The 115,343-nt window shown below is 45.7% G+C and carries 104 protein-coding genes and 1 riboswitch (2 of these 105 only partly in view); of the genes, 45 read left to right on the top strand and 59 right to left on the bottom strand.

Annotation, left to right across the window (positions count from 1 at the left end; genetic code table 11):
• Positions 1 to 200, top strand: partial view of a translation elongation factor 4 gene (gene lepA / locus QEP07_RS01285; protein ID WP_256006382.1) — the end only. 1,588 nt of this gene lie to the left of the window's left edge; only the last 200 of its 1,788 coding nucleotides appear in the window; the start codon falls outside the window, past its left edge; the stop codon is at positions 198 to 200.
• Between the two features lie 19 nt (positions 201 to 219).
• Entirely contained in the window at positions 220 to 1,101 is an 882-nt protein-coding gene (locus QEP07_RS01280; protein WP_285008159.1) for a bifunctional 5,10-methylenetetrahydrofolate dehydrogenase/5,10-methenyltetrahydrofolate cyclohydrolase, read from the top strand.
• A 10-nt stretch (positions 1,102 to 1,111) separates the two neighbouring features.
• On the opposite strand, the gene QEP07_RS01275 is transcribed toward QEP07_RS01280, so the two are convergent.
• Positions 1,112 to 1,444 carry a Rieske (2Fe-2S) protein gene (locus QEP07_RS01275; RefSeq protein ID WP_285008158.1) on the bottom strand — a complete coding sequence of 111 codons (333 nt, stop codon included), beginning with the start codon at positions 1,442 to 1,444 and terminating at the stop codon, positions 1,112 to 1,114.
• Between the two features lie 95 nt (positions 1,445 to 1,539).
• Here QEP07_RS01275 and QEP07_RS01270 point away from each other — a divergent pair, with 95 nt between their 5' ends.
• Positions 1,540 to 2,163 (top strand): 7-carboxy-7-deazaguanine synthase QueE, encoded by a 624-nt coding sequence (locus QEP07_RS01270; RefSeq protein ID WP_256006389.1) that lies wholly within the window; start codon positions 1,540 to 1,542, stop codon positions 2,161 to 2,163.
• Positions 2,164 to 2,212: 49 nt separating this feature from the next.
• A complete protein-coding gene (locus QEP07_RS01265; RefSeq protein WP_285008157.1) occupies positions 2,213 to 4,108 on the top strand; it encodes an OmpA family protein in 1,896 nt (631 codons plus the stop codon).
• Positions 4,109 to 4,120: 12 nt separating this feature from the next.
• Here the strand turns inward: QEP07_RS01265 and kdsA are convergent, their stop codons facing one another.
• Positions 4,121 to 4,939 (bottom strand): 3-deoxy-8-phosphooctulonate synthase, encoded by an 819-nt coding sequence (kdsA, locus tag QEP07_RS01260; RefSeq protein ID WP_285008156.1) that lies wholly within the window; start codon positions 4,937 to 4,939, stop codon positions 4,121 to 4,123.
• 11 nt (positions 4,940 to 4,950) lie between these two features.
• The gene (recQ, locus tag QEP07_RS01255; RefSeq protein WP_285010718.1) at positions 4,951 to 7,140 is read right to left on the bottom strand and encodes a DNA helicase RecQ; all 2,190 of its coding nucleotides are present in this window, start codon (positions 7,138 to 7,140) and stop codon (positions 4,951 to 4,953) included.
• Between the two features lie 88 nt (positions 7,141 to 7,228).
• Here recQ and QEP07_RS01250 point away from each other — a divergent pair, with 88 nt between their 5' ends.
• Both QEP07_RS01250 and QEP07_RS01245 read left to right on the top strand, forming a co-directional pair.
• Positions 7,229 to 8,194 carry a KpsF/GutQ family sugar-phosphate isomerase gene (locus QEP07_RS01250; RefSeq protein WP_285008155.1) on the top strand — a complete coding sequence of 322 codons (966 nt, stop codon included), beginning with the start codon at positions 7,229 to 7,231 and terminating at the stop codon, positions 8,192 to 8,194.
• Between the two features lie 21 nt (positions 8,195 to 8,215).
• Positions 8,216 to 9,307, top strand: a complete 1,092-nt coding sequence (locus QEP07_RS01245) for a mannose-1-phosphate guanylyltransferase (protein ID WP_256006398.1) — start codon at positions 8,216 to 8,218, stop codon at positions 9,305 to 9,307.
• Between the two features lie 28 nt (positions 9,308 to 9,335).
• Here the strand turns inward: QEP07_RS01245 and rlmB are convergent, their stop codons facing one another.
• Positions 9,336 to 10,103 (bottom strand): 23S rRNA (guanosine(2251)-2'-O)-methyltransferase RlmB, encoded by a 768-nt coding sequence (gene rlmB, locus QEP07_RS01240; RefSeq protein ID WP_285008154.1) that lies wholly within the window; start codon positions 10,101 to 10,103, stop codon positions 9,336 to 9,338.
• A gap of 205 nt (positions 10,104 to 10,308) precedes the next feature.
• Here rlmB and dnaB point away from each other — a divergent pair, with 205 nt between their 5' ends.
• On the top strand, positions 10,309 to 11,874 hold the full coding sequence (gene dnaB / locus QEP07_RS01235) for a replicative DNA helicase (RefSeq protein WP_285008153.1): 1,566 nt from the start codon (positions 10,309 to 10,311) through the stop codon (positions 11,872 to 11,874).
• A gap of 6 nt (positions 11,875 to 11,880) precedes the next feature.
• Here the strand turns inward: dnaB and chrA are convergent, their stop codons facing one another.
• Positions 11,881 to 13,083: a chromate efflux transporter gene (chrA, locus tag QEP07_RS01230; protein WP_285008152.1), complete on the bottom strand. Its 1,203-nt coding sequence runs from the start codon at positions 13,081 to 13,083 to the stop codon at positions 11,881 to 11,883.
• Between the two features lie 11 nt (positions 13,084 to 13,094).
• Entirely contained in the window at positions 13,095 to 13,430 is a 336-nt protein-coding gene (locus QEP07_RS01225) for a tetratricopeptide repeat protein (protein WP_256006406.1), read from the bottom strand.
• An 80-nt stretch (positions 13,431 to 13,510) separates the two neighbouring features.
• Here QEP07_RS01225 and QEP07_RS01220 point away from each other — a divergent pair, with 80 nt between their 5' ends.
• The 3 genes from QEP07_RS01220 to QEP07_RS01210 are packed head-to-tail and all read left to right on the top strand — an operon-like array spanning position 13,511 to position 15,861.
• Positions 13,511 to 14,248 carry an electron transfer flavoprotein subunit beta/FixA family protein gene (locus tag QEP07_RS01220; protein WP_285008151.1) on the top strand — a complete coding sequence of 246 codons (738 nt, stop codon included), beginning with the start codon at positions 13,511 to 13,513 and terminating at the stop codon, positions 14,246 to 14,248.
• Positions 14,249 to 14,275: 27 nt separating this feature from the next.
• Positions 14,276 to 15,247, top strand: coding sequence for an electron transfer flavoprotein subunit alpha/FixB family protein (locus QEP07_RS01215; RefSeq protein WP_285008150.1), 972 nt, complete (start codon positions 14,276 to 14,278; stop codon positions 15,245 to 15,247).
• Positions 15,247 to 15,861, top strand: coding sequence for a bifunctional nuclease family protein (locus QEP07_RS01210; protein ID WP_256006411.1), 615 nt, complete (start codon positions 15,247 to 15,249; stop codon positions 15,859 to 15,861). Before QEP07_RS01215 ends, QEP07_RS01210 begins: the two co-directional genes overlap by 1 nt.
• Positions 15,862 to 15,930: 69 nt before the next feature.
• Here QEP07_RS01210 and QEP07_RS01205 read toward each other — a convergent pair whose 3' ends face one another.
• The 13 genes from QEP07_RS01205 to QEP07_RS01145 all read right to left on the bottom strand — a co-directional run bounded on the left by QEP07_RS01205 (position 15,931) and on the right by QEP07_RS01145 (position 27,826).
• Positions 15,931 to 17,217, bottom strand: coding sequence for a citrate synthase (locus QEP07_RS01205; protein WP_256006413.1), 1,287 nt, complete (start codon positions 17,215 to 17,217; stop codon positions 15,931 to 15,933).
• 32 nt (positions 17,218 to 17,249) lie between these two features.
• Positions 17,250 to 17,774 carry a DUF3347 domain-containing protein gene (locus QEP07_RS01200; RefSeq protein WP_285008149.1) on the bottom strand — a complete coding sequence of 175 codons (525 nt, stop codon included), beginning with the start codon at positions 17,772 to 17,774 and terminating at the stop codon, positions 17,250 to 17,252.
• Between the two features lie 164 nt (positions 17,775 to 17,938).
• Entirely contained in the window at positions 17,939 to 18,448 is a 510-nt protein-coding gene (locus QEP07_RS01195; RefSeq protein ID WP_256006416.1) for a hypothetical protein, read from the bottom strand.
• An 87-nt stretch (positions 18,449 to 18,535) separates the two neighbouring features.
• On the bottom strand, positions 18,536 to 19,483 hold the full coding sequence (gene miaA, locus QEP07_RS01190) for a tRNA (adenosine(37)-N6)-dimethylallyltransferase MiaA (RefSeq protein ID WP_285008148.1): 948 nt from the start codon (positions 19,481 to 19,483) through the stop codon (positions 18,536 to 18,538).
• A complete protein-coding gene (locus tag QEP07_RS01185; RefSeq protein WP_285008147.1) occupies positions 19,467 to 20,255 on the bottom strand; it encodes a hypothetical protein in 789 nt (262 codons plus the stop codon). The genes miaA and QEP07_RS01185 overlap by 17 nt, the downstream gene beginning before the upstream one ends.
• Positions 20,256 to 20,272: 17 nt before the next feature.
• Positions 20,273 to 20,662 (bottom strand): hypothetical protein, encoded by a 390-nt coding sequence (locus QEP07_RS01180; RefSeq protein ID WP_285008146.1) that lies wholly within the window; start codon positions 20,660 to 20,662, stop codon positions 20,273 to 20,275.
• 56 nt (positions 20,663 to 20,718) lie between these two features.
• Positions 20,719 to 21,813 (bottom strand): MBL fold metallo-hydrolase, encoded by a 1,095-nt coding sequence (locus tag QEP07_RS01175; protein WP_285008145.1) that lies wholly within the window; start codon positions 21,811 to 21,813, stop codon positions 20,719 to 20,721.
• Positions 21,810 to 23,645, bottom strand: a complete 1,836-nt coding sequence (topB, locus tag QEP07_RS01170; RefSeq protein ID WP_285008144.1) for a DNA topoisomerase III — start codon at positions 23,643 to 23,645, stop codon at positions 21,810 to 21,812. Before topB ends, QEP07_RS01175 begins: the two co-directional genes overlap by 4 nt.
• Positions 23,642 to 24,544, bottom strand: a complete 903-nt coding sequence (locus tag QEP07_RS01165) for a histone deacetylase family protein (RefSeq protein WP_285008142.1) — start codon at positions 24,542 to 24,544, stop codon at positions 23,642 to 23,644. Before QEP07_RS01165 ends, topB begins: the two co-directional genes overlap by 4 nt.
• Positions 24,544 to 25,404 (bottom strand): bestrophin family protein, encoded by an 861-nt coding sequence (locus tag QEP07_RS01160; protein ID WP_285008141.1) that lies wholly within the window; start codon positions 25,402 to 25,404, stop codon positions 24,544 to 24,546. The genes QEP07_RS01165 and QEP07_RS01160 overlap by 1 nt, the downstream gene beginning before the upstream one ends.
• A gap of 5 nt (positions 25,405 to 25,409) precedes the next feature.
• Entirely contained in the window at positions 25,410 to 26,693 is a 1,284-nt protein-coding gene (gene kynU, locus QEP07_RS01155) for a kynureninase (RefSeq protein WP_285008140.1), read from the bottom strand.
• Positions 26,694 to 26,751: 58 nt separating this feature from the next.
• The gene (locus QEP07_RS01150) at positions 26,752 to 27,357 is read right to left on the bottom strand and encodes a DNA-3-methyladenine glycosylase (protein ID WP_285008139.1); all 606 of its coding nucleotides are present in this window, start codon (positions 27,355 to 27,357) and stop codon (positions 26,752 to 26,754) included.
• Positions 27,350 to 27,826, bottom strand: coding sequence for a GAF domain-containing protein (locus QEP07_RS01145; protein WP_285008138.1), 477 nt, complete (start codon positions 27,824 to 27,826; stop codon positions 27,350 to 27,352). Before QEP07_RS01145 ends, QEP07_RS01150 begins: the two co-directional genes overlap by 8 nt.
• 67 nt (positions 27,827 to 27,893) lie before the next feature.
• Between QEP07_RS01145 and QEP07_RS01140 the strand changes: the two genes are divergently transcribed.
• The 3 genes from QEP07_RS01140 (at position 27,894) to QEP07_RS01130 (ending at position 31,021) form a co-directional block, all read left to right on the top strand.
• Complete coding sequence (locus QEP07_RS01140; RefSeq protein WP_285008137.1) at positions 27,894 to 30,053, top strand: S46 family peptidase; 2,160 nt, start codon at positions 27,894 to 27,896, stop codon at positions 30,051 to 30,053.
• Between the two features lie 8 nt (positions 30,054 to 30,061).
• Positions 30,062 to 30,313, top strand: coding sequence for a hypothetical protein (locus tag QEP07_RS01135; RefSeq protein WP_285008136.1), 252 nt, complete (start codon positions 30,062 to 30,064; stop codon positions 30,311 to 30,313).
• Positions 30,314 to 30,478: 165 nt separating this feature from the next.
• Positions 30,479 to 31,021 (top strand): hypothetical protein, encoded by a 543-nt coding sequence (locus QEP07_RS01130; RefSeq protein WP_285008135.1) that lies wholly within the window; start codon positions 30,479 to 30,481, stop codon positions 31,019 to 31,021.
• A 3-nt stretch (positions 31,022 to 31,024) separates the two neighbouring features.
• Here QEP07_RS01130 and QEP07_RS01125 read toward each other — a convergent pair whose 3' ends face one another.
• Both QEP07_RS01125 and QEP07_RS01120 read right to left on the bottom strand, forming a co-directional pair.
• The gene (locus tag QEP07_RS01125) at positions 31,025 to 32,197 is read right to left on the bottom strand and encodes a glycosyltransferase family 2 protein (protein ID WP_285008134.1); all 1,173 of its coding nucleotides are present in this window, start codon (positions 32,195 to 32,197) and stop codon (positions 31,025 to 31,027) included.
• The gene (locus QEP07_RS01120) at positions 32,194 to 33,114 is read right to left on the bottom strand and encodes a glycosyltransferase family 2 protein (RefSeq protein WP_285008133.1); all 921 of its coding nucleotides are present in this window, start codon (positions 33,112 to 33,114) and stop codon (positions 32,194 to 32,196) included. Before QEP07_RS01120 ends, QEP07_RS01125 begins: the two co-directional genes overlap by 4 nt.
• A gap of 37 nt (positions 33,115 to 33,151) precedes the next feature.
• On the opposite strand from QEP07_RS01120, the gene QEP07_RS01115 reads away from it, so the two are divergent.
• The 7 genes from QEP07_RS01115 (at position 33,152) to QEP07_RS01085 (ending at position 41,888) form a co-directional block, all read left to right on the top strand.
• Positions 33,152 to 33,694, top strand: coding sequence for a hypothetical protein (locus QEP07_RS01115; protein ID WP_285008132.1), 543 nt, complete (start codon positions 33,152 to 33,154; stop codon positions 33,692 to 33,694).
• The gene (locus QEP07_RS01110; protein ID WP_285008131.1) at positions 33,687 to 34,814 is read left to right on the top strand and encodes a fused response regulator/phosphatase; all 1,128 of its coding nucleotides are present in this window, start codon (positions 33,687 to 33,689) and stop codon (positions 34,812 to 34,814) included. The genes QEP07_RS01115 and QEP07_RS01110 overlap by 8 nt, the downstream gene beginning before the upstream one ends.
• Positions 34,811 to 35,140 carry an STAS domain-containing protein gene (locus QEP07_RS01105; RefSeq protein WP_285008130.1) on the top strand — a complete coding sequence of 110 codons (330 nt, stop codon included), beginning with the start codon at positions 34,811 to 34,813 and terminating at the stop codon, positions 35,138 to 35,140. The genes QEP07_RS01110 and QEP07_RS01105 overlap by 4 nt, the downstream gene beginning before the upstream one ends.
• A gap of 2 nt (positions 35,141 to 35,142) precedes the next feature.
• Positions 35,143 to 35,685, top strand: a complete 543-nt coding sequence (locus tag QEP07_RS01100; RefSeq protein ID WP_285008129.1) for an ATP-binding protein — start codon at positions 35,143 to 35,145, stop codon at positions 35,683 to 35,685.
• 210 nt (positions 35,686 to 35,895) lie between these two features.
• Positions 35,896 to 38,358, top strand: coding sequence for an LruC domain-containing protein (locus QEP07_RS01095; protein WP_285008128.1), 2,463 nt, complete (start codon positions 35,896 to 35,898; stop codon positions 38,356 to 38,358).
• 614 nt (positions 38,359 to 38,972) lie between these two features.
• Positions 38,973 to 39,617: a DUF6266 family protein gene (locus tag QEP07_RS01090; RefSeq protein ID WP_285008127.1), complete on the top strand. Its 645-nt coding sequence runs from the start codon at positions 38,973 to 38,975 to the stop codon at positions 39,615 to 39,617.
• Positions 39,618 to 39,782: 165 nt separating this feature from the next.
• Positions 39,783 to 41,888, top strand: a complete 2,106-nt coding sequence (locus tag QEP07_RS01085) for an LruC domain-containing protein (RefSeq protein ID WP_285008126.1) — start codon at positions 39,783 to 39,785, stop codon at positions 41,886 to 41,888.
• 161 nt (positions 41,889 to 42,049) lie between these two features.
• On the opposite strand, the gene QEP07_RS01080 is transcribed toward QEP07_RS01085, so the two are convergent.
• From QEP07_RS01080 to QEP07_RS01035, 10 genes are all read right to left on the bottom strand, one after another.
• Entirely contained in the window at positions 42,050 to 42,997 is a 948-nt protein-coding gene (locus tag QEP07_RS01080) for a hypothetical protein (RefSeq protein ID WP_285008125.1), read from the bottom strand.
• A 2-nt stretch (positions 42,998 to 42,999) separates the two neighbouring features.
• Positions 43,000 to 43,869 carry an alpha-1,2-fucosyltransferase gene (locus QEP07_RS01075; protein WP_285008124.1) on the bottom strand — a complete coding sequence of 290 codons (870 nt, stop codon included), beginning with the start codon at positions 43,867 to 43,869 and terminating at the stop codon, positions 43,000 to 43,002.
• A 4-nt stretch (positions 43,870 to 43,873) separates the two neighbouring features.
• The gene (locus QEP07_RS01070) at positions 43,874 to 45,226 is read right to left on the bottom strand and encodes a lipopolysaccharide biosynthesis protein (protein ID WP_285008123.1); all 1,353 of its coding nucleotides are present in this window, start codon (positions 45,224 to 45,226) and stop codon (positions 43,874 to 43,876) included.
• A gap of 9 nt (positions 45,227 to 45,235) precedes the next feature.
• Complete coding sequence (locus QEP07_RS01065; RefSeq protein WP_285008122.1) at positions 45,236 to 46,123, bottom strand: glycosyltransferase family 8 protein; 888 nt, start codon at positions 46,121 to 46,123, stop codon at positions 45,236 to 45,238.
• Positions 46,110 to 47,216, bottom strand: coding sequence for a glycosyltransferase (locus tag QEP07_RS01060; RefSeq protein WP_285008121.1), 1,107 nt, complete (start codon positions 47,214 to 47,216; stop codon positions 46,110 to 46,112). Before QEP07_RS01060 ends, QEP07_RS01065 begins: the two co-directional genes overlap by 14 nt.
• Before the next feature lie 107 nt (positions 47,217 to 47,323).
• The gene (locus tag QEP07_RS01055; RefSeq protein WP_285008120.1) at positions 47,324 to 48,184 is read right to left on the bottom strand and encodes a glycosyltransferase family 2 protein; all 861 of its coding nucleotides are present in this window, start codon (positions 48,182 to 48,184) and stop codon (positions 47,324 to 47,326) included.
• Between the two features lie 6 nt (positions 48,185 to 48,190).
• Entirely contained in the window at positions 48,191 to 49,675 is a 1,485-nt protein-coding gene (locus QEP07_RS01050; protein ID WP_285008119.1) for an O-antigen ligase family protein, read from the bottom strand.
• 130 nt (positions 49,676 to 49,805) lie between these two features.
• The gene (locus QEP07_RS01045) at positions 49,806 to 51,014 is read right to left on the bottom strand and encodes a glycosyltransferase (RefSeq protein ID WP_285008118.1); all 1,209 of its coding nucleotides are present in this window, start codon (positions 51,012 to 51,014) and stop codon (positions 49,806 to 49,808) included.
• A 4-nt stretch (positions 51,015 to 51,018) separates the two neighbouring features.
• Entirely contained in the window at positions 51,019 to 53,154 is a 2,136-nt protein-coding gene (locus QEP07_RS01040) for an exopolysaccharide transport family protein (RefSeq protein ID WP_285008117.1), read from the bottom strand.
• Entirely contained in the window at positions 53,154 to 53,831 is a 678-nt protein-coding gene (locus tag QEP07_RS01035; protein WP_285008116.1) for a TolC family protein, read from the bottom strand. The genes QEP07_RS01040 and QEP07_RS01035 overlap by 1 nt, the downstream gene beginning before the upstream one ends.
• A 471-nt stretch (positions 53,832 to 54,302) precedes the next feature.
• Here QEP07_RS01035 and QEP07_RS01030 point away from each other — a divergent pair, with 471 nt between their 5' ends.
• The 3 genes from QEP07_RS01030 to QEP07_RS01020 are packed head-to-tail and all read left to right on the top strand — an operon-like array spanning position 54,303 to position 61,701.
• Positions 54,303 to 58,643 carry a cadherin-like domain-containing protein gene (locus tag QEP07_RS01030; RefSeq protein WP_285008115.1) on the top strand — a complete coding sequence of 1,447 codons (4,341 nt, stop codon included), beginning with the start codon at positions 54,303 to 54,305 and terminating at the stop codon, positions 58,641 to 58,643.
• Position 58,644: 1 nt separating this feature from the next.
• Positions 58,645 to 59,574, top strand: coding sequence for a PorP/SprF family type IX secretion system membrane protein (locus tag QEP07_RS01025; protein WP_256006504.1), 930 nt, complete (start codon positions 58,645 to 58,647; stop codon positions 59,572 to 59,574).
• Positions 59,575 to 59,577: 3 nt separating this feature from the next.
• The gene (locus QEP07_RS01020) at positions 59,578 to 61,701 is read left to right on the top strand and encodes an OmpA family protein (protein WP_285008114.1); all 2,124 of its coding nucleotides are present in this window, start codon (positions 59,578 to 59,580) and stop codon (positions 61,699 to 61,701) included.
• Between the two features lie 10 nt (positions 61,702 to 61,711).
• On the opposite strand, the gene QEP07_RS01015 is transcribed toward QEP07_RS01020, so the two are convergent.
• The 4 genes from QEP07_RS01015 to QEP07_RS01000 all read right to left on the bottom strand — a co-directional run bounded on the left by QEP07_RS01015 (position 61,712) and on the right by QEP07_RS01000 (position 64,103).
• The gene (locus tag QEP07_RS01015) at positions 61,712 to 62,794 is read right to left on the bottom strand and encodes a sugar transferase (RefSeq protein ID WP_285008113.1); all 1,083 of its coding nucleotides are present in this window, start codon (positions 62,792 to 62,794) and stop codon (positions 61,712 to 61,714) included.
• Entirely contained in the window at positions 62,775 to 63,164 is a 390-nt protein-coding gene (locus QEP07_RS01010) for a response regulator (RefSeq protein WP_256006511.1), read from the bottom strand. Before QEP07_RS01010 ends, QEP07_RS01015 begins: the two co-directional genes overlap by 20 nt.
• A gap of 181 nt (positions 63,165 to 63,345) precedes the next feature.
• Positions 63,346 to 63,828: a YMGG-like glycine zipper-containing protein gene (locus QEP07_RS01005; protein ID WP_256006513.1), complete on the bottom strand. Its 483-nt coding sequence runs from the start codon at positions 63,826 to 63,828 to the stop codon at positions 63,346 to 63,348.
• A 62-nt stretch (positions 63,829 to 63,890) separates the two neighbouring features.
• On the bottom strand, positions 63,891 to 64,103 hold the full coding sequence (locus QEP07_RS01000) for a hypothetical protein (protein WP_256006514.1): 213 nt from the start codon (positions 64,101 to 64,103) through the stop codon (positions 63,891 to 63,893).
• Between the two features lie 84 nt (positions 64,104 to 64,187).
• On the opposite strand from QEP07_RS01000, the gene QEP07_RS00995 reads away from it, so the two are divergent.
• The 3 genes from QEP07_RS00995 (at position 64,188) to QEP07_RS00985 (ending at position 67,969) form a co-directional block, all read left to right on the top strand.
• Entirely contained in the window at positions 64,188 to 65,009 is an 822-nt protein-coding gene (locus QEP07_RS00995; RefSeq protein ID WP_285008112.1) for an SDR family oxidoreductase, read from the top strand.
• 34 nt (positions 65,010 to 65,043) lie between these two features.
• Positions 65,044 to 66,429, top strand: coding sequence for an MBL fold metallo-hydrolase (locus QEP07_RS00990; protein ID WP_285008111.1), 1,386 nt, complete (start codon positions 65,044 to 65,046; stop codon positions 66,427 to 66,429).
• A 223-nt stretch (positions 66,430 to 66,652) separates the two neighbouring features.
• A complete protein-coding gene (locus QEP07_RS00985) occupies positions 66,653 to 67,969 on the top strand; it encodes an OmpA family protein (RefSeq protein WP_285008110.1) in 1,317 nt (438 codons plus the stop codon).
• A 70-nt stretch (positions 67,970 to 68,039) separates the two neighbouring features.
• On the opposite strand, the gene QEP07_RS00980 is transcribed toward QEP07_RS00985, so the two are convergent.
• The gene (locus tag QEP07_RS00980) at positions 68,040 to 69,032 is read right to left on the bottom strand and encodes a TerC family protein (RefSeq protein ID WP_256006521.1); all 993 of its coding nucleotides are present in this window, start codon (positions 69,030 to 69,032) and stop codon (positions 68,040 to 68,042) included.
• 70 nt (positions 69,033 to 69,102) lie between these two features.
• The gene (locus QEP07_RS00975; protein ID WP_285008109.1) at positions 69,103 to 70,662 is read right to left on the bottom strand and encodes a SulP family inorganic anion transporter; all 1,560 of its coding nucleotides are present in this window, start codon (positions 70,660 to 70,662) and stop codon (positions 69,103 to 69,105) included.
• 116 nt (positions 70,663 to 70,778) lie between these two features.
• Here QEP07_RS00975 and QEP07_RS00970 point away from each other — a divergent pair, with 116 nt between their 5' ends.
• Positions 70,779 to 71,618, top strand: coding sequence for an oxidoreductase (locus QEP07_RS00970; RefSeq protein WP_285008108.1), 840 nt, complete (start codon positions 70,779 to 70,781; stop codon positions 71,616 to 71,618).
• Here QEP07_RS00970 and QEP07_RS00965 read toward each other — a convergent pair whose 3' ends face one another.
• Both QEP07_RS00965 and QEP07_RS00960 read right to left on the bottom strand, forming a co-directional pair.
• Positions 71,619 to 72,188, bottom strand: a complete 570-nt coding sequence (locus QEP07_RS00965; RefSeq protein WP_285008107.1) for a helix-turn-helix domain-containing protein — start codon at positions 72,186 to 72,188, stop codon at positions 71,619 to 71,621. It lies immediately after the preceding gene.
• Positions 72,185 to 72,391 carry a heavy-metal-associated domain-containing protein gene (locus tag QEP07_RS00960; RefSeq protein WP_256006531.1) on the bottom strand — a complete coding sequence of 69 codons (207 nt, stop codon included), beginning with the start codon at positions 72,389 to 72,391 and terminating at the stop codon, positions 72,185 to 72,187. Before QEP07_RS00960 ends, QEP07_RS00965 begins: the two co-directional genes overlap by 4 nt.
• A gap of 114 nt (positions 72,392 to 72,505) precedes the next feature.
• On the opposite strand from QEP07_RS00960, the gene QEP07_RS00955 reads away from it, so the two are divergent.
• From QEP07_RS00955 to QEP07_RS00930, 6 genes are read left to right on the top strand one after another with little or no spacing between them, the layout of a single operon-like run.
• Complete coding sequence (locus QEP07_RS00955; RefSeq protein WP_285008106.1) at positions 72,506 to 73,717, top strand: multidrug effflux MFS transporter; 1,212 nt, start codon at positions 72,506 to 72,508, stop codon at positions 73,715 to 73,717.
• A gap of 51 nt (positions 73,718 to 73,768) precedes the next feature.
• A complete protein-coding gene (locus QEP07_RS00950) occupies positions 73,769 to 74,752 on the top strand; it encodes a hypothetical protein (RefSeq protein ID WP_285008105.1) in 984 nt (327 codons plus the stop codon).
• Between the two features lie 28 nt (positions 74,753 to 74,780).
• Positions 74,781 to 75,437, top strand: a complete 657-nt coding sequence (locus QEP07_RS00945; protein ID WP_285008104.1) for a head GIN domain-containing protein — start codon at positions 74,781 to 74,783, stop codon at positions 75,435 to 75,437.
• Positions 75,391 to 76,083: an RNA polymerase sigma-70 factor gene (locus tag QEP07_RS00940; protein WP_285008103.1), complete on the top strand. Its 693-nt coding sequence runs from the start codon at positions 75,391 to 75,393 to the stop codon at positions 76,081 to 76,083. The genes QEP07_RS00945 and QEP07_RS00940 overlap by 47 nt, the downstream gene beginning before the upstream one ends.
• A 10-nt stretch (positions 76,084 to 76,093) precedes the next feature.
• Positions 76,094 to 77,074 carry a FecR domain-containing protein gene (locus QEP07_RS00935; RefSeq protein WP_285008102.1) on the top strand — a complete coding sequence of 327 codons (981 nt, stop codon included), beginning with the start codon at positions 76,094 to 76,096 and terminating at the stop codon, positions 77,072 to 77,074.
• Positions 77,071 to 78,738, top strand: a complete 1,668-nt coding sequence (locus QEP07_RS00930; protein ID WP_285008101.1) for a hypothetical protein — start codon at positions 77,071 to 77,073, stop codon at positions 78,736 to 78,738. The genes QEP07_RS00935 and QEP07_RS00930 overlap by 4 nt, the downstream gene beginning before the upstream one ends.
• On the opposite strand, the gene QEP07_RS00925 is transcribed toward QEP07_RS00930, so the two are convergent.
• From QEP07_RS00925 to QEP07_RS00910, 4 genes are all read right to left on the bottom strand, one after another.
• Positions 78,718 to 79,422 carry a Dph6-related ATP pyrophosphatase gene (locus QEP07_RS00925; protein WP_285008100.1) on the bottom strand — a complete coding sequence of 235 codons (705 nt, stop codon included), beginning with the start codon at positions 79,420 to 79,422 and terminating at the stop codon, positions 78,718 to 78,720. The two genes, QEP07_RS00930 and QEP07_RS00925, sit on opposite strands and share 21 nt — an antisense overlap.
• On the bottom strand, positions 79,409 to 80,344 hold the full coding sequence (locus QEP07_RS00920; RefSeq protein WP_285008099.1) for an ABC transporter substrate-binding protein: 936 nt from the start codon (positions 80,342 to 80,344) through the stop codon (positions 79,409 to 79,411). Before QEP07_RS00920 ends, QEP07_RS00925 begins: the two co-directional genes overlap by 14 nt.
• A gap of 63 nt (positions 80,345 to 80,407) precedes the next feature.
• On the bottom strand, positions 80,408 to 80,998 hold the full coding sequence (locus tag QEP07_RS00915) for a DUF6580 family putative transport protein (RefSeq protein ID WP_285008098.1): 591 nt from the start codon (positions 80,996 to 80,998) through the stop codon (positions 80,408 to 80,410).
• Positions 80,999 to 81,032: 34 nt separating this feature from the next.
• Positions 81,033 to 82,898, bottom strand: coding sequence for a TonB-dependent receptor plug domain-containing protein (locus QEP07_RS00910; protein WP_285008097.1), 1,866 nt, complete (start codon positions 82,896 to 82,898; stop codon positions 81,033 to 81,035).
• 150 nt (positions 82,899 to 83,048) lie between these two features.
• Positions 83,049 to 83,243, bottom strand: a riboswitch (cobalamin riboswitch).
• 129 nt (positions 83,244 to 83,372) lie between these two features.
• Here QEP07_RS00910 and QEP07_RS00905 point away from each other — a divergent pair.
• Together QEP07_RS00905 and QEP07_RS00900 are read left to right on the top strand one after the other, a co-directional pair.
• Positions 83,373 to 85,835, top strand: a complete 2,463-nt coding sequence (locus tag QEP07_RS00905; protein ID WP_285008096.1) for a penicillin-binding protein 1A — start codon at positions 83,373 to 83,375, stop codon at positions 85,833 to 85,835.
• An 86-nt stretch (positions 85,836 to 85,921) separates the two neighbouring features.
• Positions 85,922 to 89,089 (top strand): peptidase MA family metallohydrolase, encoded by a 3,168-nt coding sequence (locus QEP07_RS00900; RefSeq protein ID WP_285008095.1) that lies wholly within the window; start codon positions 85,922 to 85,924, stop codon positions 89,087 to 89,089.
• 10 nt (positions 89,090 to 89,099) lie between these two features.
• Here the strand turns inward: QEP07_RS00900 and QEP07_RS00895 are convergent, their stop codons facing one another.
• Positions 89,100 to 89,450 (bottom strand): GIY-YIG nuclease family protein, encoded by a 351-nt coding sequence (locus QEP07_RS00895; protein WP_285008094.1) that lies wholly within the window; start codon positions 89,448 to 89,450, stop codon positions 89,100 to 89,102.
• Positions 89,451 to 89,584: 134 nt separating this feature from the next.
• Here QEP07_RS00895 and QEP07_RS00890 point away from each other — a divergent pair, with 134 nt between their 5' ends.
• The 3 genes from QEP07_RS00890 to bioD are packed head-to-tail and all read left to right on the top strand — an operon-like array spanning position 89,585 to position 92,099.
• A complete protein-coding gene (locus tag QEP07_RS00890; RefSeq protein WP_285008093.1) occupies positions 89,585 to 90,361 on the top strand; it encodes an XRE family transcriptional regulator in 777 nt (258 codons plus the stop codon).
• Between the two features lie 5 nt (positions 90,362 to 90,366).
• Positions 90,367 to 91,494, top strand: a complete 1,128-nt coding sequence (locus QEP07_RS00885) for an aminotransferase class I/II-fold pyridoxal phosphate-dependent enzyme (RefSeq protein ID WP_285008092.1) — start codon at positions 90,367 to 90,369, stop codon at positions 91,492 to 91,494.
• Positions 91,491 to 92,099 (top strand): dethiobiotin synthase, encoded by a 609-nt coding sequence (gene bioD, locus QEP07_RS00880; RefSeq protein ID WP_285008091.1) that lies wholly within the window; start codon positions 91,491 to 91,493, stop codon positions 92,097 to 92,099. Before QEP07_RS00885 ends, bioD begins: the two co-directional genes overlap by 4 nt.
• Before the next feature lie 57 nt (positions 92,100 to 92,156).
• Here the strand turns inward: bioD and rplT are convergent, their stop codons facing one another.
• From rplT to QEP07_RS00845, 7 genes are all read right to left on the bottom strand, one after another.
• The gene (gene rplT, locus QEP07_RS00875; protein WP_256006573.1) at positions 92,157 to 92,501 is read right to left on the bottom strand and encodes a 50S ribosomal protein L20; all 345 of its coding nucleotides are present in this window, start codon (positions 92,499 to 92,501) and stop codon (positions 92,157 to 92,159) included.
• Between the two features lie 74 nt (positions 92,502 to 92,575).
• Positions 92,576 to 92,776 (bottom strand): 50S ribosomal protein L35, encoded by a 201-nt coding sequence (gene rpmI, locus QEP07_RS00870; RefSeq protein WP_256006575.1) that lies wholly within the window; start codon positions 92,774 to 92,776, stop codon positions 92,576 to 92,578.
• A gap of 26 nt (positions 92,777 to 92,802) precedes the next feature.
• Positions 92,803 to 93,372 carry a translation initiation factor IF-3 gene (gene infC / locus QEP07_RS00865; protein ID WP_256006578.1) on the bottom strand — a complete coding sequence of 190 codons (570 nt, stop codon included), beginning with the start codon at positions 93,370 to 93,372 and terminating at the stop codon, positions 92,803 to 92,805.
• Positions 93,373 to 93,385: 13 nt separating this feature from the next.
• A complete protein-coding gene (gene thrS, locus QEP07_RS00860) occupies positions 93,386 to 95,311 on the bottom strand; it encodes a threonine--tRNA ligase (protein WP_285008090.1) in 1,926 nt (641 codons plus the stop codon).
• A gap of 77 nt (positions 95,312 to 95,388) precedes the next feature.
• Entirely contained in the window at positions 95,389 to 96,126 is a 738-nt protein-coding gene (locus QEP07_RS00855) for a (Fe-S)-binding protein (RefSeq protein ID WP_256006583.1), read from the bottom strand.
• A gap of 13 nt (positions 96,127 to 96,139) precedes the next feature.
• On the bottom strand, positions 96,140 to 97,453 hold the full coding sequence (locus QEP07_RS00850) for an MFS transporter (RefSeq protein ID WP_285008089.1): 1,314 nt from the start codon (positions 97,451 to 97,453) through the stop codon (positions 96,140 to 96,142).
• 15 nt (positions 97,454 to 97,468) lie between these two features.
• On the bottom strand, positions 97,469 to 99,361 hold the full coding sequence (locus tag QEP07_RS00845; RefSeq protein ID WP_285008088.1) for a RecQ family ATP-dependent DNA helicase: 1,893 nt from the start codon (positions 99,359 to 99,361) through the stop codon (positions 97,469 to 97,471).
• 92 nt (positions 99,362 to 99,453) lie between these two features.
• Between QEP07_RS00845 and QEP07_RS00840 the strand changes: the two genes are divergently transcribed.
• Complete coding sequence (locus QEP07_RS00840; protein WP_285008087.1) at positions 99,454 to 102,693, top strand: amidohydrolase family protein; 3,240 nt, start codon at positions 99,454 to 99,456, stop codon at positions 102,691 to 102,693.
• Positions 102,694 to 102,827: 134 nt separating this feature from the next.
• On the opposite strand, the gene QEP07_RS00835 is transcribed toward QEP07_RS00840, so the two are convergent.
• Complete coding sequence (locus QEP07_RS00835; protein WP_256006592.1) at positions 102,828 to 103,265, bottom strand: SRPBCC family protein; 438 nt, start codon at positions 103,263 to 103,265, stop codon at positions 102,828 to 102,830.
• A gap of 52 nt (positions 103,266 to 103,317) precedes the next feature.
• Complete coding sequence (locus QEP07_RS00830) at positions 103,318 to 104,520, bottom strand: BaiN/RdsA family NAD(P)/FAD-dependent oxidoreductase (protein ID WP_285008086.1); 1,203 nt, start codon at positions 104,518 to 104,520, stop codon at positions 103,318 to 103,320.
• Positions 104,521 to 104,596: 76 nt separating this feature from the next.
• Here QEP07_RS00830 and QEP07_RS00825 point away from each other — a divergent pair, with 76 nt between their 5' ends.
• A complete protein-coding gene (locus QEP07_RS00825) occupies positions 104,597 to 105,736 on the top strand; it encodes a 5-(carboxyamino)imidazole ribonucleotide synthase (protein ID WP_285008085.1) in 1,140 nt (379 codons plus the stop codon).
• Entirely contained in the window at positions 105,736 to 106,212 is a 477-nt protein-coding gene (gene purE, locus QEP07_RS00820) for a 5-(carboxyamino)imidazole ribonucleotide mutase (RefSeq protein WP_285008084.1), read from the top strand. The genes QEP07_RS00825 and purE overlap by 1 nt, the downstream gene beginning before the upstream one ends.
• Here the strand turns inward: purE and QEP07_RS00815 are convergent.
• The gene (locus QEP07_RS00815) at positions 106,209 to 106,772 is read right to left on the bottom strand and encodes a YqgE/AlgH family protein (protein WP_256006603.1); all 564 of its coding nucleotides are present in this window, start codon (positions 106,770 to 106,772) and stop codon (positions 106,209 to 106,211) included. The two genes, purE and QEP07_RS00815, sit on opposite strands and share 4 nt — an antisense overlap.
• Before the next feature lie 46 nt (positions 106,773 to 106,818).
• Here QEP07_RS00815 and pdxH point away from each other — a divergent pair, with 46 nt between their 5' ends.
• Genes pdxH through ruvB form a run of 3 tightly spaced genes read left to right on the top strand, consistent with a single transcriptional unit; the run spans position 106,819 to position 109,408 of the window.
• Positions 106,819 to 107,469 carry a pyridoxamine 5'-phosphate oxidase gene (gene pdxH / locus QEP07_RS00810; protein WP_285008083.1) on the top strand — a complete coding sequence of 217 codons (651 nt, stop codon included), beginning with the start codon at positions 106,819 to 106,821 and terminating at the stop codon, positions 107,467 to 107,469.
• Positions 107,466 to 108,356: a 3-hydroxybutyryl-CoA dehydrogenase gene (locus QEP07_RS00805; protein ID WP_285008082.1), complete on the top strand. Its 891-nt coding sequence runs from the start codon at positions 107,466 to 107,468 to the stop codon at positions 108,354 to 108,356. Before pdxH ends, QEP07_RS00805 begins: the two co-directional genes overlap by 4 nt.
• Before the next feature lie 29 nt (positions 108,357 to 108,385).
• The gene (gene ruvB, locus QEP07_RS00800; RefSeq protein ID WP_256006609.1) at positions 108,386 to 109,408 is read left to right on the top strand and encodes a Holliday junction branch migration DNA helicase RuvB; all 1,023 of its coding nucleotides are present in this window, start codon (positions 108,386 to 108,388) and stop codon (positions 109,406 to 109,408) included.
• Between the two features lie 23 nt (positions 109,409 to 109,431).
• Here ruvB and QEP07_RS00795 read toward each other — a convergent pair whose 3' ends face one another.
• On the bottom strand, positions 109,432 to 109,653 hold the full coding sequence (locus tag QEP07_RS00795) for a hypothetical protein (protein WP_256006611.1): 222 nt from the start codon (positions 109,651 to 109,653) through the stop codon (positions 109,432 to 109,434).
• A gap of 79 nt (positions 109,654 to 109,732) precedes the next feature.
• Between QEP07_RS00795 and queG the strand changes: the two genes are divergently transcribed.
• Entirely contained in the window at positions 109,733 to 110,674 is a 942-nt protein-coding gene (queG, locus tag QEP07_RS00790) for a tRNA epoxyqueuosine(34) reductase QueG (protein ID WP_285008081.1), read from the top strand.
• On the opposite strand, the gene QEP07_RS00785 is transcribed toward queG, so the two are convergent.
• From QEP07_RS00785 to QEP07_RS00770, 4 genes are all read right to left on the bottom strand, one after another.
• Positions 110,675 to 111,628 carry a 3'-5' exonuclease gene (locus QEP07_RS00785; RefSeq protein WP_285008080.1) on the bottom strand — a complete coding sequence of 318 codons (954 nt, stop codon included), beginning with the start codon at positions 111,626 to 111,628 and terminating at the stop codon, positions 110,675 to 110,677. It abuts the gene before it with no gap.
• 94 nt (positions 111,629 to 111,722) lie between these two features.
• Complete coding sequence (locus tag QEP07_RS00780) at positions 111,723 to 112,292, bottom strand: C40 family peptidase (protein WP_285008079.1); 570 nt, start codon at positions 112,290 to 112,292, stop codon at positions 111,723 to 111,725.
• Positions 112,264 to 114,873, bottom strand: a complete 2,610-nt coding sequence (mutS, locus tag QEP07_RS00775; protein WP_437126682.1) for a DNA mismatch repair protein MutS — start codon at positions 114,871 to 114,873, stop codon at positions 112,264 to 112,266. The genes QEP07_RS00780 and mutS overlap by 29 nt, the downstream gene beginning before the upstream one ends.
• Before the next feature lie 86 nt (positions 114,874 to 114,959).
• A protein-coding gene (locus tag QEP07_RS00770) for a menaquinone biosynthetic enzyme MqnA/MqnD family protein (RefSeq protein ID WP_285008078.1) crosses the window boundary here: on the bottom strand, positions 114,960 to 115,343 show its 3' portion. Its footprint extends 339 nt past the window's final position; only the last 384 of its 723 coding nucleotides appear in the window; its start codon lies off the right edge, out of view — the gene reads right to left on this strand; it ends in the stop codon at positions 114,960 to 114,962.

Raw genomic sequence — 115,343 nt, 5'->3', positions numbered from 1 at the left:
CGTCGATCGGTGCCAAAGTTATAGCCCGGGAAACCTTAAGCGCCTTGCGTAAGGACGTTACCGCAAAATGTTATGGCGGGGATATTTCCAGAAAGCGTAAGTTGCTTGAAAAGCAGAAACAAGGTAAAAAACGTATGCGGCAGGTTGGAAACGTAGAGATTCCACAAACCGCCTTCATGGCCGTACTCAAATTAGACTAACCTAAAACCATCTCAATATATGCAGTTACTCGACGGAAAATACGTATCGGAGAAAATCAAACAGGACATTGCAGCTGAAGCCGCTGAATTTTTAACTGCAAGCGGGCGCAAGCCTCACTTGGTGGCTATATTGGTTGGTCATGATGGCGGGAGTGAAACTTATGTAGCCAGCAAGATGAAGAATTGCGAGAAGGTAGGTTTCCAGTCGACCCTGGTGCGATACGATAATTCGGTTACGGAAGCGGAACTGCTTGCGAAGGTGGAAGAAATCAATCAGGACGCTGGAGTGGATGGCTTAATTGTTCAACTGCCATTACCTAAGCATATTGATCCGGAAAAGGTTACAGAGAAAATTGATCACCGGAAAGATGTAGACGGATTCCACCCGATTAACCTGGGCCGGATGATGCGGAACCTCCCTTGTTTTATTCCCGCTACCCCTTATGGGATTATGCTTATGCTGCAGTCGTACGGTATTGATACCGTAGGCAAGCACTGCGTAGTTGTTGGAAGGAGTAATATAGTTGGAAGCCCCATGAGTATCCTGATGGGTCGCAATGCGAATCCGGGCAACTGTACCGTAACGCTTACCCACAGTAAGACGACGAATCTAAAAGAAATGTGCTTGCAGGGAGATATCCTGATTGCCGCTATCGGCAGAAAAAACTACATCACGGCAGATATGGTAAAACCTGGTGCCATCGTAATTGATGTGGGTATGAACAGGGAAACCTCAGAAACGACTAAGTCAGGTTATAAACTGTATGGTGACGTGGATTTTGAACATGTTGCACCAATATCATCGTGGATCACTCCTGTTCCCGGTGGCGTTGGCTTAATGACTATCGTCGGCCTGCTGAAAAACACGCTTGCTTCGGCGAAGAAAGAAATATACCAGTAAGCTTTGCGGGTTAGCCGAACAGCTTTCCCCAGAAGCTTTGCTCAATGCCTACAAACAAGCCTTCGGGTCTGACTTCTATCGGATATATTTTTATATAGTCGCCCTGGCCAGCCGCACCTCTACCTGTATCCAGATTATACTCCCAGCGGTGTATAGGGCAAATCAGGTGACCATTACGGCACCAGCCTCCGCTTAAGATACCTCCGGCGTGCGGACACTGGTTTTGTACAACATACAGCTGGTCCCGATGTCTGGCAAGGCATAGCTTCTTCCCGTCGATTTGTATCTGCTTTACAAACTCGCCCTCAGGGAGTTCAATATCTAACTTATGCCACTTGATCATTGGGATGCTTCTTCATTGATTGGTCATTAAAGCATGCTCAATATAGCGATTTACGTTTTGCTTGTTTTATTTTATTTAACTTTGCGCCCTCAGTTATGGCACACCACATTCCGGACGACGGCACTTGGCTTCCCTTGATGGAAGAATTTTACACGATACAAGGTGAAGGTTTTAACACTGGAAAGGCGGCGTACTTTATCCGCCTTGGCGGATGCGACGTGGGTTGCCACTGGTGTGACGTTAAGGAAAGCTGGGATGCAGAACTGCATCCGCTGACCCACGCGGATGCGATCGTTGAAAAGGCAGCCGGGTATCCAGGAAAAGCTGTGGTAATAACGGGCGGGGAACCGCTTATCTATAACTTAAATTACCTTACTTCGGAACTTCAGAAAAGAGGTATAAAGACCTTCATCGAGACTTCGGGTGCCTATCCACTGTCGGGTTACTGGGACTGGATTTGCTTGTCGCCCAAGAAATTTAAAGCGCCACGGCCTGACATTACCCCTTTTGCAAATGAGCTTAAAGTTATTGTATTTAATAAAAGCGACTTTATATGGGCAGAGCAGTATGCCGAGACCGTATCTAAGGACTGTAAGCTTTACCTGCAGCCCGAATGGTCGAAATCTAAAGTTGTGACACCCCTGATTATCGACTATGTGATGGCGAATCCTAAGTGGGAGATTTCCCTGCAAACGCATAAATATTTAAATATTCCGTAGGCATTAAGCCATTTTATAGCGATATTTATTCTGCATGTCATACCGCATTATGAATAGATGGCTATTTGGCTTATGCTTCTTCCTCTTCCCCTGTATTTCACATGCTCAGGTAACTTCAAATAAAAAAGCCCAGACTGCTTTCGATAAAGCGCAGCGATATTTAAAAGATGAAGCGTACAACCCAGCCGTTGAAAACCTTAAGTCGGCTCTCAAAGAAGACCCAGAATTCGCTTATGCCTGGCTTCAATTGGGTGACATACTGCGAAAACAAAAGCGGTATGCAGATGCTAAAGCTGCTTTTGTAAAGTATCTGCTCATAGCTAAGGTGGTGGACCCAAGGGCCTATTTCGGACTGTCGGAGGCCTGCCTCTTAACCGGGGATTACAAATATGGCCTGGAAAACATCCGCCTTTTTCTGGATCGTTACCGGGGTACGGATCCAGATTTTAAGAGGCGAGCGAACAAGTACCTGGCAGATTTTGAGTTTGCCGTGAACGCGGTGACCACTCCGCTTCCCTATTCGCCGGAGAACCTCGGCCCTGAAGTCAATTCGGAATTCCGGGACTACTTTCCGGCAATGACGGCTGATGGGACGCAATTGATTTTTAGCCGAAACGTACATAACAATGAAGATTTCTTTATCTCACGGAAGAAGGACGGGGCATGGACTGCTCCGGTTCCTTTGAGTGACCGGATCAACACTTCCGGATTTAATGAAGGGGCGCAATCCATTTCAGCTGACGGCAGATATCTGTTCTTTACGGGATGCAATCGTCCCGACGGACTCGGACGCTGCGACATTTACCTCAGCAAGAAGGAAGGCGACGCCTGGGCTGCGCCGTTCAATCTGGGTGCACCGGTAAACACCATTTACTGGGAATCACAACCAGCCGTCAGTCCGGACGGAGGAACACTGTATTTCGTGAGCAACCGGCCCGGTGGCCAGGGTGGCTATGACATCTGGAAAAGCACACTAAAGGCCGATGGATATTGGGCGGAGCCTGTGAATCTCGGTCCGGAGATCAATACCCCCTACGATGAACACACGCCCTTTATGCATGCCGATGGCAGAACGCTCTATTTCTCTTCCGACGGATGGCCCGGCTTTGGAAATAAGGATATTTTTGTGAGTCGTATGGATGCTACAGGGCGTTGGACCAAACCCGAAAACATGGGTTATCCGCTGAACACGTTCAACGAAGAGTCGGGGTTGGTGGTAATGGCGGATGGCACGGAGGGTTTATATTCTGCGGAACTGGACAGGGGTTATGGCGATATGGACATCTATAGTTTCAAAATTCCGGCGGAAAAGAAACCGGGACCAGTCACCTATGTAAAGGGCATTGTAAAGGATAAGGAAAGCGGAAAATTCGTCCAGGCGGAGGTTACGGTGGCGCGTCTATCGGATAATGTACTGCTCTTTAATGACTATACGTCGGACACAGACGGAGAATTTACAGCAGTGATGCCTTTAGGCAATGACTATGCTTTTGAGGCGGCTGCCGAGGGCTACTTATTTTTCTCAGCACACTATGCACTAAAGGAGGCCCGGGCGGGAAAACCTTTCAACGTGGAGATACTGATGGAAAGGCTGAAAGTTGGCCAGGAACTGGTGATGAAAAACATCTTCTTTGAAACGAACAAAAGCGAGCTGTTACCCGCTTCGCTTACAGAACTGAATACGCTGATCAGCTTCCTGAAAGATAATCCGGGGCTGCAGGTTGAGGTGCAAGGCCATACAGACAATGTGGGCAAACCCGAGGATAATCTTAAGTTATCGTTAGCCAGGGCGAAGTCGGTGCATAACCATCTCGTTGACAGCGGTATTCAGGCCTCGCGACTTAGCTTTAAGGGATTCGGAGAAACGGCACCTATCGCCGGAAATTCAACAGAAAAAGACAGAAGCCTTAACCGGAGAACTTCCTTTAAAATCACAGCGATGTAGTTTAGAGAGGTCCTAACCAGTTATTGCCTGGCGGATCCTAACGAGCCTTGTTAAAAGATCCTCTAAGCGATCCAAATGCAGCATATTGGCTCCGTCTGACTTAGCACAGGCAGGATCGGGATGCGTCTCGATAAACAGGCCATTCGCCCCCACTGCTATGGCTGCTTTAGCAATCGTACCAATAAGCTCGGGCCTACCGCCGGTGACCCCGCTGCTTTGATTAGGTTGCTGAAGCGAGTGCGTGCAGTCCATAACTACGGGCACACCAAAACTTTGCATTTCAGGCAGTCCGCGATAATCGACAATCAGGTCCTGATAGCCGAAGGTGTTGCCCCGGTCGGTGAGGATTACCCTATTATTACCAGCCTCAACGATCTTTTCTACAGCGAATTTCATAGAAGCGGCTGATAAAAACTGGCCCTTCTTCACATTGACGACCTTATTAGTCTGGGCCGCCGCAATGAGCAGGTCGGTTTGCCTGCACAGGAAAGCAGGAATCTGGAGCACGTCTACATAGGCCGCGGCCATAGCCGCCTCGCCACTCTCGTGAATATCGGTTACCGTCGGTATATCGAATGTCTGGCCCACTTTTTCAAGGATTCTGAGTGCCTTTTCGTCGCCTATTCCGGTAAAAGAGCTTCCCTTAGAACGGTTGGCTTTGCGGTAAGAACCTTTAAAGATATACGGGATACCTAGTTTGTCGGTGATTTCAACAATTCGATCAGCGATCTGAAGTGCCATTTCCTCCCCTTCGATGGCGCATGGACCAGCCATCAAAAAGAAATTATCCGAATTGATATGTTTTAATTTATCTAACTGAAAATTGATCATAATAACGGTAGCTAGTTACCCAGCTCTGATAAGAATTTAATGCGCATTAACTGGATCTCTTCACGTGAATAGTCGGCTTCGCCGAGCTCTTTAAGCGCCTGATCTATCGAGTCGCTCTCTGCTGATTGGAAATAGTCGAAAACTTCGTCCTGACGATCTTCATCTATTAGTTCGTCAACAAAGTATCCAAGGTTTAGTTTCGTTCCTGAGTTTACGATCGCTTCCACTTCTTTAAGTATCTCATCGTAGGTGATGCCTTTAGACCTGGCGATGTCTTCAAGACCGATTTTGCGATCGATGTTTTGAATGATAGAAACCTTCAACTGGGACTTGTTGGCCTGGGTTTTTATAATCAGATCTACTGGTCTCTCGATGTCGTTATCTTCAACGTACTTCTTGATGATCTCGAGGAAGGGTGCGCCAAATTTCAGGGCTTTACCATGCCCCACGCCCGATATTTGCTTTAATTCGTCGACAGTAACCGGAAAATGGGTGCACATTTCTTCCAGTGAAGGGTCTTGAAACACCACAAAAGGAGGTACGTTCTTTTGCTTGGCAATCTTTTTCCTGAGATCTTTAAGCAGTTGCAGCAATTGTGCGTCAAGTGCCCCAGTGCTTGGTTTTACGTCGTCATCATCATCATCGCTGGCATTCTCCAGGAGCTCGTTAAGCACAAACTTGAGGCTGTACGGATTTTCGATAAAGCTTCTTCCGAAGGCCGTCAGCCTAAGCAAGCCATAATTGTCGATATCCTTGGACAGAAAATTATTCAGCACCGCCTGGCGGACGAGTGACTTCCAATGCAGTTCACCTTCAACCTTCCCTATTCCAAACTCAGAAAGCTTGGCATGCTCGTAAGCGATTGTCTGCGCAGTTTCCTGCCCAAGTATTACATTGAGTAAATGGGCGTCGTCAAATTTCTCGCCGATCTTATCAACCAGTTTAAGTAATACCATGAGTGAGTCTTCGGCCTCAAAAAGCTTCTTAGGACGTTTGCAATTATCGCACATGCAGTTACAACCCGTTTCATTGAAGTTTTCACCGAAATAATGAAGGATCTGCTTCCTGCGGCAAACGGCAGACTCAGCATAGTCAATAACTTCCTTGAGTATCTGTGTACCGATCTCACGCTCAGAAACCGGCTTGTCTTTCATGAATTTAGCCAGCTTGTCGATATCCTTTTGGGTATAAAAGGCTATACACATCCCTTCGCCCCCGTCGCGGCCTGCCCGACCGGTTTCCTGGTAGTAGCCTTCCATGCTCTTCGGGATGTCGTGATGGATAACAAACCTCACATCGGGCTTATCTATACCCATACCGAATGCAATGGTGGCCACGATAACTTCCACGTCTTCCATCAGGAACTTATCCTGCGTCTCAGCCCGAACCTTCGGTTCCAGTCCGGCATGATACGGTAGCGCCTTGATCCCATTCAGGTTCAGCGTCTCTGCTACCTCTTCAACTTTCTTACGGCTCAAACAGTAAATGATACCAGACTTACCTGTGTTCGATTTGATGTACCGGATGATCTCTTTTATCACATCGCGCTTCGGCCTTATTTCGTAAAAGAGGTTAGGTCTGTTGAATGAAGATTTAAACAGCGTGGCGTCCGACATCTGCAGGTTTTTAATAATATCCTGCTGTACTTTCGGGGTTGCGGTAGCTGTAAGCGCTATAATTGGTATCCGATCGCCCAATCCCTGTATAACCTGCCTGATCTTTCTGTACTCCGGTCTGAAATCGTGCCCCCACTCAGAGATACAGTGCGCCTCGTCTACCGCCACGAAAGATATCCTGATCAGCTTCAAAAATTCGATATTGTCCTGTTTCGAAAGCGACTCGGGCGCTACATACAACAGTTTGGTATGGCCTGCAAGCAAATCAGTCTTAACCTGGTTGCTTTCTGCCTTGGTAAGTGAAGAGTTAAGAAAGTGGGCGATGCTGTCGTTTCCGCCAAATGCCCTGAGCTGATCAACCTGATTTTTCATAAGCGCGATCAGCGGTGAAATGACGATCGCCGTGCCCTCTTCCATCAGGGCGGGCAACTGATAACAAATGGATTTCCCCCCGCCGGTCGGCATTATTACAAAGGTATTCTTCTTCTCAAGTATGTTGGTAATTATTGATTCCTGGTCACCTTTAAAATTGTCGAAACCAAAAAAGGTTTGCAAGTTGTCAAACAACGACTTTTTCACATCCATTTCCTCTATAAAATATTCCGTGCTTTTTTTACTCAAAATAACATAATTTTGCACTAATTCATAGCATCAATATACTAATTAATTCTATTTGAAAAGTAAAAAATCAATAATTGATAACGCTGCCAATACTTTAAAGCTCGAGGCTGAAGCGATTGCTGGACTGATTGACAGGATTGATGATAGTTTTGTTAATATTATCCACCTTATCATCGAAAATGAAGGAAGAGTAGTGGTTACCGGTATTGGCAAAAGCGCAATTATTGCGCAAAAGATTGTTGCTACGTTTAACTCTACCGGAACTCCGGCGGTGTTTATGCATGCGGCCGACGCCGTTCATGGCGATCTGGGCATGATTCAGAAAAACGACATCGTTATATGCATTTCAAAAAGTGGTAACACCCCGGAGATTAAGCTGCTTGCCCCGCTGCTAAAGCAAGGCGGCAACGTACTTATTGGCATTGTGGGCAACACCGAATCAGAGTTGGCCCGCATGGCCGATTTTGTCCTGAATGCTGCAGTGAGTAAAGAGGCCTGTCCGCATAACCTTGCCCCCACCACCAGCACGACTGCTCAACTGGCCATGGGCGATGCGATTGCGGTGTGCTTACTCCATGCCCGCGGTTTTAACCGTGATGATTTTGCTAAGTATCACCCGGGCGGTTCTCTGGGCAAAAGATTGTATCTCAAGGCTGGCGATCTGGCGCTTAAGAACGAAAAACCAAGTATACATCCTTCTGCATCCGTTAAAGATGTGATTGTAGAAATTAGTCAAAACCGTTTGGGAGCAGTGGTTGTTATAGATGGCGACAATATTCTGGGTGTTATTACCGATGGGGATATCAGGCGTATGCTGGAAAAGCAGACGGACCTGACCAACTTAAAAGCGAGTGATCTGATGACAAGCACACCAAAACGGGTAGACAGGGACACCCTTGCCATTGATGCACTTAATGTCATAAAAGAAAATAATATCACACAGTTGCTGGTTACCGATCGTGAAAGATATTTTGGAATGTTACATTTACACGATCTCCTTCAGGAAGGGATCATTTAAACGAGGCGTTTTTTTTAAAACATGAACAAAAACAATTACGCATTAATCATGGCGGGCGGCGTGGGTAGCCGGTTCTGGCCAGTAAGCAGAACAGAGTATCCAAAACAGTTTATAGATTTCTTTGGCGTTGGCAAAACGCTGATCCAAAGCACGTACGATAGGTTTCTGAAAATTTGCCCAGCTGAAAATATCTTTATCGTTACCAACGAGATATACACAGACATCATAAAAAAGCAGCTTCCTGATATCGGCGACAATCAGATTCTTGCAGAACCGATTATGAGAAATACAGCTCCTTGTATCTCTTATGGGTCTACCAAGATTGCGCAACTGAACCCGGATGCGACCATTGTTGTTGCCCCCTCCGATCATACCATCACCAATCCTGAAGCATTTGTAGCGGCAATAAATCAATGTCTTGATGCGGCCTCCAAAAGTGATGTACTGATTACGCTGGGTATCAAACCGAGCAGGCCAGACACAGGCTACGGATACATTCAGTATATGGACACCCCGCTTCCGGGAGATCAGCAGATATTTAAAGTGAAGACCTTCACGGAAAAGCCCAACCTGGAGCTGGCCAAGTCCTTCCTCCAAAGCGGTGATTTCCTTTGGAATGCAGGGATTTTTATCTGGTCGGCAAAAGCGATCAACAATGCCTTCCAGCAGCATCTTCCCGAAATGCACGAGATATTTCAGCAGGGAAGTTCCATATACAACACCGAGCATGAAACTGAATTTATTGGGACAGCTTACCAGCAATGCACCAATATCTCTATTGATTTCGGCATCATGGAAAAGGCTGAGAATGTATATGTATTGCCTGCTGAATTCGGCTGGTCGGACCTGGGCACATGGGCTTCTATTTACGAAATCGCAGAACACGACTATGTTGGCAACGCCGTGATACCTGCAGAAAAAGTGATGATGTTTAACTCATCGAATTGTATGGTGAATGTACCGGAAGACAAGCTCGTGATCCTTCAGGACTTGCACGACTACATCGTAGTAGAGTCTAACAACACCCTGCTGATCTGTCCAAGGAACGCTGAGCAAAGCATCAAGCAGATCGTTGCCGACGTCAAATCGAAATTCGGGACCAAGTACATTTAACCCTGAGCGCCGCTTCAGTCAGGTTAGCCTATAAGGTTCTTTGCCTGATGGCTTCGTAGAGAATTACGCCGGCCGACACCGAAACATTCAGGGAACTGATCTCTCCCTGCATCGGTATTTTAGCGAGATGATTGGCCATCCTCATGATTTCGTTGGATATACCTTCATCTTCTGAGCCCATAACGATGGCGGTTGGCAAGGTATAGTCGGGCGCATAGATCAAATCGCTGGTCTTTTCTGTGCAGGCTACGATCTGCAGACCGCATTCCTGCAGGAACAGCGCCGTTTTATGCAGATTCTGATGACGGCATACCGGAATGCTGAACAAGGCACCAGCAGAAGTCTTAATTGCATCGGCATTGATCTGCGCAGAATTCTTAGATGGCACGACTAACGCATGAACTCCAGCACAGGCGGCTGTACGTGCAATAGCGCCCATATTTCTGACATCGGTCACCCCATCAAGGATCAGCACCAGGGGCGTTTCGCCCTTTTCATATATCGCCGGAATAATATCTTCAATCTTTTGAAAGGCAATGGCGGAGATCACTGCAATCACACCCTGGTGATTCTTTGTGGTCATCCGGTTCAGTTTTTCGACCGGCACATTATGAAGCGGTATATCTGTACCTTTTAACAGGGCCTTTAGCTCAAGAATGATCGAACCCGATAAGCCGCGCTGCATATAAATGTTTTCTACATCCTTGCCTGCTTTGATCGCCTCTATAACAGCACGGATGCCAAAAATGAACTCATTGCTCTCGCGCACGCGGCGCGGTTTACCAGTATACTCCATATGCTTGATTTCAGGCAAAAATAAGCTAAATATTTCGCTTTGCACCGAAGTGGCTTTCAAACCCCCAAACCCCCGGGCTTATCCACAGATTTTTGTTAGCAACGCATAACCCCGACGGAAAAAGTTAAGCTACTTCAAATCAAGGCAATTTGTGATGTGTATAAAAGTTGCCGCAAAGGGCCAAAATTTTGTATATTTTTGTGTCATGAGCAGCGATAACGCAAAACCGGGAACAGACAGAAATTTTACAGCGAGAAAGAACAGGTTAACAGGGTCCATGAACACCATGGGTAAACTGCCTCCGCAGGCGGTTGACCTTGAAGAGGCTGTGTTGGGCGCTTTGATGCTGGAGAAAGATGCGCTTTCCACAGTCATTGACATTCTTAAACCGGATGTGTTTTACCATGAAGCTCATAAACAGATATTTGAAGCTATTCAGGGGCTTTTCCAGAAGTCGAAGCCCGTAGATATCCTTACCGTAACGGCCGAACTGCGAAGTCTCGGCTTGCTGGAGATGGTTGGCGGCGCCTTCTATATCACAAATCTAACCAACCGTGTGGCTTCGGCAGCAAATATCGAGTACCACGCCCGGATCATTTCCCAAAAATATATCCAGCGTGAGCTGATCAGGATATCGTCCGAGATCATTCAAAACGCCTACGAAGATACCACCGACATTTTCGATTTGCTTGACCATGCAGAGAAAAACCTCTTTGATATCGCTCAGAACAACCTTCGCCGCGATACACAAAAGATGGACGAGATCATTAAGCAGTCGCTGGCCACACTTGAAGAACTCAAAAGCAAAACAGACGGGCTCACTGGTGTGCCTTCTGGCTTTACGGACCTCGATCGCATCACGGGTGGCTGGCAGCCATCAGATCTGGTCATCATCGCTGCGCGGCCTGCTATGGGTAAAACTGCGTTTGTTCTGAGTTGCGCGCGAAATGCGGCCGTCGATTTCAAGCGACCAGTAGTGGTATTCTCCCTGGAGATGTCCTCTGTACAGCTTGTGAACCGTCTCATTTCTGGTGAAACGGAGATTGAGCAGGAGAAGATCAGAAAGGGAAACCTGGCCGAATGGGAATGGCAGCAATTGCACAGTAAAATTGGCCGGCTAACCGAGGCCCCGCTTCTTATTGATGATACGCCCGCACTGAACATCTTTGAGTTCAGGGCCAAGTGCCGGCGCCTCAAGTCGCAGTACGATCTTCAGCTTATCATTATCGACTACCTGCAGCTGATGCATGGTAAAGGCGAGGGACAAGGCGGAGGTGGAAACCGTGAGCAGGAGATCGGCAGTATATCCCGTGCCCTTAAATCGGTCGCTAAAGAACTTAATGTACCTGTTCTGGCCCTATCCCAGCTCAGCCGGGCGGTGGAAAGCAGACCAGGTGCAAATGGCAAAAGGCCTATGCTGTCGGATTTGCGTGAATCGGGTTCCATAGAGCAGGATGCCGACATGGTGTTGTTTTTGTACAGGCCGGAATATTATGGCATTACCGAAGATGAGCAAGGCCGTTCACAGGCTGGCGTGGGTGAGGTAATCATTGCCAAGCACCGTAACGGTGAAACGGGCATTGTGCCTTTAAGGTTCATCGGAAAATACGTGAAGTTTGCCGACCTTGAGGAAAGCTTTGCGGCACCTAGTTCCTTCTCCATGGATTCCAGTGCGGGTATGCAGCCTTCACAGAATTTCGACCGCCCGGGAAATGTGATCATCAAGCCTTCGCGTATGGATGACATGCACGACGACGATGCGCCCTTCTGAGCTTGATTAAATTAAATAGCCCAGTAAGGCTCCTGCAAAAACGATCAAAGGCGGGCTTATCCGGGTATAATTAAGCAATAGAAAAGTTACCGTCATAATGCAGATGGCCATTACGTTCAATCCGACCGGCATAACCAGCAGGATAAACGCTGCCAGTATAAAACCAACACTTACAGCATTTATCCCAGCCAGCGAATACTTGATGTGCGTAATCTTTTTAAGGCTTTCCCAGAAAGGTACAATCAGCAGAACAAGGATCAGTCCGGGAAGATTTATACCCAGCACGGCAACCGCGCCCCCGGTGATCTGTCCGGCTAAGCCATAGCCAAAATTGCGCATCGTTAAAGTTCCTATGTAGCTGGTAAATGAAAAGGTCGGACCTGGTATTGCCTGCTGAAGGGCGAAACCAGATAAAAAACCTGAAGCGTGCAAATATTGCTTCATCTGCACGAACTCTGTAAACATAAGCGGCACAAGCACCTGACCACCGCCGAAGATAAAAATTCCGTTACGGTAAAAATTCTCGAAAAGTCTGATGGGCAGACTAAACGGCGAGGTTCTATTGATAATTGCCCCTAAAAGCGCAAAAACCAACAACACGGCAAAAAAGTAGATCAGCTTTTTGCGGTTTATGTTCGAAAACAAACTTACCCTTATTTCACTTTCTTCCTTTGGAGCCTCTAGTGCTGAAGAAATCATTCCGCCAATCAGAATTGCGATCGGAAAAACATAGGCATTGCGAAGTACCAATGTGCATATCACAGCTGATATCGCCAAAAAAATTGACACCTGTGTTTTTAAGACTCTTTTGGAGAGCGTAACAGCACCATAAGCAACAATCCCTAACGCAATAGGCTCAATAAATTTCAATATTTCGGCAAAGCTTGCTTTCTGATCGAGCCGCGCGTAACTGATGGCCGCAAATGTCATGACAGCTGCCGATGGAAGGATCCAGATCAGGAACGTGATCAGCGCGAGTTTCAGTCCCCCCACCTTGTATGCGATACCTACGAGCGTTTGTGTTGAAGCCGGCCCGGGCAGCACCTGTGCCAGCGCGTGCAGCTCCAGCAGTTCTTCTTCAGATATGTACCGGTTGGTTTTTACAAAGTAGCGCAGTAAAAGCGAGAGATGCGCCTGAGCTCCGCCAAATGCGGTGAACGTAAAAAACACCACATTCCGGAGAAATAAAAGCTGCCTTTTTTTGATCAAACCCAGTTCAGTTAGTCGTCTTCATAGTCGAGCCCCGATGCACTATTATAAGCACCTTGCAGTTCCGAAAAAGCATGCATATCACGTTTGCTCCGTGCTATAGCCATACCGCTCTGATAAATTTCTATGGCCAATTGCTTGCGGTCGTGACGTTCGTGTAATTTACCGAGATGATAATAGGTACCGACATAATCAGGATGATCGCTTAAAAGCCTGTTATAATAATCCAGCGCAGTATCGTCTTCGCCCTGCGACACATATTCCGTTGCCAGTGCGTATAAGATAAAAGGATCGTTGGGGTCAGTGTTTAAAAAATCCAATAACTTGGCTAATCGGGTGCTTTGCATTTTTTATACCTGCTTTTTTAATTAGATTTGCAAAAGAACAAATGCCTGTAAAGGCTCTATTACTTAACAAATATATAAGTATGAAAATATTAGTTTGTATCAGCAACGTGCCGGACACGACTACAAAAATAACTTTTACCAACGATAATACACAATTCAATACGGCAGGCGTACAGTTTATCGTAAACCCATACGATGAGATCGCACTTTCGAGGGCCATCGAACTTTGCGAGGGCGGCAAAGGAACCGTTACCGCGGTCACTGTTGGAGAGAGCCACACGGAGGCTACGATCAGGAAAGCACTGGCGATTGGCGCTGATGACGCGGTGCGCATCAATGCTTCACCAAGAGACGCCTATTTCACTGCTTTTCAGATCGCTGAGTTTGCAAAAACAGCCGAGTTCGACATGATCTTGTGTGGACGTGAGTCTATTGATTATAACGGATCACAGGTTGCCGCAATGATCGGTGAATTCCTGGATATACCATCCATCTCCATCATTAAGAAGCTCGATTTTGACGGTACAACAGCTACGCTGGAAAGGGAAATTGAAGGCGGGAAAGAAGTGATATCGGTTACAGGCAAATTTGTAGCAAGCTGCTCGGAAGGCACCGCAGAACCAAAGATCCCAAATATGCGCGGCATCATGTCGGCCAGAACCAAACCTCTTCAGGTTGTGGAGGCAAAGGAAGTGGAAGAACTTTCCAGGATACAGGTATTTGAAACGCCTGCACCGCGCGGCGCTGTAAAACAAATAAGCCCTGCTGAGCCTGAGAAGTTGATCGAATTTTTACATACAGAGGCAAAAGTTATTTAACCGGTGCTTCCCTTTAAAATATAAGATATGTCAGTTTTAGTATATGCAGAACATGTAGATGGCAAATTCAAGAAGTCTGTGTTTGAAGCAGTCTCTTACGCAAAAGCCATTGCAGATGACCAAAATACCCAGGTAACCGCCTTGTCAATAGGAAACGTTGACGAGAATGAATTGAAGGCGCTGGGAAGCTACGGCGCTTCAAAAGTGTTGCGCGTTAGTAATCAACAACTTCATAGTTTTGTAAACCAGGCTTACGCCTCCATTATAAGCGAAGCTGCCAAAGCTGAGAATGCCAATATCGTCATACTTTCGAACTCATTTTCCGGTAGAGGCCTCGCCCCTCGCGTGGCGGTTAAATTGAAAGCCGGACTTGTAGACGGTGCAATCGAGCTTCCGCGTACTGATAACGGAAAATTCCTGGTGAAGAAAAACGCATTTTCAGGTAAAGCCTTTGCTACGACAGAACTTCTTTCTGAGATCAAAGTGATCGCTTTGAATCCCAATGCATTTGGAGTAAGGGAATCGGCTGCTGATGTTTCGATTGAGGACTTTGAGGCTGACGTGAAAGCGACAGACCTGGGCACCGTCGTTAAAGAAATCATTCGGGCCACCGATAAGGTTTCCCTACCTGATGCGGAGATTGTGGTATCTGGCGGCCGCGGGTTAAAGGGGCCGGAAAATTGGGGTATGATTGAAGAGCTGGCTGGACTTCTGGGGGCTGCTACAGCTTGCTCCAAACCGGTGTCTGATGCAGACTGGAGACCACATTCCGAGCACGTTGGACAAACGGGTATTGCGATCAGCCCTAACCTGTACATTGCGATCGGCATTTCCGGAGCCATCCAGCATCTCGCGGGTGTCAGTTCGTCAAAAGTAATCGTTGTAATTAATAAAGACCCTGAAGCACCGTTTTTCAAGGTGGCCGACTACGGTATAGTGGGCGATGCCTTTGAGGTTGTGCCAAAATTAATAGAGGCGTTAAAGGCATATAAATCTTAATGAAAAAAGTAAAATTAGACATCGTCGGATTATCTTACAGCCAAACGCAGTCGGGCGCCTATGCTCTTGTTCTTGGCGAAGTAAACGGCAGGCGCAGGCTTCCTATTATTATTGGTGCATTTGAGGCCCAGGCCATTGCCATAGAAATTGAAAAGATGACGCCTAGCCGGCCGCTTACGCACGATCTGTTCAAGACCTTCGCGCAAACCTATAACATACAGATCCAGGAAGTACTTATTTATAATCTGGTGGAGGGCGTGTTCTTCGCAAAACTCATTTGCACGGACGGAAACGTAACCCAGGAAATTGACGCCAGGACTTCTGATGCCATTGCATTGGCAGTGCGTTTCAATGCGGCGATTTACACCTACGAATTCATCCTCTCTTCGGCGGGTATTGTGATAGAGGGCAATGACCTGCTTTTTCTGGAAAATATGGACAACATCCCGAAAGAAGAAGGCACAGAAGATATCACAACCTCTATACCTGGTTCCGGATACAAATCGCTGACTACAGAAGAACTTCAGCAAAAACTTCAGGAAGCAATTGCAGAAGAAGCCTATGAAAAGGCTGCGAGAATAAGGGACGAATTAAACAAACGAAACCAGGCATAAATTTATTGCTAAATAAAAAAGCCCTTGCTTATCGTTTAAGCAAGGGCTTTTTTATTTAGTGCGCAATGATCAGCGCTTTGAGATCTCTGTAAACTCGCGATTGGTGTGACCTACGTATACCTGACGCGGGCGGCCAATCGGCTCTTTGTTTTCGTGCATTTCTTTCCATTGTGCGATCCAGCCCGGGAGCCTGCCCAAAGCAAATAATACCGTAAACATATCGGTCGGGAAACCCAATGCTCGATAAATAATACCTGAGTAAAAGTCTACGTTCGGATACAGCTTGCGTTCAATGAAATACGGATCACTTAGTGCAGCTTCTTCCAGCTTCTTTGCAATTTCCAGCACAGGATCGTCGATACCCAGCTTTCCGAGAATATCGTCGCAGGCCTTCTTAATGATCTTAGCTCTTGGGTCAAAGTTCTTGTATACTCGGTGACCGAAGCCCATCATGCGGAAAGGGTCATTTTTATCTTTCGCCTTGTTGATCCATTTCTCTGTATCCCCGCCATCATCCTTGATACGCTCAAGCATTTCAATCACGGCCTGGTTTGCCCCACCATGCAAAGGCCCCCAAAGTGCAGAAATACCTGCAGAAACCGATGCATACAGATTACAATCAGAAGAACCCACAATGCGAACGGTAGATGCCGAACAGTTTTGTTCGTGATCAGCATGGAGTATCAGCAAAGTATTCATTGCGCTCACCACAACCGGATCAATTTCAATCTCTTCGGTACGCTGACCGAAGATCATGTTCAAGAAATTGCTCACATAGTCGTACTTGTTTTTCGGATAAATCCAAGGGTGACCGAGCGACTTTTTGTAAATGAAGGAAACGATGGTAGGAAACTTCGCCAAAAGCTTGATCATGGTCTGATCCATCATCTCAGGAGTGGAATTCGCGTTAAGCGATTCCGGATAAAATGTAGACAAAGAACAAACCAGCGATGCCAGCTGAGCCATGGGGTGCGACTTAGAAGGATATCCGTCGAGGAACTTCTTCATGTCTTCATGTATAAGCGTATGTTTGCTGATCTCAGCCTGGAAATTACGGAGTTCTTCTGCTTTCGGAAGTTCCCCGTAAATCAGCAGATAAGCTACTTCCAAGAAAGTAGATTTCTCGGCAAGTACTTCAATAGGATACCCGCGGTATTTCAGTATGCCCTTCTCTCCGTCCAAAAAAGTAATGGCACTTTTCGTAGAGCCCGTGTTTTTAAAGCCGAAATCCAGGGTCACATGACCCGTGAGGTCTCTAAGCTTCGATATATCAATAGCCTTCTCCCCTTCGGTACCTGTAATAACCGGGAATTCGTAAACCTTCCCATCGATCTTAATCTCTGCGATTTCTGACATATGTACTTATAATATTATAATAACAAAACTAACTATTTCTTCGCTTTAATTTCTTCCACTACGGAACCGCATTCCATCATCTCATCACCATAATACGGATTACGTATGTTCTTCTCCGAGGCGAGCCAGTCGCCACCCTCCCCGCTATTGGCCATAGGGCAATGCTGCACATATATTTCACCTTTGCTCAGGCTGGCGTGTTTAAATAAGGCGATCAGATCAGTGCTTAATGCGGTAAATTGTTTTCTTTGGGCAGCCAGATCCGGCGCCTTACTGATTTGATCCGCAAGCAGGGCAGTACTCTCACAGCCTTCACGCTTTTCCAAACCAGCCTTAAGGCTTTGGGCAGCGGTCTTTGCCTCTTCAAAACCCGATGCCACCAATGCATTTTTCAGCGAAATGTAGCCGTCATAGATATCCTGGTCCACCGCTTCAGTCAGCTCGACTTCAGTACCCGTTTTTACATCAGCCTTGCCGGCAGATGTCTCATGATCTTTCTGAGCATTCGTACAGGATAAAGTGACCACTAAAAAGGCGAAGGCTATATACTTTTTCATTCCGTTCAAATTTTATTGGTAAATATTCAGTTTCCAGGTCCTAACCCGGCGTTTTCATCGTTTGGGGTAAATTAGCATTTTAATTTAAATAAATAAAAAGCCCCTGACTTTTCAGGGGCTTTTTTTCAAAATATCGCTTTTAGATGATTAAAATCTGATTAGAATTATAATCTGAAGCCATAAGCGATTCTAAATGCTACCTGTCCAATGCCTCCGCCGTCAAACTCAGCCCCTTCATAACGCAAGCCAAGATCTAAACCGTTATCAAAGGCATAACCCACTCCTGGAGCCCAAAGAAACGCAGTGCTGCCGTTGTCTTCTGTCGAGAAACCTGCACCCAGTTCACCTGAAAAGTATGCGCTTTCTGCAAAGAAAATTTTGGCACCAGCCTTTACCGGGATAAATCCAAGGCTACCGCCTCCGAAGTCATCTTTCACCGAGAAGTTGGTGTAACCAGCAGACAGCATACCAGAGATATTGGCGCTAAAATCTTTCTGTAAACGAAGATCGCCTCCAAGTGCTACACTATAAGCGTCTTTTGTAGGATAACCGGCACTAAAGCCGATACCCAGACGTGTAGCCCTTGAATCGCCAGACTGTGCGTTAACATTTGTTGTGAAGAATAAAGCCACTGCAGCTACTGCGGAAGCTAAAAATTTAGTCGATTTTTTCATGTTGTTCGTCATTTAATTTAAATAATAGCGGCATTTAAGCGTGCCGACTGTCTAAATGCAAAACACATGCCATTTGTAACAAAAAAATTAACCGCCAAGGCCGAACTTTTGCTGAGTTAGTTCTAAAGCACTGAAATACAATGCCTCAAAATCTCTATCGGCCTCCAGCCAGTGGATTTGAACACCGTCCTTTTCCATTTTTCTGAAAAAGGTCATCTGACGTTTAGCAAACTGAGAAATAGCGATAGCTAATCGCTCAACCATCTCATCGTAACTCATTTCATTCAAGAGATAAGCGCTTACGAACTTATATTCAAGCCCATAGAATTTAAGCATATCCGTGCTTACCCCGGCTTTCATCAGGCATTCAACCTCTTCAATTAGTCCGCCCTCTAACCTGGCAAGCAGACGGTCGGACACCCGCTGCCGTCTTCTGGCGATTTCGGTATACAGTCCAATAACCAGCGGATCTATTTCAGGACGCCTGGCCGTTTCCGGCGTGTTACTGCTCAGATAGGCCGCGATCTCTATAGCACGGATCAGACGTTTATGTGAGGAGCGGTCGGCATGCGCGGTAAATGCTTCGGGGAACTTATCAAGTTCAACCCTCAACTCCTCGACCGAGAGCGGCAGCAAAATTTCCCGCAGTTTAGGATCTACAGGTATAGCAGTGTATTGATGCTGCTGCAAGATGCTGTGAATATACATGCCACTTCCTCCGCAGAGCACCGGAAGAACGTTTTTTTGTATCAGGTGCTCAAACACGCGGTAGAAATCTTCCTGATAAGCATGCACATGATAACGGGCGCCGGCTTCCTGAATATCGATCAGGTGATAGGAAACGCTTTTGCCAGCAACGATGTACTCATGCAGATCCTTCCCGGTCCCAACATCCATACCGCGGAAAATCTGCCTGCTGTCTGCACTAATGATTTCAGCATTTAATCTGGCGGCGAGATGGGCTGCAAGACGCGTCTTGCCCGAAGCGGTCGGACCCAAAACAACAATAAGCGGGTGTTTAACCTTTATATCCATTATCAGAGCACAAGTATAAGATATATTTCAAATTGCCCGTATTAAATAGCTTCATATACGATTCTTTCCTGGAGTCTGGCGGCAAACGATGATCAAAAATACGTTCCAATGTATCCTTATCAAGCCATAAAACCGCAGGTGAAGTAGTTTCAACCAACTGAAAACCCGCCCTTTCGTAAGCCAATCCTTGAGACCAGTCGCGATCGGCGTAACTCATCACATCATCTGGTCTGAAAGCCTCTATAAAGTACTTCAGGAGTTTTCCGAAGCCGCCGGTCACTGTGTATCCGCTCAGCGTAGCCAGGCGGATAAGTTCGGCCGAACGGTATCTTACCCCGTTTCTGTCGATGTTTCTCAAATGGCTGAAACAGGCCACCGCGAGAATCTCCCCGTCTTTTTTCAGCGCGAAACGATGTTTAGCTTTAGCTGTCCCCATCAAATGGTTGGCGTTAAGAAACGTGTCGGCCTCAGTTTGGCTGATCCTCGACACTGATGTTTGCCTTCCATGAACACGCGTGTTGAGCCCCAACACAGAACGTAGCCGGCCAATCACCTGTGCTCTCCTGCTGTTCCATATGTCTTCCCATAAATGAAACAGATGCTTGCCCTCCTGCTTGTACCGATCCTGCAGTTCGATGTATATTTCAGGGAGTTTCGCTGTACCTGATGAAATCAGGTTGAGCGCGACTTGAGAATTTTCAAAATAGATTAAATGAAAAGGACCGGATGTATGCAGGGAAAACCGCTGGCCTAACGGTTCCAATCCCGCCAAGAGATCAACATGCCAGTTTATACTACCCAACCTTTTTCTTTATACAATTTGAACCCCTCGGCAAGTGCAGATTCAATTTGAGACAACAGTGTGTCGTCAAGCTTTTTGATATGAAAACAGGACTTGCCTTTTAAATGCTTCAGCAGATTGGGATCAAATACCTGCTTAATTTCCGGTTCGGCATACACAGGCATGAAATAGAAACCCACATGACTTTTAAATATCTGTACTGAAGCAAAGAACACCTCTGTGCGCGGCTTGTCTTCAATAACCACGTTTTTATTGCTCCACAGATCATAAACTTCCTCGCTGTTTACCCTGTTTTCAAACCCCATGGTTGCATAGGGCTGTAAAGAGGCCCGTATGGTTTGGAAAATCTCAACGAAATCTGTTTTAGCCTGATTCATAATGATAATGGTTTAAACCTACAACACGTTTTGCTTTATATTGTTTTCTGTGCACATCAGCGTTGCCACCATGCCTTGTCGGGATAATTCACACCAAAAATAACAGATTCTCCAAGCATTGGCGTGGTAATACGCAGATTTCGCTTTTTAGCCTCCCTGGTTACCCGAATCACCGGCTCGTCCCAATCGTGCAGGGCCAGACTGAACTTTCCCCAATGCACAGGCATGAGCACCCGTGCATTTAAATCAAGCGCCGCTTGAACGGTCTGTTCGGGAAACATGTGTATCAGCGGCCAGTAGGCGTTATACTGTCCGCACTCCAGCAGTGCCAGGTCGAAAGGTCCGTATTGCTCACCTGCGGCCTTAAAATGTGTATCGTACCCGGAGTCGCCGCCGAGATACAGCCGGTTGTTTGCAGTTTGCAGCACAAAGGCCGACCACAAAGTTTGGTTGCGCTTAAAGAGCCGCCCGCTGAAATGGCGCGCAGCCAGTGCCGTAAAGCTTAGCGACTGCTCCACCGTATTTTCACCCCATGCAAGTTCGGTGATCTTGTTTGCCGCAACCCCCCAGTGTTCCAGATGGGCACCTACGCCCAGCGATGTTACGAAGCGGTTCGTTTTATCTTTTAATGCGACGATGCTGAAGTAGTCCAAATGGTCGTAATGATCGTGCGTAATCAGGATAACATCTAGTGCGGGAAGATCTTCCAGGCTGATGAAATCTGTACCCGGATACTGCTTGCTGCCAATGAATGAAAAAGGAGAAACCCTTTTGCTGAAAACCGGGTCGACCAGAACATTCATCCCATCTGCCTGAACGAGATATGAAGAGTGACCGAACCAGGTTACCTTAACCGAATCCGCACGTCTAAAATCCGGCTTAACATGCGGAAGCGGGTCGGTAGGTACCGACCTTTCGTTCCCCTTAATTACTGCCTTCAGCATATCCCAGTAAGTTACGCCTTCAGGTTTTACTGGCGTTGGTGAGAGATTTTGAAGCTCGCCATCTCTATAATTGCGCAACCGTTTAACACGATCCAGCCTTTCACCCTCCGGCGCCTTTCCAAATATCGGGAGATACAGCACCCATACGGTAAGCGCCGCCAATAGGGTTAAAATTACAAGTGTATATGTCATTTTCTTTCTTTTCATGGAACGGCAATTTTTTCGGCCAAACCAGCGCCTGCCTGTAGAAGCTCGTCGGTAATGGATCTGGTATATGCTACAATTTCCGCTTTAAAATCGGTCACCGAAGCGCCAGATCGTATTTCCTCCAGGCGCTTTTCCCATTGCCCGGTAAGTTCAGCCTGCGCAATCATTTTTTCTTTTACAACCTCATAAACCGCGAGGCCCTTAGCCGTGGGCACCAGGTTCCGCTTCTCTCTCACAATATACTCCCGGTTCAGGAGCGTTTCAATTATCGCTGCACGCGTAGCCGGCGTTCCGAGTCCGCTATCTTTCATCGCATAACGAAGCTCTTCGTCTTCGATATCCTTGCCCGATGTTTCCAGTGCTTTTAGCAACGACGCTTCATTGTACATCGCCTTTGGCTTCGTTTGCTTTTCCAGCAAGGCCTTTTTCACCACTGGAAGAAGCTCGTCGGCCTTCACTTTTGGAAGCGAGGGATTGTCCTCGTCTTTCTTCTCTTCATCAAAGTCGTTGAACACACTGCGCCATCCGGCAGAACGGATCACTGTGCCGTTGGCCAAAAAGACCGTCCCGGATTCAAGTGTTATTTTGGTGATTTCCTTGATACATTCCTGATGAAAAGCTTCCAGCATTCGTCCGGCAACCATGTTGTAAACAAGGAGCTTATCACCAGTCAGATAACTAGCGGGTTCACCTGTAATCAGGATAGCATGATGGTCCGTCACTTTCTTTGCGTTCACACTGCGTTTGTTTAATGACACAGTCTGCAGAAACAGCGCCTGCTTACCAAAATCTACGTGACCTGCAAGACTCTCGATAAGCTTCGGTATGCCGGCAAATACATCATCACCAATATACCGGCTTCCCGTACGGGGGTAAGTCACCAGTTTGCTTTCGTACAAGTTCTGGAGAATACCTAATGTCTGATCGGCCGTTAAGCCCCTGCGCTTATTGGCCTCCTGTTGCAGACTACTCAGATCATGAAGCAGTGGTGGAGGCTCCTTTCGCGGCTTTGCCTCAACGGTAAGCACCTTGGCCCCTTCTGCAACGCCCGATTCCACATCGTCGATCAGCGCGAATGCTTTTTCAGCGTCCTCTTTTCTATCGTAGCTGTCGGCCGACATAGCCCTAAACAGCTGCCCGTCTTTATCGAGCTGTATGGCAAGCTGATAATAGGTCTGGGGCACAAAATGCTTAATTTCCAGGTACCGGGCGCAGATCATAGCCAGGGTTGGTGTTTGCACCCTTCCCAGCGACAATACAGCACGGCCGCCGGCGGATATGCTTAAGGCCTGGGTGGCGTTCATGCCAACCAGCCAGTCTGATTCAGACCGTGCGTGCGCAGAATAAAAAAGTGTATCGTATTCGGTCCCGGCTTTGAGGTTCCTGAATCCTTCCTTAATCGCTTCATCTGTTTGCGAAGAAATCCAAAGCCGCTTGAAAGGCTTCTTGCATTTCAGGAAATAATAGATATAGCGGAAAATAAGTTCGCCTTCCCTCCCGGCATCCGTGGCCACGATGATTTCCGAGGCCTCATCAAACAGCTTTTTAATAATGTCCAGTTGTTTGCGTACACCCGGATCTTCGACTATGCCATCTTTGGTTTTTATTTTTCGGATCCCCAGCTTAAACTTTTGCGGTAACATAGGAAGATGCTGCCGCCTCCACCCAATATAGCCATAGTCCTGGGGTGGGGCTAGCTGAAGCAAATGTCCGAACGCCCAGGTAAATGAATATCCCTTTCCTTCAATATATCCATCCCGCCTGGTTGTGGCGCCAAAGACTTTCGCCAGTTCACGCGCTACAGATGGCTTTTCAGCAATAACTATTTTCATGCTCCCAGTAAATCAAATCCCACTTTGAAGGTGTTACAATGCGCCTCGACAATGTCACGGATGTGCGCCGAATATCCACCTCCCATACTCACCTGTACAGGCAAACCATTTTGCTTACAAAACTCGAATACAAGTTGATCCCTATGTTTACATGCATCTTTTGATAAGGCGAGTTTACCCAATTGATCCGTTTCGAGAACATCGACGCCCGACAGATAAAACACAAAATCCGGCTTGTGCGCTGTAGCAGCCTGAAGTGCCCGTTCTAGCTTACTCAGGTATTCCTCATCCCCGCAGTCGTCTGGTAAACCAATATCCAGATCGGAACGCTCCTTTCGGAACGGAAAATTCTTTTCTCCATGCATCGACAACGTAAATACCCGCGACTCGTTATAGAATATCTGCGCCGTGCCGTTCCCCTGATGGACATCCAGGTCAATGATCAGGATGCGTTGAGCCAAACCCTGATTCAGTAAATAGCTGGCCGCTACAGCCTGGTCGTTCAGCAAGCAAAAACCCTCGCCCCAGTTGCTCCCGGCATGATGCGTGCCACCAGCCACATTAAATGCCAGCCCATGTTCCAGAGCAAAACATGCAGCATCTATCGTTCCCTGCGTAATCCTCAGTTCACGATCAACCAGCTCCCGCGTCATCGGAAAGCCTATCCGGCGTTGCGCCTGATGCGACAATGTCAGGTCCCGCAGTTCCGCCCAATACTGGGCATCGTGCGCCAGAAGAACCACCTTTTCAGAAACCAACTCCGGGGCAAAGAGATTTTCGGGTGTAATAAGGCCCTCGTGAAGCAACTGTTCGGGAATAAGCTCATACTTCAGCATCGGAAAGCGATGGCCCTCCGGAAGCGGATGCGAGTAGGCCGGATGCCAGGCTATTTTGATCATCAGTTCAGAATCTCCCCAACGTGTTTCTCAATATTGTTGCAGATCTCGTCGACCGGCAAATCATTCGCATCTACGCCGAAGGGATCTTCAATCTCTTCAGCGATAAGTTCAAGACTCGCCAGCACATACAAGATAAACGGCACGATAGGCACAACGAAATATCCCAGACTGAACACCCAGCCGATAGGCAGTGTGATGACGTAGATGAAGATGAACTTCTTGATAAAGGCGCTGTACGAAAACGGGATCGGCGTTTTCTTAATTCGCTCGCAGGCACCACATATATCTGTGAATTGCTGAATATCTCCATTAAGTATAATCAATTGTTCCTGGCTGATTTGTCCTGACCGCTGTAATTCGAAAACCTTCGCAGAAATACTTGACGCCACCTGATTTGGAATATGCTTTCCCCCATCCACTTCAATAAGTAAGCTGTTCTTGCCGAAGTACTGCTTTTCGCGGAGATGCTCCTTCAGGGCAAAAGCGTACTTGGGAATAGCATAGTTGAAAAATACGCTATCTTCGGTCGTCAAATTCAACGCTTTGATTTTAATCGCGAAGTTCCGGCTTACGTTGGTAAGCGACCCGAGCATGCGGCGTCCTTCCCACCACCTGTCGTACGACGTGTTGGTACGAAAAACAAGCAACATAGAAATCACAAAGCCAAGCAGATTATGCATCATGCCTACATTCTTCACGTAGGTTGTTTCAGCCAGCTTGAGATAGTTAAGTTCAAGAAAGGCGATAAGGCCCGACAAAATTGACACACTTATCATCAGCGGCCAGAGTTTCCTGAACGTATCGGCTTTGTGGATATGGAAGATAAAGGTGAACCAATCCTTTGGGTTATAATTAACCATATGCGTTACCTCGATTGACAAACTTGCAGAAGCAGCGCTCCTGTTTTAAATACATCTTCGAATGAATTGTACAAAGGTACGGGACTCAGACGAATCACATTCGGTTCGCGCCAGTCGCCCAACACATGTTTGGCGACAAGCTCATTAAAGATCGCCTTACCGTTCTCTTTGGCAATAATGGACACCTGCGCACCCCTTTCGGTAGGCTGCGAAGGTGTAATCACCTTATACTGTTCATACCCGAGCGCAGTATTCACCTCGGCGATCAGGTACATCAGATAAGCGGTAAGTTTTTCACTCTTTTCCCTCAAGGGATTCATAAAGCCAGCCTGTTTAAAGATTTGTAAAGAAGCATGATATAAAGCCATCGGCATAACCTGGGTGCAGCTTACCTGCCAGCCATCGGCGCCAGCCTCTGGTACAAAGCCTTTTTCCATCTTAAACCGCTGTTCCTCGTGGTAGCCCCACCATCCGGCAAACCGGTTCAGCGTCTCGTCGCCGAAATGCTTTTCGTGCACAAATATGGCGCTTATGCCACCCGGACCAGAATTCTGGTATTTGTAGGAACACCAGCAAGCAAAATCGACATTCCAGTCGTGCAGCTCGAGCGGCACATTGCCCGCTGCGTGAGCCAGATCGAAACCCACTACAGCTCCTGCTTCATGACCTGCTTTGGTGATAGCCGGCATATCGTACCACTGACCCGTGAAATAGTTGACCCCACCAAAAAGGACCAATGCAAGCTCATCACGGTTGTCGGCTATAGCTTGCAATATATCGGCCATTTCCAAGGTAAATGCACCGGCTTTCGGCGCAACCTCAATAATCGCCTCCGCAGGATAGTAACCATGGAAGCGAACCTGACTCTCGATGGCATACTGATCTGACGGAAAGGCACCAGCCTCCATAATGATCTTAAAACGCTTTGCGTCGGGCTTGTAAAAACTAACCATCAATAAATGAAGGTTCACCGTCAGCGTATTCATGGGACAAACTTCCTGAATCCTTGCGCCCACAATTGGTGCGATCAACTCCTTAAGCGCCTTGTGATAAAACATCCAGGGCCTTTCGCCCTCAAACCAACCCTCAACCGCCAGATTTTGCCAGTTGGAAAGCTGTACATCAAGCACTTCACGCGCCGATTTAGGTTGAAGACCTAAAGAATTACCACACAGATAAATAAATGGTTCGTTATTCTGATTTGGGAAGTAAAACATCTCCCTAAAACGAGCGAGCGGATCAGCCTGATCAAGGCCTTGCGCAAAGGCCAAATTATTCTGGAAATTCATCAGTCCAAACTTAGACAAAAGGGGCAATGATTAAACCATAATGTTGATAAATACTAATTCAGCGATTTGGTTTACTTACGTACCTGTTGCCCTTTATATAATAACGCCAGGGGAGCAATGCATGTTCTCCAGCATAGTCGACACCCACCCTTGGGCAGGCAACTATCTCTGGTTTAGTCAGCAAAGCTCCCTGATCTTCCAGCCATATCTCATCGCCTAGCAGATCCTTTGCATTGAGGGAGCGGTCGATACCCATGGCCATCGCCAATGCCCCAGGGCCCGCAGTTAGATTAGGCTTCAACACAAGCATTTTTCTCCGTGCAAGCATAAGCTCCAGTCCCTGTAAGGGCTCCAGCCCACGTACCAGCACCGCATGCGGAACGCCCTCGGGTGCCGTAACCACATTAAATAAATGATGAATCCCATAGCAGAGATACACATAAGAGACGCCGCCACGCTCATACATGGTTTGCGTTCGATTGGTGAGCCTGCCACCGTAAGCATGAGAAGCCCGATCTTCTACGCCTTTATAGGCTTCGGTTTCCACAATGATCCCGGCGGTAATGTCATCGCCCAGGCGGGTATATAACACCTTCCCCAATAACTGCTGCGCTAACAGGTTTACATCGGTTCCCTGGTAAAATGAAAAGGGCAGCCTAGCCATAAATCAATGCGACAATCTTCTTTAAGTAATCTGCATCAACATCATCAAAATGAGACAAATATTCACTGTCGACATCCAATACGGCTATGACTTCAATCCCTTTCATTACAGGCACCACGATCTCCGACCTTGAGGCCGATGCACAGGCGATGTGACCCGGAAATTCATCCACATCAGGTACGACAAGCGTTTCCGCTTTTTCCCATGCTGCCCCGCAGACCCCCTTGCCTTTCTGTATCCTGGTACAAGCCACCGGACCCTGAAAGGGGCCTAACACAAGCTCCTCATCCTTCACGAGGTAAAACCCAACCCAGAACCATCTGAACTGCTCCTTAAGCGCGGCAGCTATATTGGCCATGTTGGCAATCAGGTCTTCTTCGCCAGAGATCAGGGCTGCGATCTGTGGAATAAGCGTTCTATACTGTTCAGCTTTGTCAGCGCTGCTATTGATCTGTAAATCTTCCGCCATGAACTTGGTTTTCCTGCAAATCTAGCAAGTAAATAACTAAATTTGGCATATACTCAGCATTATCCATATGAACAAAAAGAAACGAACTGTACTACTGTCGGCCGCCATCTTAAGTGTGTCACTCGTCCTTGCCACGGCTTTCAAGCCCTGGGAAGAAGGTATGTTTCCGCTAAGCGAGATCCATAAACTTGATCTGAAGAAAGCCGGACTTAAAATCAGTCAGAATGAGATATACAACCCGAAAGGCACCAGCCTGGTAGATGCACTGGTAAATGTCGGCGGCTGCACAGGCTCGTTCGTATCCGATCAGGGACTTATTATTACCAACCACCACTGTTCGTTCAGCGCAGTGCAGCAAGCCAGCACGCCGGAGCACGACTACCTGACCAATGGTTTTGTTGCAAAAACACCTTCAGAGGAAATTGAGGCAAAGGGCCTTACCTGCCGGATAACAGAGAGTTACGAAGACGTTTCGGATCGCGTACTTGGTTCGGTTGCCCAGGTAGAAGACCCGGCATCGCGACTCAAGTTAATCAACACTGCGATGGATAATATTGCCCGGGAAGCGGAACAGAAGGATCCCTCTATAAAGGCCGAGGTCTCGGAGATGTTCATTGGAAAAACGTATGTGCTGTTCCGTTACAAGACGATTCAGGATGTTCGCCTGGTATATGTCCCGCACCGTCAGATCGGTGAGTTTGGCGGTGAAACCGACAATTGGGTATGGCCCCGGCACACGGGCGACTTTGCCTTTATGCGCGCGTATGTTGCGCCCGACGGCTCGCCAGCCAGCTATTCGAAAAATAACGTTCCTTATAAGCCCAAGAAGTTTCTGAAAGTAAATGCAAACGGAACCAATGAAGAAGACTTTGTCTTTATACTCGGATATCCGGGCCGCACATTCCGTCATCGTCCTGCTCAGTTCATCGCCTACCAGCAGGAATACGTGTTACCATACGTTTCGGAACTCTATGCCTTCCAGAACCAGACCATGGAGGAAGTCGGCAAAAAAGATAAAGCGACAGAAATTAAACTCGCCACCCGAATCAAACGGAACGCAAATGTCATGAAAAATTATCGCGGCAAACTTCAGGGCCTGAAGGGAATTGATTTAGTAGCTAAGAAACAGCAGGAAGATAACGACCTGGCCCGATTCATCAACAGCAACATCGATATGAAGGCGCGGTACGGAAATCTGATGACCGAGATTGACAACCTGTACAAATTGATCAATGGTGATGCGCAGCGCGACCTGTGGTTTTCACAGATTTACAACTCAACGAGCCTGCTTTCGGTAGCGCGTAATATCAACAACTTTAAATCGGCCATGGAGACTTACCCTGCCGGTCAGCATCAGGCGTTCTTCGATCAGAATCTGGCGCGACTGAAACAGATCCTGGAGGCCAATTACGAAGCTTACGACCCCGAGGCAGACCGAATCATCTTTAAGCGAATGCTCAGCGATGCTGCTGCCTTCCCTTCTGGCCAGCCCGTAAATGCACTGAAGTCTGTAGCCAGACCAACCGATCAATTTGCCCAGACCACCTTAAGTAGCTCCAGGCTGGCCGACAAAAACTATGTGCTAAGCACCCTGCTCCAATCGCCGCAAAGTCTTACCGCATACAACGACGCCCTCCTTCGTTTCGAGAAGGACATATCGGTTCAGATAAGCGAACTCAAACCCGAGAAGGATCGCCGTGAAGGCTTATTAAACAAACTGATGGGTGATTATGTAAACGTGAAAGAGAAGTTCCTTAAAAAGAACTTCATCCCTGATGCCAATAGCACACTGCGACTCACTTACGGATATGTACGCGGATATTGGTCGGCCGACGCAACCTACCAACGGCCCTATACCACCATACGCGGCATTCTGGAAAAGGGCGCTACCGACAATCCGGAATTCGACTACCCGCCACAGATCAAAAGCCTGTGGGACGCGAAAGACTTTGGCCCCTTCGCCAAGAAAGATCTGAACGATGTGCCCGTAGCCCTGCTATACAACATGGACACTACAGGCGGCAATTCGGGTTCACCCATCATGAACGCTTATGGCGAGTTGATTGGCGTAAACTTTGACAGAGCCTACGGCGCAACCATAAATGATTATGCTTGGAACGAAAGTTACAGTCGATCCATAGGTGTCGACATACGCTATGTACTTTGGGTTGCATCAAAGATTGACAAGGCTGATTTTCTGGTAAGGGAAATGGGCGTTAAACTGTAATAGAAAACATGAGAGTAATAGCAGAACTTCCGCATCCGGAATGTAAAATCACCATCTTCAGTATGAACCAGAAATACATTGTAAAGTTTGAGCAGGGCACCTTCGAACAAAGCTATAAACTCGCAGAACTTGACTTGAGTGGGGGCGGCGTTAATGAAATTTTTGAGCTGCTCGACGAAGCATTTATAGCTACTGTTGTGACGAGGTTTAAGGAGATGAGAAGCGATTTTACGGCAACGTACAAGCGTCACCAGTTTTAGTTTAAATGACACTACATAACCGTCTAGCTTACAATGCAGTTGTATCTTAAACAAAATTTAATTTGGCAATTTCAAGCCTCAATAGATATGCATCTCCGATTTTGATAAATATTTGGATTACATATACACCAATAATAGCACTGATTAACAACGCGTTTTAAGCCTATGAAAAATATAATTTGGTCAGCTTTTTTAGTCACTTTTATCGCTTCCTGCACCAAAATTGACGAATCAACAGACATGAACTTCACGGTGGCGACCGGCGCCATCCCATTCGTGATCCCGGTCACATCAAGCACCACAGCCGGTACGCAAATTACGGACATATCCGTATCGGCCAACCTCGATGAACTAGTGAAAGAAAAAGGCGAGCAGTTTTCGGCGGCCGACGTGGTGAGCATGAAAGTTACATCCCTTAAGCTGGCGCTTACGGACACCCCTAGAGACGCAACGAATAACTTTGCCAATATTGAGGAAATGAGCATTGCGATGGAAGCGGCAGGTCAGCCCTCAGTGCTTCTTGCAGGCGGACGTGTACCCGACAATGAAAGCACCGCTATCGACGTACGGATTATTGCAACGGAAAATGAATTTAAAAACTATGCGGCGGATCACCAACTTCGGATCACCGGCAAGTTAAGACGCCCCACCACTAAGGCACTTAACGGACAAGCCCGAATAAGTTATTATCTGCAACTAAGGAAGTAGCCCTTAAAGTTTGCGCTCTGCTTTTTCCCAGATCACCGACTGGCTGCCTTGGATATATCGTCCGATACCGGCAATAACGGCGTAGTTCATCATGCAGAAATAATACGGGATAAAGAGCAGCTTAACACGCAGTTTTTTATCTTCCAGTACCTTCCCCATCCAGGCCGATATGTAAAACAGTATCTGAGCGAAGAGGAGAATCGTGTACAAGCATTGACCGGGTGCCGACACCACAATAGCAACGTTAAGGAGCAACACCAGGATCATCAGGAAGGGTGTAACCGTCCACCGCAGCACACGGTGACTAATGTACTGGAAACTTAATAAGGGATATTTGAAGGGGTTTAAAAGCGCTTTTAGCCAAACTATAGACTGTATACCGCCGGCCGCGATACGTATTTTTCGCTTCAGTTCTTCGGCAACATTAGCAGAAGAGGTCTCCTGAGCATAAGCCTCAGGTTCATAAACAATAACATATCCTCTGCCTGCGATCTGCATGGAGATCATAAAATCATCCAAAACACTATTTACAGGCACAGGCTCGTACAGTGCCCGCCTTATGCTGAAAAGTTCGCCTGCCGCACCCACCACAGAATATAGTTCAGAATCCCAGGTCTTAAGTTTAGACTCATATTTCCAGTAGAAGCCCTCACCTGCAGTAGCATCGGCTGATTCCTCGATATGCACACGCTTCTCGCCTGCCACGGCGCCAACTTTAGGGTCCGCATAATGCCGGCATAACAACATCAAAGCGTCCGTGTTAAGAAAGGTATTGGCATCGGTAAACACCACGAGCTCGGTGCTCACATGGTCCATGGCGCGATGCACAGCAGCTATTTTACCCGACCTGCCCGGGCTGTGCAGAAGTTGTATTTCAGGATAGCGCGACACAATTTCCGGCGTACGGTCGGTCGACCCGTCCGTCACAAAAACAAAGTTGAGCTTACCTGCAGGATATTTTAACTGCACGGTATTAGCTATCTTAGCCTCGATGAAGGCCTCCTCATTGTACGCAGCTACGATCAGCGTACAGGAAGGCAACGCCTCGAACGGATAATGTTTCCGGCGACCCGCTTTAAAAAGTCGTTTCAGCGCCACAAGAAAGTAAAGCACCAAACCATAACCAAAAAAAGTATAAAAGATGATGAAAAGTGAGATCCAGAAAGCGACAATCATGTTCCGGGTTTTTTAAAGCCGAGGTATGAACTGGTGGGTTTATTGGAGAGGTTCCATTTAATGGCCCGGAACAGAACCGGTACAAATTCCGGAGTACCGGATTTAAAGTATTTCAGCATATTTCTTGGTGTAACAAATATAATAAAATACACAAAAAACACCAGCGTATGGAACCAGCTGGCATTTCGCCTGATAAACAAGATGCGGTTCCTGTTCATATAATACTCCTTGAGCGCACTGTTCTTACCCACCGAGAGCGACTCCTTATGATATATAAGGGCATTGGTATTTATCCAGATATCGAATCCGGCCCTTCGCATCATTTCACACCAATCCATCTCCTCATAGTACAGGAAAAAGTTTTCCGGCAGCAGCCCTACCTTGCTTAATGCTTCGCGGCTAACCATCATGGCAGCACCGTGAACATACCCTGTGGGTCCTATTACGTCATTATGCTGACCCTGGTCTGCCTCGTACTGACCGATACATTTATTGCGACAAGTGTAATAGTTCATCGGCGTAAACCCCGCATACTGAATGATTGACTTATCATCGTAATAATTGATCCGGGGCGAAACCATGCCTATTTTTGGACTTTCAGAAAATGTATCTACCAGGGTTTCTATGAGCCCCGGAGTAAATTCCGTGTCGTTGTTCACCAGAAAAACATAGTCGCCCTGAGCCTGCATTATCCCCACATTGTTCCCCCCTGCAAAGCCAAGGTTGCGCGCTGTGCGGATATAAATGATCTGATCGTTTACAGCTCTGAAATCTGCCTCATGATCCTTTTCGCTGCAATTATCTACTAAAATAATCTCTATATTAGCTTGACCATAGTATAGATTTATTGACTTCAGGAGTTCGGCCGTAGCTTGCGGCTGATTGTAATTTACAGTAACGATCGAAATTAAGTCCATCTATTTTAATATGGTAAGCATGTCAAATTAGTGCATTTTGGGTGATAATAGCAAATTTAAGGACGAATTACAGCGCTTTCAGCAGATCGAAGGTAAGGACGAGTCTGTGAGCGAAAAACTCGACGAACTGCTCGCCCTCCTTAAAGAAAGCGAAATCGATTCTGAAAATATCAAAGCGATCAGAGGAAGGGTAAATCAGGTCCTGGACGATAAGCTGGAAGCTCAAAATGCTATTAAAGATGTGAAAGATCTGGCCAGCTCTGATATGGACAAGCTGGAGCAACTGGACCAACTGGAAATACTATTGAACAAAAGCCGGTTCGACTCAGGCCAGGTAAGGGAGCCCCGCCTTAAAATACTTGCGTATAAAGGAATAAAAATTCTGATTGGACTATTATTTGTTACATTGGGATTTGCAATGATCATCATGCCCGCTCCGCCCTACTTTGAAATGTTTACGATATTTTATTTCAATCCGGACGATGGTGTGACGTTGATGGACCTGATCTCACTGATCATCGTTGCGACAGGGATATTTATTATTTTAAATGCTGTACTTAAGATGAAGCCGGATGAGTAGAAATATTTTGCTCGTTGATGATGATATTTTTCAGCTAAAGCTGTTTGAAAAATTACTTACCTCCAACGGCTATAACTGTAAGATCGCTGAATCTGTTGATGAGGCAGAGAAAATCCTTAAGACGGGTTCGTTTGACCTGATCATTTCAGACTATGAGATGCCCGGTAAAAACGGATTTGAATTCAGACGAAGGCTGCTGGAGCGTGACCCGTACAAGCATATCCCTTTCCTATTTCTCACGTCTGTAAATGACGAACGTTTTGTTCAGCAGGGCCTGGATTTGAAAGCCATAGATTATATCGCTAAAAATACGCCTGCCTCTCAGGTATTGGCCAAGATAGATAACCTCCTGCAGGCCGTCCGCGAGCAACACGAAAGATCACTAAGCGAGATCAAAGGCATCGCAGAAAAGCTTAACCTGAGAAACATCCCGCAAAAGGCGCCTGAATTAAAACGTTTTGAGATCAGCTATTTCAACCAGTCTTTCCAGAACCAGCCGGGAGGGGATTTTATAGATTTCATTAAGATCAACGATCGCTATACGTTTGTGGTGCTGGGCGACGTGATGGGCAAAAAATGGGGTGCATGGTTCTTTTCTTTCAGCTTTTTAAGTTATATACGGTCGGCCATCCGACTGTGCGTGTATGATGAAAACTACGACCTGTCTGAAATTTTGAAAAAGCTCAACCGCGTAGTGCACGACGACGCCCTGCTGAGCGAAATATTTTCGACGCTAAGCCTCGTGTTGCTGGACGATGAAAGCGGAGAAGTGAAATACGCCGGCGCGGGCGACCTCCCCCTGCTGAAATTTACTGAATCGGCACCCGAGCTGCAGCAGTACCTGTCGGACGGCATACTGCTGGGCTTCTACCCTTTTGCGATTTACACAGAAATGAAGGTGGACCTGCAGCCTAATGACGAGCTTTATCTGATCTCCGACGGAATGATTGATTACGAAGCGACAGGGGAAAAGAAATCAGATTTGCGTTTGTTTAAGGAAAATTTATATTATTTTAGAAAGCATAACAAGTCGCTTGAAGAGATTAAAAACAGTCTTTTCAGCCAGCATGTATCTCAGGTAGACGACTGCAGCTTGATTATTATAAGGAGGAAATCATGAATATAAACAAACAATTAAGGGGTAAATACCTGGTTCTTACGATCGAAGACAAAGATGCCAATCTTTCGAATTCTTCTAGTTTTAAGGAGCTGGCTATCAATGAAATAGAATCTGGTGCCATTCACTTGGTCGTTTCATTTGAGCAGGTTAAGTACATAGACAGTTCATTTTTGGGCGCCCTGGTTGCCATACTCAAAAACCTGGTGCAAAAGAACGGCAGCCTCAGACTGGTAGAGCTGAACAGTGACATTATAAACCTTTTTGAGCTTACCAGACTCGATAAGATCTTTGATTTAAGAGCATCTGTAGAAACTGCACTAGACTAGATATGAAGGAACTACCAGTTACCATAAATCTGGAGATCCCCAATGATCCTGACCAGATTTATGATTATACCGAGGCGGTACTCAAAGACATTTTAAGTTACGTTGAACTGGATATAGCTAACCAACGCAATATAAAGCTGATTTTGGTTGAACTTATTACCAATTCCATTAAGCATGCGCCTGATGGCAATTCTCAGTTGCAACTTGTCATAGACGAGCCTCAACTTAGCATTCAGAAACTTGAAAAAGGTGTACAGATAGAATTCAGCGCTACATCTCCGCAGCTTCCCTTTAAAGATGTAGACAAAGTACTTAAAATAAGTTTTTCTGAAGAGAACCGCCACCATATTATGCCGCTGGACCAATACAAGTTCAAGTTTTTGAACCCCTATAAAGACGGTCCGATGTCTCTAGACCATATGCCTGAGCATTTTGGCTTTTACATTATCACACTGGCGTCCGACAGTTTCATTTACCAGTACGACCCGGATCTGAAGGAAAACCGTTATATCGTGAACATGAATATTAAGGGAAATGGGGAGTAAATTCTACACATTTTTAGGAAGTGGGGAATAATTATAGTCCCATTCATGCAAACAACTTGTTCTTTCCGGAACATCCAAACAGGTATTTTGCCCAGAAGAAACCCTCTAGAGCGCTCTAACGTATATTTATAGTAAAATCAGACAGCGGCGGTTATTTAACTAGCTTTTGGTACAGTTATGGCCTTATGCACATCAAACAGAAACAATAAAATGAAGAAACACTTACTTTCTTTGGCAATCATTGCTGGTGTTTTTGCATCATCCTGCAAAAAAGACAACAATAATCTCGACGAGGTAGTCAACAAGTCGATCGATGAAATCTCCGCTCCTGCCGGCTTTATGTGGTCGGGCTCCCGAGATGTAAATTTGAGTTTGGGCGTTTCCGATAACAGCTTCGGAAATCAGATTCATGTAGTGAATGTATATACTGCTGACCCATCTAAAGGCGGGCAGCTGATATCTACTGGTTCGGCAACGCTTATTAAACCTTTCAATACTAAGGTGACGCTTTCATCCATGGTTAAACAGGTATATGTTGAGAAAATCGCTCCGGACGGCTCAGCCGTAAGCCAGATGCTCGACTTAACATCTGATAACGTTTCGGCATCTATCAACGCTACTTCGTTGGTATCGGAGAAATTGGCAGGCTCGGCACTTAGAAAACTGTCTGTCACTACAGAAAATCCTCCTACTGTTCCTGGTAATGCCACGGAAATTACGTCTGCAAACTGGGTATCGTTGCCTGGAAACACTACCTATGTGATTAAAAGTAACGCTAGCACCTATAATTTTAATGCATTTGGTGCGAATGCAATTGTGTATGTACAGGGCACCAACATCAATATCGGCAATATTGAATTCCAAAATAATTTAACCTTAATAGTGACAAGCGGATCAACGGTTAACTTTACTGGCAACTTTAACTGGAGCGGCTCAAATGTGTTTAAAAACTTTGGAACTGTTTCGATCACGAATAATGCACAACCAAAAGGGGGTACCTTCCGGAACCAGGGACCTCTAACCGTTGGTGGAGAGTTTACACCCGAAGGAGGAACTGCTGTAGCGAATACTTCTACATTTACCGTAAATGGTAATTTTAATGTCGGAAACAACAACACGGCTGCAACTGTTGACAATGGCGGTACGTTGACGACAAAATCTGGGAACAACCTGCTGGCCATATCGTCACTGACTAACTCAGGAACAATGAATTTCCAAGGCAGTGCAAATACGACTTTGGACGGCCCGGTTGTGAACTCAGGTACATGGACATTAAATAGTGCTGAGATAACTTATAACGGAAATGCAACTACGACCTCTAATAGCGGTACGTTCACAGCAACCAATTCCCGTATGATTTTAAAAGGCGTATTTACCAACGGAGGAACTGTGAGCGTTAAGGAGTTGCATATCAATACTGGAGGTAGCATAATAAATAACTGTAAATGGTTTATCACGAGCGATAGCTATAAAAACGAAATCAACGGCCCTATTACAAACAACAGCTATTTTTCGGTTGGTAAGGCCATTAACATCAACAGTGGCGGAAAGATTACCCTCAATAATGGTGCACTATTCGTTACAAAATCAATTTACGATGGTTTCAGCGAGAAGATCACTGGCACTGGAAGCATGTCTGTACTTAAAATTACTGAAGCTATCCCTAATCTACAAAACCACCAAAATAGCGCTAAATTTAGCGGCGCACTGCAAGTAGTCTATACCTCTGGAACTTTGCCTAGCAGCATGTTTGAAGGCGCTGCCACGCAAAAAGCCGCAAACGCGACCATCTACATCCCTGAAGGATCATGCATGCCAGAAACAATCGGGACAGCGCCAGTAAATACTGATCCAGATGGCGACGGCGTACACGGAACTTTAGACAAATTCCCTAATGATGCTACCAGAGCTTACGTTATAGATTCCGAAAACTCAACTATCGCGTTTGAGGATAACTGGCCACTTAAGGGCGACTATGATTTAAATGATGTCGTTGTAAACTTCAAATACCAAATCATTACCAACAGAGACAATAAAGTTGTCGATGTAAAAGCTACTTACAGGCTGTTGGCAACTGGAGGAAACTTCCAGAATGGATTCGGTGTAGAATTCCCTGTTTCGGCTAACAAAGTGAGCATTACCAGCAAAACAGATGGTCCTGTTGGCGATGAGATCGCATTGGAAAGCGGACAGGATAAAGCGGTACTGATCCTTTTCAGTAACAGCCGTGCAAGACAGTTGACCTGGAACACCCAACCTAATGTTGCAAAATCACCTGTTGTAGAATTTAATGTAACACTACACTTCACTGATGGTCCAGATCAGGCGGCATTTGGAACGGCAAACTTTAATCCTTTCATTTGGAACAGCTCACCTGGATATGGCCGCGGCTTTGAAACTCACCTGGTAGATAAAACACCAACAAATAAGGCGAACTCAACGCTATTTGGCACTGGGGACGACAAATCCGGTTCTGGAAAATATTACAGAACAGCCAATAACCTGCCGTGGGCGATTGTGGTGCCGGTTGCTAATTTCGTATATCCATTAGAAACCGTATCGATAACTGAGGGATACCTTGAATTTGCGAACTGGGCAATTACCGGCGGTGCACAAAGTGCGAACTGGTATTCCACAGGTTCTAAGAACACCGCTAAACTTTACACTCCATAATCAGGAAAACCTGACTCAGATAAAAAAAGGGCTGCATCTTTAATTGCAGCCCTTTTTTTATTAACCCGAGACATGCTTGTTTGTAGCTAATGTGTATGTTAGAATTACCTATATAAGGACAACCATACACGCTTGAAATTGCTTCATCTCTTCGTCTTCCCTTCGCCTCCTCTCCGCCTCCGCATCGTGTTTGCATCGTCCTGAGACGATCCAAATGCGGAGGGACCGCGACGGTGATCCGACCGTGATGGGTTATTTCTAATTAATTTGGAGGCCTATAAACCTATATTATTAGAAAACACGCAGTTGGATATTGTTCTGAATGACAATATAAACCAGATACCAGACGGCTACCCATCAGAGAATAACCAGTTCAGTCTGTTTGGGTACTGGTCAACAACTGTTCAATAGCTGGATAGCAGCTGGACAGCAAGGCCTGCCAAACCAGTACCAAGTCAATTGAACATTTTTCCGGATAACCAGAAAATCAACGGAAAACTCCGGCAAATTTTCATGGTCCTTCGCTTTTATGCATCTCCTGATATTATGTTTGTTCAGTTGACTTACGGGACAACAAAATTAATTCAGTTTTTTTAAAATCTAATTCTACAAAAATGGCGAGTCTAATTAATGGATTGCTGGGAGGCCTTTCGGGTAAGGCAGGCGACTTTGAAGGTTATATCAGGAATGGTAAATACTTCATCAGAAAACGCAGAAGGAAGAGTACGAAGAGGCCTTCTGCAAAGCAGGCGGCGACACGACGGCGCATGGCGGTGATAAGTCGATTCTTAGGAAGTATGACTCCATATATCCGTGTGGGCTTTAAATTGGATGGCAAGCTTAAAGGTATTACAGCAAATAATGCAGCTAAGTCTTACCAGTTACTCCATGCGACGCAAGGCGAGTATCCAAACATTGAAATGGTTTACAGCAAGGCAAGACTGACACAGGGCAATTTACCAAAGCCCATTAACCCGGCTCTTCAGATTGTTGGCAGCTCACTTTTGCTAACCTGGGAACAACCATATGCCCGTTCCTGGTATGAAAGAAATGCCCAGATCATGCTGCTGGTTTACGCTCCTGAAATAGATCAGTCGATGTTTAAAATTGGAGGCGCATGTAACCACCAAGGCGGGGAAACAATGGAATTGCCTCAGCAGATGAAAAATACAGAACTGCATGTGTACTGCTCGTTTATAGGTTATGACCACCAGCAAATTTCCGACAGCGTGTATGTTGGAATGATAAATTGGCACTAACCGAATACCCAATGTGAGAAATTTTTATCACACATTGGGTATTACTGACACCACATTGCACTGCTTATTAATTTTTAATATACTGTAAATCAATTATTTACAGAAATTAACCACAGTTGGAATAATTATTTCACTATGTGCGTGAACAATAGTTGAATATAAACCATGACCAACAGATTAATTCTCTTTTTCCTAGTTGCATCGATTGCCGTTACAGGTTGTAAGAAATATGCAGATGACCAGCAGCCGGACGGAGTTGCAGATGAAAAGTTCGCTCCAGATGGCTTTGATTACTCGACCACTAAGTCGGTTGATGTCTCTGTGCGATTACTTTCGCGTAACAACAAGCCCTTAAGCGGTGTTATGGTATCCATTTACAATCCTGATTTCACTACAGCAGGATCGGAAATTTCAAAAGCTATTTCTGACAAGGACGGTTTTATTAAGACTACGCTAGTTGTACCATCGTATACGGAGCAACTGGTGGTAGATCCGGCATATATAGGACTTGCAAGACATGTTAAGTTTGCATTAAGCGGAAGCAGCCTCAACGCAACAGTTGGTGGGGAAAACGGAGTGAGCTCAAATTATGTACCCAGCGCTGTAAGTTTCACGAACTTGGGTGCTTCAGGTATAAATAAATTATCTGTGGTGGGAAACAAGACTATTTCTGCCGGTGGGCCAACTGGTACTGTATATGTATATAATCCTGCAAATTATGACGCATTAGGCAGACCGAATGGAGTGTTGCCTAATGCACCAAATATTGATTTCGTGGAGTTGATGAAACAGATCAATACATCGTTACCAGAGCGAAAAAATGGTATTGAGCTTCACCCCGAGTACCTTGCCACAGAAGCACCTACAAATCTTCGTGTTACTACACTATCTGATGTGTGGATTTCGTTTGTGCATGAAGGTGCTGACAATAGAAATACATTAGGCTACTATACTTATCCTACCGGACATCAGCCAACTACCGCATCTCAGATTGATTCTGTTCATCTGATATTCCCTAATGCTTCTTTATTGGGGGGCACTGGTGCAGGAAATATGTTAACTGGCGATAGAGTTAAGATTGGACGCTTTAAACCAGGAACATCGATAGGATTTGTGCTCATACAAAATGCATTCAACAATGATAAAAGCATAAATACGGGTGCAGTTAAATTTTATACTGATGAAAAGTTCAATCCGGAAGCTGAACTTGACCTGAAAAGGCACAATGTTCTTTTACAAAGTAACGGCACCGCCAACAAGATTTTCATGATAGGTTTTGAAGACATCAGAAGAAATATGCCGTCGTGCGATCAAGACTTTAATGACCTGGTGTTCTTCGCTCAATCGCAAGCGGTAACTGATCTTGACCCAACAGACATTCCTTATCTCGATGACAGAATTACTGATACTGATGGTGATGGTGTACCGGATGTGGTAGATGAATATCCAAATGATCCAGCCCGCGTTTACAAAAAATACTATCCAAGTAAGGACGTTTGGGGTACATTCGCTTTCGAGGATAACTGGCCGAATGAAGGCGATTATGACTTTAACGATCTCGTGCTAAGTTACAGATATACTTTCGTTATGGATAATGCCAATAAAGTTAAAGATGTTATCAGCGACTTGAAACCGTTGGCTGCCGGCGCGGTGTTTACAAATGGTTTCGGAATTCAATTTAATACCGCCGCCTCCGGAATTGCGAGTGTTACAGGCCAAAGGTTATCATCTTCTTCTTACATAACTCTTGCTCCCAACGGCACTGAAAGTGGACAAACGTCGACTGTTATCATTCCTTTCGATAATCACAAAACACTGTTTAAAACTAACGGCGCTTTCCTCAATACAAAGCCCGGCTCACCTACTTATGAAGCCGAGAGTGTATCAGTTAAATTTACTTTCGTAACGGCGAACTTTGATGCCTTTACTGCTCAGGTGCCATTTAACCCATTCCTTATTGGTAATTCAGTTCGCGGAAATGAGATTCACCTTGTAAATCAGAAGCCTACAAATTTAGCAGACCAGAATTTATTTGGTACAGGCAAAGACAAAAGCATCCCGGCTAATAACAAATACTATCTTACAAATGACAACAGGCCGTTTGCACTGAATTTCATCGGAAATTTTGAGTATCCAGTTGAGGAAGCCAATATTTCTACAGCATATATGCATTTTACGCCATGGGCAAATTCTGGCAACGCGCATTTTAAAGATTGGTATAGCAGTACTGCATCTGGCTATAGAAATACCTCTAAGATTTATACAAGATAAGCAGGTCGACCCGCAAGATTTTTTAATATACCAAAGAGCCCGAATATTCGGGCTCTTTTGCTTCTATACAACCTGTTTGGAAATAATCGCTCAATGGACGTCGAATATGTGCATGGTCCTGAAGTTACCCCCACTCCACGTAATTACTAAGCCTATAAGAGTCAAAAATGGTCCGATAGCAAAAGAATAACTTCCTCTTCTGATTTCGCATGATAAATTTTGCAGCCAGATAGTGCTGGTAATATGGTCTCAAATTCACGAAGTTCATGTTCAATACCGCGCTTGGAAAGAATTATGTTCTTTCCACCGAAATAGCTTGCAAAGGCTGCTGTTCCACCATGTGCAGAAATAAAATGATCACAGTTTGCATATACCAAAAGTTGTAGGTGATTGAAGTTCTCAACTTCATCTTTATAAGTATCAAACAAATCATTCATTAAAATGACCTCGGGATAATTTAACCGCAGCCAGGAATGTTCCTTTAGATCTAGTGTATCGCTATTGTCTGACACGATCTGTGTAGATAGAGGCCTGTTATATACAATTTGATACTTCGCTGAGTAGTTTTGAACTATCCATTCAATTGTTTTTAGGCTGAAAAAATTGATTGGCGCTTGATCCCATTCGACATTGTACTTATTGGCGATGATCAAAGTTGGTTTGTCGAACTTGAAACGGCTGTTGGCGTAATGCGACTTAAACGGTACACGTGTCCATTTCGTATAGCTGAAGTTAGCACTATGAGTCATATTCGGAATTTCAAAGTTAGTATATCCTAATTCCCAGATCCTCTTGGTGTGCCTCTCCTCATGGTTATCACTAAAAAAATAAAAAGGCTTGGTATTCTTACTTGATATCGTTTTTTTTAAGGTCCCGTTTTTATAATGCCAATAGGCAAAAGGTATGACATATCTTAATTCCTGATCAAACTCACCTTGAAACTCAATTTCTTTATATGGGCTTTTTGAGATATAGTCCTTAAAGAAGAATCTAATCTGCCTTAAACGGGCATAGTAGTTATCCCTAATGAAATAACGATAGTCCTTTCGTATCCTAGGATACTGGATGCTTGCCACTACGAAAAGAAACTTTAGCACTAGTTTTTTCATCTTTAGATGGTTTGCCATGTTGATGGTAACAGATCCTTCGTATTCCAATTTGGCTGGTTCTTAAACCAGTTTTTTGGCGCTAGAACAGTCTTATCTGGATTACTGTTTAGCCAAGCTCCCCACCAGCTGTAAGAACTGTTTGCGATAATGTTGTGGTGGCAGAGACTCATCAAATGAAGGTCGTCTATATCTGCGTTTTCACCAGTATTTTCAACATATATCGCGCTAGATTCCAGTTTCAAATTCTCTTTAACCCAATTTTGGTCGTCCGTAAAAATGAAAAATCTCGCTTCAGGATATTTTTCTTTGATGCTTTGAATTGCATGCTCGTAATAAGGCAAACCGACAAATCCGAAAGTCTTACTAAACTCAGGATGACTCACATAATCACCGCGGCGGACATGTATCGATACAGGCACTGCTGCTTGTTTAAGCTCTTCATAAAAGTGAGCAAACTCCGGACTTGGAGTATTTGTAAATTTTAAATCATCTCTTATTATACCTGATATGTCTTTAAAGTATTTTTCCGAATGCCAATAGCCTTTAATAATAATGTGCGGGTTCAACTTTCTTAAAACATCGGGATTATAGTGGTAATAATCTTCAATTTTTGCTGAAAAAAAAGGATGCAGTGTCTGGCGTTTGAACAATTTAGTGAATTTCAGGAAATACTCAACTTGTTTAGTCAGGGGCTTGTAATGTATGTTGAAGTTATCTAACTTAAATCCACGCTGGCTTTCTTTAGCGTAGTCAGATCGGTAAAACCTTGTATCGAGAACCAGCGGAGTACCATTCTTCACTGAAATATGTTTCGCTAAAGCGTATTGGAATAACTGGTTTCCGAGACCGCTTGTAATTGTTGCTATAACCATGGATTTAATTAGATCTCTTTGAGCCCAATTTAAAGATAAATTGATAATAAGAACTGATTTCAGCCAGAATATTAATTATGCTTACGCCCGCTATTTTACCTAAGATATATTGGTTGAAAGTGAACCCTACAAGCGTTGCGATTAGAGTCGCCACTGGTGATCCTATGACACCCCAGTGTTTAATTAAGTAATAGTTCAAAAAAAGATTTAGGGCGGTGGGTATTAGTACCATAAAAAAATTAATTTTTGTTCTGCCCATTGCGTTTAACATTACACCCGCGTTACGTCCGAATGGTTTGAACAGGCTGTAAACTACAGTAATCTTTAATAATATGGATGCCTGGATGAAATCCCTCCCGGCGATCAAATAGACTACCTGGTCGGAGAATACAAAGAGTAACAGTAAGACTGGTAGCATAACGGCGACTATTAGAGCTGACGACTTTTCATACAAGCCTTTTACTCCGTCGATACCCTCATCCTTCAATGTTTTTACTCCTTTTGGCATTAGTACAGTTGACACGGATTGCAGGGGCAACTCAATAAACTGGAGTACTCGGTTCGCAACGTTTATAACACCAACGGCTGCTGGAGAGAGCAAAGCTCCGGATATAAGTTGGCCTATGTTGTTCGATACCTGCCCTATCACTTCTATACCAAATGTAAAGAAACCATATTTGGCTATTTTTCGCATAATGTCTGGCCTAAATAATCTAGCGACGGAAATAAATTGCCTCGTTGTGATGATAGTTATAATTGCCGCAATCAGGCCAGAAACTATGTTGACCGTTAAGAAGCTCAGCAGTGAATACTGCTTACCGTGCAGATAAATATAAACCAAATAGACGATAAATATTCCTGAACGCAGAACGGACGATATAAGCTGGCCGTAAAAGCGCATATTTCCTTGTTCTAAACAATTCACGAAATTGATCAGTCCTGAAAATATCAGCAATACAGGTGCATAGTACATGAGTTTAATAAGTTCGGCAGAATCGTATATCTTATCGAGTACAAAGGTTGATGCCAGTTCCAGTAGTCCGATGGAAATGATAAGAAACAGGCATAAAAGAAATGCGTTGTAAATAAAAACTGCTCTTCTACCGCCCGTATATTCATTATAATACTTAATAATCGCATTATTCACAAAACTTGTATTAGCCACTTCAAATATTGTGGTAATTGTGGTAAACAGAACCCATGTCCCGAAATCTTCCGGGCTGCACATTCGAACAAGAATAAAGAATATCAGGAAGTTGGATGCTATGACAGTGCCCCGACCCGCCGCAACAGCCAAACCAGACTTTAAAAAAGGAGAACGCTGTATCCTGTCAGCTATCCCGGAAATCAACCCCATAATACAGTTCTATTTTTTTATAAATTTGCTAAGCAAGTTTTTTATTTTTTTTAAATATCTTGAAACCTCACCGATTTTGGGCGTGCCTTTCCAGGCAGTTTGCTCCAGATACGAATAAAACAAGTTCTGGAAATGTTTACTGTTATTGTAGGAGGTATATATAGGTTTCCGCTCTACGAAATGGATTATTTTTGCCTGTATATGATCACCCGATGTTACGAAATGATTCCATGGATCGGCAAGGTTAAACCAGTTGTTTGCTAAAACTACATTGAGCGCGTACTGGTCAGGATAGTTCAAATAAGCTTGATTTCGCTGGACGCAAATGAGTACTTTTTGTGAAATGTCATGCTTTCTCCATGATTCAGTATCAATGATTAATAGACCCGTATTGAAATATCTAGTATCTGCAGAAAGGCCCAACTCTTTGTAGTTTTTAATTCCTCCCCAAGGATTATCTGCGGTCTTTATCCTCGGATCTTGTACTGCCCCAAGTGGAAATCCCTGTATATCCATACGCCAAAGTTCACTAACGTCACCCAGCATGATCATGTCCACATCCAGGTATATCACCCGGGATACATCCTCGCGAACAAACCATGGAATGAATACTCTCACGTATATATTTAGCGGGTAGGAACTTTTATCGGACGGCATATGCATTTGAGCGGGGATGGCATCGGACATCGCGAGCCAGGTTACATTAATAACCTTATTGTCGATTCCGAGCTCAAACTTACGCTTGTTCGACGCTGAGATCCGATCTTCCACAATGATCAGTTCTATTTTTTCTTCTGTTTTATGATTAAGCTCAATAGATTTTGCCAATGCCGCAAGTAAAATGAGGTAATGCGTATCACAAACAGTTACCACTGTTATTTTTTCATTTTTTTCCATTGCGTTCAATATCGTGTATTGCTTTCAGAAGTTCATCAGTTACGTTTCGCCAGCTAAATTGTCTTGAAAAGATTTTTCTTTCGTCTGCACGTTGGGGAGTATCCTCATTTAAAGCTACCTGAATCTTTCGTATGAATTCATCTGGCGTACTTGCTAAATATGTATGCCTGGAAAACACTTCCTCCATGGTGTTTGTAGTGGTTGCCACAACAGGTTTGCCCATTGCCAGATATTCAACTATCTTCAATGGGAAGTTGCCTAATGTAATTTCGTTTACAACTTGCGGATTAATACAGACGTCGAAATAGTATACATAGGCCGGAATTTCGTTTTTATCTTTTTTTGGAATAAAGATTACGTTTTCCAGATTATGGAGATTACTCCGTTTAAATTCATCATCCTCCGGACCGATCAGGACAAGACTAGCATCCCGGAAGTGAGTTGCCAATCGCTCAATTAAAGATATATCAAGACGATGCGCGGTAAGCACACCTACATAGCCTATAATCGTTCCTTTTAACTGTTTGAGAATGTCTGGTTTGACAAGCGATGTGAGAGCTATGTCTTCTTGTATACCGCCACCATTCCCAATATAATAGCTATTCGGATTAAATCGAGCCGCCCGTTTTTTGAAATCTAGAGAGTTGCAAACCACACCATCACTCTTGGCCATTAACTTAGGTTCCAGCGAAGTACCGTGACGCTTCCAATAATCAAAACCGAGCGTATAGTCTCTATCCAGGTAGATATATAATTTGGGACGGAGGAGTTCTTTAAGATAAAAACTTCTAAACATGTCTTTATCATTAATGATGATGAATGACTGAAAGCCAATTGCCGAAATTGCCTCCTTTACGTCGCCAGCCAGCCGCTTATTGTTATAGAAATTAAGGAAAGAGAATAAAATAGTGCTAGGAATCCAGTTGATCGACTCTATCATGGTCGGAGGATTTAGTGCCCACAGATTATGGTCGACCTTTTTTAAAGGCTCCAGGCCATACCTGATTTCTTTGATATGGTTTTGAGTAAACTTGTCCTGGGTCGTTTCGTTTAATCTCGTACGTCTGTCAATCGGCGGATTTACATACAACACCCTATGATTTTTAGACAGTTCCTTTGCTAGACTTGTCGAGGTTGATTCTCTGTCTGTATTGATTCTCTGGAGACTGACAAATACAAAATTCATAATTAAAGGTTAATTTAATTGTTGTCGGATTTCTTGGTGTCATGAGGTTTCTCGGGTGTCAATAAAACAAAGAAGCGCTTTAATTCTTTTGTTAGTCTTTTTATCATAACAACGCCAAAACTTCCATCTTTCTGTAATGTCCTCGGTCCCGTCCACACCAGTGCCTTCTCCGACTTTACCTGCTTGATCTTACCATATGTCATTAAGTCAAACGCCATTCTGCCATCTTCTCCTCTAACCTTCTCCATAATGAATCCGATCTTCAATCCATATTCCTTGACATATCCCATGCTGATGCCATAAGTGTTAAGATAGGGACGGTACAGATGTCGGTATTCCGCAACAACGTTTTTCAAGGTCTCCAGAACCTTTAATTTCCAACGTGGAAAACCAGGCTCGGGTATGAAAGCATATCTGCCATAAACACATGCTACGCCGGGCCTCGACAAAACCTTTATCATTTCGTCAACCCATGCTGGGGGATAAAGGCAATCGGCGTCGGCCAATAGGATGTATTTTCCCCTGGCATTTTCCTGTCCCATTTGCCTGGCGGGACCCCAACCCTGAATCGGCTGGAATACGCTTCTAATATGCAGCGCATCGAGTGTGAGTTGCGTTTTATCGGTAGAATTATTGTTTGTAACAATTATTTCGAAAGGAATTTCAGTTGTTGTTTTTGAAAGTGATGCAATGCATCTTAACACATTTATTTCCTCATTATATGCTGAAACCAGGATGCTTACAAGCGGCTCGCTTTTATCCTTATGATCTAGACGATCATTAATCTGATCAAATACTTCTTTGGGAACATCTTCGTATTTCTCAAAAGAGAAGTTAACTTCCTGAATCCATGACGGGAGATTTGAAAGACTCATAAGTTTTTAAATTAAAGATTTATCTGGCTTACGGCTGGTATAATCTAATCTTAGTGTAACAGTTATTAACGCTACAAATAAATAGAAAAAAATATTAGAAGGAAATTGAACAATAGCTTCCTGAGGATAATTTCCAATCATGTACGCAAAAATAATCAAGATCATTGCGAGGCAATACGATTTTAGCTCAGGGTCACGTATCAGGAAATAATTGTTTATACCTGTTTTTAAAATTATGAAAAATAATGTACATAATAACAACAATCCTATCCACCCCAATTCTGCAGAAACCCTCACGTATCCACTATCGGGAGGAAACTGTGCAAGATAAGAATGAGGGGCAAATCTAACGCCCCAACCACCTGTAGCACCCAACCCACCTCCAAATGGGTGGGACCTGATGTAGGGCTGCAGTCTTGCCTGATTGATTGCCCTCACGTTAAATGATGCATCATTCGATGGCCTAAAAGCGGACTGAAACCTGCGTATAGACGGGCTCCCGACAGGCGCATAGATAAGCGCTGCTAAAAATCCAAATGTTAAAATGGAAACGATAAGTATTTTCCGATTAAGATTAAGTACTGCAAGAAGGAACATAGATGCCGGTATCAAGACATAAGCACCTCTTGTCCCGGATAACAGCATAGCATACACGTATGTAATTACCAATATCGCATATACTATTTTTTTTGTTTTGCTGATATTTGCCAATAATTGGGTTATACAGAACAAACTTGCCGTCACCATATTGTACGAGAAGGCGACAGGGTCAGAAAAGATCGAGAACTTACGCCATACACCGCCGATAAAAAGGAGCCTTTTAAGACGGGGGCTGTTTATCTCGGCTTCCTCAAAGTCGAAAAAACCGATGTGGTGTTGTTTTAAAGCATACAGGGCACCAATTAGTGCAAGTATTAGCCATATTTTAAATAATAGTCGAATAAAACTTAGATCTCGAATGTGATAAACAAAGACGAAATACATCAGCATTACCGCGGCTGTAGATCGAATGGTATACACCCACGCGAGTCTTGACTCTGCTGTGGGGTTAGCAAATTGAATTACATTATACGCTACCCATATTAATACTAATATCCCGATTGGATCTCTAAAGATTTTCCAGTCGGGGTTATATTTCTGTTTGATAAAAAAACCCAGAATCAACAGTGCCTGTATCATGTCCATTACTGTTCCAAGAGGGAAATTGACCAAGTTTAACCTTAACAAAAACATGATGAAATACGCGGAAACCAATAATAGAATGATACCGAATTTCGGAAAGACAACGATAGAATAGACAACCGGAAGCAAAACTATAATAGCCATTGCCGCCAAGCCTAGTTGATTCTGTGTCGCAATTGACCAGCCTATAAGCAAAGCAAGAACGCCAAAAAAAATAAAGCCAAATGTGTTATTCAGTTTTTCAACTAGAAAAACCTGCTTAAACATTTGAAACGCATTCCCAGATATTCTTTGAAAGCCTCTTGCCAATTCTTTCGGTTTATAATATTAGAGAAAAAGTAGTTTTATGAAAAAGTAATAACCAATGACAAAGCAAATAGCTATAGCAATAATGCGTAACATATTTTCGCGAGCTGTTATCTGAAATCTCGATGGCTTTTTAATCTTTGGATCCGTTCTCATCACTGTCAATATTTTCACTATTACTGTTTACATAATGCTTAGTGGCCACAGAGCGCTTGTTAGCGCCCGGACTCTTTAAAAGTGATTTTATTTGTAGATAAACAAAATTAGGGATGTTTCTTAATGACGTATAAATCTCTGGGTCCGCATTTGAATACCTTAGAGCAATAATAAAACCTCCGACAAAAATACATAACCCAATAAGCCAAAACAAAGCGAGGAAAGGACTGATCAGTAAGTTAATCACAAAGCAAAAGACAGACAGAATTAAAAATATGAACAATGGAGGTCTTAGCAAAGTAATTCCAAACAACAGGCGATTCAGGCTGAATGTAAATATACCTTTGAAAACAAGATCAAATCCCAACTTGAAATATTTAAACCAGGTGTTTATCCATCTTGAACGTTGGTTTACCAGCTGTGCTTCTTTTGAAGTCTTTTCGTCGTATACAATTGCATGTCTATTGAACGCAATGCGTAGCCCCTTTTTTACGATAAAGTGCTGTAAAACCTTGTCGAATCCTGCGCCCTTAACACTATTTCGAGTAAGAAAATCTTCGTAAAGCTTTGTTTGAAAGGCCATACCCGAACCTGAAAGCGTAGCCGAAGAACCAGTCTCATATAGTAAAATACCATCATAAAAATGATAATAAATATCTCTTGCTGCGTCTAAACGAGCCACCGTCGTGTTCAGGTTTTTTGCATGACGAATGCCCTGCACCGCCTCGAATCCTTCTGAAAACGTAAGATTCAATTGCCTGAAATAATCTGGGTGAACCAGATTATCGCTGTCCAATATAGTAATATGTTGATGTGCCCTGGCAAAGTTTTCAAACGCATATTCATGTGAGGCTGTGTTACTTGACAATACCCGAGGAGGACGAAGAATAACAACCCTCTGGTCAGTGAAACTAAGGGCAGAGACATCACATTTATCAGCTACAACGTAAATGATATAATTTTGATAATCAGCCGCCAGTACGGAACTAACAACAAAAGGTATATTTTCTATCTGTTCGTAAGCTGTAATAATTACTGCATAGTCGGGCTCTAAAGTGGTCTGTTTAACGACCAAACGGCTCTTTCTTCTAAAAAGAACCCAAAAAACATACAGTAATAAGGGCCATATTAGATTGAAGCCAACGAATATTTGTATAATAAACCAACTTATATCCAGCACATCCATATCACTAGCTAACCCGCTTCGAATTATTCAGCACCCATCCAATAAACTTGTTATCAAGATTGTGCAGGTATGTAATGTATTGCTTACGATCGTCGCCTATAGGTTTTCCGCCCTCGTAAACAGCAATTACATGGTCGCAAAACTCAAACCATTCTGCAGATTTATTGAGCGCTTTCAAAGATGCAGTGTCAACAATGATTAGATCAAAATGATCGTATAGGGAATATAACGCTTTGTGTATGCTGGCCTTGTCCGCCACTTCGTAGAGAGACTTGTCCCCTCCCTTATTGCACAATACGGTGATGTTTGACTTGATGGGAATATCAATCGATGCGCTGCCTGTAAAAAAATCTTCAAGATACACAGGCTCGCGAATTACATTACTGATGTTTGGATTGGTGAAGTTACCGTCTATAATTAATATTCGTTTTTTGGTCATAACCCAGGCATACGCTAAGCTTAGGGACAACAGACTTTTTCCTTCTGATTCGTTTAGACTTGTTATTGCGAGCATTTTTCCTGAGACAAGCTTATCAATCTCAAAGCGTATAGACCTAAGTTGATCTTTGAACTCAGTTAACCCTTTGTTGGTTTCTCTACCTTCCCATAATTTAGAAATATCGTTAAAGGTTCCCTTAAGCACTCCCAGAACAGGTCTTTTTGTTGCGTTAGCCAGTTGCTTAGGGGTTCTGACGGAATCGTCTAGAAAAAATAGTATAAACAGAATAAACAGGCAGAACACGAATGTAATTATCCCACTCAATATCACCAAAAGCATCTTCTTTGACGCCTGAGGGAGCCCCGGCATCGCTGGCTGGACAAACTTAAGTTTTATATCCAGGCCCGCTTCCAGACTGCTGGCATTAAACTTATTTAAAATATCAAGGTATTCCTTACTTGCAATATCAACATCTCTTTCCATAGATTGCACTTCAGCCTCTTGGGGAACCAGCTTATCGAACTGCTGATTTAGCTTAGCCTGTTCTTTCTCCATGTATCCCAAACTGTAACGGGCCAGGTCTAATTCGATGTCAAGATTCAATTTTTTCTGAACCAAGTCTTGTTTCGCAACAAGAGGATTATATATAAATTGATCTGTAGAAGTATTTATCTGTTCACTTAAAATAGTCTGAAGGGAATCTATAGAACGTTTGTAATCGGGATCGAAATCATTTTGGATATACACGTCATACATTGATTTCAGGTCTGCCTTTGTGCTCAGAAGATTTTGATTAACCCGCGTGAGTGTAGACTCAAGATATCCGCGCTCCCTACCGTCAAATTTTCGGTCAATCTCGTTCAATGCACCGCTTTTGGCGGCAATATTCTCTATTGTCTGCTGTATTTTTTGATCATACTGTAAAATCTGCTGATATAGCTGACTTGATTGTTCATCCAAGTTCAATACACGGTTTTGAATTTTGTAATTTCTTAAAGCGCTAACCCTGCCATTCATTGTCTCCTGCTTTTCAGCTAAGAGTGCTTTTAGAAAAGTGTTTGCCTTAAATTGGTTGGTTTTCACCAGTTCGGAGTAGTAATTAATAAACTCAGTAGCGAGCGTGTTAACCACGAATGCCGAAAGCTCTGAACTTTCGGATGTAAACTCGATATTTATAAAGTCACTATCACCTGAACGATTTATTCGCAACTTATCTTTTAAACTTTCGCTATCATAACGCATAGACCTAAGCAGCCTATACATCCCATTTTGATCCTTATCCCATAAATTCAAGCCCTCACGCTTAGCATACTTAGCACGGTAAACCGCAATCGCTCTATTGATATTGTACGTACTCGTTTCGTTGATAGCCTGGCTTTTGGATCTGTAGGTATCGGTATGTGTCAAGTCATGTATAATCAACTGGTAGGAAACCATATCCAGGATTTTTTTCATGCGCATCATCTCAATAAGATTACTGAACTCCTGACTTACCTGCATGTAATTTGAACCTCCGGTTGCTTCGAGTATGAACTGTTGGGAATTGTCTACAATCCCAGTTGAAATTTGAGCTTGCGCACTATAGGAATCGGGCATGTTTCTTACCAGAAAAAATGTGATTATGATAGCGATTACCGGCATCATAACCAAAAGAAGGATCCGACTTCTCAATAAGCGCAGAAAATTTCTAAATTCTTCCATTATTTTATTTCCTCAAGCTTCTTAACTGTAAGTTCCTCTAAAGAAGCTTTAGCAATTGCTAGATTTGCTTCGGCGATAATTTTGGATTCGTATGCTGAATTTACAGCTATAGAAACAGAGTTGTAATCTTCAAATGAAATCTCATTACGCTCGAATTTTGCGCGCGCAGACTTAAAAGTGCCCTCGTTGTCCAACGCTATCCTAGTGCGCAGTTTTAAGACGTTTAGGTTCTGAAGGTAAGCCAAATAACGCTGCTTAACCAGTGACTCGAGTTGCAGGTCATACTCGGTTTTCTCTGCCTGAGCTATTTGAACCTGGTCCCTTGCGGCTTTAACCATAAATGGCTTCTTAAAAAAAACACCGGGATTTATCGAGGCAGACAATTGATAACCTCTTAGTAGATCGGCCGTTACGATATCCAATGTAGTATTTGACCTATATATATACGAAAAAGAAAATGGATCAAGCCAGGATGTCTTCTGCTGGGCCAGGTTATTTTTAGCTACAGAAATTTGTTCATTGAAAACAATGTTACGTGGACTATTTTCCTTAGCGGCAGCAATTAACTTTTCCATGTATAGATATGAAACGTCGCTAAGAATGCTTTCCTGAGATTCTGCAAAAAATGGTGTGTAAATAAACAGGATGAGTAACAGATTGGCTCTTTTTCTTATCATTTATAATGCTTAGTAATAATAGTAAAACTAAAAAATAAAGGTAACGTTTTTGATTGCAGACCAAAAAAATATGTCATTTCAAATTTTACGGCAAACGGGAATAGACACGTTGATCTATCCAAATCTAATACCATACGCAAGCCAACTAAATACTTATATATACGATTTTCAAAAAAACGCTGGTTTTCAGCAGATTAAATCTCCACTCTGATTACAATAGTTGATTAATCTGGCTTAAGTCCGGTATTCCAAATATGTTTGTGGATTTTGGTGGGGATTTTTTTGCGTATAGTGGGAATATTTCCACAATCAAAATAAATAAATATCAGATTCGCGTTTTCTCCAAACCAAATTTATATTTGCGTATGTTATTGTATACAAGCCCTTTCCTAAAAAAAAACGTTAAAGTGCTACTATTCGATCAAGTGGCTTCCTTTTTGGGTATACTTTCAGATTCACTCTTATAATTATATGATTAAATTTTTACAAACTAGCATAATCTTATTCGTTTGCATAATATTCAGTCAAAAAACATTTGCGCAATTTCCCTATCTTGAAAGTTTCAGAAGGTCAACCGCGCCGGGAATTACCTTCGGAGGAGCTCCGTCTGCGTTCCTGACAGCTGGGGGAAGTGGACTTGACATACCAACACAAACGCATACCGGCACTCCGTTAGATCCGGATGGAGACGGTTATCTGAGGCTTACTAACAATTCAAGAAATCAAAAAGGATATATCTATAGTAATTCAAATTTTCCTTCAAGTAACGGACTAAAAGTTGAATTAGAATACTATGTTTACGGAGGTAGTGGAGCTGACGGCATAAGTTTTTTTCTTTTTGATGCGACAGCAAGCCCTTTTGTTATCGGTGGATTCGGTGGGTCCCTTGGTTACGCTCAAATAACGACTACCACGCCCATCTCTCCCGGTGTTAGCAAAGGTTATCTAGCGATTGGTTTAGACGAATATGGAAACTTTTCAAATAATACGGAAGGAAGGCAGGGTGGATTTGCTGGCACGAGACCTGGGTCAGTAACATTAAGAGGCAAAGGTGATGGAGCTGCTTTGGAGCCTAACAATTATAGGTTTCTTACTACAGTACAGACTTCCGCAATTCCTGGCAATGCGTTCTCCCTTGTCGGAAACGCTACGTCTAGACAATCTAATCCTGCCTCATCAGGATATAGGAGGGTAAAGATCGATCTTGCTCCAGATCCAGTGGTAGGATATCGAATCACTGTAAAAATTATTAGAGGGGGAACTCCAAACATTGAAACTACGGTGATTGACAATTATCACTACAATGAACCCGCACCGCCTCTTCTCAGATACGGCTTGGCTTCTTCAACCGGAAATCAGACAAATTACCATGAGATTAGAAACGTCGATATTGATGTATTTGATGACGCAAGTTTGGTACCTCCAACAGCTAATAACGATGTCTTAACGTCGTGTAGCAGTAATAGTGCCATCGTTAACATAATAAACAACGATATTACCAATAATCCAAACGGAGCCATAAACGCAGCGTCAATAGACCTTAATCCAAATCAAGCTGGCATACAAACAAGCTATACTGTGCCGGGGCGCGGGGTGTTTACATTGACTTCCACTGGGATTGTGGAATTCGTACCGGATGCACCTTTCGTTGGAAGTGTGGAGGCGAACTACACAGTAAGGGATAATTACGGTAAGTTATCCAACTCTGCTAAGATCACAGTAAACTACGTAAGCGCACCGACTACACCGGATGCAGGTCCCGATCAGGTCCTCATAGCCTCCGGAACGCCTCAAAGTTATGTGATGCGTGGAAACGCGGCAATATCAGGCACGGGAAGATGGTCTCAAATCAGTGGCCCTACCGTAGCGACATTTGTAAACCAAAATCAAAACAATACTTCGGTTGGCAATCTTACTGCCGGCACCTATATTTTCCGATGGACGATCAGTTCAGGAGCAGGGTGTGACCTTACCGACGATATGCAGATTATAGTAAATAGTGCGCCTATTGCAAATGACGATTCTTACCGGACGAATCTAAATACGGCAATCGATATGTCAGTACTTAGCAATGATACGGACCCGGATGGAAATACAACAATAAACGTGGGTTCGATTACAATTAAGTCACCACCGCAGCACGGTACGCTCCAGATAAATAATGCCACTGGGGTGATTACCTATACTCCGACCAACAACTACAGCGGTAACGATACGTTCACCTATTCTGTAAAAGACGTCAACGGTACAGAAAGTAACAACGCCACCGTAAATGTCGCAATAAATGCTAAGCCTATAGGAAGTCCGGACATTGCAACAACACTCGCCGGAAGTCCTATTACTGTTCCCGTACAGGATAATGACCTTGATAAAACCGGCGTAACTTTAACAAGAGGTACGGATCCAGCGAACGGAACAATCACCATCAATACCAACGGAACAATCCTGTACACACCTCAAACCGGCTTCAGCGGGAAAGATTCCTTCACTTACATTCTGCGGAATGGCACTGGTGTAACTTCAGATCCGATTACCGTTACAATAAACGTAAGGCCGGTAGGTAGCACTGATAATATCGCCACCAATGCAAATACGGCGGTAACTATTCCAGTTAAGACCAATGACGCGAGCAGTACTGGGACCACTGTTGTTCCGGGCACTACTCAACCGGCTCATGGTTCCGTGGTGATTAATTCATCAGGCCAGCCGCTTTATACCCCGGCCACAGGTTATGCTGGTCTGGATAATTTCACCTATTTTCTGCAGACAGCGGATGGACTTCAATCTGATCCGATATTGGTTAATGTTACTGTAAAGCCGGTTGGTTCGACCGACAATGTTACTACTTTACGTGATAACGCAGTTACCATACCTGTAAAAGACAATGACCTTAATAAAACGGGAACAACAGTCCTTGTTAATGCCAATCCAACCCGGGGTACTGTTACGATAACACCGACAGGCGAAATAAGATATACCCCTCAGGCCGGTTACATTGGCACAGATGTATTTACCTATGTACTTAGAACTGCTGATGCTGTTGAATCTGATCCGATTACTGTAAATGTAACTATTAACCCTGCAATTCCGGCTCCGGATATTACTATAGATGCACCAACAGGCACGCCAACGGTTATCGACGTTCCTATTCCCCCCGGCGGTAAGGTAATCATTACTGTTCCTCCAAAGAATGGCACCATAACTTTTGATCCTGTTACAGGCAAACCAATCTACACGCCTAACCCTGGATATACCGGCCCTGACGACTTCACTTATGTAATCGAAGATGAAGATGGGTATCAGTCGCCTCCAGGCAAGGTAACGCTAACGGTGAAAAGGGCTGCGAGGATTGGTCTGGCTAAGGCGCTGATCTCTACGGTGGCTAATCAGGATGGTAGTTTCAGACTGATATACCTGTTCACTATGGTGAACTACGGGGATGTCGCCATAAATAACTTAAGTTTGATCGACAACCTGGCTACGGCGTTCCCTGGCCGAACGGTGACGGTGAACCGTATCAACGGATCAGGTACTTTAAGGACGAACGCTAACTACAATGGAAATACGGTTACCCAGTTAATGCTTAATACAAGTACACTTGCGGCTAATTTTAAAGAGCAGGTGGAACTGGAGATTACTGTGAGTGGTAACCAGCAGACGGGTACTTATACCAACTCTGCAACGGCGCAGGGACAATCGGCCGATAACGGGGCAACTACGACAGACGTATCGACTACAGGTTTGACACCTGACCCTACGACTCCGGGAGACGTGAGCCCTTCTAACCCAACGGTTGCGGTGCTTCTTTTTGCGCCTTCTTTGAATATCCCAGTTTCCACCGACGACGACGTTATTATCAACATCCCGATCCCTACCGGTGGTTCTTTCGTGATTACCAATCCGCCAACAAATGGCACGATCTCGATTGATCCGGCTACAGGTAGGCCTATATATACACCGAACCCGGGGTATTCAGGACCAGATGAGTTCACTTATGTGATTGTGGATGCGAACGGTAATCAGTCGCCACCTGCTACGGTGACCCTTACGGTTACTGCTCCTGCGAAGATCGGTTTGGCCAAGGCTATGGTGTCGACCACAAAAAATGCGGACGGAAGTTATAGCGTGCGGTACAGGTTCACGATGGTGAATTATGGAGATGTAACTGTCAATAATGTAGGACTGTTCGATAACCTGAGCCTTGCATTTACGGATGCTACCTACCAGATTGTTAACATTACAACTTCAGGAACGAGCACGTTGAGAATAAATCAGGCTTATAATGGGAACAGTGTGACCAATATGTTGCTTCCGGCAAGTACCCTTGCGGGTCTGACCAAGGAAACGGTAGATATGGAAGTGCGTGTTGTACTTAATAAGCAAGAAGGTTTGTTCAATAACTTTGCTACCGTGGAGGGTATATCTGCCGGCGATGGCAGCCAGGTGAGCGACCAGTCGACAAACGGTTTCAACCCCGATCCGATAACTGCGGGCGATGTATCTCCTTCTGTACTGACTCCGGTTACCCTAACCAAACTCGATCTCAAGATTCCTGGAGGTTTCTCTCCAAATAATGACGGTATCAATGATTTCTTCGTTATTGAAAATGCGCTAGGCAAACGGGTGTCGCTCGAGGTGTTCAATAGATGGGGTAACAGGATTTATCGTTCGACAGATTATCAAAATAACTGGAACGGGAAAACTACTGAGGGGCTGTATGTGGGCGACGATGTTCCTCCAGGTACATATTACTATGTCATTATACTCGACGGAAAAGATAGAAAAGTTGGATACATCACTATTAACAGATAACATGAAATTAGTTTTCAAAACCATATTTACAGCTACCCTCCTTGCTGCCACACTCGGCCTGAAAGCTCAACAGGACCCCATGTACACGCAGTATATGTTTAATACGCTGGCCATCAACCCGGCATATGCGGGAAGCAGGAACGTTGTTTCGGCTACTGCGCTTTACCGTAATCAGTGGACTGGCATTGAAGGCGCACCGAGAACAGGCACGCTAACACTGGACGCACCGGTGTACGACAAAACCATCGGTTTGGGGATACAGCTGGTGACCGACCGCCTCGGGATAACGCAAACAAACGGGGCTGTATTTAGCGGCGCGTACAGGATTCGTATGGATCAGGGTACGCTTGCATTTGGTATTCAAGGTAATGTGCTTCAGTACAGGGCCGATTATACCTCTGTAAATTTGAACACCGGGGCTTATGATCCGGCTTTCAGCTATAACATCAATAAAGTGCTGTTCAATTTTGGTACGGGCGTTTACTATAATTCGGACAGGTTTTATGTTGGATTGTCGGCTCAGGATATTGCCAAAAACCGGCTTACTGAATTTGAATCGCCCAATAGTGATCTCCGAAACACGCAATACATGCACTTGTTTTTGGCCAGCGGTTATGTATTCGACCTGGATGATGATTTCAAATTTAAACCCTCTTTTTTGATCAAGGGTGTAAAGGGTGCTCCGGTTGAAGCCGACATCAATGCTACGCTTTGGATTAAGGATGTGGTGGGCATAGGCGCACAATATCGTACAAGTGCAGATATTGCCGGCCTTATTGAAGTGCAGGCGAGCCCTCAGATCAGAATTGGATATAGCTATGATTACAGTACAACTGCTTTGAGAAATTTCAATTCCGGTAGCCACGAAATCATGCTGAGGTATGAATTCGGTTTTGGCGGCGGCAGAATACTATCTCCAAGATATTTTTAGACTATGAAATTGACTTTAAATAAATTATTGCTTCTTGTATTCCTGCTTGTTTCGGGTTCGTCCGTTTTTTCCCAGTCTGGTAATGTCAATTTAAGTAAAGCAACCACGGAATTCAACGCGTTCAGATATATATCGGCAATTAAGGAGCTTTCTTCCGTGCTAAAGGCGGACACTGGTAATGTGCGGGCGCAGGAAATGATCGCCTATAGCTACCGGATGATTAAAAATTACCAGGAATCTTTGTTCTGGTACGAAAAGTTGAGCCGGCAAAAAAACCTGAAACCGGAATGGGCGCTTCACTATGCGGAAGCACTGGCTAATAATCAGCAATATGAACGTTCGGAAGGTTGGTACAGGAAATATTTCAGCATGATTCCGACCGACAAGCGCGCTGCTGCTTTTGCGAGTTCGAACCTGAACCAGCTTAATAAGAATATTGGCAATTGGAAGCTTGGTTTTACTAACCTGAACTCCCAGGGTTCGGACTATTCTCCGGCCTTTTATAATGGCGGATTGATTTTCACGAGCAACAGGCAGACTAAGAAATTATCGCGGCGCATATTTCAATGGGACAATACGCCTTTCAGCAGTTTATATGTTGTCCCTACCCTTTCTGCCGTTAAGGTGGTAGATCCCGACAGTATTATGGCGATAGCCCAGAATAAGGACAACAGGCTTTACCGGTTCAATGATGATGATACTGCTCCGACAAGCAATGACACGAAAACCCTTGGCCAGTATAATACTTCGCTCGAGCGCGATACCCTGGGCTTGATCCTGGAGGAGGGGCTTAATCTTACACTGTTGAAGGGAGCCCTTAACTCGAAATTTCACGATGGCTCGGCAGCGGCATTTCCTGACGGCTCCATTATTTTTACCCGTAACAATTACTATAAGGGCCGTACCCGAACTAGCAAAGAAGGTATAAACAAGCTGAAACTCTATACCGTTTCGGGCAAGAATCTGGGTAAGATTACGGAGTTCCCCTACAATGGCGATGAGTTTTCTACTGGTCACCCGACACTAAGTAAAGATGGAAATATTCTGATCTTCTCATCCGACCGTCCGGGTGGTTATGGTGGCTCTGACCTTTATTACTGCGTGCGTTCGGGCTATGGGCAGTGGACGAGACCTGTGAACCTGGGTAAGAAGATCAATACGGAGGGAGACGAAATGTTCCCCTATTTTGATAAAGATAACACACTCTATTTTGCTTCTACGGGACACGCTGGTTTAGGTGGCCTTGACATGTTCGAGGTGGCGTTGAAAGAAATGCGGCCATTGTCTGACCCCAAGAATATGGGAGCGCCGATCAATTCGTCTAAAGACGACTTTGGTATGATCGTGAACGAAGACGGCAAAGGCGGCTTCCTGAGTTCCAACAGACGTGGAAACGATGACATTTATACCTTCAGAAAATCAACCTATTCCATCGTGTTTCAAGGAACGATCAGGGATGGGCGGACCAGGCTTCCGCTTGCGGGAAGTCGGCTGCTGATGCACCATCTGGATGGTACAGACACGATACGTGCAGGATCTAAAGGAGAATTTAAACGCGAGCTGCCTCGCGAGATGGATTATGAGGTGACGGCGCAAAAACTCGGATATATTAATCAGATCGGGTTTGTTTCATCCATCGGTATTACTCAGGACAGTGTGATCAACAGGGATATATATCTGTTCAAGACCGAGAATATTCAGCAGTATGTGCTAAACAACTGTGATTCTTTGAAAAGGGTATTTGCGGTTCAGAACATTTATTACGACCTGGATCGTTCCGACATTCGCCCTGATGCAAGACCTGCATTGGATGAACTGGTATCGCTTATGAATAAATACCCGGAAATTACCATTATCGCCTCCAGTCACTGCGATAGCCGCGCATCAGAGGCCTACAACAGGAGCTTGTCGCTCAGAAGAGCAGAATCTTCAAAGAGCTATTTGGTATCAAGGGGTATTTCACCTTCAAGAATTAAGGTTGAATATTACGGTAAAACCCGGTTGGTGAACAGGTGCTACGACGGTGTTCCTTGTTCGGAGGCAGATCAGCAGCTTAACAGGAGAACAGAATTCGACGTGATCCTGAACGGCGTCAATATAACCCGTCAGAACTGCAACGACAAATAATTCTATTGCTTTAAACCTTTTCCTTCTGCACTGCAGCGGGAAGGGTTTTTAGCAGGATCTTAAGATCTAACCAGAAGGAATGGTTCTGTGCATAAAAGTTATCTAACTTCTTACGTTCCCGCTCTGACATATCAGCCTTACCTCTCCTGCTTACCTGCCATAAACCGGTTAGTCCGGCCGGTCCCAGGAACCGCATCGTCCATTCATTGGAGGTTAACATTTCTGCTTCATATAATGGCAAGGGTCTGTTTCCCACCAGCGACATATCTCCGATAAGCACGTTGAAAAGCTGGGGCAGTTCATCAATACTGTATTTGCGAATAAAACTACCGAACCGTGTGATGCGCGGGTCGTTTTTAAGTTTAACAAATGTGGTATTTCCGGTCTCGGACTTGTCATACTGGTTGAGGTTTTCCGAGAGCTGCTTCAATTCATCACTGGCGCCCTGGCGCATAGAACGGAATTTATAGAAGTCAAAAACCTTATATCCGGTACCCACGCGTTTGCTCTTAAATATAACCGGTCCTTTGGATTCCAGGGCAACAATAACTCCGACAAGAAGCAACAAGGGTGACAGAATAAGCAGGGCCAAACCAGAAGCGACAATATCAAAGAGACGTTTCTGGAAAGGCATCTTATAAGTGTAATCTATATTGGAGAGGTCAGAAAGCTGAGGTTTGATCAGCTTAAACTTAACCAGGAAAAATATGCGTTCACACAGATCTTTTACCGGGATAGGCGCGTAATAAAGATCGTTCACGCGAAGTTGCATCGCCTGAGCACGTAGTGCTTTGTCGGGCTTATTCGCAAGTAGTATGATGACGAGTCCGCGCAGAAGTAAATTCTCCTTAAGCTTGCCAACGTAATTAAAGCATGCAGCCGGATCAGCAACTTCCAGTAATATCACATCGGGAAGGGAATAAAGAGACTGGTCTTTCAAATAATTATCGACCCCCTCAATGTTTGCCTCCAGATGCACATCGAAAGAAGCCTGCAACTGCGGCAACAATTCTCCGGCAAATGACGGAGCTGAGAGTAACAGTTTGATAGATTTATTAGCTGCCGATGATAAATTAGCTTCTGTTTGAATCATATTTTGCAAAAACGTTTGAAATAGCCTCCTTTAATTGTGCCGGGTTAAAGGGCTTCTGGATAAAGTCGTCAAGCGTAAAAGGCATCTGCGACACTCTCTCTGGAAGATTGCTGGCTCCAGATAGAATAATCACCGGTGTATCGCGGTAATAGCCGCTAATTTTAAGATTATAAATAAATGAACTGCCGTCGAAATAAGGCATTTCCAGGTCAGAAATAACAAGCTCCGGGGAATTCCCTTCTTCCAGCCAGCTGATAGCTTCTACCCCACTTGTCTTGATGATCAGGTCGTACTGGCTTGAAAGAACAAAGTTTAACAACTTAAGGATGCTGACTTCGTCATCAACTATCAATATCTGCCTTTTAGCCATGCCTGTTGTAAAAGAAATTTTAGAATATTTTGTAAAACGAACATACGAATTATTTCATAATAAATTATGGAAATACCTGCATAATTATTCTGTGAGGCGCATTTTTAAAATAAAAAAGGTCGCCAGCTGTTTAAGTTGTGGCGACCTTTTTATATCCTTACCTTGTGGCAAATTGAACAGCCTAGTTTTTAGGTTGCACCCTACCGTTTTTCTTGTCACGGTCACGGCCGATCAAATAACCGGTTCCGGCACCTACCAGACCACCTATGATGGCTCCACGTCCATCTTTTTTATCGAGGAGCACGCCACCAAGTGCTCCGGCTCCGGCTCCGATCACAGTTCCTTTAGCCGCAGAACTCCATCCTTTTTTCTGTTGCGCAGCAGGTTCACTGTAAGTCCTTGGAGCTGGTGCAGGGTCGTTACGCTCTGACAAGAGCAGTGTACGTTTTTCCTGGGCTTCGCGGGCCTGAGTTTCCTGTCTTACCCTGGCTGCTACGCGCTCATCTTCTATTCGCTGAGCTTCGGCACGTTTAAAACTATCGAGTTTCAAACTGTCCCTTACTGCTGCCATTGCCTGTTGTTTCATTTTGGCCTCATCCTTTGCATTATACGTACATGCCGAGAGACCCGTTGCTATTGCTAAAATTAAAATTACGTTTTTCATGGCTTCTAATGTTTAATGTAGTTAGTGTTAATACGATATAGAAAAAATGATGCCAATTCCAGCTATTTGTCTTCAAGCGGCGAGTTTCCGATCAGTCCGTCGCCTTCAAAATCGTCTCCGGGTGTGCGTTTACCCCCATTTTCGTTACCAGTATCATTATCTGTGTTTAATTCCGGAAAAAGCGTTTGTCCGTTCGACGAATGATCTGAATCCAGACCCATTGTGGCTTCTTCCTGGGTCTCTGTTTCGAGCAGTTTCTTTTTTGTCTTGTCCATAATGCGCATATTTGTTACTTGTCACATTCACAACAAACACAGGGGATTTAGGTTTCCATACATCAAAAATCCGCTGCAGAACCGATGAAAAAAAACTCGATTAGTATACTGGGAAGCGGCTGGTACGGCACCGCACTGGGCAAAAGTCTGGCCGATGAGGGCTGGCTGGTGAAGGGGTCTACGACCAGACCGGATAAGATGGAACATCTTAAAAGCCTCGGTATAAATCCTTTTCTACTAAGTTTCGAACCGTCATCGTCGGCGTTCGACCCAGCATTTTTTGATAGCAGTATTCTTGTGATATGCATTCCGCCCGGACGCGCAACGGGCAATCAGGATTCTTATCTTCCTAAAATCAGGAACATATTAAAAGCAGCATCCCTCGGGTCGGTAACGCGTATAATACTGATCAGTTCAACATCCGTTTATGGCGATTTGAATACCAGTCTTAACGAAGATAATCCGCCTTCGCCCGTTACGGCTTCCGCGAAAGCACTTCTTGATGCGGAAACGGCGGTCATGCAGGTCGTGACTAGACAAACCACCATTATTCGTTTCGGCGGATTAGTTGGTCCAGGCCGCGATCCGGGGCGCTTCTTTGCCGGGAAAACAAGCATCAGTAACGGCCTCGCGCCGGTGAATCTGATCCACCTTGACGATTGCGTAGGGATTACCAGGGCAGTTATCGAGCAGGAAGTATGGGATCTTCGCCTGAACGCAGTAGCACCTCATCACCCTACCAGAGCTGACTTCTATACGCTGGCCGCACGGAAGTCGGGCTTGCCACCGCCTCGGTTCATAGCGGAACTGTGCGATTGGAAAATAGTGACCAGCAAGCACATACCCGATAAACTGAATTATAGCTTCAAAATCTCTGACTGGAACAACTGGCTAATACAGGATTAATTCCTAACTTGGGCGACTTTACGGGATTTTGAGCATGAAATTGACCATTTGGGGAGCTGCGCAACAGGTCACCGGCAGTATGCATTTACTGCAGACTGATGATTATACCATACTGATTGACTGTGGCCTCGATTATGAAAAGGGCACTTTACAGGAGGAGAATATTTATTTTCCTTTTGACCCGGCTTCGGTTGATGTCGTGATCCTTACTCATGCCCATATAGATCATTCTGGCAACTTGCCCACTCTGGTCAGGATGGGTTTTGAAGGACAGATTTTAGCCACGTCCCCTACTGCCGACCTGACTGAGCTGTTACTTCTTGATTCAGTAAACGTCTTTCTCGGCAAGCAAAACAAGGCGAGCCGCGGCCGCAAAAGGAATTCCGGTCCGCAGCCCTTATATCTCCAGAAGCATGTGAACGACACCATGGAACGCTTCGTTACCATAGGATTTAATAGAGAGTTTAGGCTCACGGACAGCGTATCGGTGACGTTTATACCTGTCGGACACCTGCTTGGTGCCGCCGCGGTGGTACTCTGCATAAAGGAAAATGGACAGGAGAAGAAAATCGCTTTTACAGGCGATATTGGGCGTAAGAACTACCCGGTTCTGGTAGATCCGGAGCCAATACCACAGGTGGATTATCTTGTTTGCGAGTCTACCTACGGCGGCAGGTTCCATAGCACCGACGCTACGCTTCAGGATACGCTGATCGATACGATCAAGGAGGCGTGTATCAAATTCCCCGGCCGGCTTATCATTCCCGCGTTTAGTATAGGACGAACACAGGCCTTGGTCTACTCGTTAAACAAGATCTTTAGTCAGGGGTTACTTCCGCCGGTGAAAGTTTTCGTGGATAGCCCCCTGGCTAATCATGCCACCGAGGTTTACCGAAAATACCCGCATTTGCTGAACTTGGAGTCCCGCGATTTCTATAAGAGACAGGGCGACGAGTTTGAGTTCACGGAACTCACTTATATCCATACGCTCAAAGAGAGCACTGCCATCTCCAACTATCATGAGCCTTGCATTATTATCTCGTCGGCGGGCATGCTTGAAGGGGGCCGGATACAGGATCACTTGTACTATAATATACAAAACTATTATTGCACGATACTTTTTATAGGCTATTGCGCTAAGGGAACGCTTGGCGACAGGCTCTTGCGTGGCGACCCGATCGTAAGACTGAGAAATCGTGATCTGATGGTCTACGCCACCATTAAAAAGACAGATCTTTTGAGCGGACACGGAGATCATAAAGATCTGGTGAATACGGTAACTCAGCAAAATCCTGCGCGCTTGAAGGCTGTGTTTTTGGTGCACGGAGATCGACCCCGCATGCAGGCACTTATGACCAGTCTTAACGATCTTGGCTACCATGTTAACTTACCTGAAAAAGGTCAGACCTTTGAGTTATAAATTTGTTCCGACCAGGAACGAATGTAGCTTTTTCTATACAGTTTACAGGTTAGATTGCAGATCCCTACCTTCTCACAAAAGACTTTGAGGTCTTGTGTATTCGGCTGACTATTAACCTATTTTAAGTCAAAGTACACACAACTCATCCAAGTTTGGCAGGGTTATTTCTCCGGTTGAGATGTTCACGGCTATGTGAATGAAAATATATCTAACTAATTGAAAAATGAAATCACAAATTACAAAAGCCATGATGGTTGCCGCCCTGATGGGTGCTACATCACAAGTATTCGCTCAGGAAGAAGACTCACAAACAGGGGACAGATTTGGTAAAAAGTATTTCCGTACCTGGTCCATAGGATTGCATGGGGGTATGCTTACCCACTACACGCCATTTAATAACCGCAGTAATGGCGACTTTTCTACGCCTTACGAAGAATGGGGATCCGGCGGTTATATCAAAAAACAGATCGTCCCTGGCTTTGGCTTGCAGGCGGATTTCCTGGCCGGTAAAGTTCGCGGCGCAAGAATGAACGCATTTACAGGTGAGCGTGAAACATTTACATCGCGCATCGAGTGGTCGGCCGCGTTAAGTGGTAACTTTACCATCGCCAATCTTAGTTTAAATCAGAAGCGTAACTTATTGTCGCCTTACCTAACCGCTGGTGCGGGCTATATGTCGTCGCAGGCACGGACAAACGCGACCGGGACTGGAGCCGGCAGTACGGGATATGAGCAAAACTGGTTTGTTCCGATTGGTGCAGGTTTCAAAATTGGCGTCTCTAAAGGGGTAAACATCGATCTTGGATATCAGGTGAACTTTGTTAAGGACAACAATTTTGACGGCGTAGCGAGCGGTGCCAACGACAGGTTCTCTTATGCCCACGCCGGTATCGAGATTGCACTTGGCCGCAAAGGAACCTCTCAGTTGCAGAACTATAGCGCCATTGCTGCTATCCGTGAAGAAAGCGCAGCCGAAAGCGCTGAGCTAAGGAGAGCACTTTCTTCGGCCGAAGAGAATGCCCGCAGAGATAAGGAAGAGTTGATGAAGCAACTGGCCGATGACGATGGTGACGGTGTAGCTAATAAATATGACAAGTGCCCGGGTACACCTGCTAACACCGTGGTAGATGGCGCAGGTTGTCCGCTAAAAGCTCCGTCACAAATCATCAGGGAAAAAGTTGTTGTTACAGAGGCCGACCGTAGGGTTGTTGACGAAGCAATTAAAAACCTTGAATTTGATTTAGGTAAGGCAACAATACGTTCTACGTCGTACCCAACGCTTAACAAGGTGGCTGAATTGCTTGTACAAAAAGACTTTAGCTTGAAGCTGGCCGGACATACAGACAATACCGGTTCAATGGCTTTGAATATGCGTTTGTCGAAAGACCGTGCGGAATCCGTAAAAGCATATCTGGTATCTCAGGGAGCAAATGCTTCAAGAATTGAGGCTACAGGTTACGGACCTAACCAACCCATTGCGTCTAACAAAACCGCGGATGGACGTCAGAAAAACAGAAGGGTAGAATTTACCTTGTACTAATTGCTGAACCAAACGGAACAGTATGATAACGGCCGGCATTATTTGTCGGCCGTTATCATTTTAGAGCAGTCTAGATGTTGTTAGGATCGGCCTTACGCGCCACAATCAGCGAAGCTATGACTGAAATGAACAGTACGCCTCCGACAATAGATAATGATAAGGGTGACGAAATATGGTACAAGGGCGAAATCACCATTTTTACACCGATGAAAGCCAGAATTACAGCCAGGCCATATTTAAGCAGGCTAAACATGTACATAAAGTTAGCCAACAGGAAATAAAGAGCCCTAAGCCCCAATATCGCAAATATGTTGGAAGTGTATAGGATGAAAGGGTCATCTGGTGCAATGGCGAAAATAGCAGGGATGGAATCGACCGCAAAAAGCACATCGGTAAATTCGATCACAGCTACCACGACCAGGAGCGGCGTGGCCATCTTAACGCCGTTTTCCACGGTGAAGAACTTCTCGCCATCAAAGTCTTTACTCACTTTAAATAACCGGTAAATCAACTGTGCACCGGCACTTTTATTAAAGTCTTTTTCGGCATCATCATCGTCATTCGTAAAGCCCGATTTAATACCTGCGTAGATCAGGAATAAGCCGAAGATAAATAACACTGCATTGATACGCAGGTTATGACCAAAAAGGTTCATCTCAGGAAGGTATGTTAAATTGATAAGCTCAACCCCGGCAAAAATGAAGATCGCTCTGGAGATAAGTGCACCTATAATTCCCCAAAACAGCACCTTGTGATGCAACATCTTAGGTACTTTAAAGTAGCCGAATACCAGGATAAACACGAAAAGGTTATCGACAGACAGCGCCTTCTCGATCCAATAGGCCGACTGGAACTGAGTAAATTTCTCAAAGCCGGAAACATAATAAATGACGCCACTGAATATCATGGCGAGCGATATCCATACAACAGACCACACGGCAGCTTCTTTATTTGAAACCGCATGAGCTTTTTTGTTAAACACACCGAGGTCCAGCAGTAACATCCCTACCACTACTACGCCAAATCCAGTAATTACTCCGGGATGATTGATCAGATTATCCATAATATGTTATATTCTTTCGTTTCTTTGTTCGTGTGTTCATACCTTTTTCAAAAATGGTAAAAAAAAAGCGTCAGGAAGGTATGTTTTTTTCCGTTGCTACCTTGTATTGCGGATCCTCGGCAATGTTTACTTCTATAATCCCCTCTGCGTTTTTCAGCAGTAGCCTGCAGTCCGGACTTAAATGCCTTAATACAAGCGACTTGCCGGCTAAACGATAGCGTTCTGTAAGCTTATTTAACGCTTCGATACCAGACATATCGGCCACCCTGCTGTCTTTAAAATCTATTTCTACTCTTTGCGGATCGCCGGCAACATCGAATTTATCGTTGAAGTTGGCTACGGAGCCAAAAAATAACGGACCGTATATTTCATAGTGCTTTACTCCATGCGCATCCACATGTTTCCGCGCCCGGATACGCTTCGCACTTTCCCAGGCAAAAACTAGTGCAGAGATGATGACGCCTATCAGAACTGCCAGGGCCAGGTTGTGCAGCCAAATCGTTATGAGGGCTACAACAATACCGACAAAAATATCCTGCTTCGGCATTTTGTTTATCACGCGAAAGCTCATCCATTCAAACGTACCAATAGCGACCATAATCATTACGCCGGTTAGTGCAGCCATGGGTACGCGCTCTATCACAGGTGCACCTACCAGTACGATAAGCAGGATGGTAAGTGCCGCGATAATACCAGATAAACGGGACCGAGCTCCGGCTGATAGATTGACCATGGTTTGCGCAATCATCGGACAGCCGCCCATACCCGAGAACAGCCCGTTCAGGATGTTCGCCGAACCTTGCGCCAGGCACTCTTTGTTGCCTTTTCCCTTGTTACCTACAATTTCGTCTACAAGGTTCAACGTAAGCAAGCCCTCGGTTAGTCCCACTCCTGCCATCACAACTCCGTAGGGAAGCACAATCTCTAAAGTTTCCCATGTAAAAGGAATTTGAGGAATGTGAAACGGAGGAAAACCCCCACTTACAGAAGCGATATCGCGGACGGTTTTGGTATCGATATCGAATGCTAATACGACTATGAACACTACAATAATGGCCATGAGCGAAGCGGGCACCGCCTTGGTAATCTTAGGGAAGATAAGCACGATAAAGATCGTTAATGCAGTGAGTGCGGCCATAATGAGCAAGGGCGTACCCGAAAGCCAGGTTACTTCACCGTTTACTACGGTCTTAAACTGTTCAAGTTGCGACAAAAATATAATGACAGCTAAACCGTTCACGAACCCAAACATTACGGGCTGCGGAACCAGGCGAACAAACTTACCCAGCCTGAACAAACCGACCAGGATCTGCACTATGCCGGCAAGCAGTACGGCGGCAAACACGTACTCTATTCCGTGCGACCGCATCAATGCGATAAGCACGATCACGGTGGCCCCCGCCCCTCCAGATATCAGCCCTGGCCTGCCACCAAAAATAGCGGTGACCAGCCCCATGATAAATGCGGCGTACAAACCTACCAGCGGTGGGAATCCGGCCAGTATCGCAAAAGACAGCGATTCAGGCATCATCGTCATAGCTACGGTAAGTCCGGCCAATATTTCGGTCCTATAATTAACCGGCTGTGAAAAGTCGAAGAGCCTGACTTTGGCAGGGAAGTTGAACTGCATAATAGGCAATTTTCATAAGCGGGCAAATATAAGGAATATGCAAGCCGTAAAACGAAAATGATTTTTGACTGACACCGAACGAAAATGCTTGGTGTTAATTAGCAAATAAGTATCAGATGAACATGAACAAAGTATGGTTAATAACAGGCTGCTCAACAGGGTTTGGCCGCGAACTAGCAAAACAGGTTTTACAAAAGGGCTATCGTGCAGCAGTGGCCGCCCGTAAAGTTGAAGATATCGAAGATATTATTACTGCTTACCCCGAAACGTCGATTGCAGTAGGGCTTGACGTAACAGAGCAAAACCAGATAGACGAGGCTGTGCGCCAAACGCTGGAGATTTTCGGTCAGATAGATGTTCTGGTGAATAACGCTGGCATAGGTTATTTTGGTTCTGCCGAAGAGAGTGATAAACAGGAAGTGCGCCGCATGTTTGAGGTGAACTTTTGGGGACTTACAAACATGACCCGCGCAGTATTACCGGTGATGCGCAAGCAGCGAAGCGGTCATATTCTTAATGTTTCTTCGATCGGAGGGCTCATGGCATTTCCCGCTTTGTCCTATTACAACGCTACTAAATTTGCGGTTGACGGCTTCTCTGAGTCTTTAGCTAAGGAAACTGCGCCGCTGGGTATAAAAGTTACCATTATAGCTCCGAGCGGTTTCCGCACCGACTGGGCGGGCAGATCGGCCAACGAGGCAGAGCAGACTATTGAAGATTATAAAACTACCGCTTGGCAAAACCACGACAGCATCCGGGGATATAGCGGCAATCAGCCGGGCGACCCAGTGAGGGCGGCTGCGGCTATTATTCAGGCCACCGAAGCTGCAAATCCACCATTACGGCTGCTCTTAGGTGCGGCTGCGCTTAGGAATGCCAGAAAGAAAATTGAAGAACTGGCTACAGACTTCGACCATTGGGCTGAAACCAGCGCAGGCGCGGATTTTCCGGCGTAGTTATTTCGATATCTTATCGAGCGGTCTGCGGGAAGGGTGATCGGACGACTTGTATTTCGAGGGAGACATCCCTGCGATAGATTTAAACTGGGCGGAAAGATGGGCACTACTGCTGTAGCCCATCTTGTAAGCAATTTCATTAAGGTTTAACTCGCCGTATTCTAAAAGTTCCTTTACCCGTTCGATTTTCTGCTGAATGATGTAGCGCTCTATGGTTATTCCCTCCCGGTCAGAAAACAGCCGGCTAAGATAAGTGTAGTCACGGTTAAGCTGATCGGCGATCACATGCATCAGACTTCGGTTTATCTCCTCAAGATCTGAGTAATGAACCAGGTTTATAACAGCATTCTTAATCTGTTCAACCAGCTTGTCTTTTTCTTTATCAATCAATTCAAAGCCAAGTACCTGGAATGCGGCTGATATATCCTGCAGCTGAGCAGGGCTTGGATCCGGCGTAACGTTTGCCCGCCCCAGACTAAGCTCAGAGACACTGAAACCAAGCTGGGTAAGTTGCTGACGTACAATCAGGCTACATCGGTCGCACACCATATTTTTAATATGGAGGATCATATTTTCTCTGCCTGGTACCCTACCTGATCAAGAGCAATGATAACTTCTTTTGGATTGAGGGGCTCATCTGTACTAATGGTGAGGATTTTATCGGGGCTTTCTGTATCTACTTTCCAGTCACCGGGAATCTGGTCAAGAACCGGGGTTACGGCGGCAATACAGCCACCGCATTTAATATTGGTTTTAAAAGCTAAAGTATGCATAATAAACGGTTTAAATAGTGGGTTCTAGAAAATGATACCACAAAGATAAGGCCTGCCTCAGCTTAGAAGTTATAAAATATCGATTAAATCTTATATTTGCATGCTCTTAGTCATATGCCACGTAGCACTTATTTCTTCCTTATTCTGATCCTTGGATCGCTTACCGCTTTAGGGCCGTTTTCTATCGACATGTACCTGCCTGGTTTTAAGGCCATAGCGACCGATCTGCAGACCAGCGAAGCGAAAGTTGCCTGGTCGCTCTCCAGCTATTTCATCGGCATCTCGGCCGGACAGCTGCTTTACGGGCCACTGCTTGACCGCTACGGGCGTAAAATGCCACTTTATATCGGACTGCTTGCCTATATTCTTACTTCTGTTGCCTGTGCCTTTGTTGCAGATATTGATTCTTTTATATGGCTGCGATTTTTTCAAGCTGTTGGAAGTTGCGCGGCGGGCGTAGCTTCCATTACGCTGGTGCGCGACCTGTTTCCGGTATCTGAAAATGCCAAGGTGTTCGCGCTGCTGATGCTCGTGCTGGGCGCCTCGCCCATGATTGCGCCTACGCTGGGGGGCTACGTTTCTGTCGCCTTTGGCTGGCATGCCATATTTCTTTTCCTGGCCGGATTGGGGGTCTTTAACCTGCTTGCCAGCTGGCTCTGGCTGCCTGCGGGACAGTCGCCCGACCCAACCTTATCCCTAAAACCCAAGCCAATCCTGACTAATTTTGCGGCCGTATTGCGCGTACCGCAGTTTTATACCTATGCCTTTACCGGCGCTTTCGCCTTTGCGGGTCTGTTTGTGTATGTGGGCGCCTCGCCCCTGCTGTTTATGTCGGTTTTTAACGTAGCCGAAGAAACCTACGGCTGGATCTTCGCCGGACTTAGCATCGCCTTTATAGGCGCCAGTCAGGTAAACACGCTGATGCTCAGAAGATACCGCAGCGAGCAGCTGATCTATGCGGCATTATGCGGACAACTGGTCGTCGCCTTACTGTTCCTGGTCGGCAGCATGAACGGTTGGTTCGGGCTGGCCGGCACACTTGCCATGCTCTTTCTTTTTCTGGCTTGTCTGGGTTTTGCAAACCCTAATGCCGCCGCCTTATCGCTCGCACCTTTCACCAAAAATGCCGGCAGCGCCTCGGCGCTTATGGGCGCATCCCAGATGGCCATCGGTGCCATTGCCTCGGCATGTATTGGCTTTTTTGAGCAGACCTCGGCTGTGCCGATGGTAACCATTATGGCCGTTACGACCTTGTCGGCCTTCCTTATCCTGCACTTTGGGCGGAAGAAAGTCGCCCGCCTGCAGGCAGCAAAAAATAATTTTTAAGCGCGTAGGGGTAGATCGAAATCTGGCTGTCTTAGTTTAAAACAAGACAACATGAGATCAATCTTAACATCTATTTTAATGGCGGCCGCATTTACATCGGCCGCGCAGCATCAGCTTCCTGGCAAGGTGCATCTGGGCATTGTGTATCCTTTGAGCACCAATGGCACACATGCGCCGCTGGATACGAACAACCTTTCCATCCACCTTTTTGCAGGCGTTTCGGCCGAAGAACAGGGCCCCTCCTTTGCCGGATTTTCGAACGTGGTAAGGGGTAATGCCAATGGGGCACAGTTTGCCGGATTCTCTAATCATATCGGCAAAAAAGCCAACGGGGGCTTGTTCGCAGGTTTTCTGAACACCTCGGGCGGCGGCGATCATGCGGCATTTGCTGGCTTCGGCAACGTGGCCACAGGCGATATGAAGGGCCTGCAGGTTGCGGGCTTTGTGAACACCGCCCGTGATGTAAATGGTTCGCAGATCGCGGGTTTTATAAACGTGGCACGGAAAGTAAAGGGCGCGCAGATTGCCGGTTTTGTGAACATTGCCGACAGCAGCGATTGTCCCATCGGGATCATCAACATCATCAGACAGGGCGAGAAGAGCGTAGGCCTCACGATCGACGAGAATCAGACGCTGATGGCGGGCTTCAGATCGGGCGGCAAGGTGATGTACGGCATCATCGGCCTGGGTTATAACTTCAAAAACGATGATGCGGTGTATGCCTTCGAGGCCGGCTTGGGTGCCCATTTGCTGCGTACGCCGGTCTTCCGACTGAACACGGAACTCGTTTCGGGGATGCTGGAGGATTTTGAGGAGGGCGAATATTTTAAGGCCTCGTTTCGGGTGATGCCAGCCGTTAAGATTGGTCAGAGCATAGAGCTTTTTGCCGGCCCCGCCCTTCATTTCATCAGCACGGATACGGCCGAGGGGGTTAACCTGACCAAGCGTTATCTGAAGGAATGGAATGGCGACTGGGACGAGGATTTCAGGGCACTTTACCTGGGTTATACGGCTGGCTTGCATATACGGTTTTAACATTATTTCATCTATTTAATACAACATCATGAAACATTTACTTTTATCAGCATTTATCGGTTTATCACTTATGTCATGCACAAAAGACAGGCTAACGGCCAATGGCGAGCGGACTTCAGAAACCAGGAATTTGGACGAGTTTACCGGCGTAAGCGCAAATGGCGCAACCGACGTACAGATTAGTTACGGCACAGAATACAGGGTGGTTATTAAGGGCTCGAGCAACCTGATCCCGCATTTCGAAACGGAAGTACGCGGCGGAATCTTGTATCTGCAGTACGACGACGTGAACGTGCGTCACGACGACCTGCAGGTTTCCGTAACCCTCCCGCTTATCGACCATGTATCTGCCAGCGGCAGCGGCGAGATTGATATAACAGGAGCTTTCCCGGCAGTCGATGAGTTCAGGGTGTCTGTGAGCGGTTCTGGGGAGGTCGACCTGGAGCGCACCATTGAAGCGGAAAATGCGCGGGTAAGCGTATCCGGTTCGGGTAATGCCGACCTTGAAGCTTTGCGTGCCGAGGATGCCGATGTGGAAGTTTCGGGCAGCGGTGAGGTGGAGATTACGGTGTACAACCGCCTTAAGGCCCGCATCAGCGGAAGCGGAAAGATATATTATAACGGCAATCCGCAGGTTGATGCAGAGGTTAGCGGCTCAGGCAAGGTGCTTAAGCACCGCGACTAAACTTGTTGCATGGCATCAGCATAAAAAGAAACTGGTATATTTGGGGCTTAAATATTTTGAGCCCCATTTAATTGACGTGAATCCGCGTGCCAGCGTATATGATGATGTTGCTTTTGAACAGTTGTTTAAAAAGCATTACGGGGAGCTGCATAGTTATGCACAGGTTATCCTCCAGGACAGCGATGTGGCGGAGGAGATTGTGCAGCAGATGTTCCTTAAATTTTGGGAGAAGCGCGAACTGCTGAATATTGAGACGGCAGTGCGGGCTTATTTGTATAAATGCGTTTATCACGACAGCATGAATTATCTGAAGCACGAAAAGATTAAATTGAAATATCAGGACTATGCCGCGCACAGCATGAACAAGATGCAGGAGCCGGCCTCTGCGAAAGCAGAGCTGTCGGAATTGCAGATGCGGCTTACCGAAGCCCTGAATGAACTGCCCGAGGCTTGCCGCACCATATTTCAGTTGAGCCGCTATGAGGATCTGAAATATAAAGAGATTGCCGAGCGACTGGGCCTGTCGGTAAAGACAGTTGAAAACCAGATGGGTAAGGCCCTGAGAACGCTTAGGCTGAAACTGGCTGATTTTATAACGGTATTCGTGGTCGCTTTTGCGGTTTATTACAGGGACTTTTTTAATTAGGAACCGGGCTATGGAAGATGAATTGCTGATCAAATATCTGCTGAATGAGGCCGCTGAAGCTGAACGGATCGCAGTGGAGGAATGGCTTGCGCAATCGGAAGCAAACCGTTCCAGGTTTGCTGCCTTTGAAAAGATATGGACGGCAAGCAAAAGTTTAAGTGCATCAGCCAGGCCCGATGCAGATGAAGCATGGATCAGGTTTAAGTCGCGCGCCACTGAAGGAAATTCTGAATCGCGACAAGTTCCTTTTCTGAAAGTCAGGCCTTCATTTGCAGGCACATGGATACGGGTAGCTGCAGCGCTGGTTGCAGTTGTTGGAATTTGGCTTGTCTACAGTCTGCTTGGCCCTTCGGGCTACACGGATGTGGTGGCGCAGGCGGATGTGCGCCGGGAAAAACTTCCTGATGGTTCGGTAATTACCTTGAACAAGAACAGTTCGCTTAGCTATGCGGCCGATTTTGCCGACAATCGCAGTGTGCGGCTTAAAGAGGGAGATGTGTTTTTCGAGGTAGCGCCAGACCGGGCGAGGCCTTTTGTGATCGATGTGGACAAGGTTTCGGTTTTGGTGGTGGGCACTTCTTTTAATGTGAAGCACCGGGGAAATGAGACAGAGGTGATCGTTGAAAGCGGCATTGTGCGTGTCTCCCGAGGCCAAAGCCAGCTGGAACTGCGCCGGGGTGAGAAGGTGCTGATCAGTGCTGCGTCGGGCGAACTACGCAAATCGGCCAGCACAGATTCCTTATATAATTACTACCGCAGTAAGCAGTTTGTCGCCGATAACATACCGCTTGGGCGACTCCTTGATGTGCTGAACGAGGCCTATGAAGCACAGATTGAGATCAGCGATGAGGCTACGGCCAGGGAACAGATCAGTATTACCTTGCGACCGGACACACCCTTGGAAGACAACCTGCGGATCGTTTGCGAGACCCTGGGCTTAAAGATGGAGCGTAACGGAAAGCAGTACCTGTTGTCTAAACTTCTAGAATGAAACTACGCCTGACGCTTTTTTTGCTCGTTTATGCCCTGTTGGCTACGGCGCTGGTACATGCGCAATCGGCTGTTGTACGGTATCGTGGCAACCTGGATAAGCAGCTGAGTCTGAATGTCAGCAACGAACCAGTTGTACGTGTGCTTGAGCAGATGAGCAAGGCGGGCGGCTTTTACTTCTCTTATGGCGGACGCCTTTTCCGCCGCGATAGTTTGGTGAGCATTCAGGTAAATCAGATGCCGGTGCGTGATGTGCTCGACCGGCTCTTTGAGGGAACGGTGGAATACAAGGAAATCGCAGAACATATTATTTTAAGGTATGCGGCAAACCGGCTGACGATTGAGCCGGAGAACATCGCGCAGAACGAGTCGCACTACCAGATCAGCGGTTACGTGGTCGATGCATCTACAGGTGCCAGGCTATCGAAAGCCAGCGTGTATGAAAAGCGGCTACTGCAGTCGGCTTTAACAGACGAGGATGGCTATTTTAGGTTACGCTTTAAGGGCAATCACTCCAACGTGATTCTCACTGCCAGCCGGGAGAACTACCGGGATACATCCCTGTTCTTTCTGGCAGATATCAAGGTGAAACCAGAGGGGTACCGTACTGAAGCAGATGAGTCGGCCAGCTTTTTAAACCGTATTGAAAACCTGGGACTCAGCAGGTTTTTCCTGTCATCCAAACAAAAGCTTCAGAGCCTGAATATCCCGGATTTTCTGGCGAATATGCCCTTTCAGGCTTCATTAATACCAGGTTTGAGTTCGCATGGGAGCATGAGCGGACAGGTGATCAATAAGGGTTCACTAAATGTTCTGGGCGGATATACCGCAGGCGTGGATGGCGTGGAAGTGGGCGGACTGTTCAACATTACCAAAGGCGATGTAAATAAGGTGCAGGTAGCAGGCTTGTTTAACGGCGTTGGCGGTTCGGTCAGGGGCGTGCAGGTCGCCGGTCTGATCAACGATGTGCGGACAGGCGTTTCAGGCGTCCAGGTAGCGGGACTGGTCAACGCTGTGCAGAAAGACATGAAAGGGACACAGGTGGCGGGCCTGGTTAACCTTACCGTGAAGAAACTGGACGGAGTCCAGATAGCTGGTCTGGTCAATTACGCGACTGATGTGAGCGGCCTGCAGATCGGCTTGCTGAATATCTCCAGTCGCAATGAAGGCTACAGCATCGGCCTGCTCAATTACGTACATCACGGTTATCACCGGATCAGTGTGTCGGCCAACGAAATCATAAACGCGAACCTGGCGCTGAAACTGGGCAATGCTAAATTGTATAATATTCTGCTGGCCGGCAAAAACTTCTCGGATACGGCCAAGGTGCTCAGCGCCGGACTGGGTTTTGGTCACGACTTCATTTTCGGACCGAGGTTTTCGGCAGCAATGGAACTGACCTCACAGTACCTGTATCTGGGCAATTGGGATTACTCGAACATTCTGAACCGCTTTGGATTGAGCGCACAGTATCAGGTTATTAAAGGTCTTGCTGTTGTGGCGGGCCCGGCTTACTCGGTCTATGTGAGCAATGCGCCGGTTGGCGGTGCTGCGAAAAACTACAGTCAACAGGTGTATCCCGATCGCCGGCACGACTTTTCCTCAAAAGTGAAAGGCTGGTTGGGCTGGAATGTAGGGCTTACCCTAGCACTCGAGCAGATCTAGGAACCAGTATCCGGCATTCTTTACCGTTGCCGTTTCATAGCTCTTGAACACTCGTTCGCCTGTGCGGAACCTGATGGGCTCTTTAAAAATCGGGCCATCAAAAACGAAGGTATGGAACTCGCCGTTCTCGCCACAGGGATCAATATCAGCGGGTAGTTCATTTAGAAAATCATGGTCGATCACCCGCCCGCAAAAATCCTGCAGTCGCTCCTGCGCACAAACAACGATGGTTCTATAGCCAAGATTGATAAAGGTTTCCAGCAAGGTCCTGGTGTCTTGCTTCCATAAAGGGAATTTCGCGGTTATGTTCAATTCAGCCAGTTGCTTCTCCCGATAGGCTTTCAGGTCTTCCAGAAATATATCGCCATAAATGGCCTGTCCGATGCCGCTTGACCGCAAACGATTCAAGTGAAGGCGCATTTCCCGTTCGTAGACATCCATCCCAGGCATTTCCGGGAGGCGGACCTGATGAAGTCTGATTCCAATGCTTTCTGCCTGTCTGATCAGCAAGGAGGTCCGCAGCCCATGCATGGATACACGGTCGAGACCATCATTAACCGTCGTGAGGAGGCAGTCGACCTGTATGGTTGGGTCTTGCAACACATAGTGAAGCGCAAGTGTGCTGTCTTTGCCCCCGCTCCAGTTGAAAACGCTTTTGGTTATTTGCGGCTTATCGGAGAACAAGTTCCTGGTGGTAAAAATTAACAAACCGCTTTTCAGCGGATGGATCGCCGCCAAAGATCTCCGGGTGAAACATTTCGGCAAGGGATTCGATGCCCTGAACCAAAGTGCCTACGCTAGGCTGAGTGAACATATCAAAGTCGGCCAGGTAGACCGCCTGGTTCTTGACAGCCTCGAGTTCATCCCAGCCTGGCTTTGAGGTTAGGAGCGACATTTCCTGAAAACTGCGCTGCACATCGAAACCGCAGGGTGCGATAACCAAAACTTCAGGATTGTACTGCTGTATCTTTTCCCACTTGTTGACAATCGAATCGCCCCCGGGGTTAGACAGCATATCTACGCCTCCGGCTGCTGCAATCTGGAAAGGAATCCAGTGCCCGCAGTTATAAATGGGCTCGATCCACTCCATGAGCATAACCCTTCTTAGAGGAGCGCGGTGAAGCCTCAACGTGTCGATAATATCGTCCATCCGGCTTTTTAACGCGGCCAGATAGCGAAGCGCCACTTCTTCCCTCCCGAGTGTCTGGCCGATTTTTAATGCACAGTCGAACACATCGTTCAGGCTATCCGGACTTAAGGTAACGAGCTGAGGCTGCTTGCTGAGGTTGGCAATGGAAGACAAGGTGCAGGCGGTGTCGATGAGACAGACCTCGCAGGTGTCCTGGGTGAAGATCACATCGGGCTGTATTTGCTCGAGCAACTCTTCGTCGACCCAATACAAGCTTTTGCCCTGCGCTTTTGATGCCGAGAAGATACGATCAATTTCGGCACTGGAGTAATTGTTGCCCTCGAGCACGCAGCGGACGATCTTTGGCTGGGCAGACGCCTCTTTGGGGCACTCGAAGGTAACCCCACAGAGATATTCCTCCAAACCCATATCGTAGATCATCTTGGTAGCAGCGGGTAAAAATGAGACGACTTTCATAACTTGGAATTAAAAACCCCTTCTGCGACTTGCAAAAGGGGTTGTAACACGAATAAGATTATGTTAAGCATGCTGCAATCCGGCACCCGGAGCATACCTCAGTGAAGGAAACTTTGCTTTAGCATACTCAAATCCGCCGAACATCACCGCACTGTAGGCAAGTGTGCTTACCAGCAGGTTGCGTTCCCAGGGAATCGCATTCCACAGGGCCAGCAGATAACCGTTGAAAGTCCTTGGGTACATAGAACCCTCCATCATGACCACGCTGATATCCGAAACAATCCAGTGAATAAAAACACATGCAAAGGACCCGGCAACAACCGACAGAACGCTCACCTGTTTCATGTAGCGGCCGACTGTTACCATCAGCATAAAGCTGATGTATGTCCACACTGCAGCGTCGAATTTGCCGTCGATATGATAGTAGACGGTATAATTCAAGATAAGATCGCTGGCCAGCAGGGTTATAAAGGGAATAAAGTATGCCTTAAGTTTATCTGCGTAATAAACGCCGCCAAACATCGCTATAGCGCCAATCGGCGTAAAATTAAACCAACTTGTAAAACTATCCAGATGGAGAAACCGTGTAGCTGCCGCAGCAATAACGATCAGGATCAAGATAGAATTTCTGATGTTGAATTTTTCTAATGACATATGTATAGCTTTTGAGTTGTAAAAATATCAATTCTTACTTAATAAAAAAACTTAAACCGGCATTCATATTAAAGCCCATGCTGTTATACCCGTAAAACTCCTGGTATTGCTCATCGAGGATATTCTTCAGGTCGGCAAATATTTTCAGGCGTTTGTTCAATAACGCATATTCACCGTAGAAATTTAAAACTTTATACGCCGGCAGATCTTCGATCACATAATCGCTAAAATTTCCGTCGGTACGGGCACCGTTGTATTTGAATGAGCTACTCAGATACAGTGCGTTAGTGGCCTGAACGCCAGCATTAATTCCAAAAATGTGTTTTGGCCTGCGCAACAGATAATCGGAAACCTGGTTGGTGATGAAGTTGAACTCTGTACCTTCAACAAAGGCATAATATCCGTTGATATTAAACACAGACAATCTGACCGCCGGCTCAATCTCAAATCCTTTTACTTCCTGGTTGGCCTGGTTCACATAGCCAACATTTCCATATACGATGGCATTGGTTAAGTCGCGCTTAAAACCTGCTGCGCGCAAACTGTAGCGATCCTCAACAAAGCTGAGGTTAAAACCCGCCTCATAGTTTTTCGACTTTTCCGGTACCAGATCCAGATTGGCTCCAAAAGCACCGAAAAGGTTTTCAAGCGTTGGCGCCTTAAACGATGTGGAAACGGTACCAAAGAGTTTGACACCTTCCAATACGTTTACTGAGGGTGTGATGTTGTAGGTATAGTTCTCGCCGTATTCTTTGTGCTTATTATATCTTCCGCCTACTTCGAGATTAAAGATGCTCAGATCGTGCAAAAACACAGAGGCATAGGTACTGAAGAGATTTGTTTGAGCCTTGGAATTTGCGTTTAACCTTGTAGCCCGGTTGTCCAGACCCACAAGAACATCAACCTTCTGACCAACCTTTTGATTGTAGAACAGATCGACCAGATCCATAAACCCTACTGAATTGCTTGTTCCGTACTGATTCAGTGTGTTGATCTTGGATTTCTCGTGACTGTAATTGAGATTTATTTTACCCCGGCCGAAATCGTACTTGGTGTTCAACCCCCCGTTGAACCGCTCAAGTTTGAAATTGTTCGACGGATTGTCGGCAAATGAACCGGCGTCAAAATCGTAATGCCCATAAAAGTAGCGCAAAAAGGGACTTACACTGAACTTATCTGTCGCCTGAAACGCAAAGTTTGCGTTAACGGCGCCCGTCTTATTGCCATCCTTATCGAACGCATCGGTATTGCCGACCGGGTTAGCGGCTTCGGAAATGCCATCTGTCTTGCCCTGTGTGAATGCGATGTTGTAAGAAAACTGTTCTACGTTGGCACTGATGCCAATGGTTCCCTTATAAGTTTCATAGCTGCCGTAGCTGGCTACACCATACACACTGTTGCCAGCTTTAGTACCTTTTTTGGTGATGATGTTGATTACACCGGCTATCGCATCCGATCCATAGATGGTAGATTGTCCGCCCTTGATGATTTCAATGTGATCGATCTGGTCGATAGAAAACATTCTGAGATCAAATGATGAACCGGTCCCAGAAGGATTGCTTGCCAGGATTCCGTCGATCAGAACAACGGCGTGAACACTCGCTGCTCCCCTAAAGAAAAGACTTTTATTTAACCCGACGTTTCCTGTTGCCCCGCCTACCACAATGCCTGCCTGTTCATTGAGCAGTTCGACCAGGCTCTTGCCATGGCTGCGCTCCAGTACCTCGCTTCCGATTATCGTGACCACTTTTCCGGTTTGCGACTGCTTCTGGTCGTTTTTGGTCGCAGAGATGACCACGCTATCCAGCCTGATGGCGTCCTGCGCTGATGCGGCACCAGCGATACCGAGTTGAAGAACGCCGAATCCGGCTGCCATCCACACTTTGTTCTTAATTTTCATTCTGTATTGTTTGTTTAATCATTTGCAAAACACAATAAACAACAACAATAATTTTGTTGTGAGTATTACCCACAGCAAACAGTTAGATCAAGGAAATGAAATACAATAATAATACAGCACTCACTCCTAGCTTCAATCCCCGAAAGCTATGAAATCATATGGCTAAAGGCAGGTCTTCTGACTTACTCCCGGATATTCTGCCTTCCCAATTTGCCTGTCGACAATTCAGTGGCGTGATTTGAACACCGTTACAGAGCTTACAGCTGCGGGACAGTTACGGAATTACACCGTATTCCCTTTTAATTCTTTATTCATCATAAAGAAACCAAAAGCGAGGCAAATGTAACTAAATTCATGTAATCAGCCCTATTTGAACATAGAATAAAATTTAAGGGAATTTATTACGTTAATTTGTACCGTGGGTTTTAACACTATTTAACATAAGGAGTTTTACGATTTTTTGATCTTTATCACATGTTTAAAGAAATCCGGAATAAGTTTATCCGTTACTCAATCATATTCATTTATTGCATTATTATCTTCTTTTGTGCGCTCCAACTTAACTTTCTCTGGTTATTTGGCTATTCGCCCTCTTACAAAGACATTAAATCGCCTACGCTTCGTGTAGGTTCTGAATTATACACTTCAGACGGACAGTTGATAGGACGTTATTTTAAGGAAAACCGTACCCCGGTAAGTTTCGAAGAGATTGATTCCAGCGTTATTGAAGCACTGGTTGCCACCGAAGATGTACGCTTCTACCAGCATATGGGGATCGACTTTCGTTCTTTGCTTTCAAGCAGTATATCGACCGCTACGGGCGACCGGCGCGGAGCAAGTACCATTACTCAACAGCTCGCTAAAAACCTTTACCGGACGCGTTACAATAAATCGCAGGGCCTTCTAAGCAAAATACCCTTGCTCAGAACAATCGTTCCTAAACTTAAGGAATGGCTTACAGCGGTGAAACTTGAAGCCAACTACTCAAAAAACGATATCCTGACGATGTACCTCAATACCGTCTCGTTCGGTAACAATGCATACGGGCTCAAGACTGCTGCGAGGATATATTTCGATAAAACGACCGACAAACTGGAAATCCCGGAATCAGCATTGCTGGTGGGCATGTTGAAAGGCACCTCCATGTATAACCCTGTTAGAAATCCGGAGCGTGCGCTGGAACGACGAAATGTAGTCCTCACACAGATGAATAAATATAATTACCTGACGGCTGCCCAACTCGACACGTTCAAACGTACCGGTCTTAATTTACGTGAAGGTATGATGGACGGCGGCAGTGAGGGTGATTCTTACCTGCGTACGGCGGTCGACAAATATCTTGAAAAATGGTGTGAGGAGAATAACTATGACTTGTATGAGGACGGGCTAAAAATCTACACCACCATTGATTCCAAACTCCAGAAGTATGCGGAAGAGGCCGTTTCTGAACAGATGAAGGTACTTCAACGTAGATTTTACAACGTATGGGGTAACCAGGACCCTTGGTACGACTCTGAAGACAATAAGGTTGACTATCCGGGACGTGCTATGAAGAACCTGCCGGTATATGCTATGCTTGAAAAAAAGTTCAAGGATCAGCCTGATTCTGTAGAAGCCTATTTTAACCGTAAAAAGAGGATGAGAATATTTACCTGGAATGGCGACCGCGATACCTTGTTCTCCACCATGGACTCCATTAAATACTATGGAAAAATCCTAAATACTGGTATGATGACGCTGGACCCCTTCAGCGGAAAGATTAAGGTGTGGGTGGGTGGTATCGACCATAAATTCTTTAAATATGACCATGTGAGTCAGGCGAAAAGGCAAGCGGGCTCTACTTTCAAACCCTTCGCTTACCTTGCCGCGCTGGAGCAAGGCATGAGTCCATGCGACAAATTTACAGATAAGCCAGTGCGTATAGCTTACCAGGAAAAGGGAAAAACTGAATACTGGGAGCCTAAAAACGCCGATTGGAACATTACCTACCGCGAAATGTCGCTTCGCTGGGCAATGGCCAAATCGGTAAACACCATTACGGCCCAGGTAACTGAAGCCGTAGGCGCAGAGAATGTAGTTAAATGGGCGCATGAGTGCGGCATCGAGAGCAAGCTGGCCACCGTGCCCTCTGTAAGTCTGGGACCAAATGACGTGTCGGTATATGAAATGGTGCGTGCCTACGGTACGTTTTTGAACGAGGGCGTGCGTACAGATCCGATTTTGGTTGAACGTATTACGGATCAGGACGGCAACCTGATCGAAGAGTTTAAAACTAAAACTAAGCGTGTGCTGAGTGAAGAAATCGCCTGGCTGATGCTCTATATGCTCAGAGGCGGCGTGGAGGAGCCTGAAGGTACGTCTCAGGCACTTTGGTCGTACGGAGAAGTATTGCATAACAACGAAATAGGTGGTAAAACCGGAACATCATCCGACTATGTGGACGCCTGGTATATGGGTGTTACCAAAGACCTTGTCACAGGTGTTTGGGTGGGCTGCGATGAGCGGACGGCGCACTTTAAAAACGGTGAAACAGGGGAAGGTTCGAAAACAGCGCTCCCCATCTTTGCCAAATTTATGGACAAGGTGTATAAGGATCCCAGTACCGGTTATACGAAAGGCCGCTTCCCTAAACCAAAAGTAAAAATCGAGAGAGAATATTACTGCCCCACCCCAAGGTATGTCAGGGATACTACCGAAACGGATAGCTTGGCGGTCGACTCAACAGATTTCGAGGTGCCTTTGCTTGAGGGTGAGCAGCCCGAAAAGACTCAGCAGGAGGAGCAAAAGCCAGCTGAAGTAAAACCGGCCGCTCCTGCATCACAGCCGGCCAAACAGGAGGCCGTACAACCAGCGCCCCTAACCAGACGCGAAGAAAGACAGCTAAGAAGGAAACAGCGGCAGGAAGAAAAAGAGCAGGACGACAGCAATAAGAGCTAAATATTTTTAGTCGCGTGTAACATCTTGCCGTTTAAACTTGTTTATGTAAAACTTCGTACATTTAAATTATACTAACCTATCATATTATGATAAAAAGCGCTACATCTTTGAAACGGTTGATTCTGATGGTTGTCATCGTTGTACTCTCCGCGTTCACCGTTAATGCACAATATTTCGGACAGAACAGGGTACGCTATAAAAACGAGAAATTCAAAGTCCTTCAAACACCGCATTTTGAGCTTTATTATTATCTGAAGAATGAGAAGATGGTGAAGAAATTTGCGGAAGATGCGGAGACATGGTATAAGATGCATCAGGAGGTTTTCAGAGATACTTTCTTTAAAAAGAATCCCATCATTCTGTATAACAACCACCCGGATTTTCAGCAGACAACGGCGCTTCAGGGAGAAGTTGGCGTTGGGACCGGCGGTGTTACCGAGGCCTTCAAGAACAGGGTTATTATGCCTGTGATGGAACTGAACAACCAGACCCGCCATGTTTTAGGGCATGAGCTGGTGCACGCTTTTCAGTATCATATATTGTTGGAAAAAGACTCTATGGGGCTGGAAAACATCAGTCAGATCCCGTTATGGATGATTGAAGGTATGGCCGAGTACCTGTCGGTAGGAAAAGTAGATGCCTTCACTTCCATGTGGATGCGTGATGCTTTGCTGAACAGGGATATCCCTTCTTTGAAAGATTTAACGAACTCCAATAAATACTTCCCATACCGGTATGGACAAGCATTCTGGACTTTCATTGGCTCCCGCTATGGGGATACTACAATAGTCCCCCTGTTTAAGGCCACTGCACGTTATGGGTACGAGAACGGGTTAAGGTACACTTTCGGTTATGACGACAACACGCTTTCAGGGCTTTGGAAAAACGCCATCGAAACACATTACCGTCCGATGTTGAAACCCGATAGCTCACAGATACAAATAACCGGAACGAAGATTATAGATAATAAGAACGCGGGGAATATGAACGTGGCCCCTGCCCTTAGTCCGGATGGTAAATACCTGGTATTCTTATCGGAGAAAGATCTTTTCGGCATAGATCTGTTTCTGGCCGACGCCAAGACCGGGCAGATCATTAGAAAACTGAGCAGCCAGGTGGCCAACTCACATATAGACGACTATAACTTTCTTGAGTCTGCCGGTGCCTGGTCGCCAGACAGCAAGCAATTCGCTTTTAGCATTTTCAGCAAGGGCAAAAATCAACTGATGATCATTAACATCAGCAATGGAAAGGTGGTACTCAGAACCGACATGAAGCAGGTGGAGCAGTTCGGCAACCTAACATGGTCGCCCAACGGCGAAGTAATCGCTTTTTCAGGAATGGTTGAAGGTCAAAGTGATATTTTCTCTTACAATATCAGAACAAAGGAAATCACCCAAATTACGAATGACACGTATTCTGATTACGCACCGAGCTATTCCCCTGACGGCACAATGCTGGTATTCTCGTCTGACAGAGCCTCAATGAGTCAGGGCGGCACAAATGCCGTTCATCCGATTAACCTGACGGTATACGATTTCGCCTCAAAGTCATTAAGCAACATTCCTGTTTTCCCTGGTGCCAATAATTTGAATGCGCAGTTTTCGGGCGACAGCAAGAGACTGTTCTTCCTGTCTAACCGTGATGGATTCAGAAATTTGTATGAGTATAACCTAGGCAACAAGTCCGTAAAACAGCTAACAGACTACTTCACCGGGATAAGCGGTATTACTGAATTCTCTCCTGCTATCTCAGTTTCCAGGAACGACGACATCGTATACAGCTATTATAGGTATCAACGGTATACCTTGTACAACTCCCCGCTCGCTAACTTCAGGGCTGTGGATGTTGATCCAAACGAAGTTAACTTCGATGCGGCGGTTTTACCTCCAATGGAGAATGCTGGGGTAGACATCGTAAACTCCAATCTTGGCAATTTCGAACGTTTTGAAAAGACTAGTGCCGACTCCATGCGGCTCGTTCCGTACAAACCGAAATTCCGCCTGGATTATCTTGCTAATAGCGGTGTTGGCGTTTCCGCCAGCCGGTTTGGAACTGGTGTGCAGGGTGGCATCGTAGGCATGTTCAGTGATATCCTTGGCAGAAATCAAATTGTGGCAAACGTATCCATAAACGGGGAAATCTACGACTTTGGAGGTATGGTGGGGTATATCAATCAGCAAAGCCGTATAAACTGGGGCGTTGCGGTATCTCACATCCCGTATATAACAGGTTTCAGGGAGGTTGTTCCGGACCAGATCAGCTACAACGGAAATACTGAAGAAGTGATTAACGACCGTACAAACCTGATCAGGACTTTTGAAGACCAGGTGCAGGTGTTTGGCGCCTACCCTTTTAATAAAGTCCACAGATTTGAAGCTGGCGGGGCTTTTTCCCATTATGGTTACCGGATAGACCGGATAAGCAACTATTATACCTACGATGGCTACTATATTGGTTCCGACCGAAATAAGGTAGCCACTGACCAGGCTACAAACGAGTATGGAATGCCTTTTAATGCTTTCTCTATTTTCCAAACCAACGCATCTTTTGTAGGCGACAATACAATCAATGGGATAACCGGGCCATTAGATGGATTCCGTTATCGCGTAGGCGCAGAGAAATACTTTGGCGATTACCAGTTTTCGGCAGTTACGCTTGATGCCAGAAGGTATCTCCGGGTTAAACCTGTCACCTTTGCTGCAAGAACTTACAATTATTTGAGAATTGGCAAAGACGGCGAAAACCTTTACCCCTTGTTCATTGGATATCCTTACTTCATCCGTGGATATGAGGCAAATTCCCTGTACCGCAACCAATCACAAAACGGAAGCTTCGACATTAATCAGTTGTCAGGGAGTAAAATGGCAGTATTCAATTTTGAACTCAGACTACCATTTACAGGGCCTAAAAAACTTGCCCAGATCCCATCAGGTTTGCTCTTTTCTGACCTCAATCTATTTTTTGATGCCGGTGTAGCCTGGAATGAGGGGCAAAAGGTCGTATTTAAAGGACAGCCCACTTATCAGACGGTACCTGTGCTTAATTCAGCAGGTCAGCCAGTAGTTGATGAAAACGGAAACCCAATTACAACAAGTTTCACCAATGAACGTGTTCCTGCACTTAGTGCAGGCATTTCCCTACGGGTTAACGTGTTTGGCTATTTTGTTCTGGAGCCATATTACGCGTTCCCTTTTCAGCGTAAGGACGTATCGGCAGGCGTATTTGGACTTACATTTGCCCCAGGGTGGTAAGCCGGATTAACTAGGAGAGGATGCCGAACTGAAGATTTACCTGAGTAGAAATCTTCTTCGCCATCATGATATGTTCGAAATCAAGGCCTATTGTAAGATCAATCCAGTCGGGATTACAAGATCTTACAATACGCTCCTTTTGAGCCCTTGTAAACCTACTCATCTGTTTGAATCTGCTCAGCGCCTGCGCCTCGGTTTTAAACTCCTCAAAATACACAAGTCTTGTCAGTTGATGTGCACTATCAAAAAACAGGCAAGGCATCTTCTTATAAAAATCAAGCGTTTTGATAAGGTCGGCACTAATTCCTACGTGTAAACTTGTACGGTTGCGGTCTGTAACGATATAAACAAATTTTCTCATGATGCTTGCTATTACTTGTTTAAACTAATTTAATTAGTATATTTATTGCAGAAATCAATTATTAATACTAACTTTATTGGTACAATAATACTAACAATTTTAGTACAAACAAATTTATTTTAACTTTTTTATTTATGGCAAATATCTCCTCTAACCTGAAGTACCTTAGAAAGAAAAAAGGTCTTACACAGCAGCAGTTCGCTGATATTATGGAAATTAAGCGATCGCTGATCGGAGCTTATGAGGAAGATCGGGCAGAACCTAAATATGACCTGCTAAAAAAGATAGCAGAATATTTTGAGTTGACGATAGATGAATTCATTAATGAAAACATCAATGATAACTGGAAGCCAAAACCAAAAAGTCAGGGATCTAACCTCAGGATATTAAGCATCTCGGTAGACAAAGATGAGAATGAGAACATCGAACTCGTTCCGGTTAAGGCCAGTGCAGGTTATTTAAATGGTCTGTCTGATCCGGAATACATTAAAGATCTTCCAAAATTTCATCTGCCATTACCTTTTCTCAGAAACGGCACCTTCAGGGCATTCGAGATTATGGGCGATTCCATGCTGCCTATTCAACCTGGAAGCATTATTCTTGCCGAGTACCTGGACAACTGGCATGATATAAAAGCTGGCGACACCTATATCGTTATCAGCAGAAATGAAGGTATAGTGTACAAAAGGGCCGGAAACAAATTCAGAGAGAACAAAGAACTGAAACTCGTCTCAGACAATAAAGCTTACGACCCCTATAACATATCGTCCGAAGACATTCTGGAAATATGGAAAGCAAAAGCATTTATTTCCTCTGCGCTTCCTGACCCGACGCCTGAACCAACCATCGAAACGCTGACCCACATGATGTCACAAATGCAAAAATCTATCTCTCAGCTTAATAAAAACTAGGGTTCATGACCAGAGCTGAGCAATTTATGCAAAGCAGACTAGAGCAGCGTACTTTAGCCGGTTCGCTAAGGAGGCTGGAGCAGCCGGGCGCTCTGATAGACTTTTCTTCTAATGACTACCTCGGTTTTGCACGGTCTGGCGCGCTGAGAGAGCGGGCTGAGGGCATATTAAATTCGCTCGGCAATTATAAACATGGCGCCACCGGATCGCGACTACTATCGGGCAACCACGCTTTTACAGAAGAAACAGAAGCTTACATTGCAGCATTCCATGGGGCAGAAAGCGGATTAATTTTCAATTCAGGCTATGATGCCAACGTCGGGCTTTTATCTTCCCTACCTCAGCGCGGTGACACCATTATTTCTGATGAACTCGTTCATGCCAGCATCAAAGACGGAGCACGCTTATCGCACGCAAACAGGTTTACGTTTAAACATAACGATGTCGACCAGTTGGAGTCCAGACTAAGGAAAGCGTCAGGAAACATCTACGTGGTCGTAGAAAGCGTTTATTCCATGGACGGCGATCTGGCACCTCTACTCACCATAAGTACGTTATGTGAACGCTATGACGCGGCATTGATTGTCGACGAAGCGCATGCCACGGGTCTTTTTGGAGATCATGGCCGAGGCTTGGTGTCACAGCTTAAACTGGAATCAAAAGTGTTTGCACGCATCATGACCTTCGGTAAAGCCCTTGGTTCTCATGGGGCCGCTGTGATCGGAAGCAATACTCTGAGGAACTACCTCATCAATTTTGCCAGAAGTTTCATTTATACCACGGCAGCTCCGGTACACGGAATTGCGATGGTCAGCGCCGGTTATCATTTGCTTAACGACACCAACTACACAGAAGCAATAGCCAACACAATCAAGCTATATACCGCCAGAATGCAGGCTGAGATGCCACATATAATAACGACGGAAAGTACTATTCAAACCCTGATCTGTCCGTCAAACGACAGCTGCAGGAATGCAGCAGCACAACTTCAAAGTCAGGGCTTCGACGTACGGGCTATCTTAAGCCCTACCGTTCCGGTTGGCTATGAACGACTAAGAATATGTCTTCATCTATACAATACCGACCCTGAGATTAGCGGCTTAGTCAATGCATTATCAAAACTTAACGTATGAAAAAATATTTTATCACCGGAATAGGTACAGGGATAGGAAAAACAATCATCAGTGCCATCTTAACAGAAAAGCTTAATGCCGATTACTGGAAACCTATTCAATCGGGCGATCTGGATGTTAGCGATAGTCTGCTTGTGGGGCAACTGATCAGCAATACAAAAACAACGATTCATCCAGAGAAATACCGGCTTGGACAACCTTTATCTCCCCACCTGTCTGCCCGGCTTGATGGGATCGAAATCGATAAAGATCTTATTCAGTTACCAGCGCAAGCAAACACACTTATAGTTGAGGGTGCCGGAGGGCTAATGGTGCCGTTGAACGATCGTGACCTGATCCTGGATCTTATCAAATCCTTAGGTGTTAAAGTTATCGTCGTCTCACAGAACTATTTGGGTAGCATCAATCATACACTACTCACCCTGGAGGTTCTGAAGCATTACCAAATTCCTGTAGAAGGCCTGATTTTTAATGGTAAGAGCAATTCAGAGACGGAAGAATATATTGAAAAATACAGTGGCGTGAAGATTCTTGGAAAAGTACCGGCTTTAAATGTCATCACTAAAGAAACAATTGCAGAAGCAGGCAAATACATTACAATATGAAAAGTCTGTAAAATAAAAAAGGGAGCTTTTGGCTCCCTTTTTTATTAAATGTATGTCTTACTTTACTGCATCAACTACAGCTTTGAAAGCCTCTGGATGATTCATTGCTAGATCAGCAAGTACCTTACGGTTCAAACCAATATTTTTAGCAGCTAATTTACCAATCAGTTGTGAGTACGATATACCGTGCTGACGGGCTCCGGCGTTAATGCGCTGGATCCACAATCCACGAAACTCTCTTTTCTTTACTTTACGGTCGCGGTATGCATACTGCAAACCTTTTTCGACTGTGTTCTTAGCAATGGTGAATACCTTGCTTCTTGATCCCCAATAGCCTTTGGCTAAATTAAGAACCTTTTTTCTTCTTCTTCTCGAAGCTACTGCGTTTACCGAACGTGGCATGTTGTTGTTGTTTTTGATAAACGGCGTTGCGTTTTACAGCAAACTTACTACCGGATACCTGGTTAAAAAATTAATTACTTACCGATTGCGAGCATACGCTTAACGTTGCCCATGTCAGCATCTGACACCATTGAAGTGTGCCCTAAGTTACGCTTACGTTTAGTCGACATCTTTGTCAAGATGTGGCTTTTGAATGCGTTCTTCCTTGCGATTTTACCTGTTCCAGTAAGCGAAAAACGCTTTTTGGCACTGGAATTGGTTTTCATTTTTGGCATAACCTGTGTTTATTTATTTAATTTATCTATTTTTTTGCAACTTTTGGAGCAAGCGTTAAAAACATACGCTTTCCTTCCAGTTTCGGAAGCAATTCAACCTTGCCATAGTCTTCAAGGGCCTGAGCAAACTTAAGCAAAAGAATTTCTCCCTGCTCCTTGTAAACAATAGCGCGCCCTTTGAAATGAACATAAGCGCGAACCTTTTCCCCATTCTCCAGGAAACTGATCGCGTGCTTAAGTTTAAACTGAAAATCATGATCGCTGGTATTAGGGCCAAATCTGATCTCCTTTATAACAGTTTGCTTGGCGTTGGCTTTAATTTCCTTCTGCTTTTTCTTCTGCTCATACACAAACTTACTGTAGTCCATTACACGGCATACAGGCGGGTTCGCATTAGGAGAAATCTCAACCAAGTCCAGTTCAAGTTCGTCAGCAATGGCCAAAGCTTTTGACAAAGGATAAATCCCCTGTTCAACATTATCGCCAGCCAATCTCACTTCAGGAGCTTTGATGAACTGATTAATATTATGTTCTGCTTCTTTTTTCTTAAAAGGAGGACGTGGTCCCCTATTAAATCCTGGTCTGCCTAATGCCAAATTTTTAGTTCCGTTAAACTGTTATTTCTTTTATTAATAATTCACTAAACGCTTGCAGGGTCATTTCCCCTAAATCTCCTTCACCATGCTTTCTCACAGAGACCTTTCCTTCGGCACTCTCCTTTTCGCCGATAATCAGCATGTAAGGAATCTTTTTGACCTCTGCATCCCTGATTTTCCTTCCAATCTTCTCGTCACGGAAGTCAATCAGCCCGCGAATATCGTAATTATTTAATTCATCTGAAACTTTTTTTGCATAATCTTCATACTTCTCAGAGATCGGAAGAATGATGAATTGTTCGGGCGATAACCACAGCGGGAAATTCCCCGCACAGTGCTCGATCAGCACGGCAATAAAACGTTCCAATGAACCAAACGGCGCCCTGTGTATCATCACCGGACGATGTTTCTGGTTATCGCTTCCGGTATACTCCAGTTCAAAGCGTTCCGGCAAGTTATAATCGACCTGGATAGTACCCAGCTGCCACTTACGGCCCAAGGCATCTTTTACCATGAAGTCTAGTTTCGGACCGTAAAATGCCGCTTCGCCATACTCAACAACAGTTGGAAGGTCTTTTTCCTGCGCCGCTTCAATGATTGCAGTTTCAGCAAGTTTCCAGTTCTCGTCGCTACCAATATATTTGGCACGGTTATCCGGATCCCGGAGAGAAACCTGGGCAATATAGTTATCGAAGCCGAGCGACTTAAACACATAAAGAACCAGATCAATCACTTTCTTGAACTCCTCCTTCACCTGGTCAGGCCGGCAAAAAAGATGCGCATCGTCCTGTGTAAAGCCACGCACCCTCGTAAGCCCGTGCAGTTCCCCGCTTTGTTCATAACGGTACACAGTCCCAAATTCTGCGAAACGGAGGGGCAGATCTTTATATGATCTTGGCCTGGTCTTATATATCTCGCAATGGTGCGGACAATTCATTGGCTTCAGGAAAAACTCTTCGCCCTCCTGAGGGGTCTTTATAGGCTGGAACGCATCTTTGCCATATTTTTCGTAGTGGCCGGAAGTAATATAAAGATTCTTATGCCCGATATGCGGCGTCACCACCTGCTCGTAGCCCGACTTAACCTGCGCCTTGGTCAGAAACTGAACCAGACGCTCCCGCAGTGCTGCACCCTTAGGCAGCCACAAAGGCAAACCCATACCCACCTTTTCTGAGAAAGCAAACAATTCCAGCTCTTTACCCAGTTTCCTGTGGTCTCTCTTCTTCGCTTCTTCAATCATATGAAGATACTCAGTCAGCTCGCTGGCTTTAGGGAAAGTCACTCCATATATTCTGGTAAGCTGTTTTCTGGTTTCATCACCGCGCCAATAGGCCCCGGCAACGTTCATCAGTTTAATAGCTTTGATAAATCCGGTATTTGGGATATGCGGACCGCGGCACAAATCCGTAAATGCGCCTTGTGTGTAGAACGTAATTTTACCATCCTCCAGTCCATCCAAAAGATCCAGCTTATATTCATCGCCTTTCTCATCAAAGTAAGCTATCGCCTCTTCCTTAGAAACCGCCTTGCGTTCAAATACTGATTTCTGTTTCGCTAACTCAAGCATCTTGGCCTCAATAGCCTTGAAATCGTCGGAAGAAAACTCCCTGTCGCCAAAATCCACATCATAATAAAAGCCAGTCTCAATAGCCGGTCCGATACCAAACTTGGTACCCGGATATAAGGCCTCAAGTGCCTCGGCCATTAAGTGCGCAGAAGAGTGCCAGAACGTTGCTTTACCTGCTTCATCATTCCAGGTAAGCAGTTTTACTGTAGCATCTGTGTCAATCCCTCTGGAAGAATCCCAGACGTCTCCGTTAACTTCAGCTGCTAAGACATTTCTGGCAAGGCCCTCAGAAATTGAGAGCGCTATTTCATGGGCAGTTACACCCTTTTCATACTGACGGACAGAGCCGTCAGGCAACGTGATATTAATCATCTACAACTATGATTTTAAATTAAATAAATTGTGTTTTCTGATCGCTTACGATGCGATCTGCTTAAAGGCAAAGCTAGCTAATATTCTGTACTTTCAAGCCACCCGTTTGCTAAAACATCCGCCAGATGCATCGTTTTCAGCGGAATGTTATTTTTGTCGATATAGCCCTGCAGATGCATCAGGCAGGAATGGTCGGTTGAAATAATATACTCGGCGTCCTGCTCAAGCGCGTGGTTAACTTTCTGCTCAGCCATTGCAGAAGATATGGCGTCAAATTTTACAGCAAAAGTACCCCCGAAACCGCAGCACATATCTGTGTCCTTCATTTCCACAAGTTCCAAACCGTGCACCTTGGAAAGAAGCAGGCGCGGCTCATCCTTGATTTTACACTCTCTTAAGGCGCTACATGAGTCGTGATACACTGCCCTACCCTCCAATTCTGCCCCGAAGTAGTCGCGTTTCAGTACGTTCACCAAAAAGTCAGACAACTCAAAAATGTTTGCCTGGATGCTCCGGCATTTGTTATGCACGATAGAATTGGTAAACAAATCGTTGTACCCGCCCTTAACCATACCCACACACGACGCGGAAGGTGCAACAATATAATTGTTGTCTGAAAAATCTGTCAGAAACTTATTGCCGACCACCTTTGCCTGCTCCCAATATCCGGCATTATAAGCCGGCTGCCCGCAACATGTCTGATCAGCATTGTAACTGACCTCACAGCCAGCTTTCTCCAATAACTTAATGGTATTAAATGCAGTCTCGGGCGACAACTGATCTACAAAACATGGGACAAATAATTCGACTTTCATGGACAAATAACGGTTAATGCAAATCGGCAGCTGCGTATGGATTCCGGCTGCTCTTCCTGAGCAGCAGCAAAAATACTAAACCAACGATGAAAAAGGACGCAAGCGCAATAATAGAGTTCTTCATGCTTCCGGTAGCTTCCTCAATCAGCGCAAAGCTGAAGAGTCCGATCACGATGGCCAGTTTTTCCGTAACATCGTAAAAACTAAAAAAAGAAGCTGTATCCGGAGTGTTTGCAGGCAGGTATTTGGAATAGGTAGAACGGGACAAGGACTGGATACCCCCCATAATGAGGCCTACAATGACTGCCAGCCCATAAAATTGAAACTCATTGTTGATAAAGTACGCACATATACAAGTGGCTATCCATACCAGTACGACCGCAATAAGGACATTTACATTACCCCATTTTACAGCCGCACGAGACATAAGCATTGCGCCGGCAATAGCCACCAGTTGTATAATAAGGATCACTGCAATCAATTTCGACGTGCCGAGATGCAAGGTTTTTTCACCAAATCCGGCTGCTGCCAGCATAATGGTTTGCACGCCCATCGAATAAAAGAAAAAAGCTACCAGATACCGCTTCAGGAAAGCCATATTTTTCAGTTGCGTCCAAACCTTAGACAACTCTTCAAAACCGCTCTTTACCCGGCTTCTCACCATAGCCTCACGGTTTCTGCCCGAGCCCGGCAAGCGGCGAAAAGGAATCTGTGCAAAAACGATCCACCAGATACCTACCAGCAGAAAAGAAAGTCGCGGAGGGAAGGACGGATCAGTAATACCAAAGATTTCAGGCTTCAGTACAAAAACAAAGCATATAATTTGTAATAGAACAGATCCGACATAGCCATAGGCATAGCCTTGCGCGCTCACACGATCCTGCTGGTCGGGCGTTGCAATCTCGGGCAGATAAGAATTATTGAACAGTATACCTCCAATATACCCCATCGCTGCTATGACAAAGCAAATAATGCCCAGTTCCAGCGTTTCTAGTTTGAAGAAATAGAGACCCATACAAGCTGCAGCGCCCATATAGGTGAAGAATTTCATGAATGTTTTTTTATTGCCCCGGTAATCGGCTACTGAAGAAAGTACCGGCAGCAGGATTACCATAACAAGGTAAGCGAAAGACAAAGCGTAATTGGATAAAGCCGTGTTGGTAAAGGTGCGACCAAAAAAAGTGACTTGGTCGCCAAAAGCCTCGGTAGTAGTAATGATCGTATAATACGCTGGGAAAATCGTAGAAGTAATCACCAGGTTATAGGCCGAGTTAGCCCAATCAAAGAAAGCCCATGAACGGATGACGCTTTTATCGTTTTTCTGCATAGTTCAAGTCAGGCGCTAAAGGTAATAATTTTTGCCATCTGTTTTAATCCTTCCCGCATCAAGCAATTCACGCACACGCTCCAGTTGCTCCTGCTCCGTTCCTGCCTGTAGTTCGGCCATAAGTTCGTCCAGACTGGCATTTCCAAGCTGCAGGCGGGTAATGATCGCGTAATCTATATTGTCCGCAAGCTGTGCGGTGTCATCTGCCTTCTTTTCGGCCAGACAAACATCGCAAACCCCACATTTTGCCGCCTCCTGTTCACCGAAATAAGCGAGCAGCTGAATGGTCCTGCATTTCCAGGTCTGCACATAGCCAAGCACCGAAGAAATCTGGTCCTGATAGATCTTTTTACGGAGCTCAATATATTTAGCATCTATGTCCAGATGCGTAAAGTCGACTCTTGGCCTTACAAACTGCAGCTGTGGCTGATCGCTTTGCGGCAAATAAGAGATCAGGCCAAACTGCTGAAGCTGTGTGAGCTGCCTCACCACATCATCATAAGAATTCGCCGTCCGGTTGCCCAGGTCCGACTCGCTGATCTTCACAAACTGTTCGAAAGCCCCGCCGTACGAGCGCAGTATCGCTTTAATGAGACGATCATATCCGGCATTTTCAATCTGAAAACGGTATACATCTTCGTGACTGGCCAGAAACATCAGTCTCGAAGGAAGAAAAATATGTTCAGAGAGCGTCAGGTAACCTTCCCGCTCCAGGAATTTCAGCGCCGCCATCGCTTTGATCACACTGATATTAAATCGCTTACAAAAATCGGCCAGGTCAAAACTGAAAGCTACGCCCTCCCCTGCACCAAAAGCCAGCTGAAAGTAATTGGCCAAATCATGATATACCTTTCTCGTCTCGTCTACCGACGGGAAACTGTGTTCGTAGCGCGATTGCAGCGTCATTTCGTCCGACTGGTTTGCCAGCAGCACAGCATATGAGCGGTTGCCATCCCGGCCTGCGCGACCAGCCTCCTGATAGTAGGCCTCCAGGCTCTCGGGAAGATCTAAATGCACGACAAATCTCACATCAGGCTTATCTATACCCATACCAAAAGCATTTGTAGCCACCATAACCCTTGTGCGCCCCCGCGTCCAGTTTTCCTGTTTATTGAAACGCTCGACTTTTTCAACGCCTGCGTGATAGAAATCAGCCGACACACCGTTCCGCTTTAAAAAAAGTGCCACTTCAGTCGTCTCGCGCCTGTTTCGTACGTAAACAAGTCCGCTTCCCTTAATATTTCCAACTATCCGCAGAAGCTTCTTGTATTTGTCCTGGTCCTGCTGAACCACATAACTCAGGTTCTTTCTCGCAAAACTCTGCACGAAAATCCGGGCCTGCTTCATTTGCAGCTTTTCCAGAATATCTTCCCGAACCCGATCGGTAGCAGTAGCCGTCAGCGCAATAAGCGGAACTTCCGGGTGCAGTTCGCGTATGGCGCCCACCAGCAGATAAGGCGGTCTGAAATCATAGCCCCATTGCGACACACAATGCGCCTCGTCTACCGCAATCAAGTTAACATTCATGTAGGAGATGCGCGTACGCACCAGGTCAGACATCAGGCGTTCTGGCGATAAAAACAAAAACTTCACCGGGCCGTATATGCAGTTGTCCAGCAAAATGTCAATTTCCCGCTTTCCCATACCCGCATAGATCGCAACGGCTTCAATTCCCTTTCGCTTCAGGTTCTCCACCTGATCTTTCATCAGCGCCACAAGTGGCGAAACAACGATGCAGATGCCCTCCATAACCATAGCAGGTACCTGGAAACAGACCGACTTGCCACCACCCGTAGGCAAGAGTGCTAAAACGTCACTACCTGCTAAAACCGAGGCAACGATCTCGTCCTGCAAAGGCCTGAAATGATCAAATCCCCAGTATTGCTTTAAAACCTCCAGTTCGTTCATTCGTTCCGCTCAAAATTTGCACCCACTATATACGGTCAAAACTATAAAAATGAACCAATATTAGTAAATTGCACCCATATAACCCGAAGCGTATGAGAAAAATACTTTTACTCCTGTCAACATTGTTTTCATTCATACATCCGGTCGCTTTTTCGCAAGACAAATGGGATATTGAAAAATATCAGGGTGCAACTAAAACCTTTACCATTTTAACCGACGAGGGCACCTGGATGAACCTCGACGTGAGCTCCGATGGCAAGGATATCGTTTTTGACCTTCTTGGCGACATCTATATCATGCCCATTGTCGGCGGCGGCGCCACGCTCCTCAGCGGCGGCATAGCCTGGGATGTGCAGCCGCGCTTCAGCCCAAATGGCAAATTCATCTCGTATACAAGCGATAAAAGCGGTGCAGACAATATCTGGATCATGAACCGCGACGGATCAGGTAAACGGCAGGTCACCAAAGAAACCTTCCGATTGCTTAATAACGCCACCTGGACACCAAACAGCGAATACCTCATTGCCAGAAAACACTTTACAGGCAGCCGTTCGCTCGGCGCAGGCGAAATGTGGATGTACAGCATCTATGGTGGCGAGGGTGTACAGCTTACCAAAAGGAAGAACGACCAGCAGGACGCCGGTGAGCCCAATGTATCGCCCGATGGCCGCTACCTGTATTTCAGTGAAGACGTCTCCCCCGGTCCTAATTTTGAGTACAGCAAAGACCCTAACGGGATGATCTATGCCATACGGCAGCTCGACATGACCACCGGCAAACTGAGTAACCTGATTGCCGTTCAGGGCGGTGCGGCACGTCCGCAGATCTCGCCTGATGGCAAGATGATGGCTTATGTACGGAGGGTGCGACTAAAATCAGTACTGTTCGTCCAGAACATGCAAACCGGCGAAGAATGGCCTTTAACAGATGATTTATCGCACGACCAGCAGGAAACCTGGGCTATTTTCGGCGTCTACCCCAATTTTGCATGGACGCCCGACAGCAAAAACATCGTTTTTTATGGTAAAGGGAAAATTAAAAAAATGGAGGTAGCTTCATTGGTTATTAGCGATATACCCTTTCAGGTATCCAGCAAGCAAACCGTTCAGGATGCCCTGCATTTTCCTCAAAAAGCATTCGTGCCCGAGTTTACCGCCAAGATGATCAGGCAACTCACCACCTCTCCCGACGGCAAGTTTGTGGTGTTTAACGCCGCCGGGTTCCTTTACAAAAAGGACCTGCCCGAAGGTAAAGCGGTGAGGGTTACTGAGGGACTGGACTTTGAGTTTGAACCACAGATAAGTCCCGACGGCAAGTCTGTGATATTTGCTACCTGGAGCGATGAGTTTAAAGGTGCTATAAAAAAGGCCGACCTTAAAACAGGTAAAATTGTGTCGCTCACCGATGAAAAAGGCTTTTACTATTCGCCGAGGTTCTCTAGCAAGGGCGACCGCATCGTATTCCGAAAGGGAATTGGGAACGATGTACTAGGTTATGCCTTTGGCCGCAACACCGGCATCTTTGTGATGCCAGCCGGCGGAGGTGCAAAAACACTGATCTCCGAATCAGGCATCCGTCCGCAGTTCAACAAAGACGATACCCGGATCTATTTTCAGGGCAGCGAAGGCGGTAAGAAGGCATTTAAAAGCGTAGACCTGAACGGCGGCAACGAACGCACGCATTACACCTCTACTTACGCCACACAATTCTGTCCGAGCCCGGACGGCAAATGGATGGCTTTTACCGAACTGTTTAATGTATATATAACGCCGATGGTCACCACCGGAAGCGCACTTGATCTATCGGCCGGCAACAAGTCAGTGCCCCTGACCCGGGTATCTAAAGACGCAGGAACCTATGTACACTGGAGCAACGATGCCAGCAAATTGTACTGGACACTCGGCGAGCAGTATTTCAGCACCGAAATTAAGAACCATTTTGACCAGGGCAGTGGCGCCAAACCAGTGGCGGCCGACTCGCTCGGCATCACCATGGACCTTAAGCTGAAAAGCGATATGCCCACTGGCCTTACAGCACTTAAGGGTGCACGGATCATCACCGTAAAGGGCAATCAGGTCATTGAAGAAGGCACCATCGTGATTGAAAACAATAAGATCATCGCTGTAGGTAAAGCGTCCGAGGTCGCCATTCCCGAGGCTGCAAGGGTGATTGACGTGACAGGCAAAACCATTATGCCCGGAATTGTCGATGTACACGCACACCTGCGCACGAGTCCGGACGGGATCAGTCCTCAAAACGATTGGTCGTACCTGGCCAATCTTGCCTTTGGGGTAACTACAGCGCACGACCCGTCGAGCAACACAGAAATGGTATTCAGTCAGGCTGAAATGATCAAGGCTGGCCGACTTGTGGGGCCGCGTCTTTACTCCACCGGTTCTATCCTGTATGGTGCCGATGGCGACTTTAAAGTGGTAATCAACAGTCTGGACGACGCGCTTTCCCATCTGCGCAGGTTAAAATCTGTGGGTGCATTCTCTGTAAAGTCTTACAACCAGCCCCGCCGCGATCAGCGCCAGCAAATCCTGGAGGCTGCGCGCAGATTGAAAATGATGGTTGTGCCCGAAGGTGGTTCTACGTTTTTTCATAACATGAACATGGTGGCCGACGGCCATACGGGGATAGAGCATAGTATCCCGGTAGCTCCTGTATATAAAGATGTGGTATCTTTCTGGAACAATACCACGGTGGCCTACACTCCAACCCTTATTGTAAGCTATGGCGCCCAGTGGGGCGAAAATTACTGGTACGACCGCACCAATGTCTGGGAGAACGAGCGGCTGATGGCATTTACACCGAGGCCGATCATTGATTCGCGCGCCCGCAGGCGTACCACTTCAGAGTATGGCGATTACGGACATATTGAGGTTTCCAAAGCTGTAAAACAGATTGCCGACGGTGGAAATACCAAGGTAAACCTGGGCGCTCACGGACAAATACAAGGGCTTGGCGCCCACTGGGAACTTTGGATGCTTGTTCAGGGAGGAATGAGTCCGTTGCGCGCCATTGAGTGCGCCACCTTAAACGGCGCGGCTTACTTAGGAATGAAGATGGAAATCGGCTCGCTCGAGCCCGGAAAACTCGCCGACCTGATCGTTATGGATGCAAACCCGCTGGATGACATCCGCAATTCAGAAAAGATTAAATATGTCATGATCAACGGCCGTTTATACGACAGCCTTTCAATGAACGAGGTTGGTGGCCGTGAAAAACTACGCGGAAAGCTTTGGTTTGAGACCGGAAAGGGGATGATCTACAGTTTCCCTACAGGTATTGCAGAAACCTGGACCTACGGCGTACCTCAATGCGAGTAGCCACTTCGTAGCTAGTGAGTCCGCCATGAGTCCGCCATGAGTCCGCCATGAGTCCGCCTTTTTCCTGAAAAAAGGCGGACTCATGGCTAACTTACACTGGCTGCAAAGCGGTCTCACTACAGGCGATGTATGAACTAATTAGATTCGGCTATTTCCTTGATCAGGTTCAAGGCCTTGTCCCAGCTACCGCTATGATTGTCCAGATAGTCAGCGGACAGAGGTCCGGCCTCCACGCTTAGCGTAGTTTGCCCTTCCTGTTCTAATAAGGTGAAATGTTCTTTGTAATCCCCTGTAGGAGCGTCTGCCGGACTTTCAGGATCATCAAAGTAATTCACTTTCAACACTCGGGGCGCGTAATTGACTTCGACTATACCCTTTGTACCTACGGTGCCATCGGCCGCCTTCCAGATTACAACCGACCCTTCTGTCCAGTCGGACTCCACGGATATGCCTTCCAGAAAAGCCTGCGCCCACTTCGATACATGTTCCGTAGTGGTTAGTACCTGCCAAACTTTATCGTCGGATGCGTTAATGACCACCGACTTATTGATGTTGCCTTCTTTGTTTTCCATTTTTATATGATATTCTTATTTCATGAAACCAATATAAAAACAAATCTGGAGCTCAGATGTTCTGCGCAATAACAAAGCCGCTTGCCCAGGCCCACTGGAAATTGTAGCCGCCGAGCCAGCCTGTAATGTCTACGCATTCGCCGCCGAAGTACAGACCGGGTATAGACTTACACTCAAGGGTTTTAGACGAGAGTTCACTGGTATCTATTCCGCCACGCATCACTTCAGCCTTGTCATAACCCTTGTCGCCCGCCGGCTTCACCGCAAAATGATGTATGGTGTTACTAACCAGTTCAATTTCAGCAGCGGTGAGCGTGGCCACTTGCTTGTCGACCGGCAGGAAGGCAGAAAGCGCCTCTGTGAGCTTTTTGGTATAGAAGCGACTTAACAGGGTGGATAATAACTGCCGCCCGTTGGTGTTTCTGGCTTCGGTAATGAGTTCGGATATCTGCCGATCGGGCAAAAGATCGATCTGGATGGTTTCGCCTTTACGCCAGTAGGACGATATCTGCAGAATGGCCGGACCGCTAAGCCCCCAGTGTGTAAACAGGATCTGCTCTTCAAAACTGATGCGGCTATTGCTTACCCGGCAGTAGACAGAATTTCCCGACAAACGCGCATACCAGTCGTGGTCCTTGCCGGTAATAGTGAGCGGCACCAGAGCGGGCGCGGTAGGCACGATCTTTAATCCATGCTGCCGGGCAAAGCGAAGCGCAAAGTCGGTTGCCCCCATTTTAGGAATGGGCAGTCCGCCGGTAGCAATAACCACTTTTGGGGCCCGCAACTTAAACGGCTCGCCGTTGCGTTCGCCTGCTACCTCATAAATTTGGTCGTCCCGCAGTATGCCGGTCACATTTGCACCACATCGTATCTCCTGCCCGAAGTCATCACAAATGGATGTGAACACCGCAACCACGTCTTTCGCGGTTTTGCCATCCGGAAATAACTGACCAAGGGTCTTTTCCTTTCCTGAGATACCATAGGTCTCGAAAAAACTGATGGTATCGTCTACCGTCCACTGCGAGAAAGCTGACTTCAGAAAGTGAGGATTATCGGAGATAAATTGTTCGGGGCTGGAGCCAAGATTGGTATAGTTACACCTCCCGCCCCCGGATATGAGAATCTTAGCTCCGGGCTTTTCATTCTTTTCGAGAAGTATAACCTTTTTGCCCAGATACCCTGCCTGAACGGCACACATGAGTCCGCATGCCCCGGCCCCTATTATAATAGCGTCGGCATCCACATTGTTCTTCATGACGCTTTATTATTACCCCTCAATTCGTTATTATTATTATTTTTGTGCAAAATAAGCATTACTTTCTCACATTAATATGGCAAAGCAAATAAGTGATTTGAAATTAGGGATACTTGGCGGCGGGCAGTTGGGCCGGATGCTGATACAGGAAGCCATTAATTACAATCTCACTACCATGGTGCTGGATCCGGATCATGATGCTCCGTGCAAGCACCTGGCGCATCAGTTTGAATGCGGTTCCATCACCGATTTCGATACGGTGTATAATTTCGGCAGGAAAGCAGATATTGTGACCATTGAAATTGAAAAGGTTAATATTGAAGCTTTAGAGCAACTGGAGAAGGAAGGCAAAATGGTTTTTCCGCAGCCTCGGGTGATACGTCTTATCCAGGACAAGGGTGTACAAAAGCAGTTTTTTAAAGAAAATAATATTCCTACTGCTCCCTTTCAGCTTGTAAATAGCAAGGAAGATATGCATAACAGCCATTTCGCTTTTCCTTATATCCTGAAACAACGGAAAGACGGGTATGACGGAAAGGGTGTGATGAGAATTAACAATATCGCGGATATTAGCGGAGCATTTGATGCCCCCTGTTTAATTGAACAGCTCGTTGACTTTGAGAAGGAGATTGCGGTTATAGTAGCAAGAAATCCGAATGGCGACATGACCACGTTCCCTATGGTTGAAATGGAATTCAATGCTGAAGCCAACCTGGTAGAGTTCCTGATTTCGCCATCTACCTACCCTGATGCTATACAGCAAAGGGCAGGCGATATTGCCAAGCAGATTGCCTCCAGTCTTAACATCAGCGGCATCCTTGCCGTGGAGATGTTTATTACAAGAAACGGAGATATTCTGGTCAATGAACTGGCTCCAAGACCGCATAACAGCGGGCATCATACCATTGAAGGGAACTATGTTTCGCAGTTTGAGCAGCATCTGCGCGCCATCTTCAACCTTCCTCTGGGCGACACGCGCTCCATTTCGAACGCCGTAATGATTAACCTGCTGGGTGAAAAAGGGCACGACGGTGTGGCTGTGTACAAAGGTCTGGAAAAGATTATGGCCGTTGAGGGTGTATATGTTCACCTTTACGGCAAGAAATACACCAAACCCTTCAGAAAGATGGGGCACGTTACTGTGGTAGATCAAAACCGGGAAACTGCTGTAGAGAAAGCGAATTATATTAAAAACACACTTAAAGTAGTATCCTGATGAGCGTAAAAGTGGGAATTATTATGGGCAGCAAGTCCGATCTGCCGGTTATGAAAGATGCAGCGGATATTTGTAAGGAATTTGGTGTTGAGTTTGAAATTACGGTGGTTTCGGCACACCGCACACCCGAGCGGATGTTTGAGTACGCTAAAAACGCAGCAGGCCGTGGCTTAAAGGTCATTATCGCCGGCGCCGGGGGTGCAGCACACCTGCCGGGGATGGTTGCTTCTATAACGGTATTGCCGGTTATCGGGGTACCGGTCAAGTCGTCGAACTCTATTGATGGCTGGGATTCTATTTTATCCATTTTGCAGATGCCTAACGGTATTCCGGTAGCTACGGTTGCGTTGAACGCAGCAAAAAATGCTGGTTTGCTCGCGATGCAGATTCTGGGTGTGGCTGATCAGGAACTGGCTGACAAAATGCAGACCTATAAGGATGACTTGCGCAAAAAAATCGAAGAGACCGCGCTTTAATTGAGGTTTGGATTCGTCGGGAAATTACTGACGTGTGCGTATTTAGGTCCGAGGTTAATGATAACCTCACGCCATAAGTCGTCTTCGTCTGAGGAGAATACAGTGTCCGGGTAATACTGGTCGGACACGATCCAGGTGTTTTCTTCGATCTCATCCTGCAACTGTTGCTCTCCCCAGCCCGAGTAACCAATGAAAAACTTCACTTCGTCTTCGGTGATGGCATTTGTTTCTATCAAAATCTTTAGGGTTTCGAAGTTGCCTCCCCAATATACGCCCTTACCTATTTCTTCGCCATCGTTTATCTTATCATAACAACGGTGCAAAAAATGTATGGTATCTGTGGCGACCGGTCCGCCAATGTAAACGGGAAACTTTGCCTCGGGCATCTCGGGGAGAAGGTCGCTCAGCAAAAGTGCACTCGGATGGTTGAGGACAAAGCCTAAAGCACCTTCTTCCTGATACTCGGCAAGCAATACGACCGACCGTTTGAAATTTGGATCCAGTAGAAATGGTTCCGATATAAGTAGTTTTCCTGCTGAGGGTGCGATGCGGCTTAACATTATGATTTAGATATAATTCTACAAAACTAAAACTTTACTTTTGTACATGGAGCTTACTAAAGAAAACATACAAAACTTACGCCAAGATTACCGCTCGGCACAATTTTCGGAACAGGATGCCGCAACTGATCCGATCGATCAATTTAAAAAATGGTTCCAGGAAGCCGTTCAGGCGCAGCTATACGAACCTAATGTAATGACGCTGGCTACAGCCGATCGTTTTGGTCGCCCCTCTGCCAGGATAGTCTTGTTAAAGGGTTTTAACGAAGAAGGCTTTGTGTTTTTCACCAATTATGAAAGTAAAAAGGGGCAGGAGCTGTTGGAGAATCCGCAGGCTGCGCTGGTGTTCTTTTGGGCAGAACTGGAGCGACAGGTGCGAATTGAAGGTGTGGTGACCAGAGTGTCCGGCGAGTTGTCGGACGAATACTTCCACTCGCGCCCTGCAGGGAGTCAGATCGGTGCCCTCGCTTCTCCGCAAAGCAAGGTTATTTCTGGTCGCACAGAACTGGAGCAGCGGGTTACGGAACTTGGCGAGCAGTACAGAGACACGGTGATCCCGCGGCCGGAACACTGGGGGGGATACCTTATTGAGCCTACCCGAATAGAGTTTTGGCAGGGCCGGCCAAGCAGGCTGCACGACAGAATTGTGTATGAGCTTACCAACGGTTCGTGGATTATGAATAGATTAGCACCATGAAAAACATCGCTGTTATTGGATCGGGAACTATGGGCAACGGCATCGCGCATACTTTTGCACAATTTGGTTTCAAGGTAAATTTGATTGATATTTCTGGGGATGCTTTGCAGAAAGCGCTTGCTACCATCGGCAACAATCTGGACAGACAGGTTGCCAAGGGGCTAATTACCGCGGATGACAAAATAGGGACGCTTGCCAACATATCTACATTAAGTGATTTGACTAAGGGTGTGGCAGAAGTTGACCTGGTAGTAGAAGCGGCAACCGAAAATATCGACCTGAAGCTGGAGCTTTTCAAGCAACTGGACAAAGCTGCGCGGCCTGAGGCTATATTGGCGACGAACACTTCGTCTATATCGATCACTAAGATTGCTTCAGTGACGCAGCGTGCCCATCAGGTGATTGGCATGCATTTCATGAACCCGGTACCGGTGATGAAACTGGTGGAAGTGATCAGGGGCTATGCTACGAGCGACAGTGTAACGCAAACCGTAATGGAGCTTGCGCAGCGCCTGGAAAAGGTACCTGTAGAGGTGAACGACTATCCGGGTTTTGTGGCCAACAGGATCCTGATGCCTATGATCAATGAGGCTATATATACGTTGTATGAGGGCGTGGCTGGTGTATCGGAAATAGATACGGTCATGAAACTGGGTATGGCCCATCCTATGGGTCCTTTGCAACTGGCTGATTTCATCGGACTGGACGTTTGCCTGGCTATTCTGCAGGTGCTTTATGATGGTTTTGGCAATCAGAAGTATGCGCCTTGCCCACTTTTGGTGAACATGGTAACTGCGGGCAAAAAAGGTGTGAAATCCGGTGAAGGGTTTTACAACTATGCCGAGGGTATAAAATCTGCAAGGGTATCGAAGAAGTTTCAAAGGTGATTTCCCTGCATAATCCTTAACTTTACGCTATGAATGAAAACCTTGATCCTTCTTATGAGCGACTGACACCACAGGAACGCGATATTGAAAGGGCTTTGCGTCCGCAGGCCTTTGAAGATTTTGCGGGACAGGAGAAAGTGATGGAGAATCTGAAGATTTTTGTTCAGGCTGCGCGGCTGCGCGGAGAGCCGCTTGACCATGTGCTTTTACACGGTCCGCCCGGATTGGGAAAAACAACGCTTTCCAACATCATTGCCAATGAAATGGGCGTGGGTATTAAGATAACGTCGGGACCTGTATTGGATAAGCCGGGCGACCTGGCTGGTTTGCTGACCAACCTGGAAACGGGTGACATTTTGTTTATAGACGAGATACACCGCCTGAGTCCGCTCGTCGAGGAATATCTGTACTCCGCGATGGAAGATTACAAGATTGACATCATGCTGGAAAGCGGACCGAACGCACGTTCGGTGCAGATAGGCCTTAATCCTTTCACGCTGGTTGGGGCTACGACACGGTCGGGCTTGCTGACCGCGCCACTCAGGGCCAGGTTTGGCATCAACTCACGTCTCTCCTATTACGACGCGAAATTGCTGACGAACATTGTATTGCGCTCGGCCGACATACTTCGCACACCGATAACGGAAGAAGGTGCGTACGAAATCGCGAGGAGAAGTCGCGGTACCCCTCGTATTGCTAACGCTTTGTTAAGGCGAACCAGAGACTTCGCACAAATTAAGGGAACCGGGAAAATCGATACAGAAATTTCCCGTTATGCCTTGAATGCACTGAATGTGGACGAGCATGGCCTTGATGAAATGGACAACAAGATCCTCAGCACGATTATCGAAAAGTTTAAAGGGGGTCCTGTAGGATTGAAGACCATAGCGACCGCTGTTGGCGACGATGAAGGCACCATTGAAGAGGTTTATGAGCCTTTTCTCATTCAGGAGGGCTTTCTGATGCGTACTTCGAGAGGAAGGGAAGCGACTGAAGCTGCTTACAGGCACCTTCAGAAGATACCACCTGCACAAACTGGCACCCTGTTTTAGAGCGCCTAATTTAGCGTCTGACCTTAGTTAGGGTCTACTTTAAAGAACATCCAGTAAAGCGCAAAGAGGATGATAAGCACAATCGGGATGATCCACTTTAAGGCCGGACCAGCTCCCCCGCTGTTGGATTCCTTTACCGCCTGCGGTGACGGACCGGGATCTGCCTCGTGTTTTGCATAGTCGTGCTCGATTGGTTTATGCGGCTTATTTGGGTCTTCTATGTGTTTTGATTCAAAGTTTTCCATGGCGTTTTATTTATTGTTAACTAATAAACACGCTGTTGTTTTAAAATGTTTTTGCCTGCAAAGGTCTATCTTTGTATGAATGGAGGCCGGACGGGAAAAATATAGCGCATTGATTAAAGAAGAAGCAGCACGTCTGGGCTTCACGCAGTGCGGTATCGCCAGGGCCGAATTTCTGGAAGAGGAGGCGCCGAGACTGGAAAAGTGGCTTACTGAAGGCAAACAGGGCAAAATGGGCTATATGGAAAATTACTTCGATAAACGCCTTGATCCGCGACTTCTGGTAGATGACGCTAAATCCGTGATTTCCCTGACGCTTAATTATTTCCCGGAGACAACTCAGACCGATCCGGGAGCCCCGAAAATCTCTAAGTATGCCTACGGCGCTGACTATCATCACGTGATCAAAGATAAATTGAAGCAATTGCTGGAGTTTATACGTGCGGAGATTGGCGAGGTAGGCGGACGCGCCTTTGTAGATTCAGCACCGGTGCTTGACCGGGCCTGGGCTAAACGAGCAGGCGTCGGTTGGGTAGGAAAAAGCACCAATCTGATCAGTAAGAAAAACGGCTCATTTTTTTTTCTTGCTGAACTGATTGTAGACCTTCCGCTCAGTTACGATAACGCATTCGACACTGATCATTGTGGCACCTGCACCCGTTGTATAGATGCCTGTCCGACGGAAGCGATTGTTTCCCCGTATGTGGTAGATGCAAAAAAATGTATTTCCTACCTCACTATAGAACTGAAAGAGGAAATACCGAATGAATTTCAGCATAAGATGGACGATTGGATGTTCGGATGTGATGTGTGCCAGGATGTATGCCCCTGGAACAGGTTCTCCGTTCCCCATCAGGAACCGATGTTTAAGCCCAACGAAAATTTACTTAACATGGGCAGAAAGGAATGGACAGAGATTACGGAAGAGGTTTTTCAAAGCATATTCAAAAACTCAGCAGTTAAACGGACTAAGTTTAAGGGCCTGACAAGAAACATTAAATTCCTGAGCAGTCCGGGTAACTGATCATTTTCCGAACTTCATTTTGAGCTGTTCCAGCATATCGTTTGTGACTTCAGCAGCCGGCTTCTCTTTTCTTGGTGTAGGATAAGCGGTTCCAGGCCTGGCAGTAGGCTGCTGTGCTTTTTGAGGAGCCTGCGTCTTGTTTTGGGCCTTCTTTTGGTTCCAGCGCTGCCAGATTTCCGTCAGCTTCTTCTTGGTGTATAGAGGAAAATCGCCCTGCTGCATCCAGGCGTAATAACTTGGTTCAATGTCAAAGACCTGCTCTACGGTCTTGCCTTTATGCTTCCCGAAATTAAAGATCTCTTGATCTTTATCGTTAAACACCATCCGACCAGCGAAGTCTACGCACTTGTTCATATTGGTGAACTGATGAAGGGCATCAACATCGTTTTTAACAGGTTTGGAAATATTGCCTTGCTTGTCTTCAAAATCAGCGTCCTGATACTTTTCTATCTGCGCCAGAAGCACCTGATAGGTGGCTATAATATCTGCTTCAGCAGAGTGGGCGTTAACAATGTCTTTATTGCAGTAAAACTTATAGGCCGCACGAAGGGTGCGCTGTTCCATTTGATGGAATATATTCTGCACGTCAACAAACTTTCTGTCAGACATATCGAAATCGACTCCAGCCCTCATAAATTCCTCTAAAAGCACAGGGATGTCGAACTTGTTGGAGTTGTACCCTGCAAGATCAGCATCGCCTATAAAATCAGCGATTTCGTGGGCCGCCTGTTTAAAGGTGGGCGCCTCGGCAACATCCTGGTCGTAAATGCCATGGATGAGCGAAGACTGCAAAGGAATCGGCATCTCCGGATTGATTCGCATGGTCTTGATGATTTCCGTTCCATCCGGCAAGGCTTTTAGGATAGCGATCTCTACAATTCGGTCGGAACCAACATTTACGCCGGTAGTTTCAAGATCAAAGAAAGCAAGCGGACGGATTAGATTTAATTTCATGAATAAAGTTTGTCAAACCAAAATTCGTAAAAAACATCCGTTAATTTTAATTTATTTCATATTCAGAAAAACAAACCTGCAAACGTTCCGGCGTTTATTTTAAAAGCTGCCCTTTTAAAGACCCGGCTTTAACCAGCGCTTTCTGGTATTGGGGGAGATTCAGATCGTCGACAATTACACCTCGCGTAGTAGATGCATGCACAAAATAGTGGTCATTTAAGTAAACCCCGACATGATCGACTGCCGACCCTCCAAAGGAAAAGAAAATAAGATCCCCTTCCTTGAGCTGCCCTAAACGTTTCTCTTCAATTACATCCGCCTGATCACGCGACCTGCGCGGAAGTGAGCGACCATAGATGTTCTTCTGCAGCAACAGAGCGAAGCCCGAACAATCTATTCCACTTTTGTCCAATCCTCCCAGCTGATACCTCACGCCTGTCCAATCGGTTATAAAGCGGTAAAGCTCCTTACTTTCAAGGTTAGCCATCGCATCGGCGATTTTTGGTGCGTTCACGTGGGGAGCTTTAGCAACATGTCGCCTTGAGCTACAGGAAGCAAGCACAACCAGCATGAATGCAAATAAGAATAAACGGTATAAGGTTGCTGTACTAGGTATTGTTTTCCTCATCTGCTCATTACTGTTTAACAAGTCGTTGAATTTCATCCAGTTTAAGCAAAGCCTCAACCGGGGTCAGGATGTTTACATCCAGATTGTTCAGCGTATCCCTGATCTTTACAAGCACCGGATCATCAACCGCAAACATCTGCAACTGGTAAGCCTGGTTCTGAACCTTTTTTATGCTGTCTTTGATGCTCTGACCCTCCGTTCTGTCTATCTCGAGCTTCTTTAATATTTCATTGGCCCTGTTGATCAGTCGCGGCGGCATACCGGCCATTTTAGCCACGTGGATACCAAAGCTGTGTTCGCTGCCTCCCGGAACAAGCTTACGGAGGAAGATGATCTTATTAGACACCTCCTTGATGGAAACGTTGAAGTTCCGCACCCGGCTCATGGTGTTTGCCAGTTCATTAAGTTCGTGATAGTGCGTGGCAAATAACGTTTTTGGTCTGGCCGAAGGATGTGTATGCAGAAATTCTGCGATAGCCCAGGCTATAGATATACCATCATATGTGCTCGTTCCTCTACCTATCTCATCGAGCAGGATCAGACTGTTGTCTGATATGTTGTTCAGGATACTTGCCGTCTCATTCATCTCAACCATGAACGTACTTTCACCGGAGGATAGGTTGTCGGAAGCACCTACACGGGTAAATATCTTATCTATTAATCCGATTGAGGCCGCTTTGGCCGGCACGAAACAACCCATTTGTGCCATAAGCACAATAAGGGCAGTCTGCCTTAGTATGGCCGACTTACCCGACATATTTGGGCCGGTGATGATGATTATCTGCTGCGTATCGTTGTCCAGGAACACATCATTAGTGATATATTCTTCGCCGATAGGAAGTCTCTTTTCTATAACCGGATGCCTGCCACCTTTTATATCAAGCACTTTCCCTTTGTGAACTTCCGGTTTTACATAGTGGTTCATCCCAGCCAGCCGTGCAAAACACAGTAACACGTCCAGACGTGCCACAAGCTGGGCATTGAGTTGAATCTGGCGGATATAAGCGGCAACTACCTGAACGAGTTCGCCGTAAAGGCGCAGTTCTATCTGTTGGATTTTTTCTTCAGCGCCGAGAATCTGCTCCTCATATTCCTTCAATTCAGGTGTGATGTAGCGCTCGGCACTAACCAATGTCTGCTTTCGGATCCAGTCGGCAGGAACTTTGTCTTTATGTGTGTGCGTTACCTCGAGATAATAACCGAAGACATTATTAAAGGCAACTTTCAAGGAAGGTATGCCTGTGGCAACGGCTTCGCGCTTTTGTATTTCAACGAGGTAATCTTTTCCACCGAAAGCTATCTTTCTCAGCCGGTCCAGATCTTCATTCACCCCGTCTGCAATCACGCTGCCCTTGGTGACTACCGCCGGAGGATCCTGACTTAGTTCTCTCTCTAACCGATTCCTCACGCTCAAACAAGGATCGAGCTGAGCAGCGATATTGGTTAAAAACGAGTTATTTGCCTTTGCTGCGATGTCCTTGATAGCTTCGATATGATAAAGGGCCTTTTTAAGCTGACAAAGTTCACGGGGGCCAACGCGAAGCAGCCCTACCTTGGAAATTAGTCTTTCCAGGTCGCCTATGACTTTCACATGCTCCATAAATTCCTCGCAAACATCTTCATGATTGACCAGGAAATCGACAACCTCGAGGCGTTCCTCTATAGGCTTTAAATCTTTGAGCGGCATAATGATCCACTTATGAAGCAGCCTTGCTCCCATTGGGGTCGCTGTATGATCCAGGGTTTCAAAAAGTGTAACGGCCTGATCATTTGCCGAGGAAACCAGTTCAAGATTCCTGATGGTAAAGCGGTCGAGCCAGACGTATTTATCTTGCTCCAGCCTGGAAATGGACGATATGTGCTTAAGATTGCGATGTTCAGTTTCGTTAAGATAATGCAGGACAACCCCTGCAGCCACGACGCCCGAGTAAAGTTTTTCTATACCGAAGCCTTTTAAGGAAGTCACCTCGAAATGTCTGGTCAGCGTTTCATGAGCGTAGTCGGCTGTGAATGCCCAATCATCCAAATGATAAGTATAAAACCTGTCGCCAAAACACGCAAAAAAATCTTTTTTCCTGGATTTCTGATAGACAACCTCGTTTGGTTTTAATCCTTGCAGAAGTTTATCAATGTATTCAGCGTCGCCCTGTGCTAGCATAAACTCACCAGTAGAGATATCGGCAAATGCAACGCCTACAGCATTTTTATCGAAATAGACCGCAGCCAGATAATTGTTCGACTTTTGGTTAACGATGTTGTCGCTATAAGCCACGCCGGGGGTTACAAGTTCGGTAACGCCTCGCTTCACAATGGTTTTGGTGGCTTTTGGATCTTCCAGCTGATCACAAATTGCCACTCTTTGGCCGGCCCTCACCAGTTTGGACAGGTAATTGTCGAGAGAATGATGCGGAAATCCGGCTAATTCCAGTGCGCCATTCGGACCTGTACCACGCCGCGTGAGCACAATGCCCAGTATCTGGGACGTCTTTACGGCATCCTCGCCGAAGGTCTCATAAAAGTCGCCTACTCTAAACAGCAACAGCGCACCAGGGTACTTTGCCTTAATGACATTGTACTGCTGCATGAGCGGGGTTTCTTTAAGTTTTGTGTTAGCCAAGTGGATTTCCTAGGTTCAAAATATCAAAGATACTATTTGAATGACTGACACAATGATTTGTTGAAAAGTTAAAAAATGTGAACAGGCTATAACCGGGCGATATAACTCAGGAAAAGTGTTATGGCCTCGCGCTTCTTATCGGTAAGCGGAAAATCCAGTTTGTTGGTAAGGTAATCTTTTACATCGATCCCCGGAGTTTCGGGAAGTCCGGCAATTACCTGATCGATATTTTTCACACCGAAGCCTAAAGCTTCATTAAACTCTGCCAGAAAACCGGGTTCAATCTGCCTATTGGCCACCCATGCGGCATAAACAAAAGGCAAACCGGTGAAGGTCATCCAGGCCTCACCCATATCATAAACATAGGGATAGGCCGATTTACTGTTGAATGTCCGGTCTCCGATCAATACTATAGCATCGGTATTTTCATCTCCGGCCAGAAACCGAACATCTTTTTTCCAGTAGAATTT

It is taken from the genome of Pedobacter faecalis (assembly GCF_030182585.1).
GTDB lineage: Bacteria > Bacteroidota > Bacteroidia > Sphingobacteriales > Sphingobacteriaceae > Pedobacter > Pedobacter faecalis.
This window is presented reverse-complemented; position numbering and strand designations above follow the sequence as displayed.

What these genes read in the sequence shown, in the direction of transcription:
- QEP07_RS01280 (WP_285008159.1), top strand. Translation starts at nt 220, where the DNA reads ATGCAGTTACTCGACGGAAAATACGTATCGGAGAAAATCAAACAGGAC.
- QEP07_RS01275 (WP_285008158.1), bottom strand. Translation starts at nt 1,444, where the DNA reads ATGATCAAGTGGCATAAGTTAGATATTGAACTCCCTGAGGGCGAGTTT.
- QEP07_RS01270 (WP_256006389.1), top strand. Translation starts at nt 1,540, where the DNA reads ATGGCACACCACATTCCGGACGACGGCACTTGGCTTCCCTTGATGGAA.
- QEP07_RS01265 (WP_285008157.1), top strand. Translation starts at nt 2,213, where the DNA reads ATGAATAGATGGCTATTTGGCTTATGCTTCTTCCTCTTCCCCTGTATT.
- kdsA (WP_285008156.1), bottom strand. Translation starts at nt 4,939, where the DNA reads ATGATCAATTTTCAGTTAGATAAATTAAAACATATCAATTCGGATAAT.
- recQ (WP_285010718.1), bottom strand. Translation starts at nt 7,140, where the DNA reads ATGGATGTGAAAAAGTCGTTGTTTGACAACTTGCAAACCTTTTTTGGT.
- QEP07_RS01245 (WP_256006398.1), top strand. Translation starts at nt 8,216, where the DNA reads ATGAACAAAAACAATTACGCATTAATCATGGCGGGCGGCGTGGGTAGC.
- rlmB (WP_285008154.1), bottom strand. Translation starts at nt 10,103, where the DNA reads ATGGAGTATACTGGTAAACCGCGCCGCGTGCGCGAGAGCAATGAGTTC.
- dnaB (WP_285008153.1), top strand. Translation starts at nt 10,309, where the DNA reads ATGAGCAGCGATAACGCAAAACCGGGAACAGACAGAAATTTTACAGCG.
- QEP07_RS01225 (WP_256006406.1), bottom strand. Translation starts at nt 13,430, where the DNA reads ATGCAAAGCACCCGATTAGCCAAGTTATTGGATTTTTTAAACACTGAC.
- QEP07_RS01220 (WP_285008151.1), top strand. Translation starts at nt 13,511, where the DNA reads ATGAAAATATTAGTTTGTATCAGCAACGTGCCGGACACGACTACAAAA.
- QEP07_RS01215 (WP_285008150.1), top strand. Translation starts at nt 14,276, where the DNA reads ATGTCAGTTTTAGTATATGCAGAACATGTAGATGGCAAATTCAAGAAG.
- QEP07_RS01210 (WP_256006411.1), top strand. Translation starts at nt 15,247, where the DNA reads ATGAAAAAAGTAAAATTAGACATCGTCGGATTATCTTACAGCCAAACG.
- QEP07_RS01205 (WP_256006413.1), bottom strand. Translation starts at nt 17,217, where the DNA reads ATGTCAGAAATCGCAGAGATTAAGATCGATGGGAAGGTTTACGAATTC.
- QEP07_RS01200 (WP_285008149.1), bottom strand. Translation starts at nt 17,774, where the DNA reads ATGAAAAAGTATATAGCCTTCGCCTTTTTAGTGGTCACTTTATCCTGT.
- QEP07_RS01195 (WP_256006416.1), bottom strand. Translation starts at nt 18,448, where the DNA reads ATGAAAAAATCGACTAAATTTTTAGCTTCCGCAGTAGCTGCAGTGGCT.
- miaA (WP_285008148.1), bottom strand. Translation starts at nt 19,483, where the DNA reads ATGGATATAAAGGTTAAACACCCGCTTATTGTTGTTTTGGGTCCGACC.
- QEP07_RS01180 (WP_285008146.1), bottom strand. Translation starts at nt 20,662, where the DNA reads ATGAATCAGGCTAAAACAGATTTCGTTGAGATTTTCCAAACCATACGG.
- QEP07_RS01175 (WP_285008145.1), bottom strand. Translation starts at nt 21,813, where the DNA reads ATGAAAAGAAAGAAAATGACATATACACTTGTAATTTTAACCCTATTG.
- topB (WP_285008144.1), bottom strand. Translation starts at nt 23,645, where the DNA reads ATGAAAATAGTTATTGCTGAAAAGCCATCTGTAGCGCGTGAACTGGCG.
- QEP07_RS01165 (WP_285008142.1), bottom strand. Translation starts at nt 24,544, where the DNA reads ATGATCAAAATAGCCTGGCATCCGGCCTACTCGCATCCGCTTCCGGAG.
- QEP07_RS01160 (WP_285008141.1), bottom strand. Translation starts at nt 25,404, where the DNA reads ATGGTTAATTATAACCCAAAGGATTGGTTCACCTTTATCTTCCATATC.
- kynU (WP_285008140.1), bottom strand. Translation starts at nt 26,693, where the DNA reads ATGAATTTCCAGAATAATTTGGCCTTTGCGCAAGGCCTTGATCAGGCT.
- QEP07_RS01150 (WP_285008139.1), bottom strand. Translation starts at nt 27,357, where the DNA reads ATGGCTAGGCTGCCCTTTTCATTTTACCAGGGAACCGATGTAAACCTG.
- QEP07_RS01145 (WP_285008138.1), bottom strand. Translation starts at nt 27,826, where the DNA reads ATGGCGGAAGATTTACAGATCAATAGCAGCGCTGACAAAGCTGAACAG.
- QEP07_RS01140 (WP_285008137.1), top strand. Translation starts at nt 27,894, where the DNA reads ATGAACAAAAAGAAACGAACTGTACTACTGTCGGCCGCCATCTTAAGT.
- QEP07_RS01135 (WP_285008136.1), top strand. Translation starts at nt 30,062, where the DNA reads ATGAGAGTAATAGCAGAACTTCCGCATCCGGAATGTAAAATCACCATC.
- QEP07_RS01130 (WP_285008135.1), top strand. Translation starts at nt 30,479, where the DNA reads ATGAAAAATATAATTTGGTCAGCTTTTTTAGTCACTTTTATCGCTTCC.
- QEP07_RS01125 (WP_285008134.1), bottom strand. Translation starts at nt 32,197, where the DNA reads ATGATTGTCGCTTTCTGGATCTCACTTTTCATCATCTTTTATACTTTT.
- QEP07_RS01120 (WP_285008133.1), bottom strand. Translation starts at nt 33,114, where the DNA reads ATGGACTTAATTTCGATCGTTACTGTAAATTACAATCAGCCGCAAGCT.
- QEP07_RS01110 (WP_285008131.1), top strand. Translation starts at nt 33,687, where the DNA reads ATGAGTAGAAATATTTTGCTCGTTGATGATGATATTTTTCAGCTAAAG.
- QEP07_RS01105 (WP_285008130.1), top strand. Translation starts at nt 34,811, where the DNA reads ATGAATATAAACAAACAATTAAGGGGTAAATACCTGGTTCTTACGATC.
- QEP07_RS01100 (WP_285008129.1), top strand. Translation starts at nt 35,143, where the DNA reads ATGAAGGAACTACCAGTTACCATAAATCTGGAGATCCCCAATGATCCT.
- QEP07_RS01095 (WP_285008128.1), top strand. Translation starts at nt 35,896, where the DNA reads ATGAAGAAACACTTACTTTCTTTGGCAATCATTGCTGGTGTTTTTGCA.
- QEP07_RS01090 (WP_285008127.1), top strand. Translation starts at nt 38,973, where the DNA reads ATGGCGAGTCTAATTAATGGATTGCTGGGAGGCCTTTCGGGTAAGGCA.
- QEP07_RS01085 (WP_285008126.1), top strand. Translation starts at nt 39,783, where the DNA reads ATGACCAACAGATTAATTCTCTTTTTCCTAGTTGCATCGATTGCCGTT.
- QEP07_RS01080 (WP_285008125.1), bottom strand. Translation starts at nt 42,997, where the DNA reads ATGAAAAAACTAGTGCTAAAGTTTCTTTTCGTAGTGGCAAGCATCCAG.
- QEP07_RS01075 (WP_285008124.1), bottom strand. Translation starts at nt 43,869, where the DNA reads ATGGTTATAGCAACAATTACAAGCGGTCTCGGAAACCAGTTATTCCAA.
- QEP07_RS01070 (WP_285008123.1), bottom strand. Translation starts at nt 45,226, where the DNA reads ATGGGGTTGATTTCCGGGATAGCTGACAGGATACAGCGTTCTCCTTTT.
- QEP07_RS01065 (WP_285008122.1), bottom strand. Translation starts at nt 46,123, where the DNA reads ATGGAAAAAAATGAAAAAATAACAGTGGTAACTGTTTGTGATACGCAT.
- QEP07_RS01055 (WP_285008120.1), bottom strand. Translation starts at nt 48,184, where the DNA reads ATGAGTCTTTCAAATCTCCCGTCATGGATTCAGGAAGTTAACTTCTCT.
- QEP07_RS01045 (WP_285008118.1), bottom strand. Translation starts at nt 51,014, where the DNA reads ATGGATGTGCTGGATATAAGTTGGTTTATTATACAAATATTCGTTGGC.
- QEP07_RS01040 (WP_285008117.1), bottom strand. Translation starts at nt 53,154, where the DNA reads ATGGAAGAATTTAGAAATTTTCTGCGCTTATTGAGAAGTCGGATCCTT.
- QEP07_RS01035 (WP_285008116.1), bottom strand. Translation starts at nt 53,831, where the DNA reads ATGATAAGAAAAAGAGCCAATCTGTTACTCATCCTGTTTATTTACACA.
- QEP07_RS01030 (WP_285008115.1), top strand. Translation starts at nt 54,303, where the DNA reads ATGATTAAATTTTTACAAACTAGCATAATCTTATTCGTTTGCATAATA.
- QEP07_RS01025 (WP_256006504.1), top strand. Translation starts at nt 58,645, where the DNA reads ATGAAATTAGTTTTCAAAACCATATTTACAGCTACCCTCCTTGCTGCC.
- QEP07_RS01020 (WP_285008114.1), top strand. Translation starts at nt 59,578, where the DNA reads ATGAAATTGACTTTAAATAAATTATTGCTTCTTGTATTCCTGCTTGTT.
- QEP07_RS01015 (WP_285008113.1), bottom strand. Translation starts at nt 62,794, where the DNA reads ATGATTCAAACAGAAGCTAATTTATCATCGGCAGCTAATAAATCTATC.
- QEP07_RS01010 (WP_256006511.1), bottom strand. Translation starts at nt 63,164, where the DNA reads ATGGCTAAAAGGCAGATATTGATAGTTGATGACGAAGTCAGCATCCTT.
- QEP07_RS01005 (WP_256006513.1), bottom strand. Translation starts at nt 63,828, where the DNA reads ATGAAAAACGTAATTTTAATTTTAGCAATAGCAACGGGTCTCTCGGCA.
- QEP07_RS01000 (WP_256006514.1), bottom strand. Translation starts at nt 64,103, where the DNA reads ATGGACAAGACAAAAAAGAAACTGCTCGAAACAGAGACCCAGGAAGAA.
- QEP07_RS00995 (WP_285008112.1), top strand. Translation starts at nt 64,188, where the DNA reads ATGAAAAAAAACTCGATTAGTATACTGGGAAGCGGCTGGTACGGCACC.
- QEP07_RS00990 (WP_285008111.1), top strand. Translation starts at nt 65,044, where the DNA reads ATGAAATTGACCATTTGGGGAGCTGCGCAACAGGTCACCGGCAGTATG.
- QEP07_RS00985 (WP_285008110.1), top strand. Translation starts at nt 66,653, where the DNA reads ATGAAATCACAAATTACAAAAGCCATGATGGTTGCCGCCCTGATGGGT.
- QEP07_RS00980 (WP_256006521.1), bottom strand. Translation starts at nt 69,032, where the DNA reads ATGGATAATCTGATCAATCATCCCGGAGTAATTACTGGATTTGGCGTA.
- QEP07_RS00975 (WP_285008109.1), bottom strand. Translation starts at nt 70,662, where the DNA reads ATGCAGTTCAACTTCCCTGCCAAAGTCAGGCTCTTCGACTTTTCACAG.
- QEP07_RS00970 (WP_285008108.1), top strand. Translation starts at nt 70,779, where the DNA reads ATGAACATGAACAAAGTATGGTTAATAACAGGCTGCTCAACAGGGTTT.
- QEP07_RS00965 (WP_285008107.1), bottom strand. Translation starts at nt 72,188, where the DNA reads ATGATCCTCCATATTAAAAATATGGTGTGCGACCGATGTAGCCTGATT.
- QEP07_RS00960 (WP_256006531.1), bottom strand. Translation starts at nt 72,391, where the DNA reads ATGCATACTTTAGCTTTTAAAACCAATATTAAATGCGGTGGCTGTATT.
- QEP07_RS00955 (WP_285008106.1), top strand. Translation starts at nt 72,506, where the DNA reads ATGCCACGTAGCACTTATTTCTTCCTTATTCTGATCCTTGGATCGCTT.
- QEP07_RS00950 (WP_285008105.1), top strand. Translation starts at nt 73,769, where the DNA reads ATGAGATCAATCTTAACATCTATTTTAATGGCGGCCGCATTTACATCG.
- QEP07_RS00945 (WP_285008104.1), top strand. Translation starts at nt 74,781, where the DNA reads ATGAAACATTTACTTTTATCAGCATTTATCGGTTTATCACTTATGTCA.
- QEP07_RS00940 (WP_285008103.1), top strand. Translation starts at nt 75,391, where the DNA reads ATGCAGAGGTTAGCGGCTCAGGCAAGGTGCTTAAGCACCGCGACTAAA.
- QEP07_RS00935 (WP_285008102.1), top strand. Translation starts at nt 76,094, where the DNA reads ATGGAAGATGAATTGCTGATCAAATATCTGCTGAATGAGGCCGCTGAA.
- QEP07_RS00930 (WP_285008101.1), top strand. Translation starts at nt 77,071, where the DNA reads ATGAAACTACGCCTGACGCTTTTTTTGCTCGTTTATGCCCTGTTGGCT.
- QEP07_RS00920 (WP_285008099.1), bottom strand. Translation starts at nt 80,344, where the DNA reads ATGAAAGTCGTCTCATTTTTACCCGCTGCTACCAAGATGATCTACGAT.
- QEP07_RS00915 (WP_285008098.1), bottom strand. Translation starts at nt 80,998, where the DNA reads ATGTCATTAGAAAAATTCAACATCAGAAATTCTATCTTGATCCTGATC.
- QEP07_RS00910 (WP_285008097.1), bottom strand. Translation starts at nt 82,898, where the DNA reads ATGAAAATTAAGAACAAAGTGTGGATGGCAGCCGGATTCGGCGTTCTT.
- QEP07_RS00905 (WP_285008096.1), top strand. Translation starts at nt 83,373, where the DNA reads ATGTTTAAAGAAATCCGGAATAAGTTTATCCGTTACTCAATCATATTC.
- QEP07_RS00900 (WP_285008095.1), top strand. Translation starts at nt 85,922, where the DNA reads ATGATAAAAAGCGCTACATCTTTGAAACGGTTGATTCTGATGGTTGTC.
- QEP07_RS00895 (WP_285008094.1), bottom strand. Translation starts at nt 89,450, where the DNA reads ATGAGAAAATTTGTTTATATCGTTACAGACCGCAACCGTACAAGTTTA.
- QEP07_RS00890 (WP_285008093.1), top strand. Translation starts at nt 89,585, where the DNA reads ATGGCAAATATCTCCTCTAACCTGAAGTACCTTAGAAAGAAAAAAGGT.
- QEP07_RS00885 (WP_285008092.1), top strand. Translation starts at nt 90,367, where the DNA reads ATGACCAGAGCTGAGCAATTTATGCAAAGCAGACTAGAGCAGCGTACT.
- bioD (WP_285008091.1), top strand. Translation starts at nt 91,491, where the DNA reads ATGAAAAAATATTTTATCACCGGAATAGGTACAGGGATAGGAAAAACA.
- rplT (WP_256006573.1), bottom strand. Translation starts at nt 92,501, where the DNA reads ATGCCACGTTCGGTAAACGCAGTAGCTTCGAGAAGAAGAAGAAAAAAG.
- rpmI (WP_256006575.1), bottom strand. Translation starts at nt 92,776, where the DNA reads ATGCCAAAAATGAAAACCAATTCCAGTGCCAAAAAGCGTTTTTCGCTT.
- thrS (WP_285008090.1), bottom strand. Translation starts at nt 95,311, where the DNA reads ATGATTAATATCACGTTGCCTGACGGCTCTGTCCGTCAGTATGAAAAG.
- QEP07_RS00855 (WP_256006583.1), bottom strand. Translation starts at nt 96,126, where the DNA reads ATGAAAGTCGAATTATTTGTCCCATGTTTTGTAGATCAGTTGTCGCCC.
- QEP07_RS00850 (WP_285008089.1), bottom strand. Translation starts at nt 97,453, where the DNA reads ATGCAGAAAAACGATAAAAGCGTCATCCGTTCATGGGCTTTCTTTGAT.
- QEP07_RS00845 (WP_285008088.1), bottom strand. Translation starts at nt 99,361, where the DNA reads ATGAACGAACTGGAGGTTTTAAAGCAATACTGGGGATTTGATCATTTC.
- QEP07_RS00840 (WP_285008087.1), top strand. Translation starts at nt 99,454, where the DNA reads ATGAGAAAAATACTTTTACTCCTGTCAACATTGTTTTCATTCATACAT.
- QEP07_RS00835 (WP_256006592.1), bottom strand. Translation starts at nt 103,265, where the DNA reads ATGGAAAACAAAGAAGGCAACATCAATAAGTCGGTGGTCATTAACGCA.
- QEP07_RS00830 (WP_285008086.1), bottom strand. Translation starts at nt 104,520, where the DNA reads ATGAAGAACAATGTGGATGCCGACGCTATTATAATAGGGGCCGGGGCA.
- QEP07_RS00825 (WP_285008085.1), top strand. Translation starts at nt 104,597, where the DNA reads ATGGCAAAGCAAATAAGTGATTTGAAATTAGGGATACTTGGCGGCGGG.
- purE (WP_285008084.1), top strand. Translation starts at nt 105,736, where the DNA reads ATGAGCGTAAAAGTGGGAATTATTATGGGCAGCAAGTCCGATCTGCCG.
- QEP07_RS00815 (WP_256006603.1), bottom strand. Translation starts at nt 106,772, where the DNA reads ATGTTAAGCCGCATCGCACCCTCAGCAGGAAAACTACTTATATCGGAA.
- pdxH (WP_285008083.1), top strand. Translation starts at nt 106,819, where the DNA reads ATGGAGCTTACTAAAGAAAACATACAAAACTTACGCCAAGATTACCGC.
- QEP07_RS00805 (WP_285008082.1), top strand. Translation starts at nt 107,466, where the DNA reads ATGAAAAACATCGCTGTTATTGGATCGGGAACTATGGGCAACGGCATC.
- ruvB (WP_256006609.1), top strand. Translation starts at nt 108,386, where the DNA reads ATGAATGAAAACCTTGATCCTTCTTATGAGCGACTGACACCACAGGAA.
- QEP07_RS00795 (WP_256006611.1), bottom strand. Translation starts at nt 109,653, where the DNA reads ATGGAAAACTTTGAATCAAAACACATAGAAGACCCAAATAAGCCGCAT.
- queG (WP_285008081.1), top strand. Translation starts at nt 109,733, where the DNA reads ATGGAGGCCGGACGGGAAAAATATAGCGCATTGATTAAAGAAGAAGCA.
- QEP07_RS00785 (WP_285008080.1), bottom strand. Translation starts at nt 111,628, where the DNA reads ATGAAATTAAATCTAATCCGTCCGCTTGCTTTCTTTGATCTTGAAACT.
- QEP07_RS00780 (WP_285008079.1), bottom strand. Translation starts at nt 112,292, where the DNA reads ATGAAATTCAACGACTTGTTAAACAGTAATGAGCAGATGAGGAAAACA.